The 103,511-nt window shown below is 63.9% G+C and carries 94 protein-coding genes, 1 tRNA gene and 1 rRNA gene (1 of these 96 cut by a window edge); 62 read left to right on the top strand and 34 right to left on the bottom strand.

Annotated features, from left to right (window positions below; all coding sequences use genetic code 11):
- Positions 1-102: ribosomal RNA gene (gene rrf / locus ACTJLC_RS04030) — 5S ribosomal RNA — on the top strand; the annotation flags it as partial.
- A 189-nt stretch (positions 103-291) separates the two neighbouring features.
- On the opposite strand, the gene ACTJLC_RS04025 is transcribed toward rrf, so the two are convergent.
- Positions 292-1,488: a M20 aminoacylase family protein gene (locus tag ACTJLC_RS04025; protein ID WP_440843283.1), complete on the bottom strand. Its 1,197-nt coding sequence runs from the start codon at positions 1,486-1,488 to the stop codon at positions 292-294.
- A gap of 183 nt (positions 1,489-1,671) precedes the next feature.
- Here ACTJLC_RS04025 and ACTJLC_RS04020 point away from each other — a divergent pair, with 183 nt between their 5' ends.
- Positions 1,672-3,750 (top strand): molybdopterin-containing oxidoreductase family protein, encoded by a 2,079-nt coding sequence (locus tag ACTJLC_RS04020; protein ID WP_440843282.1) that lies wholly within the window; start codon positions 1,672-1,674, stop codon positions 3,748-3,750.
- A 147-nt stretch (positions 3,751-3,897) separates the two neighbouring features.
- Positions 3,898-5,571, top strand: a complete 1,674-nt coding sequence (locus ACTJLC_RS04015; RefSeq protein WP_440843281.1) for a long-chain fatty acid--CoA ligase — start codon at positions 3,898-3,900, stop codon at positions 5,569-5,571.
- A gap of 207 nt (positions 5,572-5,778) precedes the next feature.
- Here ACTJLC_RS04015 and ACTJLC_RS04010 read toward each other — a convergent pair whose 3' ends face one another.
- Positions 5,779-6,960 carry a porin gene (locus ACTJLC_RS04010; protein WP_073431293.1) on the bottom strand — a complete coding sequence of 394 codons (1,182 nt, stop codon included), beginning with the start codon at positions 6,958-6,960 and terminating at the stop codon, positions 5,779-5,781.
- Positions 6,961-7,261: 301 nt separating this feature from the next.
- Here ACTJLC_RS04010 and coq7 point away from each other — a divergent pair, with 301 nt between their 5' ends.
- The 19 genes from coq7 to lpxC all read left to right on the top strand — a co-directional run bounded on the left by coq7 (position 7,262) and on the right by lpxC (position 27,940).
- The gene (gene coq7 / locus ACTJLC_RS04005; RefSeq protein WP_440843280.1) at positions 7,262-7,894 is read left to right on the top strand and encodes a 2-polyprenyl-3-methyl-6-methoxy-1,4-benzoquinone monooxygenase; all 633 of its coding nucleotides are present in this window, start codon (positions 7,262-7,264) and stop codon (positions 7,892-7,894) included.
- Between the two features lie 410 nt (positions 7,895-8,304).
- Positions 8,305-8,733, top strand: a complete 429-nt coding sequence (gene mraZ, locus ACTJLC_RS04000) for a division/cell wall cluster transcriptional repressor MraZ (RefSeq protein WP_073431291.1) — start codon at positions 8,305-8,307, stop codon at positions 8,731-8,733.
- 27 nt (positions 8,734-8,760) lie between these two features.
- Positions 8,761-9,702: a 16S rRNA (cytosine(1402)-N(4))-methyltransferase RsmH gene (rsmH, locus tag ACTJLC_RS03995; RefSeq protein ID WP_440843279.1), complete on the top strand. Its 942-nt coding sequence runs from the start codon at positions 8,761-8,763 to the stop codon at positions 9,700-9,702.
- Positions 9,699-10,049 carry a cell division protein FtsL gene (gene ftsL / locus ACTJLC_RS03990; RefSeq protein WP_073431289.1) on the top strand — a complete coding sequence of 117 codons (351 nt, stop codon included), beginning with the start codon at positions 9,699-9,701 and terminating at the stop codon, positions 10,047-10,049. The genes rsmH and ftsL overlap by 4 nt, the downstream gene beginning before the upstream one ends.
- Positions 10,046-11,911 (top strand): peptidoglycan D,D-transpeptidase FtsI family protein, encoded by a 1,866-nt coding sequence (locus ACTJLC_RS03985; RefSeq protein ID WP_310135188.1) that lies wholly within the window; start codon positions 10,046-10,048, stop codon positions 11,909-11,911. Before ftsL ends, ACTJLC_RS03985 begins: the two co-directional genes overlap by 4 nt.
- Positions 11,908-13,464 (top strand): UDP-N-acetylmuramoyl-L-alanyl-D-glutamate--2,6-diaminopimelate ligase, encoded by a 1,557-nt coding sequence (locus ACTJLC_RS03980; RefSeq protein WP_440843278.1) that lies wholly within the window; start codon positions 11,908-11,910, stop codon positions 13,462-13,464. Before ACTJLC_RS03985 ends, ACTJLC_RS03980 begins: the two co-directional genes overlap by 4 nt.
- Positions 13,461-14,873 (top strand): UDP-N-acetylmuramoyl-tripeptide--D-alanyl-D-alanine ligase, encoded by a 1,413-nt coding sequence (locus ACTJLC_RS03975; protein ID WP_440843277.1) that lies wholly within the window; start codon positions 13,461-13,463, stop codon positions 14,871-14,873. The genes ACTJLC_RS03980 and ACTJLC_RS03975 overlap by 4 nt, the downstream gene beginning before the upstream one ends.
- Before the next feature lie 17 nt (positions 14,874-14,890).
- Positions 14,891-16,060, top strand: coding sequence for a phospho-N-acetylmuramoyl-pentapeptide-transferase (gene mraY, locus ACTJLC_RS03970; RefSeq protein ID WP_073431285.1), 1,170 nt, complete (start codon positions 14,891-14,893; stop codon positions 16,058-16,060).
- 26 nt (positions 16,061-16,086) lie between these two features.
- Positions 16,087-17,604, top strand: a complete 1,518-nt coding sequence (murD, locus tag ACTJLC_RS03965; RefSeq protein WP_440843276.1) for a UDP-N-acetylmuramoyl-L-alanine--D-glutamate ligase — start codon at positions 16,087-16,089, stop codon at positions 17,602-17,604.
- Positions 17,601-18,881, top strand: coding sequence for a putative lipid II flippase FtsW (gene ftsW, locus ACTJLC_RS03960; protein ID WP_073431283.1), 1,281 nt, complete (start codon positions 17,601-17,603; stop codon positions 18,879-18,881). Before murD ends, ftsW begins: the two co-directional genes overlap by 4 nt.
- Positions 18,878-19,132 carry a hypothetical protein gene (locus ACTJLC_RS03955; protein WP_440843275.1) on the top strand — a complete coding sequence of 85 codons (255 nt, stop codon included), beginning with the start codon at positions 18,878-18,880 and terminating at the stop codon, positions 19,130-19,132. The genes ftsW and ACTJLC_RS03955 overlap by 4 nt, the downstream gene beginning before the upstream one ends.
- Positions 19,129-20,259 (top strand): undecaprenyldiphospho-muramoylpentapeptide beta-N-acetylglucosaminyltransferase, encoded by a 1,131-nt coding sequence (gene murG / locus ACTJLC_RS03950; RefSeq protein ID WP_440843274.1) that lies wholly within the window; start codon positions 19,129-19,131, stop codon positions 20,257-20,259. The genes ACTJLC_RS03955 and murG overlap by 4 nt, the downstream gene beginning before the upstream one ends.
- Complete coding sequence (gene murC, locus ACTJLC_RS03945) at positions 20,256-21,656, top strand: UDP-N-acetylmuramate--L-alanine ligase (protein ID WP_154874372.1); 1,401 nt, start codon at positions 20,256-20,258, stop codon at positions 21,654-21,656. Before murG ends, murC begins: the two co-directional genes overlap by 4 nt.
- A 1-nt stretch (position 21,657) precedes the next feature.
- Positions 21,658-22,599 carry a D-alanine--D-alanine ligase gene (locus tag ACTJLC_RS03940; RefSeq protein ID WP_073431280.1) on the top strand — a complete coding sequence of 314 codons (942 nt, stop codon included), beginning with the start codon at positions 21,658-21,660 and terminating at the stop codon, positions 22,597-22,599.
- 34 nt (positions 22,600-22,633) lie between these two features.
- Positions 22,634-23,386, top strand: coding sequence for a cell division protein FtsQ/DivIB (locus ACTJLC_RS03935; protein WP_073431279.1), 753 nt, complete (start codon positions 22,634-22,636; stop codon positions 23,384-23,386).
- 27 nt (positions 23,387-23,413) lie between these two features.
- The gene (gene ftsA / locus ACTJLC_RS03930; RefSeq protein WP_007180311.1) at positions 23,414-24,646 is read left to right on the top strand and encodes a cell division protein FtsA; all 1,233 of its coding nucleotides are present in this window, start codon (positions 23,414-23,416) and stop codon (positions 24,644-24,646) included.
- A 132-nt stretch (positions 24,647-24,778) separates the two neighbouring features.
- Positions 24,779-25,972 (top strand): cell division protein FtsZ, encoded by a 1,194-nt coding sequence (gene ftsZ, locus ACTJLC_RS03925; RefSeq protein WP_073431278.1) that lies wholly within the window; start codon positions 24,779-24,781, stop codon positions 25,970-25,972.
- A 249-nt stretch (positions 25,973-26,221) separates the two neighbouring features.
- The gene (locus tag ACTJLC_RS03920) at positions 26,222-26,725 is read left to right on the top strand and encodes a peroxiredoxin (RefSeq protein WP_310126509.1); all 504 of its coding nucleotides are present in this window, start codon (positions 26,222-26,224) and stop codon (positions 26,723-26,725) included.
- 297 nt (positions 26,726-27,022) lie between these two features.
- Positions 27,023-27,940, top strand: a complete 918-nt coding sequence (lpxC, locus tag ACTJLC_RS03915; protein WP_073431276.1) for a UDP-3-O-acyl-N-acetylglucosamine deacetylase — start codon at positions 27,023-27,025, stop codon at positions 27,938-27,940.
- Between the two features lie 70 nt (positions 27,941-28,010).
- Here the strand turns inward: lpxC and ACTJLC_RS03910 are convergent, their stop codons facing one another.
- Positions 28,011-28,496, bottom strand: a complete 486-nt coding sequence (locus ACTJLC_RS03910) for a DciA family protein (RefSeq protein WP_073431275.1) — start codon at positions 28,494-28,496, stop codon at positions 28,011-28,013.
- Positions 28,497-28,786: 290 nt separating this feature from the next.
- Between ACTJLC_RS03910 and secA the strand changes: the two genes are divergently transcribed.
- The 4 genes from secA to ACTJLC_RS03890 all read left to right on the top strand — a co-directional run bounded on the left by secA (position 28,787) and on the right by ACTJLC_RS03890 (position 34,321).
- A complete protein-coding gene (gene secA, locus ACTJLC_RS03905) occupies positions 28,787-31,600 on the top strand; it encodes a preprotein translocase subunit SecA (protein ID WP_073431297.1) in 2,814 nt (937 codons plus the stop codon).
- 150 nt (positions 31,601-31,750) lie between these two features.
- Entirely contained in the window at positions 31,751-32,992 is a 1,242-nt protein-coding gene (gene argJ / locus ACTJLC_RS03900) for a bifunctional glutamate N-acetyltransferase/amino-acid acetyltransferase ArgJ (protein ID WP_073431274.1), read from the top strand.
- A 40-nt stretch (positions 32,993-33,032) separates the two neighbouring features.
- On the top strand, positions 33,033-33,902 hold the full coding sequence (locus ACTJLC_RS03895) for an ATP-binding protein (RefSeq protein WP_073431273.1): 870 nt from the start codon (positions 33,033-33,035) through the stop codon (positions 33,900-33,902).
- Positions 33,899-34,321, top strand: a complete 423-nt coding sequence (locus ACTJLC_RS03890; protein ID WP_073431272.1) for an NUDIX domain-containing protein — start codon at positions 33,899-33,901, stop codon at positions 34,319-34,321. The genes ACTJLC_RS03895 and ACTJLC_RS03890 overlap by 4 nt, the downstream gene beginning before the upstream one ends.
- 74 nt (positions 34,322-34,395) lie before the next feature.
- On the opposite strand, the gene yacG is transcribed toward ACTJLC_RS03890, so the two are convergent.
- From yacG to ACTJLC_RS03845, 9 genes are all read right to left on the bottom strand, one after another.
- Positions 34,396-34,593 (bottom strand): DNA gyrase inhibitor YacG, encoded by a 198-nt coding sequence (gene yacG / locus ACTJLC_RS03885; protein WP_073431271.1) that lies wholly within the window; start codon positions 34,591-34,593, stop codon positions 34,396-34,398.
- Between the two features lie 101 nt (positions 34,594-34,694).
- A complete protein-coding gene (gene zapD / locus ACTJLC_RS03880; RefSeq protein WP_073431270.1) occupies positions 34,695-35,450 on the bottom strand; it encodes a cell division protein ZapD in 756 nt (251 codons plus the stop codon).
- 195 nt (positions 35,451-35,645) lie between these two features.
- Positions 35,646-36,248: a dephospho-CoA kinase gene (gene coaE, locus ACTJLC_RS03875; RefSeq protein WP_440843273.1), complete on the bottom strand. Its 603-nt coding sequence runs from the start codon at positions 36,246-36,248 to the stop codon at positions 35,646-35,648.
- A 3-nt stretch (positions 36,249-36,251) separates the two neighbouring features.
- Positions 36,252-37,193, bottom strand: coding sequence for a prepilin peptidase (locus ACTJLC_RS03870; RefSeq protein WP_073431268.1), 942 nt, complete (start codon positions 37,191-37,193; stop codon positions 36,252-36,254).
- Between the two features lie 28 nt (positions 37,194-37,221).
- On the bottom strand, positions 37,222-38,451 hold the full coding sequence (locus ACTJLC_RS03865; protein ID WP_440843272.1) for a type II secretion system F family protein: 1,230 nt from the start codon (positions 38,449-38,451) through the stop codon (positions 37,222-37,224).
- Positions 38,448-39,740, bottom strand: coding sequence for a GspE/PulE family protein (locus ACTJLC_RS03860; RefSeq protein ID WP_154874360.1), 1,293 nt, complete (start codon positions 39,738-39,740; stop codon positions 38,448-38,450). The genes ACTJLC_RS03865 and ACTJLC_RS03860 overlap by 4 nt, the downstream gene beginning before the upstream one ends.
- 129 nt (positions 39,741-39,869) lie before the next feature.
- Complete coding sequence (locus ACTJLC_RS03855; protein WP_073431265.1) at positions 39,870-41,168, bottom strand: HlyC/CorC family transporter; 1,299 nt, start codon at positions 41,166-41,168, stop codon at positions 39,870-39,872.
- A gap of 191 nt (positions 41,169-41,359) precedes the next feature.
- Positions 41,360-41,436 (bottom strand) — tRNA-Pro (locus ACTJLC_RS03850).
- A gap of 50 nt (positions 41,437-41,486) precedes the next feature.
- Positions 41,487-42,479 (bottom strand): polyprenyl synthetase family protein, encoded by a 993-nt coding sequence (locus tag ACTJLC_RS03845; protein WP_073431264.1) that lies wholly within the window; start codon positions 42,477-42,479, stop codon positions 41,487-41,489.
- Positions 42,480-42,719: 240 nt separating this feature from the next.
- Here ACTJLC_RS03845 and rplU point away from each other — a divergent pair, with 240 nt between their 5' ends.
- The 4 genes from rplU (at position 42,720) to proB (ending at position 45,863) form a co-directional block, all read left to right on the top strand.
- Complete coding sequence (rplU, locus tag ACTJLC_RS03840; RefSeq protein ID WP_007180329.1) at positions 42,720-43,031, top strand: 50S ribosomal protein L21; 312 nt, start codon at positions 42,720-42,722, stop codon at positions 43,029-43,031.
- Positions 43,032-43,056: 25 nt separating this feature from the next.
- Complete coding sequence (gene rpmA / locus ACTJLC_RS03835; protein WP_073431263.1) at positions 43,057-43,320, top strand: 50S ribosomal protein L27; 264 nt, start codon at positions 43,057-43,059, stop codon at positions 43,318-43,320.
- 233 nt (positions 43,321-43,553) lie between these two features.
- The gene (gene cgtA, locus ACTJLC_RS03830) at positions 43,554-44,675 is read left to right on the top strand and encodes an Obg family GTPase CgtA (RefSeq protein WP_310135200.1); all 1,122 of its coding nucleotides are present in this window, start codon (positions 43,554-43,556) and stop codon (positions 44,673-44,675) included.
- Between the two features lie 69 nt (positions 44,676-44,744).
- The gene (gene proB, locus ACTJLC_RS03825; protein WP_083086485.1) at positions 44,745-45,863 is read left to right on the top strand and encodes a glutamate 5-kinase; all 1,119 of its coding nucleotides are present in this window, start codon (positions 44,745-44,747) and stop codon (positions 45,861-45,863) included.
- Between the two features lie 111 nt (positions 45,864-45,974).
- Here the strand turns inward: proB and ACTJLC_RS03820 are convergent, their stop codons facing one another.
- Both ACTJLC_RS03820 and ACTJLC_RS03815 read right to left on the bottom strand, forming a co-directional pair.
- Positions 45,975-46,532: a CNP1-like family protein gene (locus ACTJLC_RS03820; RefSeq protein ID WP_073431260.1), complete on the bottom strand. Its 558-nt coding sequence runs from the start codon at positions 46,530-46,532 to the stop codon at positions 45,975-45,977.
- A 77-nt stretch (positions 46,533-46,609) separates the two neighbouring features.
- Positions 46,610-47,341, bottom strand: a complete 732-nt coding sequence (locus tag ACTJLC_RS03815) for an RNA pyrophosphohydrolase (RefSeq protein WP_310135217.1) — start codon at positions 47,339-47,341, stop codon at positions 46,610-46,612.
- A gap of 301 nt (positions 47,342-47,642) precedes the next feature.
- On the opposite strand from ACTJLC_RS03815, the gene ACTJLC_RS03810 reads away from it, so the two are divergent.
- Both ACTJLC_RS03810 and ACTJLC_RS03805 read left to right on the top strand, forming a co-directional pair.
- A complete protein-coding gene (locus ACTJLC_RS03810; RefSeq protein WP_310314941.1) occupies positions 47,643-49,379 on the top strand; it encodes a proline--tRNA ligase in 1,737 nt (578 codons plus the stop codon).
- A gap of 12 nt (positions 49,380-49,391) precedes the next feature.
- Positions 49,392-49,991: a MarC family protein gene (locus tag ACTJLC_RS03805; protein WP_154874354.1), complete on the top strand. Its 600-nt coding sequence runs from the start codon at positions 49,392-49,394 to the stop codon at positions 49,989-49,991.
- Between the two features lie 130 nt (positions 49,992-50,121).
- Here ACTJLC_RS03805 and ACTJLC_RS03800 read toward each other — a convergent pair whose 3' ends face one another.
- Positions 50,122-50,673, bottom strand: a complete 552-nt coding sequence (locus ACTJLC_RS03800; RefSeq protein WP_073431256.1) for a hypoxanthine-guanine phosphoribosyltransferase — start codon at positions 50,671-50,673, stop codon at positions 50,122-50,124.
- Positions 50,674-50,843: 170 nt separating this feature from the next.
- Positions 50,844-52,211: a signal recognition particle protein gene (gene ffh / locus ACTJLC_RS03795; protein ID WP_073431255.1), complete on the bottom strand. Its 1,368-nt coding sequence runs from the start codon at positions 52,209-52,211 to the stop codon at positions 50,844-50,846.
- 81 nt (positions 52,212-52,292) lie between these two features.
- Here ffh and ACTJLC_RS03790 point away from each other — a divergent pair, with 81 nt between their 5' ends.
- The 7 genes from ACTJLC_RS03790 to ACTJLC_RS03760 all read left to right on the top strand — a co-directional run bounded on the left by ACTJLC_RS03790 (position 52,293) and on the right by ACTJLC_RS03760 (position 60,682).
- A complete protein-coding gene (locus tag ACTJLC_RS03790; protein WP_440843271.1) occupies positions 52,293-53,219 on the top strand; it encodes a cytochrome C assembly family protein in 927 nt (308 codons plus the stop codon).
- Between the two features lie 9 nt (positions 53,220-53,228).
- A complete protein-coding gene (locus ACTJLC_RS03785) occupies positions 53,229-53,552 on the top strand; it encodes a PP0621 family protein (RefSeq protein ID WP_440843270.1) in 324 nt (107 codons plus the stop codon).
- Complete coding sequence (gene ampD, locus ACTJLC_RS03780) at positions 53,549-54,145, top strand: 1,6-anhydro-N-acetylmuramyl-L-alanine amidase AmpD (protein ID WP_154874347.1); 597 nt, start codon at positions 53,549-53,551, stop codon at positions 54,143-54,145. The genes ACTJLC_RS03785 and ampD overlap by 4 nt, the downstream gene beginning before the upstream one ends.
- A 552-nt stretch (positions 54,146-54,697) precedes the next feature.
- On the top strand, positions 54,698-57,709 hold the full coding sequence (locus ACTJLC_RS03775; RefSeq protein ID WP_310135207.1) for a ribonucleoside-diphosphate reductase subunit alpha: 3,012 nt from the start codon (positions 54,698-54,700) through the stop codon (positions 57,707-57,709).
- A 669-nt stretch (positions 57,710-58,378) separates the two neighbouring features.
- The gene (locus tag ACTJLC_RS03770) at positions 58,379-59,611 is read left to right on the top strand and encodes a ribonucleotide-diphosphate reductase subunit beta (protein ID WP_440843269.1); all 1,233 of its coding nucleotides are present in this window, start codon (positions 58,379-58,381) and stop codon (positions 59,609-59,611) included.
- Positions 59,612-59,698: 87 nt separating this feature from the next.
- Entirely contained in the window at positions 59,699-60,025 is a 327-nt protein-coding gene (locus tag ACTJLC_RS03765) for a hypothetical protein (protein WP_073431249.1), read from the top strand.
- 30 nt (positions 60,026-60,055) lie between these two features.
- Positions 60,056-60,682 carry a histone H1-like DNA-binding protein gene (locus ACTJLC_RS03760; protein ID WP_073431248.1) on the top strand — a complete coding sequence of 209 codons (627 nt, stop codon included), beginning with the start codon at positions 60,056-60,058 and terminating at the stop codon, positions 60,680-60,682.
- 276 nt (positions 60,683-60,958) lie between these two features.
- Here ACTJLC_RS03760 and ACTJLC_RS03755 read toward each other — a convergent pair whose 3' ends face one another.
- From ACTJLC_RS03755 to ACTJLC_RS03710, 10 genes are all read right to left on the bottom strand, one after another.
- Positions 60,959-61,435 (bottom strand): glycine zipper 2TM domain-containing protein, encoded by a 477-nt coding sequence (locus ACTJLC_RS03755; protein WP_073431247.1) that lies wholly within the window; start codon positions 61,433-61,435, stop codon positions 60,959-60,961.
- Positions 61,436-61,460: 25 nt separating this feature from the next.
- The gene (locus ACTJLC_RS03750; protein ID WP_154874339.1) at positions 61,461-62,399 is read right to left on the bottom strand and encodes a carbohydrate kinase family protein; all 939 of its coding nucleotides are present in this window, start codon (positions 62,397-62,399) and stop codon (positions 61,461-61,463) included.
- A 96-nt stretch (positions 62,400-62,495) separates the two neighbouring features.
- Positions 62,496-62,996 carry a thiol peroxidase gene (gene tpx / locus ACTJLC_RS03745; RefSeq protein ID WP_073431245.1) on the bottom strand — a complete coding sequence of 167 codons (501 nt, stop codon included), beginning with the start codon at positions 62,994-62,996 and terminating at the stop codon, positions 62,496-62,498.
- 73 nt (positions 62,997-63,069) lie between these two features.
- Complete coding sequence (locus tag ACTJLC_RS03740) at positions 63,070-64,335, bottom strand: zinc-ribbon and DUF3426 domain-containing protein (RefSeq protein WP_440843268.1); 1,266 nt, start codon at positions 64,333-64,335, stop codon at positions 63,070-63,072.
- Between the two features lie 49 nt (positions 64,336-64,384).
- Complete coding sequence (prmA, locus tag ACTJLC_RS03735; RefSeq protein WP_154874335.1) at positions 64,385-65,287, bottom strand: 50S ribosomal protein L11 methyltransferase; 903 nt, start codon at positions 65,285-65,287, stop codon at positions 64,385-64,387.
- A 3-nt stretch (positions 65,288-65,290) separates the two neighbouring features.
- Entirely contained in the window at positions 65,291-66,658 is a 1,368-nt protein-coding gene (gene accC / locus ACTJLC_RS03730) for an acetyl-CoA carboxylase biotin carboxylase subunit (RefSeq protein WP_020071265.1), read from the bottom strand.
- 117 nt (positions 66,659-66,775) lie between these two features.
- Complete coding sequence (gene accB, locus ACTJLC_RS03725) at positions 66,776-67,237, bottom strand: acetyl-CoA carboxylase biotin carboxyl carrier protein (protein WP_073431242.1); 462 nt, start codon at positions 67,235-67,237, stop codon at positions 66,776-66,778.
- A gap of 70 nt (positions 67,238-67,307) precedes the next feature.
- Positions 67,308-67,763, bottom strand: a complete 456-nt coding sequence (gene aroQ / locus ACTJLC_RS03720; protein WP_073431241.1) for a type II 3-dehydroquinate dehydratase — start codon at positions 67,761-67,763, stop codon at positions 67,308-67,310.
- Between the two features lie 194 nt (positions 67,764-67,957).
- Positions 67,958-68,509, bottom strand: a complete 552-nt coding sequence (locus ACTJLC_RS03715) for a TlpA family protein disulfide reductase (RefSeq protein WP_440843267.1) — start codon at positions 68,507-68,509, stop codon at positions 67,958-67,960.
- A gap of 17 nt (positions 68,510-68,526) precedes the next feature.
- Complete coding sequence (locus ACTJLC_RS03710; RefSeq protein ID WP_440843266.1) at positions 68,527-69,168, bottom strand: UDP-N-acetylmuramate--alanine ligase; 642 nt, start codon at positions 69,166-69,168, stop codon at positions 68,527-68,529.
- 194 nt (positions 69,169-69,362) lie between these two features.
- On the opposite strand from ACTJLC_RS03710, the gene mpl reads away from it, so the two are divergent.
- The 16 genes from mpl to pyrF all read left to right on the top strand — a co-directional run bounded on the left by mpl (position 69,363) and on the right by pyrF (position 88,515).
- Entirely contained in the window at positions 69,363-70,757 is a 1,395-nt protein-coding gene (mpl, locus tag ACTJLC_RS03705) for a UDP-N-acetylmuramate:L-alanyl-gamma-D-glutamyl-meso-diaminopimelate ligase (RefSeq protein ID WP_440843265.1), read from the top strand.
- Entirely contained in the window at positions 70,754-71,356 is a 603-nt protein-coding gene (locus tag ACTJLC_RS03700; protein WP_073431237.1) for a YqiA/YcfP family alpha/beta fold hydrolase, read from the top strand. The genes mpl and ACTJLC_RS03700 overlap by 4 nt, the downstream gene beginning before the upstream one ends.
- A gap of 186 nt (positions 71,357-71,542) precedes the next feature.
- Positions 71,543-73,657 (top strand): ribonuclease catalytic domain-containing protein, encoded by a 2,115-nt coding sequence (locus ACTJLC_RS03695; RefSeq protein WP_440843264.1) that lies wholly within the window; start codon positions 71,543-71,545, stop codon positions 73,655-73,657.
- Positions 73,654-74,517: a shikimate dehydrogenase gene (gene aroE / locus ACTJLC_RS03690; protein ID WP_073431235.1), complete on the top strand. Its 864-nt coding sequence runs from the start codon at positions 73,654-73,656 to the stop codon at positions 74,515-74,517. The genes ACTJLC_RS03695 and aroE overlap by 4 nt, the downstream gene beginning before the upstream one ends.
- 49 nt (positions 74,518-74,566) lie before the next feature.
- Positions 74,567-75,289: a monofunctional biosynthetic peptidoglycan transglycosylase gene (mtgA, locus tag ACTJLC_RS03685; RefSeq protein WP_440843263.1), complete on the top strand. Its 723-nt coding sequence runs from the start codon at positions 74,567-74,569 to the stop codon at positions 75,287-75,289.
- Positions 75,290-76,732: 1,443 nt separating this feature from the next.
- Positions 76,733-77,803 carry an IclR family transcriptional regulator gene (locus ACTJLC_RS03680; RefSeq protein WP_310120942.1) on the top strand — a complete coding sequence of 357 codons (1,071 nt, stop codon included), beginning with the start codon at positions 76,733-76,735 and terminating at the stop codon, positions 77,801-77,803.
- Positions 77,800-78,867 carry a 2-dehydro-3-deoxygalactonokinase gene (locus ACTJLC_RS03675; protein ID WP_440843262.1) on the top strand — a complete coding sequence of 356 codons (1,068 nt, stop codon included), beginning with the start codon at positions 77,800-77,802 and terminating at the stop codon, positions 78,865-78,867. The genes ACTJLC_RS03680 and ACTJLC_RS03675 overlap by 4 nt, the downstream gene beginning before the upstream one ends.
- Positions 78,868-78,903: 36 nt before the next feature.
- A complete protein-coding gene (locus tag ACTJLC_RS03670; RefSeq protein ID WP_440843261.1) occupies positions 78,904-79,584 on the top strand; it encodes a 2-dehydro-3-deoxy-6-phosphogalactonate aldolase in 681 nt (226 codons plus the stop codon).
- Complete coding sequence (locus ACTJLC_RS03665) at positions 79,581-80,357, top strand: SDR family oxidoreductase (RefSeq protein ID WP_440843260.1); 777 nt, start codon at positions 79,581-79,583, stop codon at positions 80,355-80,357. The genes ACTJLC_RS03670 and ACTJLC_RS03665 overlap by 4 nt, the downstream gene beginning before the upstream one ends.
- 190 nt (positions 80,358-80,547) lie before the next feature.
- Positions 80,548-81,546, top strand: a complete 999-nt coding sequence (locus tag ACTJLC_RS03660) for an arabinose ABC transporter substrate-binding protein (RefSeq protein WP_073429142.1) — start codon at positions 80,548-80,550, stop codon at positions 81,544-81,546.
- A 358-nt stretch (positions 81,547-81,904) separates the two neighbouring features.
- The gene (gene araG / locus ACTJLC_RS03655; RefSeq protein ID WP_073429141.1) at positions 81,905-83,443 is read left to right on the top strand and encodes an L-arabinose ABC transporter ATP-binding protein AraG; all 1,539 of its coding nucleotides are present in this window, start codon (positions 81,905-81,907) and stop codon (positions 83,441-83,443) included.
- 54 nt (positions 83,444-83,497) lie between these two features.
- Positions 83,498-84,514 carry an L-arabinose ABC transporter permease AraH gene (gene araH / locus ACTJLC_RS03650; RefSeq protein WP_073429140.1) on the top strand — a complete coding sequence of 339 codons (1,017 nt, stop codon included), beginning with the start codon at positions 83,498-83,500 and terminating at the stop codon, positions 84,512-84,514.
- A 51-nt stretch (positions 84,515-84,565) separates the two neighbouring features.
- Complete coding sequence (locus tag ACTJLC_RS03645; RefSeq protein ID WP_073429139.1) at positions 84,566-85,366, top strand: SDR family NAD(P)-dependent oxidoreductase; 801 nt, start codon at positions 84,566-84,568, stop codon at positions 85,364-85,366.
- Positions 85,363-86,268 carry an SMP-30/gluconolactonase/LRE family protein gene (locus ACTJLC_RS03640; protein WP_440843259.1) on the top strand — a complete coding sequence of 302 codons (906 nt, stop codon included), beginning with the start codon at positions 85,363-85,365 and terminating at the stop codon, positions 86,266-86,268. Before ACTJLC_RS03645 ends, ACTJLC_RS03640 begins: the two co-directional genes overlap by 4 nt.
- A gap of 219 nt (positions 86,269-86,487) precedes the next feature.
- The gene (locus ACTJLC_RS03635; RefSeq protein WP_083083121.1) at positions 86,488-87,540 is read left to right on the top strand and encodes an aldose 1-epimerase; all 1,053 of its coding nucleotides are present in this window, start codon (positions 86,488-86,490) and stop codon (positions 87,538-87,540) included.
- Between the two features lie 159 nt (positions 87,541-87,699).
- The gene (gene pyrF / locus ACTJLC_RS03630) at positions 87,700-88,515 is read left to right on the top strand and encodes an orotidine-5'-phosphate decarboxylase (protein ID WP_440843258.1); all 816 of its coding nucleotides are present in this window, start codon (positions 87,700-87,702) and stop codon (positions 88,513-88,515) included.
- Positions 88,516-88,603: 88 nt separating this feature from the next.
- Here pyrF and ACTJLC_RS03625 read toward each other — a convergent pair whose 3' ends face one another.
- From ACTJLC_RS03625 to thiL, 4 genes are all read right to left on the bottom strand, one after another.
- Positions 88,604-89,122, bottom strand: coding sequence for a cupin domain-containing protein (locus ACTJLC_RS03625; protein ID WP_083084181.1), 519 nt, complete (start codon positions 89,120-89,122; stop codon positions 88,604-88,606).
- 23 nt (positions 89,123-89,145) lie between these two features.
- Positions 89,146-89,646, bottom strand: a complete 501-nt coding sequence (locus tag ACTJLC_RS03620; protein ID WP_073429135.1) for a CinA family protein — start codon at positions 89,644-89,646, stop codon at positions 89,146-89,148.
- A gap of 73 nt (positions 89,647-89,719) precedes the next feature.
- A complete protein-coding gene (locus tag ACTJLC_RS03615; RefSeq protein ID WP_176035725.1) occupies positions 89,720-90,277 on the bottom strand; it encodes a phosphatidylglycerophosphatase A family protein in 558 nt (185 codons plus the stop codon).
- Positions 90,267-91,265: a thiamine-phosphate kinase gene (thiL, locus tag ACTJLC_RS03610; protein WP_440843257.1), complete on the bottom strand. Its 999-nt coding sequence runs from the start codon at positions 91,263-91,265 to the stop codon at positions 90,267-90,269. The genes ACTJLC_RS03615 and thiL overlap by 11 nt, the downstream gene beginning before the upstream one ends.
- 228 nt (positions 91,266-91,493) lie before the next feature.
- Here thiL and ACTJLC_RS03605 point away from each other — a divergent pair, with 228 nt between their 5' ends.
- From ACTJLC_RS03605 to ACTJLC_RS03595, 3 genes are all read left to right on the top strand, one after another.
- Positions 91,494-93,833 carry an NADP-dependent malic enzyme gene (locus ACTJLC_RS03605; protein ID WP_073429133.1) on the top strand — a complete coding sequence of 780 codons (2,340 nt, stop codon included), beginning with the start codon at positions 91,494-91,496 and terminating at the stop codon, positions 93,831-93,833.
- Positions 93,834-94,255: 422 nt separating this feature from the next.
- On the top strand, positions 94,256-94,669 hold the full coding sequence (locus tag ACTJLC_RS03600; RefSeq protein ID WP_073429132.1) for a ribonuclease: 414 nt from the start codon (positions 94,256-94,258) through the stop codon (positions 94,667-94,669).
- A 16-nt stretch (positions 94,670-94,685) separates the two neighbouring features.
- Positions 94,686-95,246: a barstar family protein gene (locus tag ACTJLC_RS03595; RefSeq protein ID WP_073429154.1), complete on the top strand. Its 561-nt coding sequence runs from the start codon at positions 94,686-94,688 to the stop codon at positions 95,244-95,246.
- A gap of 195 nt (positions 95,247-95,441) precedes the next feature.
- On the opposite strand, the gene ACTJLC_RS03590 is transcribed toward ACTJLC_RS03595, so the two are convergent.
- The 3 genes from ACTJLC_RS03590 to speE form a co-directional block, all read right to left on the bottom strand.
- Entirely contained in the window at positions 95,442-96,182 is a 741-nt protein-coding gene (locus ACTJLC_RS03590; RefSeq protein ID WP_073429131.1) for a 16S rRNA (uracil(1498)-N(3))-methyltransferase, read from the bottom strand.
- Between the two features lie 19 nt (positions 96,183-96,201).
- Positions 96,202-96,615, bottom strand: a complete 414-nt coding sequence (locus tag ACTJLC_RS03585) for a VOC family protein (RefSeq protein WP_073429130.1) — start codon at positions 96,613-96,615, stop codon at positions 96,202-96,204.
- A 103-nt stretch (positions 96,616-96,718) separates the two neighbouring features.
- Positions 96,719-97,591, bottom strand: a complete 873-nt coding sequence (gene speE / locus ACTJLC_RS03580) for a polyamine aminopropyltransferase (protein ID WP_440843256.1) — start codon at positions 97,589-97,591, stop codon at positions 96,719-96,721.
- A gap of 279 nt (positions 97,592-97,870) precedes the next feature.
- On the opposite strand from speE, the gene tkt reads away from it, so the two are divergent.
- Both tkt and gap read left to right on the top strand, forming a co-directional pair.
- Entirely contained in the window at positions 97,871-99,892 is a 2,022-nt protein-coding gene (gene tkt / locus ACTJLC_RS03575; RefSeq protein ID WP_154874302.1) for a transketolase, read from the top strand.
- Positions 99,893-99,987: 95 nt separating this feature from the next.
- Positions 99,988-100,998 (top strand): type I glyceraldehyde-3-phosphate dehydrogenase, encoded by a 1,011-nt coding sequence (gene gap, locus ACTJLC_RS03570; RefSeq protein ID WP_440843255.1) that lies wholly within the window; start codon positions 99,988-99,990, stop codon positions 100,996-100,998.
- 79 nt (positions 100,999-101,077) lie between these two features.
- Here gap and ACTJLC_RS03565 read toward each other — a convergent pair whose 3' ends face one another.
- Entirely contained in the window at positions 101,078-101,770 is a 693-nt protein-coding gene (locus ACTJLC_RS03565) for a FadR/GntR family transcriptional regulator (protein ID WP_083083129.1), read from the bottom strand.
- A 226-nt stretch (positions 101,771-101,996) separates the two neighbouring features.
- Here ACTJLC_RS03565 and ACTJLC_RS03560 point away from each other — a divergent pair, with 226 nt between their 5' ends.
- Positions 101,997-103,325: a C4-dicarboxylate transporter DctA gene (locus ACTJLC_RS03560; protein ID WP_310131686.1), complete on the top strand. Its 1,329-nt coding sequence runs from the start codon at positions 101,997-101,999 to the stop codon at positions 103,323-103,325.
- 110 nt (positions 103,326-103,435) lie between these two features.
- Positions 103,436-103,511: the 5' end (the start) of an allantoicase gene (alc, locus tag ACTJLC_RS03555; RefSeq protein WP_310131691.1), read on the top strand. It continues 935 nt past the right edge of the window; 76 of the gene's 1,011 nt are visible here — the first part of the coding sequence; the start codon lies at positions 103,436-103,438; the stop codon falls past the right edge of the window.

Here is a 103,511-nt window from a genome sequence, read left to right as displayed (position 1 = left end):
AGCGAGTCGGTACCACCCCTTCCCATCCCGAACAGGACCGTGAAACGACTCCACGCCGATGATAGTGCGGATTGCCCGTGTGAAAGTAGGTAATCGTCAGGCTCCCATGCAGAAACACAGACCCCACCCCACACCGGTGGGGTTTGTGCGTTTACGGCCCCGAAAAATCGCCATGTCCCGCAAAGCGGTGCAAAACCAGAAAGGTCCATACAAAGCCCCGCTCACCGTCTCATGCGCTCGCGAGAGCGAGGAGGCGGCGACAAGAAACCGCCTCACGCCCGCATAATTACCTCATTTTTCTTGCGCAAGAAACCGTTGCGCCAATCGCACCCAGTACGTTGAACCGATTGGCAATAGCTCGTCGTTGAAGTCATAGCTCGCGTTGTGCAGCATGCAAGGGCCAGCACCATGCCCCGAATCCCGGTGGCCACCCTCGCCGTTGCCCAGAAATGCGTAACAGCCCGGTTTCGCCAGCAACATGAAGGAAAAGTCCTCGGCGCCCATCGTCGGTTCGACGGCATCGTCGACATTTTCTGGCCCCACAACCTCTTTCATGACCGCTGCCGCAAAACGCGTCGCTTCGCCGCTATTGATTGTCGGCGGATAGTTTCGGTGAAACTGGATTTCGATGGAGCAATCATAGGCTTCCGCAGTGCTTTCAGCGATTTTGCGCATACGCGCTTCAATCAGATCCAGTGTTTCGGTGGTAAAAGTGCGTACCGTTCCGGCGATCCACGCAACGTTCGGGACAACGTTGACGGCATCGCCGGCGTGAATCTGGGTAATCGACAAAACCGCGGTGTCAATTGGCTTCTTATTCCGCGTAATGATGCTCTGCAGGCCACTCGCAATCTGCACCGCAGTAAACACCGGGTCGTGTCCGTTGTGCGGTAGCGCCGCATGGGATCCTACGCCCTTGATTTCAATTCGAAATTCGTTACTCGACGCCATGATGGGGCCCTCGGTCACACCAAAGTGGCCGGCTGGCATGCCTGGCCAATTATGGATGCCAAACACGGCGTCTACCGGGAACTTGACGAACAGGCCATCGTCGATCATTGCTTGGGCGCCAGCGCCGCCCTCTTCGGCTGGCTGGAAAATGAACACGATCGTGCCGTCGAACTCGCCGTGACTTGCCAGATGCCGCGCTGCGCCGAGGAGCATCGCAGTATGCCCATCGTGGCCGCATGCATGCATTTTTCCATCGTGTTGCGAGCGATGATCGAAGGCATTCAGTTCCTGAATGGGCAAAGCGTCCATGTCTGCGCGCAGTCCAATCGAGCGCGCACTGTTGCCGCGCTTCAGTACGCCGACTACGCCTGTTTTGCCTAATCCACGGTGAGTTTCGATGCCCCAGGATTCAAGATTTCTCGCAACCAGGTCTGCTGTTGCTGTCTCTTCATAGCGCAGTTCCGGGTGAGCATGGATCGTTCGTCGAAGGGTTTGGATTTCGCCATGAGCGGCTTGAATTTCGGGGATCAGTTTCATGATGGAAGTGATGTTGCGCCTGTGCTTGGGCTTGCGTGGAATCGCTCGGGGCCATGTGGCCCGGGCACGGTGATAACCGATTCTACGCCGAAGGCATTTTTGGAGGCATCGCGAGGCTAAACCGCAATGGACGCTAAAATTCGAGATTGCCTCCACTCACCATTACATTGGACGGGTCGCCCGATGAATGCTCCGACCGAATTCGCTCGCGCCGTGTGTCCACACGATTGCCCCGATACCTGCGCGATGCGCGTGACCGTCGAGGGTGGGCGGGCGATCAAAGTCGTCGGCGACCCGGAGCATCCGCCGACTCAAGGCGCGCTGTGTACCAAAGTCAGCCGCTATGCGGAGCGGGTGCACCATCCGAATCGGCTAACGACCCCAATGAAGCGCGTCGGCCGAAAAGGCGAGGGTCGCTTTGAGCCGATCAGTTGGGACGAGGCGTTGGAATTGGCCGCCGCGCGTCTCTCCGAAATCGCGAGCCGCGCACCGGAAGCAATCCTGCCGTACAGCTACGCCGGCACGATGGGCCTCGTTCAGGGCGATAGCATCGCGCAGCGATTTTTCCACAAGCTGGGCGCATCGCAGCTGGACCGCACCATCTGCGCGGCAGCCGGCGCCGCAGGCTTGAAATACACCTATGGCGCGAGCCTCGGCATGCTCACCGAGTTCTTCTCCGAGAGCGAGGTTATTCTGATTTGGGGCTCCAATCCGATCGCTTCGAACCTGCATTTCTGGACGCGTGCCCAGGAAGCCAAACGCCGCGGCGCGCGCCTGATCGCGATAGATCCGTATCGCTCGCTGACGGCGGAGAAATGTCACCAGCACATCGCGCTGAAACCCGGCACCGACGCCGCCTTGGCGCTCGGCATGATGAACGTGCTGATCACGGAAAACCGGCTCGACCACGCGTACATCGCCGCCCATACGCTAGGTTTTGCCGAACTGAAGGTTCGCGCGCTCAGCTATTCGCCGGCACGAGTTGCCGACATTTGCGGCATCGACGAACAAGTGGTCGTCGACCTCGCGCGCCTTTACGGCAGCACGAGGAAGTCCGCGATCCGAATGAACTACGGCTTGCAAAGGGTCCGCGGTGGCGGCAACGCCGTGCGCGCCATCGCCAGCCTGCCTTCGTTGACAGGCGCATGGCGGGAACGAGCGGGTGGTGCGCTGCTGTCGTCGTCCGGATGGGCGCCTGTCGACTCGCACGCGTTGCAGCGCCCGGACCTGATGCCGGGTTGGCCGACTAAGCCGTCTCGCGTCATCAATATGAATGCGATCGGTGACGCCTTGCTGCACCCGGGCGGCGCCGCGTTCGGGCCTAAAGTCGAGGCAATGATCGTCTACAACTCGAATCCAGTTGCCGTTGCTCCCGACTCGGAGCGAGTCGCGGCGGGCTTTGCGCGCGAGGACCTGTTCACGATCGTGCTGGAGCATTTCCAGACCGACACCGCCGACTACGCCGATTTACTGCTGCCCGCCACGACGCAGCTCGAACACCTCGACGTGCACAAGTCGTACGGGCATACCCACGTGATGGTCAATTTGCCGGCGATCGCGCCGGTTGGCGATGCTCGGCCGAACACCGAGATTTTCCGTGGCCTCGCGCGTCGCATGGGCATCGAGGAGCCGGCGCTGTATGAAAGCGACGAAACGGTCGCGCAAGCCGCATTCCGTTGGCAAGACAAAACGCTCGAAGGCGTCGACTGGAATACGCTGAAGCAGACCGGTTGGGCGAAGCTGAACTTGCCCGACGCGCCGTTCGCCGAAGGCGGCTTTCGCACGCCTTCCGGCAAATGCGAGTTCTACAGTGAGCGCCTCGCACAGCAAGGGCTCGACCCGCTTCCGGGTTACTTGCCGCCCTACGAATCGGCCGACGGGGCGCCCGAACTGGCCGCCCGCTATCCGCTTGCGATGATCTCACCGCCCGCCCGCAATTTTCTGAACAGCACCTTCGTGAACATTGAAAGTTTGCGCTCGACGGAAGGCGTGCCGCACCTGGATATTCATCCGGTTGACGCTCGACAGCGAAAAATCGTCGATGGTGATCAGGTACGCGTTTTCAACGACCGCGGCTCGATGCAAGCGCGCGCCCGTGTCACCGACAAGGCGCGCGAAAGGCTCGTCGTCGGCCTGTCGATCTGGTGGAAGAAACTCGCGCCGGACGGCCGAAACGCCAACCAGGTGACCAGTCAGGCGCTCACCGATCTGGGTGGGTCGGCAACCTTTTACGACTGTCTCGTCGAAGTCGAGCGGGCCTGAAATACATTCAAATGATCTCGCGAGCCTCGTCCGGAGCCGGTTCGAGGCTGCCGTCTAACTATGCCGCTTTTCGCGAATAGTACTGGGGTGCCCATGCTACGATGCGTTTTTAGCACGACCATTCGAAAATAAAGAAGGAGACGCTGCATGGACAAAATCTGGCTGAAATCCTATCCGCCCGGCGTACCCGCAGAGATCGATCCGAGCCGCTATTCGTCAGTCTCGGAACTGCTTGAAGAAGCCTTCCGCGACCATCGCGCGAAACCGGCATTCGTTTGCATGGGGCAGGAGATCAGCTACGGCGAGCTCGACGCGCTCTCGCATAAACTCGCCGCGTGGTTCCAGTCCAAGGGTCTTGCTCGCGGCGCGCGCATCGCAATCATGATGCCGAACGTGCTGCAATACCCGGTGGCGATTGCCGCGATCCTTCGCGCGGGTTACGTGGTTGTCAACGTGAACCCGCTTTACACCCCGCGTGAACTCGAACATCAGTTGAAGGACAGCGGAGCGGAAGCGATCATCCTGCTCGAAAACTTCGCGGTCACACTGCAGGCGATTGTCCGCAACACGTCGATCAAGCATATCGTCGTGGCGGCGATGGGTGATCTGATGGGTATCAAGGGCGCGCTGGTCAACTTCGTCGTGCGCCGCGTGAAGAAGATGGTGCCGGCCTGGAGCCTGCCGGGCCACGTCAAATTCAACACCGCAGTCGCGCAAGGCGCCCGCCAAAGCTTCAAGCCAGTCCAGCAACGTCCCGACGACGTCGCGTTTCTGCAGTACACAGGCGGCACCACCGGCGTGGCCAAGGGCGCGACGCTTCTGCATCGCAATCTGATCGCCAACGTGCTGCAGTCGGAAGTCTGGCTGGATCCAGTTCGCGCGAACCGTGCGGACATCGACCAGTTCATCACTGTTGTCGCGTTGCCGCTCTATCACGTGTTCGCGCTGACGGTGTGCGGCCTGCTGACGATTCGCACCGGCGGCCTCGGCGTGCTGATTCCGAACCCGCGCGACATTGCCGGCATGATCAAGGCGCTGGAAGGCTATCCGATCACGACGATTCCCGCCGTCAATACGCTGTACAACGCGCTTCTGAATAGTCCGGATTTTCATAATCTCGATTTTTCGAAGCTGATTGCGGCGAACGGAGGCGGCATGGCGGTCCAGGAAGCGGTCGCCAAACGCTGGTACGAGCATACGCATACACCGATCATCGAAGGCTATGGTTTGTCGGAGACGTCGCCCTGCGTCACCTGCAATCCGGTGACGGTCACTGAATACAGTGGGACGATCGGTCTGCCGCTGCCGTCGACGGAAATCTCGATCCGCGACGACGAAAACAACGAAGTCCCGCTCGGCCAGCCGGGCGAAATCTGCATCCGCGGGCCGCAGGTCATGGCGGGTTATTGGAACCGGCCGGACGAAACCGCCAAGGTGATGACCCAGGACGGCTTCTTCAAATCCGGCGACGTCGGCGTCATGAACGAGGGCGGCTTCGTCAAGATCGTCGATCGTAAGAAGGACATGATCCTGGTGTCCGGTTTCAACGTCTATCCGAATGAAGTCGAGGACGTGGTCGCCAAGCTGCCCGGCGTATTCGAAGTCGCCGCGGTGGGCGTGCCGGACCGGCATTCCGGCGAAGCGGTGAAGCTGTTCGTCGTGAAGAAAGATCCTGCGCTCACCGACGCCGATGTCTTCGCCTACTGCAAGCAGCAATTGACCGGCTATAAGCGGCCGAAGATCGTCGAATTTCGCGCGGAACTGCCGAAGAGCAACGTGGGCAAGATTCTGCGCCGGGAATTGCGCGACGGCCGGGCGTAGGCCGGACCCGCATACGCTTGGGCCGCAGCGCGAAGCTGCGCCGCAACTCACGCACGGTAGGGAGAAAACGAAAAGCCCGGCACGACGAAAGTCGGCCGGGCTTTTTTCGCGCTGTCGCCACAAGGCCGGCAATGCCAGTGCAGCGGCGACGGTCACAAAAAAAGGCGCCCGAAGGCGCCTTGAGGCAAACTGCTTTTTTACGACTTATTAGAACTTGTGGCGGATACCAACGCGAGCCGCGAGTTGGTTCTGGTTCGACGAACCCGACAGGCCGTTGATGCCAGCCGTTGCAGCGACCGTGCCGGTGCCTGCTGCATTCAGCACGTCACCCGAGGCGTGTTGGTACACACCAATCACGTACACGTCGGTGCGCTTGGAGAGGAAGTAATCCACGCCGAGCGAGCCTTGGTGGTACTGGGCACGCGATGCGCCTTCGATGGTCGCGCCGCGCGTGTAGTCGTATGCAGCGCCGACCAGCAATGCCGGGGTCAACTGATACTTGAAGTTGATTTCCGCGTTGTTAAACGTAACCGATTGGCCGCGGACCGCCGGCTGCGCGAACGCCACGCCCAGGTTCGAGAAGCGGATGTTCGAGTACGTCAGGCCGACCGTTGCGGCGCCGAACGTGTACGCGCCACCGGCACCAATCACCTGGTACGTGTTCGCCGAGGTGTACGCGCCATAAACCGGCGACGACACAGCTGCGCTAGCAGCCGGCAGCGGCGACTGGCCGCCGTTGTTGAACAGGCCGCCCGAAGCTGCCGGCGTACGTGCGTTCAAGTAACCAACGCCGAGAACGAGGGGACCGTTGTTGTAGCCCGCGCCCAACGACCAGATCTGGTTCTTCGTGACGTCGCCAGCAATACCGCCGAAGCTGTACGTGCCGCCGAACTTGAGGCCGGCGTAGTCGGCGCTCGTGAACTTAACCGTGTTGTTCGTGCGGTATGCGTTGTTGAAGTTGTCGATGTCGCCCGGGTGAGCAGCGATGTAGCCGCCCCACTGGTCGCCCGCTTCCAGCGGACCGACGTAGTCGACGACGGAGTCGTACTGACGACCCAGCGTGACCGTGCCGAACTGGCTCGACAGACCCACATAAGCTTGACGGCCGAACATCAGACCGCCTTGACCCAGCTTGCCGTTGTTCACGTCAAAGCCGTTTTCCAACACGAAGATGGCCTTCAGACCGCCGCCCAGATCTTCCGCACCGCGCAGGCCGAAACGCGAGCCTTGCATGACGCCGCTGGACAGGTTGTACAGGTGCTTGCCACCCGAATTGGTGTTGATGTTGAAGCCTTCGTCAATGATACCGTACAGGGTCACGCTGCTCTGAGCATGAGCGACGCCTGCGAATGCGCCCAGTGCTGCAAGAGCGAGAAGCGACTTTTTCATCGAATGATCTCCAAGAATTACGAATCTTTTGTACAAGGCGAATATTTATGTAGCGTTGAGGCCTTGCTTGTCCAACTTCGCGAGAAGTTGCACGTAATGTAACAAAAGGCATACATGGCACAAAGAAAAAGGAGATAGCCGGGAACGCTCCTGTTTCGTTTACGCAACATGGTCTAAAATTCGAAATTGGCCGCCCGATTCATGCGAATTGGAGGTTTCCGCAGAACCGGTTTGATCCCGCAAATGCTTGTCGCGCGGGCCTGTCGGAGCGGCAAGCGGTTGTCGAATCAGGGAGCGCTTAATGTTTCTGGACGAGTTGATTAGCGAGTTTGATCGGGGTTTACGCTCAATGACCGGTGTATCGCGGATGAGTCGTCCGTTGCCGGTTCCGCAAGAATCGGCGGCGGAGCCGGTCGAATTGTCACCGGCGGAACGCGCGCACTCGGCCGGTTTAATGCGCGTGAACCATGTTGGCGAGGTATGTGCCCAAGCGCTTTACCAGGCGCAGAAACTGGCTACCCGGTCTCCGTCCTTGCGCGCCGTGTTCAATCACGCTGCAATCGAGGAGGAGGATCATCTCGCGTGGACCGCCAAACGCCTCGAGGCGCTCGACTCGCGCCCCAGCCTGTTGAACCCCCTTTGGTACACCGGCGCGCTGGCGATTGGACTCGCGGCGGGGCGCTTCGGCGACCGGGTGAGTCTCGGCTTCATGGCCGAAACCGAGCGCCAGGTGGAGCAACACCTCGATAGCCATCTGGACAAGCTGCCCGCCGCCGACCGCGAGTCGCGCGCGATCGTCGAAGAGATGCGCGCGGACGAAGTACGGCACGGTAAGGCCGCCATGGATGCGGGCGGCGTCGAGTTGCCGTTCCCGGCGCGCGCCATGATGCGCGCGGTATCGAAAGTCATGACGCGCACCGCCTATTACATATAAGCCCGAGCGGGTTGCCCCAGGCATCGCCCGAAGTGGGACGGCCCGTCGCTCGTCGTCCCTGAAACTCCTCCGAACGCCCGCCAACACCTCCCCGCTTCGCTTGACGATCTCTTACGTCGCACGGCTTTCCCTCGCGCTTTTCACGTATCACCTTCACAAGTTGCACTAGCTCATTCATTTATAACGGTTTTCCGTTTTATGTCTGACATGAAGGAGTGGCGCTAAGTCCTTGTTCTAACAAACAAAATTCGTCCGAAAAGCGTGTTTCTCCCTTGACCCCTGTTTAGCGTTCCTCTAAAGTGGGAGACAGTGTGAGAAAGTGTATTTTTGTGTGATCTCACGGGTGGTTTAGGGTAGATTTTCACGAAACGGGCAGCCGGCGCAAAAGCGCCGCAAGACGGGAGAGCGAAGTGTTCCAAGGGGCGTCGGCGCTGACACTCGATGCGAAAGGGCGGATGTCGATCCCCTCTCGCTATCGGGATGCGCTGCAGACACAGGCAGAGGGCCGGGTGACGATCACCAAGCACCCGGATGGCTGCCTGTTGCTCTTTCCGCGCCCTGAATGGGAGATCTTCCGCGAGAAGGTCGGCAATCTGCCCATGAACGCGACCTGGTGGCGCCGCATTTTTCTCGGCAATGCAATGGACGTCGATATGGACGGCGCGGGCCGCGTGCTCGTGTCGCCGGAATTGCGCATGGCCGGCTCGCTGGAAAAGGAAGTGACGCTGCTCGGCATGGGCCGGCACTTCGAGCTGTGGGACGCACAAACCTACGCCGCGAAGGAACAGGCGGCGATCGCCGAGGGCATGCCCGAAGCGTTAAAGAATTTCACGTTCTGATCGCGGCATACATATATGGCACCTGCGATGGGAAACGAATTGCAGCATCGCACGGTGCTGCTGGAGGAAGCGGTCAATGCGCTGGTCACGCGCGCGGACGGCGTGTATGTGGACGGCACCTTCGGGCGCGGCGGTCATAGCCGGCTGGTGCTGGAGAGGTTTGGGGAGGCCGGGCGTCTGATCGCGTTCGACAAAGACCCGCTCGCCATCGCCACCGCGCAGCAGATCGAGGATCCGCGCTTTGAGATCGTGCACGAGAGTTTTGCTTCACTGCGCAGCGCAATCGCGGAGCGCGGAGTAGGGCGGGTGTCGGGTGTTTTACTGGATCTGGGCGTGTCGTCGCCGCAAGTCGACGACCCGGAGCGGGGCTTCAGCTTTCGCGCCGATGGCCCGCTCGACATGCGCATGGACCCGACGCGCGGCGAGTCTGCCGCTGACTGGCTGGCGCGGGCCACGGTGCAGGAATTGACGGAGGTGATACGAGATTATGGGGAAGAACGGTTTGCTTTTCAGATTGCAAAGGCGCTTGTTGCTCGCCGGGCAGAGTCCGACCGTCTTGGGCCTCTCGTCAGCACGGGCGAGCTTGCCCAAATCGTGGCTAACGTCGTCAAAACCCGTGAGAAGGGCAAGGATCCGGCAACCCGCACCTTTCAGGCTATACGGATTCACATCAATCAAGAGCTTGCGGAGCTGCAAGTCGTTTTAGAAGCAGCGTTGTTGCTGTTGGAGCAAGGGGGGCGGCTGGTGGTCATCAGCTTTCATTCGCTCGAGGACCGGATCGTCAAGCGATTCATGCAGGCGCACGCCAGTACGCCGGCGGTGGATCGCCGCCTGCCGATTCGCGCCGTCGATCTGCCGAGCCCTCCGCTCAAAATCATCGGCCGCGTGTTCCCGAGCGACGCTGAAGTCGCCGCGAATCCGCGCGCCCGTTCTGCCGTGATGCGGGTGGCGGAGCGGATCGCACCATGAATCGCCTCAATATCTTCCTGCTGATGATCGTGATGGGCTGCGCCTTGTCGGTCGTCAACGCCACCAATCAGCAGCGTCAGATCTTCATTCAGTTGCAGCGCGCGCAATCGCAGGAGCGTCAACTGCAGCAGGATTATTCGCAGCTTCAATATCAGCAGAGCGCGCTGTCGAAAACGTCGCGTATCGAGCAGCTCGCCACGGCCTCGCTGAAAATGCAGGCGGTCAGCACCGGCCGCACGCAATATCTGACGCTCGACCCGCACGCCGCCAAGGCCGAAGACGCGCCCATCCCGACTTCCGGTCCGGCGTCGGCGCCGTCCGCGACCGCCCGCGGAGGCGTGCGATGAAAAAATCGTCGGCTCGCAAAAGCGTGGCTTTCTCGGCGAACCCGATCCTCTCGGTGCGTCTGCCGATGTGGCGCTCCAAGCTCGTCGTGTTCCTGCTGTTCATGGCGTTTGTCGCGCTGGCCGGGCGCGCGTTCTGGATCCAGGGGCCGGGCAACGCGTTCTATCAGAAGCAGGGCGAAATCCGCTATCAGCGCCGCCTCGAACTGCCGGCCACGCGCGGCAAGATTCTCGACCGCAACGGTCTCGTGCTCGCCACGAGTCTGCCGGTGCGCGCCATCTGGGCGATTCCCGAATCCGTGCCGGACGATCTCGGCGCCGACAAGCTCACCGCGCTCGGCAAGCTGCTCGACATGACGAGCAAGGAGTTGCGCACCAAGCTGTCGGAAGACAAGACGTTCGTCTACGTGAAGCGCCAGGTGCCGGTCGACGTCGCCGCGAAGGTCGCCGCGCTCGGGATTCCCGGCATTTACGCGCGCGACGAGTACAAGCGTTTCTATCCGGAAGGCGAGATCACGGCGCACCTGATCGGCTTCACCAATGTGGAAGACGAAGGTCAGGAAGGCGTCGAACTCGGCGACCAGAAGCTGCTCGCCGGCGTGTCGGGCAGCCGCCGCGTGATCAAGGACCGCATCGGCCACATCATCGAGGACGTGGACGAGCAGGTCGTGCCCCATAACGGCAAGGACGTGGATCTGTCGATCGACAGCAAGATCCAGTACATCGCGTACACGAACCTGAAAGCGGCCGTGCAGAAATTCAAGGCGAAGGCCGGCGCCGCGATGGTGATCGACGTGCGCACCGGCGAAGTGCTGGCGCTCGTCAATTACCCCACGTACAACCCGAACGACCGTTCACACCTCACCGGCGATCAGTTGCGCAACCGCATCCTGACCGACACCTTCGAGCCCGGCTCGATCATGAAGCCGTTCACCGTGTCGCTCGCGCTGGATCTGCACCGCGTGACGCCGACTACACTGGTGGATACGGGTTCGGGCCGCTTCGTGCTCGACGGTGCGCCGATTACCGACGACAGCGCCTTCGGCGTGCTGACCGTGGGCGGCGTGATCCAGAAATCGAGCAACATCGGCGCAACGAAGATCGCCATGCAGCTCAAGCCCGAAGAGATGTGGAATATGTACACCAGCATCGGTCTCGGCCAGGCGCCGAAGGTCGGCTTCCCCGGCGCGGCGGCTGGCCGTCTGCGTTCGTGGAAGAACTGGCGCCGCATCGAACAGGCGACCATGTCGTACGGCTACGGCCTGTCCGTGTCGCTGTTCCAGTTGGGCCGCGCATACACCGCGATCGCGCACGACGGCGAGATCATGCCGGTGTCGATTTTCCGCGCGCCGGGCGACCAGCCGGCTGCGGGCCCGCAAATCTTCTCGCCGACCACTGCTCGCCAGGTGCGCGCGATGCTCGAAACGGTGACGGCGCCGGGCGGCACCTCGCCGGACGCCGCCGTGCCGGGTTATCGCGTCGGCGGCAAGAGCGGCACCGCGTACAAGCACGGCCCACACGGCTACGACCACTCGAAGTACCGCGCATCGTTCGTCGGCATGGCGCCGATGCCGAATCCGCGCATCGTGGTGGCCGTGTCGGTCGACGAACCCACGGCGGGCAGCCACTTCGGCGGCCAGGTCTCGGGACCGGTGTTCTCCGGCATCGTCGGCGATACGCTGCGCTCGCTGAACGTGCCGCCCGACATGCCCGTCAAGCAGATGGTGGTGTCGGACGACGCGGCGCCCGCCGCGCCGAACACGCCGGCCACGCCCGCAACGGCCAGGAAGCTCTCCACTAACGCCGGCGCGAAGAAGATGACGATCTCCGCCAGCGCGAAAAACCATCCCGGAGTCGTGCGATGAGCGTGCTCCGTAACAGACATCCGGCGCACCGGCAGATCGCCGACGCCTTGGCCTGGCTGCACGCGCGCGTGCAGCCAGGCGCGCATCTGCATGCGGACACACGCTCGCTCGCGGCGGGCGACGCGTTTTTCGCCTATGCGGTCGACGGCGCGGACAACCGCCCGTTCATCGACGGCGCGCTCGAACGCGGCGCGGCCGCGGTGCTGGTTCAGCCGGAAGGCTACGACGGCATCGTCGATCCGGCCACGACACTGGCCGTGCCGGCGCTGAACGAGCTCGCCGGCTCGATCGCGAGCGCCTGGTATGGCGATCCGAGCGACACGATGCTCGCGATCGGCATCACCGGTACGAACGGCAAGACTTCCTGCAGCCAGTGGATCTCGGCGGCGTTGACCGCGCTCGGCACGCGCTGCGCGATCATCGGCACGCTCGGCACCGGGTTGCCGGGCCAGCTCGTGCACACCGGTTTCACCACGCCCGACGCGTCGCAACTGCAACGCAGCCTCGCGCGATTGCGCGACGCGGGCGCGCAGGCGGTCGCGATGGAAGTGTCGTCGCATGCATTGCATCAGGGTCGCGTGAACGGCACGGCGTTCGACATCGCCGTGTTCACGAATCTCACGCAAGACCATCTCGACTACCACGGCACCTTCGAAGCCTACGAAGCGGCCAAGGCGCGTCTTTTCGCGTGGCCCGAACTGCGCGCGGCGGTGATCAACCGCGACGACCCCGCTGGCCGGCGCCTGCTGGCAAGCACGCAAGGGCACGCGCGCACGATTGCCTACGGGCTCGATGAAACCGGCACGTCCCAACAAGACGCGCCGCAAGCCGATGCCTGGCTCCTTGCATCGAAGGTTCGCGCCACCGCCACGGGCACCGCGTTTCATCTGGCTACGTCCGACTGGGGCAACGCCGAAGCCGAAGTGCAAACGCTCGGCGGATTCAACGTTGCGAATCTGCTTGGCGTGTTGGGCGCGTTGCTCGCTGCGGACGTGCCGTTCGACGCCGCGCTTGCCGAACTGGCGAAGCTCCAGCCGGTGAACGGCCGCATGCAGCGCCTCGGCGGCCGCTTGCAGAACGACGAACCGCTCGTCGTGATCGACTATGCGCACACGCCCGACGCGCTGGAAAAAACCCTCGAAGCACTGCGCCCGATGGCGGCGGCTCGCGGCGGTCAACTGATTTGCATGTTCGGCTGCGGCGGCGACCGCGACGCCACCAAGCGTCCGCTGATGGGCGCGATTGCCGAGAAAACCGCCGACGGCGTGGTGGTGACCAGCGACAATCCGCGCGGCGAAGATCCGCAATCGATCATCGAGCAGATCGTCGCGGGAATGAAAGACGCGTCCAAAGCGCGCCGCATCGAGGACCGCGCGAGCGCGATTCTGCAAGCGATCCGCGGCGCCGCGCGCGAAGACGTCATCGTGCTGGCCGGCAAGGGGCACGAGGCAACCCAGGAAATCATGGGCAAGAAGCGCGCTTTCTCCGATCAGGATCACGCTCGTCTCGCACTCGCCGCGCGGGCGACGCATGCACGCGGAGGTGGCGAATGACGATGTTCTCGCTGCGTGAAGCCGCCGCGCTGATTCCCGGCGCCACCGTGGTCGGCGACGACAGCGTCGCGTTCGAACGCGTGTCGACCGACAGCCGCAGCGCCGGTCCGGGCGATCTGTTCGTCGCGATCAAGGGCGAGCGCTTCGACGCGCACGACTTTCTCGCGGAAGTCGCGTCGCGCAACGTCACGGCGGTCCTGGTCGCGCATACACCCGACGACTGGCGCGTGCCCGCCTTGCGCGTGGCCGATACGCGCGTGGCGCTCGGCGCGCTCGCGCGCGGCTGGCGCCGCCGGTTCGGCATGCCGCTCGTCGCGGTGACGGGCAGCAACGGCAAGACCACGGTCAAGGAAATGATCGCGTCGATCTTCGCCGCCGCGGTGGGCGCGGATGCCCGCCTTGCGACCGCCGGCAATTTCAACAACGACATTGGTTTGCCGCTCACGCTGTTCCGCCTGCACGCCGCGCATCAACTGGCGGTGGTCGAGCTCGGCATGAATCATCCGGGCGAAACCTCGCTGCTCGCGAAGATCGCCGAGCCCACGGTGGCCGTGGTGAACAACGCGCAGCGCGAGCACCAGGAATTCATGGCGACCGTCGAAGCGGTCGCGCTCGAACATGCGAGCGTGATTCACGCGCTCGCCCCGGACGGCGTCGCGGTGTTTCCGGCCAATGACGCCTACGCGAGCATCTGGCGCGTCGCGGCAACCGGCAACCGCATCGTCGACTTCGCTTTGAACGACGCCGAGCATGTCACCGAAGCGGCCGTGAAAGGCAGCTTCGTGGGCAACGCGCTGAGCATCGACACGCCGCAAGGCCACGTCGAAGTCACGCTGCAAGTGCTCGGCAACCACAACGCGCACAACGCGCTGGCCGCGACGGCCGCCGCCTTGGCCGCGGGCGTGTCGCTCGACGCGATCAAGCGCGGTCTCGAAGCGTTCGGCGCGGTGAAGGGCCGCTTGCAGGTGAAGCGTGCCGCGCTCGGCGCCCTCGCCGGCGCCACCGTGATCGACGACACCTACAACGCGAACCCCGATTCGATGCGCGCCGCGATCGACGTGCTCGCCTCGTGTGCCGCGCCGCGCGTGCTGGTGATGGGCGACATGGGCGAAGTCGGCGACAACGGTCCGGCGTTTCACCGCGAAATCGGTGCGTACGCCAGGGAACGCGGCATCGACGCGCTGTACGCAATGGGCGACGCCTCGCGCGACGCCTGCGCCGCGTATGGCGCCGACGCGCATCACGTCGCCGATATCGGCACGCTGGTCGCGCAATTGCAGCAGGCCGGTTTCGGCGCTGCCGCAACGTTTCTCGTGAAAGGCTCGCGCTTCATGCAAATGGAGCGCGTGGTGGACGCCGTAACGAGTCCACAACCCAACCCGGCGGGCAATGCGCCCGCCGCACATTGAAATAGAAGGACCGAAGCATGCTACTGGCGCTGGCGCAATGGCTGCAGAATGACGCAAGCTTCTTGCGCGTGTTCAGTTATCTGACATTCCGTGCGGTGGCGGCAACCATCACCGCGCTGCTGATCGGGCTCGTCTGCGGCCCGGCGGTGATCCGCAAGCTGACCGCGATGAAGGTCGGCCAGGCCGTCCGCAAGGACGGTCCGCAAACGCACCTCGTCAAATCCGGCACGCCGACCATGGGCGGCGTGCTGATCCTGCTCGGCATCGCCGTGGCCACGCTGCTGTGGGCCGATCTGACCAACCGCTTCATCTGGATCGTGATGCTCGTCACGTTCGGCTTCGGCGTGATCGGCTGGGTCGACGATTACCGCAAGGTGGTCTACAAGGACCCGCGCGGCATGTCGTCGCGCGAGAAGTATTTCTGGCAATCGGTGATCGGTCTGTTCGCGGCCGTGTATCTCGCGTTCAGCGTGTCGGAAGCGAACAACGTGCGCGTGTTCGACCTGTTCATGGCATGGGTGCGAAGCGGCTTGTCGATGGGCTTGCCGGCGCGCGCCGACCTGATGCTGCCGTTCGTCAAGTCGATCAGCTATCCGCTCGGCGTGTGGGGCTTCATCGTGCTGACGTATCTGGTGATCGTCGGCTCCAGCAACGCGGTGAATCTCACCGACGGTCTCGATGGTCTCGTGATCATGCCCGTCGTGCTGGTCGGCGCGTCGCTCGGCGTGTTCGCCTACGTGATGGGCAGCTCGGTCTTCTCGAAATATCTGCTGTTTCCGCATATCCCCGGCGCGGGCGAACTGCTGATCTTCTGTTCTGCGATGGGCGGGGCGGGGCTCGCGTTCCTCTGGTTCAACACGCACCCCGCGCAGATGTTCATGGGCGACGTCGGCGCGCTCGCGCTCGGCGGCGCGCTCGGCACGGTGGCGGTGATCGTGCGCCAGGAAATCGTGCTCTTCATCATGGGCGGCATTTTTGTCGCGGAGACGCTCTCCGTGATGTTGCAGGTTGCGTGGTTCAAATTCACCAAGCGTCGTTTCGGCGAAGGCCGGCGTCTCTTCAAGATGGCGCCGCTGCATCACCATTTCGAGCTGTCGGGGTGGAAGGAAACGCAAGTGGTGGTGCGTTTCTGGATCATCACGCTCATGTTGTGTCTGTTCGGTTTGTCCACGCTCAAACTGCGTTAAGCAGCAGGTATTAGGGGAAGCAGGCGATGTTCGGCGAGAAGTTTCGGGATCGGCAAAAGCCGATGGTGCTCGTGCTGGGACTGGGTGAATCCGGTCTCGCGATGGCGCGCTGGTGCGCGCGGCACGGCTGTCGGCTGCGTGTGGCCGATACGCGCGAGGTGCCGCCGAACCTGTCCGCCCTGGAAGCGCATGCCGTCGACGCCGAATTCGTCGGCGGGCCGTTTTCTCCCGTGCTGCTCGAAGGCGTCGAACTCGTGGCGATCAGCCCCGGCTTGTCGCCGCTCGCGGCCGACCTGCTGCCGTTGATCACGGCGGCGCGCGAGCAGGACATTCCGGTGTGGGGCGAACTCGAATTCTTCTCGCAGGCGCTGCGGACGCTCGGCGAAAGCGGCTACGCGCCGAAGGTCGTCGCGATCACCGGCACCAACGGCAAGACCACGACCACGAGCCTCACGGGCCTCTTGTGCGAACGCGCCGGCAAGAAGGTCGCGGTCGCGGGCAACATCAGTCCGGCTCTGCTCGACAAGCTCACCGAGGCGATCGACAACACCGCGCTGCCCGACGTGTGGGTACTGGAACTATCGAGCTTCCAGCTTGAAACCGCGCACACGTTCAGCCCTGACGCGGCGGTGGTGCTGAACATCACGCAAGACCACCTGGACTGGCACGGCGGCCTCGATGCCTACGCCGCCGCGAAGGGCCGCATCTTCGGTACACAGACCGTGCGCGTGCTGAACCGCGACGACTCGCGCGTCATGGCGCTCGCGCCCTCCGAAGAGAGCGACGCGGCGATCATCACCTTCGGCGTCACCGAGCCGAAGAACGACGGCGATTACGGCTTGCTGCGCGATAACGGCATGGTCTGGCTGGTTCAGGCGCACGATCTCGACGCGAGCGACGAGTCCGCCGCGCCGAAGCGTCGCCGCAAGAACGAAGTGGTCGCGCCGCCGAACATCGCGCTCAAGCGCCTCATGCCCGCGGACGCCTTGCGCATCCGCGGCCTGCACAATGCCGCGAATGCGCTCGCCGCCTATGCGCTCGCGCGCGCGATCGGCTTGCCCGGCGCGCCGCTGCTGCACGGTCTGCGTGAATATCGCGGCGAGCCGCATCGCGTGGAACTGATCGCGTCGATCGACGGCATCGATTACGTCGACGACAGCAAGGGCACCAACGTCGGCGCGACGGTCGCCGCGCTCGACGGCCTCGCGCAGCGCGTCGTGCTGGTCGCCGGCGGCGACGGCAAGGGCCAGGATTTCGAACCGCTCGCCGAGCCGGTGACGCGCTGGTGCCGCGCCGTGATGCTGATCGGCCGCGATGCGCCGCTGATCCGCGCCGCGCTGGAACACACCGGCATCGCGCTGACCGATCAGGCCACGCTCGAGGAAGCGACGCGCGCGGCCACCGCGCTGGCGCAGCCCGGCGACGCCGTGCTGCTGTCGCCGGCGTGCGCGAGCTTCGACATGTTCAAGAGTTACGCGCACCGCGCCGCGGTGTTCCGCGGCACCGTGGAAGACATCGCTGCCGAACGGGGGACGATGATATGAGCTGGTCCGAACGATTCGGCTCGCGCACTGGCGGCTCGCGCGAAAGCGCCGGCGCCGTAGGCGGCGCGGCTCGCGCAGCCGGCCGCGCGGACGGCAGCGGCCTTGCGAGCGCCGTCAACGGCGTGCGTCCGCTGCGCTCGCGCATGCTCGACTACGACCACTCGCTGCTGTGGGTGGTCGTTGCGCTGCTGGGTCTTGGCGTCGTGATGGTGTATTCGGCGTCAATCGCGATGCCCGATTCGCCGAAATACGCGTCGTATCGCGACTATGCGTTCCTCGTGCGCCAGATCATTTTCGTGGTGATGGGCTCGGTGATCGGCATCGTGTCGTTCCGCATTCCGATTTCGACGTGGGACAAGTACGCGCCCAAACTCTTCCTGCTCGCGTTGCTTGCGCTCGTGATCGTGCTGATTCCGCACGTCGGCAAGGGCGTGAACGGCGCGCGGCGCTGGATTCCGCTCGGCATCACGAACATGCAGCCGTCGGAAATCATGAAGCTCGCGGTGACGATTTACGCGGCGAACTACACGGTGCGCAAGCAGGAATACATGCACAGCTTCGCCAAGGGCTTCTTGCCGATGGCGGTGGCGGTCGGGCTCGTCGGCGCGTTGCTGCTGCTCGAACCGGACATGGGCGCGTTCATGGTGATCGCGGCGATCGCGATGGGCGTGCTGTTTCTCGGCGGCGTGAACGGCAAACTGTTCGGCGGCCTCGTGGCCACCGCGGTCGGCACGTTCAGCTTGCTGGTGTGGGCGTCGCCGTGGCGTCGCGAGCGGATCTTCGCGTACCTCGATCCGTGGGACGACCGCTACGCGCAAGGCAAGGCTTATCAATTGACGCACTCGCTGATCGCGTTCGGGCGCGGCGAGTGGTTCGGCGTGGGCCTCGGCGGCAGCGTGGAGAAGCTCAACTATCTGCCGGAAGCGCATACCGACTTCATCCTCGCGGTGATCGGCGAGGAACTCGGGTTTATCGGCGTGCTGATGGTGATCCTGATGTTCTACTGGATCGTGCGCCGCTCGTTCGAGATCGGCCGTCAGGCGCTCGCGCTCGACCGCACGTTCGCGGGCCTGGTGGCGAAGGGCGTGGGCATCTGGTTCGGCGCGCAGACGTTCATCAACATGGGCGTGAACCTCGGCTTGCTGCCGACCAAGGGGCTCACGCTGCCGCTCGTGAGCTACGGCGGTTCGGGCATCGTACTGAACTGCGTGGCGGTGGCGGTGCTGATGCGGGTGGATTACGAAAATCGTGTGCTGATGCGCGGGGGGAAGGTATGACCCCCGCGCAGCAGTACACGATTTCGGCGAAGGCTAACTTCGTGCGCAAGGCGCGCGAAGTTAAGCGCAGCGGCCGTAGCCAAAACGAATTCGCACTTTGTGCTGATGCGCGGGGGGAAGGTATGACCCCCGCGCAGCAGTACACGATTTCGGCGAAGGCTAACTTCGTGCGCGAGGCGCGCGAAGTTAAGCGCAGCGGCCGTAGCCAAAACGAATTCCCCTTCTTTCTGATGCGCGGAGGGAAGGTATGACCTCCCTGCCGCAACGCACGCTGATGGTGATGGCTGGCGGCACCGGGGGACACGTGTTCCCTGGTCTCGCGGTCGCTCATCTGATGCAAACGTGGGGCTGGAAGGTCGTCTGGCTCGGCAACCCTGCCGGCATGGAAGCGACGCTGGTGCCGAAGCACGGCATCGCGATGGAATACGTGCGCTTTGGCGGCCTGCGCGGCAAGGGCCTCAAAACCAAGCTGATGCTGCCCGTGAATCTGCTGCGCGCCTGCGCGCAAAGCCTGAGCGTGCTGCGTCGCGTGAAGCCGGATGTCGTGCTGGGCATGGGCGGGTACATCACGTTCCCGGCCGGCTTGATGACAGTATTGAGCGGCCGTCCGCTGGTCTTGCATGAACAGAATTCGATCGCGGGCCTCGCGAACAAAGTGCTCGCGAAGCTCGCGAAACGTGTGCTGGTCGCGTTCCCGAATACGCTGCCGCACGGCGAATGGACCGGCAACCCGATCCGCGCGGAACTTGCACGCGCAATCGCACCCAAAGCACGCTACGCGCAACGCAATGGCCCGTTGAATGTGCTCGTGGTGGGCGGCAGTCTCGGCGCGGCCGCGTTGAACGAAGTGGTGCCGCGCGCGGTCGCGCTGCTGGCGCCGAACGAACGTCCGCGCATCGTGCATCAGGCGGGCGCGAAGCATATCGACGCGCTGCGCGAGAACTACGCGGAAGCGGGATTGCAAACCGCCGACGGCGAGCAAGCCGGCGTCGAACTCGTCGCCTTCATCGACGACATGACGAGCGCCTACGCGAACGCGGACCTCGTGATTTGCCGCGCGGGCGCGATGACGGTCGCGGAGATTTCAGCGGTCGGCGTGGCGGCGTTTTTCGTGCCGTTCCCGTATGCGGTGGACGATCACCAGACAACCAATGCAGCGTTCCTCGCCGACAACGGCGCGGCGCTTGTCGTGCAGCAACGCGACCTGTCGGCGGAAACGCTCGCCGAATGGTTGCGCAGCCAGACGCGCGAGACCCTCGCGGAGATGGCGGAGCGTTCGCGCTCGCTCGCGAAACCCGACGCCACGGAACAGGTCGCGCAGATTTGCGCGACCGTGGCGGGTTCGATTTCGGGCGCGAGCCCAGAAGGAAAGCAATGAAACACATCGTCAAACACATTCATTTTGTCGGCATCGGCGGTGTCGGCATGAGCGGCATCGCGGAGGTGCTGCTCAATCTCGGCTATCAGGTGAGCGGCTCGGATCTGTCGAAGAACGCCGTGACCGATCGGCTGGCGGCGCTCGGCGCGCGCATCGCGATCGGCCACGCGGCGGAGAACATCGAGGACGCGAACGCGGTGGTCGTCTCCACGGCGGTGCGCAGCGACAACCCCGAAGTACTGGCCGCGCGCCATCGCCGTATTCCGATCGTGCCGCGCGCGGTGATGCTCGCGGAGTTGATGCGCCTGAAGCAGGGCATCGCGATTGCCGGCACGCACGGCAAGACCACCACCACGTCGCTGGTGGCGAGCGTGCTGGCCGCGGGCGGGCTCGATCCGACCTTCGTGATCGGCGGACGGCTGATCAGCGCGGGCGCGAATGCGCGGCTGGGCACGGGCGACTTCATCGTCGCCGAAGCGGACGAATCGGACGCGTCGTTCCTGAACCTGTTCCCGGTGATCGAGGTCATCACGAACATCGACGCGGATCACATGGACACCTACGGCCACGACTTCGCGCGGCTCAAGCAGGCGTTCATCGAGTTCACGCATCGTCTGCCGTTTTACGGCATTGCCGTGCTGTGCGTCGACGATCCGAGCGTGAAGGAAATCCTGCCGTTCGTGTCGAAGCCGATCATCCGCTACGGCCTGGCGCCCGATGCGCAAGTGCGCGCGGTCAACGTCGAAGCGCGCGGCGGCAAGATGCATTTCACCGCGATGCGCGAAGACGCGCCGCCGCTCGACATCGTGTTGAACCTGCCGGGCGAGCACAACGTGCAGAACGCGTTGGCCGCGATTGCGATTGCGACTGAACTCGAAGTGAAAGATGCCGATATCCAGCGAGCGCTGGCGGATTTCAACGGCGTGGGCCGGCGCTTTCAGCGCTACGGCGAGGTGCCGGTCGTGGCCGACGGTAAAGCCGGCGCGTACACGCTGGTCGACGACTACGGGCATCACCCGGTTGAAATGGCGGCCACGGTGGCGGCGGCGCGCGGTGCGTTCCCCGGCCGGCGTCTGGTGCTGGCGTTTCAGCCGCACCGCTTCACGCGCACGCGCGATTGCTTCGAGGACTTCGTGAAGGTGCTGTCGACCGTCGACGCGTTGGTGCTCACCGAAGTCTATGCGGCCGGCGAAGCGCCGATCGTCGCCGCGGACGGCCGCGCGTTGGCGCGGGCGCTGCGGGTGGCGGGCAAGGTCGAGCCGGTGTTCGTCGATACGGTGGATGAAGTGCCGGACGCGCTCGCTGCATTGGTGCGCGACGGCGATGTGGTGATCACGATGGGCGCGGGTTCGATCGGCGGTGTGCCGGGTCGCCTCGCGCAGGAAACGAAGGTGTGAGATGAGCAGTATCGACCCTAAACAATTCGGCAAGGTGGCAGTGCTGCTCGGTGGCAATTCCGCCGAGCGCGAGGTGTCGCTCAATTCCGGCCGCCTCGTGCTGCAAGGTCTGCGCGACGCCGGTATCGACGCGCATCCGTTCGATCCGGCCGAGCGTCCGCTCGCCGCGTTGAAGGATGAAGGCTTCGTGCGCGCGTTCAACGCGCTGCACGGCGGCTACGGCGAGAACGGCCAGATCCAGGGCGCACTCGATTTTTACGGCATCCGCTACACGGGAAGCGGCGTGCTCGGCTCGGCGCTCGGTCTCGACAAGTTCCGCACCAAGCTCGTGTGGCAGCAACTCGGCATTCCGACGCCGCCGTTCGAAGCCGTGCTGCGCGGCGACGACTACGAAGCGCGCTCGCACGAGATCGTCGCGAAGCTCGGCTTGCCGCTCTTCGTGAAGCCGGCGAGCGAAGGGTCGAGCGTCGCGGTGATCAAGGTGAAGAGCGCCGACGCATTGCCGGCGGCGCTGATCGAAGCGGTCAAGTACGACAGGATCGTGGTGGTCGAAAAGAGCATCGAGGGCGGCGGCGAGTACACCGCGTGCATCGCCGGCGATCTCGACCTGCCGGTGATCCGCATCGTGCCGGCCGGCGAGTTCTACGACTATCACGCGAAGTACATCGCCAACGACACGCAATACCTGATTCCGTGCGGCCTGACGGCGGATGAGGAAGCGCGTCTGAAAGTGCTGGCGCGCCGCGCGTTCGACGTGCTCGGCTGCACCGATTGGGGCCGCGCCGATTTCATGCTCGACGCCGACGGCAACCCGTACTTCCTGGAAGTGAACACGGCGCCCGGCATGACCGATCACTCGCTGCCGCCGAAAGCGGCGCGCGCGGTGGGCATCAGCTATCAGGAACTGGTCGTCGGCGTGTTGGCGCTGACCTTGAAGGACTGAGAAGGACTAAACGGGGCAACTCGAAAGCAACACCATGTGGAACAACGTTCGCCAGCTCAATCTCGCCGCCAACGCATTGCATGCGTTGCTGGTGCTCGTGCTGCTGGCGGCAGGCGGTTACTGGCTGATCCAGCGCCCGAACTTCGCGCTGCACGAGATTCAGATCGACGGCGATACCGAGCACATCAATTCGCCGACGGTGCGCGCCGGTGTGGTCGGGCGTCTGAAGGGCAACTTTTTCACGGTCGATCTCGACGTCGCGCGTCAGGCGTTCGAGCAGATGCCGTGGGTGCGTCACGCGAGCGTGCGGCGCGTCTGGCCGAATGCGCTGGCTGTCACGCTCGAAGAGTACAAACCGCTGGGGACGTGGGGCAGCGATCAACTGGTGAGCGTGGACGGCGAACTGTTCACCGCGAACCAGGGCGAACTCGAAGAGGAACTGCCTGCATTCGACGGCCCGGACGGAACGGCGAAGGAAGTCGTCGCGCGGTATCACGACTTCCAGAAATGGTTTGCGCCGTTAGGCGCGACGCCCGAGGAAGTGACGCTGTCGCCGCGCTACGCGTGGACGGTGAAGCTGTCGAACGGCATGCAGGTGGAACTTGGACGCGAACGCAATCAGGACACGCTGCTCGATCGCAGCAAGCGCCTGACCGCGGCCTGGAACGCGGTGACGCAACGTTGGGGGAAGGACATTGAGTATGCGGACTTGCGCTATCCGAACGGTTTCGCGATTCGTGCCGCTGGCATGCGCTTCATCAGCGAACCCGACAAGGGCAAGAAGTAAACGGACATCACACGCAATGAGCACGCTATGAGTAAAGACTATAAAGATCTGCTGGTCGCCCTCGACATCGGGACGTCGAAGGTGGTGGCCATCGTCGCCGAGTTGAAGGGCGAGGGTCACTACGAGGTGATCGGTCTCGGCCAGAGCGAATCGAAGGGGCTCAAAAAGGGCGTGGTGGTGAACATTGAGGCCACCGTGCAGTCCATTCAACGTGCGCTCGAAGAAGCGGAGTTGATGGCCGACTGCAAGATCACCAACGTATTCACCGGCATCGCCGGCAGCCATATCCGCAGCTTCAATTCGAGCGGCATGGTGGCGATCAAGGAAAAGGAAGTCACGCAGACGGATGTGGCGCGCGTGATCGAGACGGCGAAGGCGATCAACATCCCGACCGATCAGCAGGTGCTGCACATCCTCACGCAGGAATTCATCATCGACGGCCAGGAAGATGTGCGCGAGCCGATCGGCATGAGCGGCATTCGTCTCGAAGTGAAGGTGCATATCGTCACCGGCGCGGTGAGCGCGGCGCAGAACATCGTCAAGTGCGTGCGCCGTTGCGGGCTCGAAGTGAACGATCTGATCTTGCAGCCGCTGGCGTCGTCGCTGGCGGTGCTGACCGAGGACGAAAAGGAACTCGGCGTGGTGCTGGTCGATATCGGCGGCGGCACGACGGATATCGCGATTTTCAGCGAAGGCGCGATCCGCCATACGGCGGTGATTCCGATCGCCGGCGACCAGATCACGAGCGATATCGCGATGGCCTTGCGCACGCCGACGCCGGACGCGGAAGACATCAAGGTGGATTACGGCATCGCCAAGCAGGCGCTGGCCGATCCCGACGAAATGATCGAAGTGCCGGGTCTCGGCGAGCGCGGTCCGCGCACGCTGTCGCGCCAGGCGCTGGCGGCGGTGGTCGAGCCGCGTGTCGAGGAACTATTTTCGCTCGTGCAGCAGGTGGTGCGCGAGTCGGGTTACGAGGAACTGCTGAGCTCCGGCGTGGTGCTGACCGGCGGCGCGTCGATGATGCTCGGCATGGTCGAACTGGGCGAGGACATTTTCCTGAAGCCGGTGCGCATCGGCGTGCCGGAATACGCGGGCGGTCTCGCCGACGTGGTGCGCAACCCGCGTTATTCGACGGCGATGGGCCTGCTCGTCGAAGGACGCTCGCAACGCATGCGCGGCCGCAAGGTCGCGGTGCAGTCGGGGTCGATGGGGCAGGTGTTCACGCGAATGAAGGACTGGTTCCTCGGCAACTTCTAACGAATTGGCTTTAAAGAACGGGCTTTAAAAAATACGCGCTGGTGCCGGCGGCCGGCGCGCGACAGGGGGTTGCCCGATCTCCTGCCGAATAACGGCCGAGTGGCTGCAATTTTTTATCTTGACGGAGGCAACATGGAATTCCAGATGCTGGAAACCGAAACGAACGGCACCATCATCAAGGTGATCGGAGTCGGTGGCGCTGGCGGCAATGCCGTTCAGCACATGATCAACAAAGGCGTGCAAGGCGTCGACTTCATCGTGATGAACACGGACGCGCAGGCGCTGTCGCGCTCGCGCGCCACCGCGGTGATCCAGCTCGGCAATACGGGGCTTGGCGCTGGCGCCAAGCCGGAAATGGGCCGCGCGGCAGCGGAAGAAGCGCGTGAACGCATCGCGGATTCGCTGCGCGGCGCGCACATGGTGTTCATCACCGCCGGCATGGGCGGCGGCACGGGCACGGGCGCGGCGCCGGTAGTCGCGCAGATCGCCAAGGAAATGGGCATCTTGACCGTCGGCGTGGTCAGCAAGCCGTTCGAATTCGAAGGCGGCAAGCGGATGCGCGTCGCGGAAGCCGGTTCGCAGCAACTGGAGGATCACGTCGACTCGCTGATCGTCGTTCTGAACGACAAGCTGTTCGAGGTGATGGGCGATGACGCCGAGATGGACAAGTGCTTCCAGTGCGCAGACGACGTTCTGAACAACGCGGTTGCCGGCATCGCGGAAATCATCAACGTCGACGGTCTGGTGAACGTCGACTTCGAGGACGTGAAGACGGTGATGGGCGAGCAGGGCAAGGCGATGATGGGCACGGCGACGGTCGCCGGCGTCGATCGCGCGCGTTTGGCCGCCGAGCAGGCGGTCGCCAGCCCGCTGCTGGAAGGCGTGGATCTGTCGGGCGCGCGTGGCGTGCTGGTGAACATCACGTCGAGCCGTTCGCTGCGTCTGTCGGAAACGCGCGAAGTGATGAACACCATCAAGAGCTATGCGGCGGAAGACGCCACGGTGATCTTCGGCGCGGTGTACGACGATGCAATGGGCGACGCGCTGCGCGTGACGGTCGTGGCAACGGGCTTGGGTCGCGCGGCGAAGAAGCAGCAATCGGCACCGATGACGCTGCTGCGCACCGGCACCGACAACCAGCCGGTCAACGCGCACCACGCCGGCTATACGCCGTCGCACGCGAGCACCGCCGATTACGGCGCGCTGGATACGCCGGCTGTATGGCGCACGTCGCGCGATACGGCGGCCTCGCATGTGCAGGCGTTGCAGGAAAAGGGCGTCGACACGTACGACATTCCGGCGTTCCTGCGCAAGCAGGCGGACTGAGCGCACGAGCAGGCTTTCGTCGCCGCGCTGTTTTAAAAGCGTTGGCGGACGACTGCACGAGCGTGGCGGGTGAACGGCGATCAGGCCGCGTATCGTCGGATTCGCGGCAAGGACAAGTGCCCTCTTCGGATTTGTGAAGCGGATGGGGCGACTGTCGCCGGACGGCGCAGCCTGCGATTGGGCTGACGCTGAAATCACTGCGACACGACGACGTGCGAGCATGCTCCGCATCGATGCAAAGGACTGAGCATGATTCAGGCAGGTGACAAGCTGCCCGACGCGACACTCTTCGAATTCGTCGAAGACGAGCGGGCGGGCTGCACGATCGGGCCTAACAGCTTCGACGTGCGCGAGCAGACGGCGGGCAAGCGCGTGGTGATCTTCGGATTGCCGGGCGCGTTCACGCCGACCTGTTCGGCCAAACATGTACCGGGTTATGTCGAGCATGCCGAGCAGCTGCGCGCGCTTGGCGTCGACGAGATCTGGTGCGTGTCCGTCAACGACGCGTTCGTAATGGGCGCGTGGGGACGCGATCAGCACGCCTCGGGCAAGGTGCGCATGATGGCGGACGGCAGCGCGGCTTTCACGCGGGCACTCGGTTTGGAGCAGGATTTGTCGGCGCGCGGCATGGGAATCCGTTCCCAGCGCTACGCAATGGTGGTCGACGACGGCGTGGTCAAGACGTTGAACGTCGAGGCTGCCGGCAAATTCGAAGTCAGCGATGCAGGGAGTATTCTGGCTACGTTGAGCTAGTCACTCGATGTCGAATCCTTCGCCCCCGGTCACACAGCGGTACGTCGCGAGCGTGTTGTGCAGGGGCAACGACGGATAAGACGCTTTTGTGACATGCCGTTACGCGGGCCGATGACCGGAAACGCCTCCGTTCCGGACATCGGCCCGTCACGCTTTCCCTGGCAGCCGCCCAGCGGGTAATGGAGCGAAACAGATTGATACGTTCCATGCGACGACGCTCCTTAGGGTAATGGAGTATAATTCGTGCTATGGAACAAAAAGTCCCGATTGGGATTTTCAATCGAATAGAAGATCACCATGTTGAAGCAGCGCACTATCAAATCGATCGTCAAGACAGTCGGCATCGGCCTGCATTCCGGCCGTAAAGTCGACTTGACGCTCCGTCCGGCGGCGCCGGATACCGGCATCGTGTTTTCGCGCGTGGATTTGCCCACGCCGGTGGATATTCCCGCATCGGCAATGTCGATTGGCGATACGCGCCTCGCTTCGGTGCTGCAGAAAGACGGCGCGCGCGTGTCGACGGTCGAGCATTTGATGTCCGCCTGCGCCGGTCTCGGCATCGACAATCTTTATGTCGACGTCACCGCCGAGGAAATCCCGATCATGGACGGCAGCGCGGGTTCTTTCGTATTTCTGATTCAATCGGCCGGTATTGAAGAACAGAACGCGGCGAAGAAATTTATCAAGGTCACCAAGCCAGTCGAAATTCGCGACGGCGATAAATTCGCGCGTCTCGATCCGTATTTCGGTTTCAAGCTCAAATTCACGATCGATTTTCGTCATCCGGCTGTGGATAAAACCGGTCAGGCGCTGGAAGTGGATTTCGCCAATACGTCATACGTGCGGGAAATCGCCCGTGCCCGTACTTTCGGGTTCGCGCATGAAGTCGAAATGATGCGCGAACTGGGCCTGGCGCGCGGCGGCAGCATGGACAACGCGATCGTGCTCGACGAATACCGCATTCTGAACAACGACGGCCTGCGTTACGACGACGAATTCGTGAAGCACAAGATGCTCGACGCGATCGGCGACCTGTATGTGATCGGTCATCCGCTGCTGGCTTCGTACAACGCGTACAAGTCGGGTCACGGCCTGAACAATGCGCTGCTGCGCGAACTGCTGGCGCATGAAGATGCGTACGAAATCGTCACCTTCGACGACCAGCAAAAAGCGCCGCGCGGCTTCGCCTACGAGACGCAGACGGCTTTTGCATAAGCTCTGCGGTTGAAAACCTCGAAGCGAACGGATGATAAACAAGCGGCCCAAATGGGCCGCTTTTTTTTGCTCAGCGATTTCTCCGATGCCGTGCCGCCATTTTCGCCAGCGCTTCCTGTAACGGCGACGGCGCGAGCGATTCGCTCAACGCGTGCAGCGCGTCGGCGCCGACCGGCGTCATGCGCGCCTGCTTGGCCGGCGGCGGTTCCTTGACAGGCTGCGGCCGCACGCGGATTCGCAGCGCATTCACCGGCCAGCCGCGCTGCTGCAAATCGGATAGCAAGCGCGGCTCGATGTGCCGCAAACGCGCCGCCAAAGCGTTGTGCGCGGCAAACAGCGCCAGCACGCCTTCCTTGATGAAGCTGGGCTCCACGCTGGTTGCCAGATAGTCGGGCAGCAATTCCCGCAAATCCTTCTCCAGCGCGGCGATCTGCTCGACGCCCGCGCGCAGGGCCGCGAACGCGTCGGTGCGCTTGAGCACCTCGGCGACGGGCTGCGGGCGGCGCGCGTTGAACTGCTTGGGCGGCGGCCTTGAAAAGGACGGAGAACGGCTCATGTTCGATCGTGACGGCGTGTTCGCGCCCCATGCGCGTTCACGCCGCGATTGTACCGCGCGAGACACGTCGCGGTCCGCCTCGAGCGGCGCCGCCGGAGCTCGCTGCGGCGGGCTTCGGACGCCTTGCCGCCGTCGCACCGCTGACACAGGCGCGGGCTGGGGCGCGTGCTAAAATGCGCGATTCGAATTCACTCTTGGACTAAGCCGCCGAGGCCCTTCCGACCCGGGAGCGCACGTGCATGAACCGCACGCCGCGAACCAGCCGAAGCCGCGACGCAGACACCGATCCGATGACCACCGGCTTTCTACAGAAGATTTTTGGCAGCCGCAATCAGCGGTTAGTCAAGCAATACCAAAAGACCGTCGCGGCGATCAATGCGCTCGAGCCGCAGATCGAGCAATTGGCGGACGATCAACTGCGCGCCAAAACGGGTGAATTCCGCCAGCGCGTCGCGAGCGGCGAATCGCTCGACAAGCTCCTGCCGGAAGCCTTCGCGGTGTGTCGCGAGGCGAGCAAGCGGACGCTGAAAATGCGCCACTTCGACGTGCAGCTGATCGGCGGCATGGTCCTGCACTACGGCAAGATCGGCGAAATGCGCACCGGCGAAGGCAAGACGCTCGTCGCCACGCTGCCGGTTTACCTGAACGCGCTGTCGGGCCGCGGCGTGCACGTCGTCACGGTCAACGACTATCTCGCGCAGCGCGACGCCGAATGGATGGCGCGGCTGTACAACTTCCTCGGCATGTCGGTCGGCATCAATCTGTCGCAGATGGATCACGCGGCCAAGCAACAGGCCTACGCCGCCGACATTACCTACGGCACCAACAACGAATTCGGCTTCGACTACCTGCGCGACAACATGGTCTACGAGACCGACGCGCGCGTGCAGCGAGCCCTCAACTTCGCGGTGGTCGACGAAGTCGACTCGATCCTGATCGACGAAGCCCGTACGCCGCTGATCATCTCCGGCCAGGCCGAGGATCACACCGAACTCTACGTGCGCATGAACGCGCTGCCGCCGCTGCTGGAACGCCAGATCGGCGAGGAGAAGGCGGACGGCACCGGCGTCGAGAAGCCGGGCGACTACACGCTGGACGAGAAAGGCCGTCAGGTGTTCCTGACGGAATCGGGCCACGAAAAGGCGGAGCGCCTGCTCGCCGAGTGGGGCTTGATCGGCGAAGGCGAAAGCCTGTATGCGCCGCAGAACATCACGCTGATGCACCACGTGTACGCGGCGCTGCGCGCGCACACGCTGTTCTTCAAGGATCAGCACTACGTGGTGCAGAACGGCGAGGTGGTCATCGTCGACGAATTCACCGGCCGTCTGATGTCGGGCCGCCGCTGGTCGGACGGCTTGCACCAGGCCGTCGAGGCGAAGGAACACGTCAAGATCCAGAGCGAGAACCAGACGCTCGCGTCGATTACGTTCCAGAACTACTTCCGCATGTACGCGAAGCTGGCCGGCATGACCGGCACGGCCGATACCGAAGCGTACGAATTCAACGAGATCTACGGGCTCGAGACGGTCGTGATCCCGACCAACCGTCCGCCCAAGCGGATCGACAAGCAGGATCAGATCTATAAGACCGCGAAGGAACGCTACGACGCGGTGATCCGCGACATCCGCGATTGCTATGAGCGCGGGCAGCCGGTGCTGGTCGGCACGACGTCGATCGAAAACTCGGAACTGCTGTCGCATCTGTTGAAGCAGGCCGGCTTGTCGCACGAGGTGCTGAACGCGAAGCAGCACGCGCGTGAAGCGGAGATCGTCGCCGAAGCGGGCCGTCCGAAGCGCATCACGATCGCCACCAACATGGCCGGCCGCGGCACCGACATCGTGCTCGGCGGCAACGCGGAAAAGCAGGCGTCGTTCATCGAACAGGACGAAACGATTCCGGCCGACGAAAAGCAGCGCCGCATCCAGAAGCTGCACGACGAATGGCAGGCGCTGCACGATCAGGTGAAGGCCGCGGGCGGTCTGCACATCATCGGCACCGAGCGTCACGAGTCGCGCCGGATCGACAATCAGTTGCGCGGCCGTGCGGGCCGTCAGGGCGACCCCGGTTCGTCGCGCTTCTATCTGTCGCTGGAAGATCCGCTGCTGCGCATTTTCGCGGGCGACCGCGTGCGCGCGATCATGGATCGCCTGAAGATGCCGGAAGGCGAAGCGATCGAGGCGGGCATCGTGTCGCGCTCGATCGAATCGGCGCAACGCAAGGTGGAAGCGCGCAACTTCGACATTCGCAAGCAATTGCTCGAATACGACGACGTGTCGAACGATCAGCGTAAGGTGATCTACCAGCAACGCAATGAATTGCTCGAAGCGAACGACATCACGGAAACCATCGGCGCCATGCGCCATGGCGTGATCGCCGACATCGTTCATCAGTTCGTGCCGGCCGGCAGCATCGAGGAGCAGTGGGACGTGCCTGAACTGGAGGAAGTGCTGCGCAACGAATGGCAGCTCGACCTCGCGATCCAGGAAATGATCAACGAGTCGAACTCGATCAGCGTGGACGAGATTCTCGAAGCGGTCGAAGGCGCCGCGGACGAAGCGTACGAAGCCAAGGTCGAACTGGTCGGCCGCGAATCGTTCAGCGCGTTCGAACGCTCCATCATGTTGCAAACGCTGGATCGCAGCTGGCGCGAACATCTGGCCGCGCTCGATCATCTGCGCCAGGGCATTCACCTGCGCGGCTATGCGCAGAAGAATCCGAAGCAGGAATACAAGCGCGAGGCGTTCGAACTGTTCGCCGCCATGCTCGACGCCGTCAAGCTCGAAGTCACCCGCGTGGTGATGAACGTGCAGATCCAGTCGCCGGAGCAACTGGAACAGGCGGCCGAGCAGTTCGAGGAGCAGGGCAGCCACCTCGAAAACGTCGAGTTCCGTCATGCCGAATTCGCCGAGGCCGCCGCCGCGGCACCCGTTGCCGCCGAGGCGGCCACCGCCGCCATGATCGGCGAGGCGATGAGCCACGGCTCGTCGTCGCACGCGGCGGGCTCGCGTGTCAGCGCGGACGAGGTGCCGAAGGTCGGCCGCAACGACCCATGCCCGTGCGGCAGCGGCAAGAAGTACAAGCAGTGCCACGGCAAGATCGCGTAATGCCGAAGGCGGCGCGCTTCCGAGCGCGCCGCGTCGTTTTGTACGCTGCTTGCTGTTGATTTCGCGGTGGTTCGGCAACACACCCGAGCCATCAGTTTCCGATCCCTCGATGCCGGCGTCCGCCGGCATTTTCTTCGACAGGTCGCGACCATGGCTGTCAATTTCCCCTCGATCGATCCCGCTCAACTCCATCCCGTCGCCGGCGTCACGCTCGGCTGGGCGGAGGCGAATATCCGCAAGCCGAACCGCAAGGACGTGCTCGTCATTTCCGTCGACGAAGGCGCGACGGTAGGCGGCGTATTCACGCGGAACCGTTTTTGCGCCGCGCCCGTTACGGTGTGCCGCGAAAACCTGGAGCGCGTGCGCGCGGGCGGCAAGCCGATTCGCGCGCTGGTGATCAACACCGGCAACGCCAATGCGGGTACGGGCGAACCGGGTCTCGCGCATGCGCGCGAAACCTGTGCCGAACTCGCGCGTTTGGCCGACATTGCGCCGGAACAGGTGCTGCCGTTTTCGACGGGCGTGATTCTGGAGCCGCTGCCGGTCGATCGTTTGAAGGCGGGCCTGCCGGCCGCGCTGGCGAACCGCAAGGAAGCGAACTGGTATGACGCGGCGCAGGCGATCATGACCACGGACACGCTGCCGAAGGCCACGTCGCGCCAGGTCACGATCGAAGGCCACACGGTCACGCTAACCGGCATCAGCAAGGGCGCCGGCATGATCAAGCCGAACATGGCGACCATGCTCGGCTTCCTCGCTTTCGACGCCGCCGTTGCTCAGCCGGTGCTCGACGCGCTGGTCAAGCACGTGGCGGACCGCTCGTTCAACTGCATCACGATCGACGGCGACACGTCGACCAACGATTCCTTCATCCTGATCGCGTCGGGCAAATCGAGCCTGCCGGCGATCACCTCCACCGATTCGCCCGCCTACGCAGCGCTGCGCGACGCGGTGACCGAAGTCGCACAAACGCTTGCGCAACTGATCGTGCGCGACGGCGAAGGCGCGACCAAATTCATGACGGTGCATGTCGAAGGCGGTTCGAGCGTCGGCGAATGCCGCCAGATCGCGTACGCGATCGGCCATTCGCCGCTCGTGAAAACGGCTTTTTACGCATCGGATCCGAATCTCGGCCGCATTCTCGCGGCCATCGGCTATGCCGGCGTGGACGATCTCGACGTCGGCAAGATCGATCTGTATCTGGACGACGTGCTCGTCGCGACTGCCGGCGGCCGCAATCCGGCCTACCGCGAGGAAGACGGCCAGCGCGTCATGAAAAAGAGCGAGATCGGCATTCGTGTCGTGCTCGGTCGCGGCAACGCGCAAGCCACGATCTGGACTTGCGATCTGTCGCACGACTACGTGAGCATCAACGCCGACTATCGTTCGTAACCAGGTTCATCACGCGGCTGACGGCCGCTCACTCACAGCCATGGACAAACTCGAACAGTTTCTGACCCGAGCCGAAGCCGTGCTCGTTCGCCTCGAAGCAATGCTTCCGCCCGCCGCACCGCAGATCGACTGGTCGTCGGCGGTCGCTTTTCGCTGGCGCAAGCGCCAGGGGCGCGGCTACTTGCAGCCGGTGCCGGCGATCTCGACCATCACGCTCGACGACCTGCAAAACATCGATCGCCAGAAAGGCTTGATCGAGCAGAACACGCGTCAATTCGTACACAAGCAGCCGGCCAACAACGTGCTGCTAACGGGCGCGCGCGGCACGGGCAAGTCGTCGCTGATCAAGGCCTGCCTGAACGCGTATGCGAAAGACGGTTTGCGTCTGATCGAAGTGGACAAGGACGACTTGCACGATCTCGGCGATATCGTCGAGCTGATCGCGCAGCGGCCGGAGCGCTTCGTGGTGTTCTGCGACGATCTCTCGTTCGAGGACGGCGAGTCGGGCTATAAGGCGCTGAAGGTCGCGCTGGACGGCTCGATCGCCGCGCAATCGGACAACGTGCTGATCTACGCGACCTCGAACCGCCGCCATTTGCTGCCCGAGTACATGAGCGACAACGAGACGTACAAGCACACGTCCGACGGCGAAATCCATCCCGGCGAACTGGTCGAGGAAAAGATCTCGCTGTCCGAGCGTTTCGGGCTGTGGGTCAGCTTCTATCCGTTCAAGCAGGACGACTACCTGTCGATCATCGGCCACTGGCTGCGCCATTTCGGCTGCGACGACGCGGAAGTCGAGGCGGCGCGCGGCGATGCGCTGGTGTGGGCGCTCGAACGCGGGTCGCGCTCGGGGCGCGTTGCATGGCAATTCGCGCGTGACTGGTCCGGCCGGAAGAACGAGGCATGAGCGGCGCGCGGAACAACGCCGCGGGCCGTCCGGTGACGGAAGTCGCCGTCGGCGTGCTGATTCAGCCGGACGGCCGGTATCTGCTGGCGCAGCGTCCGGCCGGCAAGCCGTACGAGGGTTATTGGGAGTTTCCGGGCGGCAAGCTGGAGGCGGGCGAGTCGGTCGAAGCGGCGCTGGCTCGCGAACTGCACGAAGAATTGGGCATCGACGTCAAGGCGAGCCACCTTTGGCATACGCTCGAACACGATTACCCGCATGCGTATGTGCGGCTGTTCTTCTGCAAGGTGACGGACTGGGCCGGCGAGCCGCACGGGCGCGAGGGTCAGGCGTTTGTCTGGCAGGCACTGCCCGCGGACGTCTCGCCTCTGTTGCCGGCGACGATTCCCGTGTTGGAATGGCTCGCGGCTGAGAAAAACTAGCGGAACGACGTGAGGTCGCGAGCGCTGTGCGACGCAGCGTCCGCGTGCGTGGAACAGTGCGCGCGGCGCTGCATTCAGTGCGGGTTGTAGTCCCCGCCCGGCGACTCGTCGGACTGCGCGTCCTGGTCCGACGCGCCGATCTTGTACTTCTCGGCGGCCCAGGCGCCGAGGTCGATCTGCTTGCAACGATCGGAGCAGAACGGGCGAAAGCGGTTTTCAGGGGTCCAGCGGACATCCTTTCCGCAAGTAGGGCATTTGACGACAGTGGGCATACGGTCAGGCAGTCAATCGCGAATGGAATATCGGTCGAATATAGGGTGTTTCCCGCCGCTTTAAAGGCGCGACCCCGCGATCCGGTTTTACGGGGCGAACGTTACAGGCTGCACAAGGTGAGCTGGAACGGCACGTCGATATCGACGGCGCGCGGACGCAGATCGCCGTCCTGCACGGTGAAACGCACCCACAACATGTACTTGTTGGCGCTTGCCTCTGGGATCACACGCAATTCAGGTGCCACGCGTACCTGCATCAATTGATAGGAACGGCCGGACAGCATTTGCTGATAGCTGCCCTGCATCGCCATGACCTTGGACGCCTGGCCGGATTCGCGCGCGAGACGCAAGACGATCGTGGCGGCATCGCGCAGCGGCAGCAAGGGCGTCACCCATTTGGCAATGTCTTGCCGGCGCTGATCCGGATGAGTTTGCTGCCAGGCGTAGTACGAAGGCAGATCGAACTTGCACGTGCCGCCAGGGATGATTGCGCGGCTGCGGATGCTGGCGAGCCACTCGTTGTCTGCAAGATGCTGGCCGGTTTTCCCTTGCATTTGCGAAAGGCCCGACAAGGTTTGCTCGATTTCGCCGAGCACCGCTTCGAGCGCGTTCTGCTCGATTCCCGGATTCCCCCGAAACGGCGCGAGCGTTTGCCGTTGACGCTCGAGTTCCTTCATCAGATCCGACTTCAGATCCGCGCGACCCGCTACCTCTGAGATTTCGAACAGCGTTGTCAGTGCAACGTGATGTTCCCTGGCGTCTTCCTGCGTCAGAAAGAACGTGAAGCGCTCGAACAGATCTTCGAGGCGCAATAGCGTCCGGATTCGCTCGTTGAAGGGATACTCGTAAAGGATCAAGCGGGCTCGCCTCGGGCGTGGTCGGTGACGGGAATGCAGGACATTCTAATGCCGTGGGACTACCCTAGCAATCACGCACTTTCCTGGCACGTTTTCGCAACTTCCTTCACGTGTTTCGGGCAGTTTTCTGCGTGCTTCGGCTCGCGTGACGCGGCAAAGTTCAACGCAGGAGCGGGAGATGTGGGCGCGTGCCGCTCACGAGCCCGTGAGCGACAGGTACACGCAATGCTGAGCGTCGACTTGCGCCTTCAGTGCATCGAACGGCACGTTGTCGTTATCGATCACGTCGTCGGCTGCGGCGAGGCGCGCTTCGCGCGTCGCCTGGCGGCCGATGATGGCCAGCACCTGTTCGCGGCTGAAACCATTGCGAAGCATCACGCGCGAGATTTGCGTGTCGACGCTGCAATCCACAGTCAAAACGCGGTTCACGCGCGTTTTCCAGTTGCCGGACTCCACGAGCAGCGGCACGACTACGATGACGTACGGTCCCTGTGCGTCCCGCTGCTCCCGTTCGGTTTCCGCGCGAATCAACGGATGCGTGATGGCTTCGAGCCGCTTGCGCGCGCCTTCGTCGCTGAACACGAGAGCGCGCATGCGGGCGCGGTCGAGCGAGCCATCCGCGGCGACGAACACATTGCCGAACTCGGCGGCGATTTGCGGCATCGCCATGCCATGCGGCGCGGTGATGCGGTGCGCGATCCGATCCGTGTCGACAAGCGGTACGCCATGCGCGGCGAATAGATCGGCCACGGTGGATTTGCCGCTGCCGATGCCGCCGGTCAGTCCCACAACGAACATGCTTCAGCCTCCCAGAACCATGAAAAGCGGTGTGCCGACGAACAGCGTAACAGCGCCGCCCGCCGCGAGAAAAGGCCCGAACGGCAATGGTTCCGCGAAGCGCATGCGGCCGCGCCATGTGGCCGCGAGACCGACCACCGCGCCGGTCAGCGCGGCGATCAGCACGATCTGCAGCAGCGCGGCCCAGCCGAGCCACGCACCGAGCGCCGCCAGCAGTTTGAAATCGCCATAACCCATGCCTTCGACGCCGCGCACCAGCCGGAATAACCAATGCACGGCCCACAGCACCAGGTAGCCGAAAATCGCGCCGAGCACCGCGTCATGGAGGCTCGCGAACATGCCGTTGAAGTTGACGATGAGGCCCGCCCACAAGAGCGGCAGCGTCATCGAGTCAGGCAGTAGATGCGTGTCGATGTCGATCGCGCTCATCGCGAGCAGCGCCGCGCAGAGTCCGAATGCGGCGAGCGCCGTGCCGGTCGGGCCGAACAGCGCGAGCGCGCCTGCCGCGAGCGCGGCGCTGGCGATTTCGATGGCCGGATAGCGCAGGCTCACGCGCGCCTTGCATGCCGAGCAGCGCCCGCGCAGCAGCACGTAGCTCAGCACCGGCAGGTTCTCCCATGCGCTGAGGACATGACCGCAGTGTGGGCACGCGCTGCGCGGCACCCACAAGTTGTAGCGCGCCGGCAGGCCGTCTTGTTCTACCGGCTTATCGGTGGCCTCGCTGATTTCCTCGCGCCATGCGCGTTCGAGCATGATCGGCACCCGATGCACGACGACGTTCAGGAAGCTGCCGATCACGAGGCCGAACACGATCGCGAACGTGAACTGAACGCCGGCCGGCAAGCTGCCGAACGCGAGGCCGAGACCCGTTGCGACATGACCGGGTAGTAGACTCGAAAGCAGGCTGGAAGAGGTTTCTGGCACGAGTGGAAGAGTCGCCTGCATGGGTAAAGGGGTGGGTTCGGCTGCGATGCTACACCACGTTGCCGAGTTGAATAATGGGAAGATACATCGCAATCACGAGGCCGCCGACCAGCGCACCCAGCACGATGATCACAAGCGGCTCGCACAGGCTTGCCAGTGTGCCGATCTTTTCGTCTACCTGACGATCGGCGAGCGCGGCCACGTCGAGCAGCATGGTGTCGAGGGCGCCGGATTCCTCGGCAACCGCAACCGGCTGCACGATCTCCGGCGGAAAGCAATGCGCCGCGCGCATTGCCGCTGCGAGCCGTTCGCCGCGCCGCAGCCGCGCGGCGATTTCGACGGTGGCGCGGTCGAAGAACGCGTTGCCGGTGGCGTGCGTCAGGGAGTCGAACGCGTCGGCGAGCGGCGTGCCGGCCGACAGCAAGGTGCCGAGCGCGCGGCTCCAGCGCGCCGCGCACAACGTGCCGAGCAACGGACCGGCGACCGGTATTTTCAGCGACGAGCGCGCGAAGCGCAGGCGCGCCGCTTCGGAGGTTCGTAGCAGAAAGGTCATAGCCGAGCTTGCCGCAAAGAGCATGACGATCACCGGTATGCTCCAGCGCGCCGCGCCGGCCGATAGCGCCAGCACGAACTGCGTCGGCGCGGGCAGTTTGGCGCCGAAGCCGTCGAAGATCTGCTTGAAGGTCGGCACGACCCATATCAGCAACGCCGCGGTAATCGCCAACGCCAGCAATAGAATCGCAAGCGGATAGGTCAGGGCGGCGCGCACCTTCGCGCGTTGCGCGGCGGCGCGTTCCCGGTCATCGGCGATGCGGGCGAGGACGGCGGCTAGCGCGCCCGCTGCTTCGCCCACTTCGACGAGCTGACAGTACAACGCATTGAATTGCGCCGGATGCCGCTGCAATGCCGCCGAGAAACGCAAGCCGCCGGTGATGTCGCGCGCCAGTGCGCCGATGATGCGCGGCATGCCTTGCCGCCGCGAAGTCTGCGCTTGCGCCAGCAGGTCCAGCGCGGGCGCGAGCGGCAGACCGGCGCGCAGCAGGCTGGCGAGCTGCCGGGTGAAGAGCGTGACGTCCGCGGCGCGGGCTTTCGCGCGCGGCGCAGGCCCCTGCGCCGTGAGTTCGACGACGAAGAGGTTGTCGCGCTTGAGCATCGCGCGCGCCGAACCGGCGTCCGGCGCGATGAGCGCGCCGTTTTTCCTTGCGCCGTTGCCGTCGACGCCGCGCCATTTGAAGCGCACGTCGGCCGCTAGCGGCGGACGGGGCGTGACGGCGCTCATGCAACCTCGGTGGCCGCGAGCGCTTCGGCGAGACTCGTGGTGCCGTCGCGTACACGGGCCAGCGCCGCGTCGCGCAAGGTGGCCACCTGCTCGGTTTGCGCGAGCCGAGCGAGTTCATGCGTGCCCGCGCTCGCCACGATCATTTCACGCATCGCATCGGAGACGGGCATCACCTGATGCACGCCGACACGGCCGCGGTAGCCGATACCGTGGCATGCCGCGCATCCCGTGGCGGCGTAGGGTTCCCAGCCGTCGAGTTGGTCGTCGGTGAAGCCGGCTGCCCGAAGCGCCGCTGCCGATTGCGGCGCGGGCGCGCGGCAGGCAGCGCAGAGTCGCCGCACCAGCCGCTGCGCGGTCACCAGCCGCAGCGCCGCTGCCAGGTTGTACGGCTCGACGCCGATGTCGATCAGGCGCGCGATGGCGGCGGGCGCGTCGTTCGTATGCAAGGTGGACAGGACCAGGTGGCCGGTCTGCGCCGCTTTTACCGCGACGTCGGCCGTTTCCTCGTCGCGGATCTCGCCGACCATGATCACGTCCGGGTCCTGCCGAAGAAACGCGCGCAACGCCACCGCGAAAGTCAGCCCGGCTTTTTCGCGCACGCTGACCTGATTGATGCCGGCCAATTGAATCTCCGCCGGGTCTTCCACTGAACAGAGATTGCGTGCCTCGCCGTTGAGCAGATTCAGGAAGCAATACAGCGACAGCGTTTTGCCGCTGCCGGTGGGCCCGGTGACGAGCACGAGGCCGTGCGGCGCGCGAATCGCGGCATCGACGGTTTCACGTTGCCGCGGATCGAGGCCGAGCGAGTCGAGGGAAAGATCGGCGGGCAGCGCGTCGAGCCGACGCAATACCAGCTTTTCGCCGAACAGGGTCGGCAGCGAGTTGACGCGATAGTCCTCGACCCGTCCCGGCGACGTGGCGATGCGTAGTCGGCCGTCTTGCGGCACCCGGCGCTCGGCGATGTCCATGCGCGCTAGCACCTTCACGCGCGTGATAAAGGCGTCGCGCAGATGCGCGGGCGGCTGTGGTATTGCATGCAGCACGCCGTCGATTCGCAGGCGCATGCGCCAGCCGTGTTCGGCCGGCTCGATGTGCAGGTCCGACGCGTTGCGGCGGGTGGCTTCCTGCAGTGTGTCGGTCAACAGACGCACGGCGGGGGCGTTGTCCGGATCGGTGAGATTGGCGCTGGCGTCGGGCGTGAAGGCCTTGGGCTTCGCCTTGGCCGCGCTTTCGCTATTGAACGCGACGGGGCGCAACGATGCCGCTGCGGGTTGAAAAGAAGCTTGCATGAGAATTCGGTGATGAGCCGCCTGTGGAACGTGACGGCTTCATCATCCGGTATGGCGGCGGCTGCCGCCATTCAGCCAATCGGCTAATGGCGCGCGCTGCGTTCGTGTGCGATGCTGGCGTGCGCCGGGTCAGCCACGCGACGCTTTGCCGGTTTTGGCGCGTACCGGCGGTTTGAACAGCTTGACGGTGCGGATCGCCTGATCGTCGCTGCGCAATACCTCGAGTTTGAGTTCGCCAATCTGCACGCAGACGTCGCCATCGGGAATGTCCTCGAGGATTTCGAGGATCAGTCCATTGAGCGTTTTGGGTCCGTCGGTGGGCAGCGTGAGATGCAGCCAGCGGTTCAGTTCGCGCAGCGGCATACTGCCCGCCACGATGCATTCGCCATTTTCGTTCCAGCCGCCGCGCGAACTGGCGCTACGCGGAATCGACGTGGTGAACTCACCGATCAGCTCTTCGATGATGTCTTCCGGCGTCACGAGTCCTTGCAGTTCGCCGTATTCGTTGACCACCAGCGCCGTGCGGTGACGGCTCTCCTGGAAGTATTGCAGTTGCTGGAACACCGGCGTACCGGTCGGCACGAAATACGGCTCGGCCAGCAGCTCGCGCAGCGTCTCACGCTCCAGTTCCTGGTTGTGCAGCGCGGCGAGCGTCTTGCGAACATGCAGCACGCCGAGCACGCGGTCGATGTCGCCTTGATAGACGATCAGCTTGTTGTGGTAACAGGTTTCCAGTTGATGCAGGATCTGTTCGAACGGCGCGTCGAAATCGAGCGATTCGATGCGGCGGCGCGGGATCATCACGTCGTCCACGGAAATATTCTCGAGGTCGAACAGGTTCAGCAGAATGCTGCGGTGCTTGGTCGGCATGAAGCTGCCGGATTCGAGCACGATGGTGCGCAGTTCCTCGGTGGACAGGCGTTGGTCGCGCACGTCTTTCGTATTGATGTGCAGCACGCGCAAGATGCCGTTTGCGAACAGATTGACGAACCAGAGGAGCGGCTTGGCGACGCGCATCATCGGCGCGATTAGCAGACTGGCCGGCAACGCGATTTTTTCGGGAAACGTGGCGCCGACGATTTTCGGTGTGATTTCCGCGAACACGATGATCAGGAACGCGACGATGCCGGTCGCGATCGACAGCACCACGTTGTTGCGGCCGAACGTGTGCAGTGCAATCGACGTGGTGAGCACCGGGATGATCGTGTTGAACAGATTGTTGCCGATCAGGATCACGCTCAACAATTGATCGGTGTGTCCGAGCAGGCCTTGCGTGGTCTTCGCGCCGAACGCGTTCTGATTGGCAAGATGTTTCAGTCGATGGCGGTTGAGCGCCATCATCGCCGTTTCAGAGATCGAAAAGAAGCTGGAGCAGATGAGCAGCAGAAAGACGGCGCCGATCTGCGCCCATAAGGGAAGTTGTTCCACGCGTAGTGACGGATAGGGACAGGATGGAGTGAATATAGCAGAGGGGATTATGCGAGCCGCCCGTTCGGATGGGCCGGGACGATCGGCACATCGGCGCAGGTCACGCATGGGAAGCGAAAAGCGAGACGCAAACAAAAAAACCGCCGAGCAAGCTGGGCGGTTTTTCGAACCTTGAATTAACAAGGAAAATCTGGTCGGGGTGAGAGGATTCGAACCTCCGGCCTCTACGTCCCGAACGTAGCGCTCTACCAGGCTAAGCTACACCCCGAATTTGGTACTGCAGACTCAATTCAGACAAACCCGGCGTTTCAGTCTCATTCAAGACTGTCTCGCCGTCGAGTAAGAACATAATTCTAGCAGGCTTTCTTTGTAAATGGAATCAGGGAACGACGAAATTGCTGCGGCTGCGGCCTGTGCTTCCTGTTTCGCGCATTCGAGCGTGTGATCCAGCGCGCCCGAACGCGTGATCGCCTCGAAAATCGTGTCGAAGCGATCGGTGCCGCCTTGCTCGATCGCTTCACGCGCGAGCGCCGACTGCTCAGGCGTGCCGCGCTCGATCAGATAGATTAGCGGCAGCGTGGGTTTGCCTTCGCGCAGATCGTCGCCGGCATTCTTGCCCATGGACTGCGCCGTGCCCGTGTAGTCGAGCCAGTCGTCCATGATCTGGAACGCCGTGCCGATGCGCCGGCCGAACTCCGCCGCGGCGGCTTCCGTTTTCGCGTCCGCGCCGGCCAGCACCGCGCCCAGTTGGGCGGCGGCTTCGAACAGTTTGGCGGTCTTGTAGCGGATCACCTGCATGTAGCGCGACTGGTCTACGTCGGCGTCGTGCATGTTGAGCAGTTGCAGCACTTCACCTTCGGAGATGATGTTGGTCGCCTCCGACAGGATTTCCATCACGCGCATCTTGCCCACGCCGACCATCATCTGGAACGAGCGCGAGTACAGAAAGTCGCCCACCAGCACGCTCGCGGCGTTGCCGAAGAGCGCATTGGCGGTCTGACGGCCGCGCCGCAAGTCCGATTCGTCGACTACGTCGTCGTGCAGCAGCGTCGCCGTGTGGATGAACTCGACGACCGCCGCCAGTACGTGCCGGTGCCCCGTGGTCTCGCCCAGTGCGCCCGCCACCAGCAGCAGCAGCGCGGGCCGCAGCCGCTTGCCGCCGGCGCTGATGATGTACTCGGAGATCTGGTTGATCAGCATCACGTCGGACGCGAGGCGGTGCCGGATGACGCGATTGACCTGCTCCATGTCTTCGGCGATCGGGGCGAGCAGGCTGGCGGCGTTGGGGGAGGGGGTGGCGGTCGACGACATGATGGCTGAATTGGGTAGTGCCGCGAATTATAAGGCGAATCGCGGCAGTTCCGGGCCGCAGGCTACGGCGCGGGGGCGATCTGCGCCACGGCGGGCGGCGCGGCTACGCTGGGCGGGCAAGGCGCCGGACGGTGCGCATGGCGGCTCTCAACGAGTTTTGACCGAGCAGCTAACTCTATGTATAATCACGGGTTTCCGCGCGCGGTGCGTGGGAAAAATGAACACAGAGTGAGGTTCTCAATGTACGCGGTCATAAAAACCGGTGGCAAGCAGTATAAAGTTGCCGTCGGCGAAAAACTTAAAGTAGAACAGATACCGGCAGACATTGACGCTGAAATCACGCTCGACCAGGTTCTCGCAGTGGGCGAAGGCGAATCGATTAAGTTCGGTACGCCGCTGGTCAGTGGGGCTTCCGTCAAGGCTACCGTCGTGTCGCAAGGTCGTCACGCAAAAGTGACCATCTTCAAGATGCGTCGCCGGAAGCACTACCAGAAGCATGGCGGCCACCGCCAGAACTATACCGAACTGCGCATCGACGCGATCAACGCGTAAGCGCGCCGGTTAAGGAGCAAATCAAATGGCACACAAAAAGGCAGGCGGATCGTCACGAAACGGCCGCGACTCCGAGTCGAAGCGTCTCGGCGTGAAGGTGTACGGCGGTCAAGCCATCAACGCGGGCGGCATCATCGTGCGTCAACGTGGCACGCGCATGCACCCGGGCGAAAACGTCGGTATCGGCAAGGATCACACCTTGTTCGCGCTGACAGACGGCCACGTCACGTTTTCGACCAAAGGCGCAGCGAAGAAGCACATGGTCAACGTCGTCCCGGCAGCAGTCTGAGTTTTACCCAGGCACGGGCTTCAGGACCGGAAAAGGCCCCGCGAAGTTAGCGGGGCTTTTTTTATTTGCGGTGTTTTCCGCCGCAGGCATGGGCGGGATGAATCCCTCATGCCGGCATGCCTATGTCGTTCGGCCGATTGATCATCGCGCGGCGAGCGCGGCAAAATAGAAGTATGCGGCAGCATCAAATCTGGCAGCACCATTGAGCAGTACACCACGGGACGGAGTTACGCATGAAGTTCATTGACGAAGCGAGGATTGAAGTCATCGCCGGCGACGGAGGGGATGGCAGCGCGTCGATGCGCCGCGAGAAATTCGTTCCGTTCGGCGGCCCGGATGGCGGCGACGGCGGCCGGGGCGGCAGCGTGATCGCGGTCGCGGACCGCAACATCAACACGCTGATCGACTACCGCTACGCGAAAAAACACATGGCGCGCAACGGCGAAAACGGCCGCGGCGCGGACTGCTACGGCAAGGGCGGCGACGATATCACGCTGCGCATGCCGGTGGGCACCACCATCACCGATATGGAGACCGGCGAGTTGATCGCCGATCTGACCGAGCACAACCAGACCGTGCAGATCGCGCAAGGCGGCGCGGGCGGTCTCGGCAACCTGCATTTCAAGTCCAGCACGAACCGCGCGCCGCGTCAGAAAACCGACGGCAAGCCTGGCGAGCGCCGCATGGTGCGCCTCGAACTGAAGGTGCTGGCGGACGTCGGTTTGCTCGGCATGCCGAATGCGGGCAAGTCGACCTTCATCTCGTCGGTGTCGAACGCACGACCGAAAATTGCCGACTATCCGTTCACGACGCTCGCGCCGAATCTCGGCGTCGTGCGTGTGGGGCCGAGCCGCAGCTTCGTGATCGCTGATATTCCCGGCTTGATCGAGGGCGCGGCCGAAGGCGCCGGCCTCGGTCACCAGTTCCTGCGTCACTTGCAGCGCACGGGACTGTTGCTGCACATCGTCGACCTCGCACCGTTCGACGACGCGGTCGATCCTGTGGCGGAAGCCAAGGCGATCGTCAACGAACTGCGCAAGTACGACGAGTTGCTGTATGAAAAGCCGCGCTGGCTGGTGCTCAATAAGCTCGACATGGTGCCGGAAGACGAGCGCAAAGCGCGTGTTTCGGCGTTCATCGAGGGCTTTGGCTGGGACGGCCCGGTATTCGAAATCTCGGCGCTGACCGGCCAGGGTTGCGAGAACCTCTGCTATGCGGTGTTCGATTACATCGCCGCGCATTCGGACGCGCAACGCGCGGCCGAAGCCGAAGATCTTGCCGCCGACGTGCGCTTTCGCGAGAAACCGCAAGCACCGGCCGCCGCGGACGGATCCAGCGCCGATCCGCAGGAATAACAAGCGCGAGCGTCGGCGCCCTCGCGGGCTGCCGGCATGCATCAAGCGTCATCTTGGAGACCGCGCACAATGCGTTCCGTCATCGCAGACTCACGGCGATTGGTAGTGAAAGTCGGTTCGAGCCTCGTCACCAACGACGGCCGCGGCCTCGATCATGCTGCGATCGGCCGCTGGGCCGCGCAGATTGCGGCGCTGCGAGCGCAAGGCAAGGAAGTGGTGCTCGTGAGTTCGGGCGCCATTGCCGAAGGCATGCAACGGCTCGGCTGGACTAAGAGGCCACGCGAAATCGACGAATTGCAGGCGGCTGCGGCCGTCGGGCAAATGGGCCTTGCGCAGGTGTATGAAAGCCGTTTTGCCGAGCATTCGATCCAGACCGCGCAAATTCTGTTGACCCACGCCGATCTGGCCGACCGCGAACGCTATCTGAACGCGCGCTCCACGCTGCTGACGCTGCTGCGCCTGGGCGTGGTGCCGATCATCAACGAGAACGACACGGTCGTCACCGACGAAATCAAGTTCGGCGACAACGACACCCTCGGCGCGCTGGTCGCCAACCTGATCGAAGGCGATGCGCTTGTCATCCTCACCGATCAACAAGGGCTTTTCACCGCCGACCCTCGCAAGGACCCGAATGCCACGCTTGTCCAGCAGGCCGACGCCGGTGCCCCGGACCTCGAAGCGATGGCGGGCGGTGCGGGTTCGAGCCTGGGGCGCGGCGGCATGCTGACCAAGATTCTTGCCGCCAAGCGCGCGGCTCACAGCGGCGCCAACACGGTGATCGCTAGTGGGCGCGAGGCGGACGTGTTGTCGCGACTGGCCTCGGGCGAGGCGATCGGCACGCAGTTGATCGCGCGCACGGCGCGCATGGCGGCGCGCAAACAGTGGATGGCCGATCATCTGCAGGTGCGCGGCCATGTGGTGATCGACGACGGCGCAGTCGAGAAGCTCACCGAAGGCGGCAAGAGCTTGCTGCCGATCGGCATCGTCGGCGTGCAAGGCGCGTTTGCGCGCGGTGAAGTAATCGCTTGTCTGAGCGCCGCAGGGCGCGAAGTGGCGCGTGGACTGACGAATTACAGCAGCGCGGAAACCAAGTTGATTCAACGGCGTCCGAGCGGTGAAATCGAATCGGTGCTCGGCTATATGCTGGAGCCGGAGCTGATTCATCGCGACAACCTGGTGTTGGTCTGATTCACTGCCAGGCGCAACGAGACAGAAAAAAAGCCGTTCCAGCGAAAGCTGGAACGGCTTTTTCACATCCGCCGACGCCTACAGACCCGAAGTACGTTCGCGAACAGCGCTTTAGCGGACCATGGAAGCCGCGGTGCGCTTGTAGCGAATATTCTCGACAATCTGCTTCGCGTTACCCGTGGGTATCTTGTTCGCGCACAGATAATCCTGGTACAACGCGGCGTGATACGCGTTCAGCGCGCCATTCTCGATACGGGTGAAATCGTTCGCCACCGTCCGGTCCCAACCGTCGTGATCCGCGTTCAGGCCCGCATACAGGCGCCATTCATACGTATCGCAGCGAATCCCTTCGTAGTTCACGTTGCGCGCGCCGGCTGGGCTCGTCACGACCACGGTATAGCGCACCACACCGTCGGAGCCGACGCTGAGCGAATTCCGGTCGATCGAAAAGTGCAGCGGCGTATTGCCGGAGACTTCGAAGGGCAGCAGATTCGATTCTTGCGGTAGCGGCGGCAAGGTGTCCACCTTGTTCTCAACCCAGGTGCCTTGTCGGTCCAGCAGATAGGTAAATGCGCTGTCGTCCTTGTTGGTGGGTTTGCCGGCGCTCGAACAGCCAGCCAGCAGGGCGCCGGTGGCGACGCACGCCACGACGAGAGCAAGTGCTTTCAATATGGTTTCCTCGAAACACTGGCGCGACTCGAGGAGCCGCGCCAGAGAGAGACGGCATGGACAGCCGCACTGCGTTGTTAATTGCGCACGCCCGGGCGGAACAGCGAGCCGGCGGTTTCACGAGCCGATTCGTCTTCGCGTTCGGGAGCAGCGCCAACCTCGTCCGCCGATCTGGCGCCCGAACCGCAATCGGACTCGGCCGCCGTGCGAATCGATGTTTCGATGCTGACAGTGGTCACCGTCATCACCGTGGAATCCGGCGGACTTTCCATTGACGACGCTATCCGGGGATAACGCGGTCCGTGGTGCCCGCCAGGTTTTTCCGCACGCGGCGCAGCCCGGCGCATGAAACGGGATAGCTCCGTCAGCGCCAACTGATACACATCCCGCTTGAACTCGATCACACAGTCGAGCGGCACCCAGTACTCGTTCCAGCGCCACGCATCGAACTCAGGATGGTCGGTGGCGCGCAAGCAGATATCGCAATCGCGTCCAACCATTCTGAGCAAAAACCAGATTTGCTTCTGGCCGCGGTAATGACCGCGTACTTCGCGCTTGATGAACTTGTCAGGCACCTCGTAACGCAACCAGTCGCGTGTGCGACCGATCACCTTGACGTGCTCAGGAAGCAGCCCGGTTTCTTCGTGTAACTCCCGATACATCGCTTGCACGGGGGTCTCTCCGTACTTGATGCCCCCTTGCGGAAACTGCCAGGAATGTTCACGGAGCCGTTTGCCCCAAAACACCTCGTTGTGCGCGTTCAAGAGGATGATGCCGACGTTCGGGCGAAAGCCTTCACGATCCAGCATACAACCACCTTCGAATCCTTTAAAATTGCTTTGATTATAAACAGATAACGGTCCCGCCGCACCGATTCGCACCAGAATGGAACGATTCGCCGCAAAAGGGCCTGTTTGCGGTAGCCTGTCAGTCTTTCCGCGCCTTATCCCACGTGTAAAGGCTTTGCGCGGCGGCTTCTGCGCCGGGATCGGCCAGCGCGTGCCGATATCGGGCGAATCCGTACCGGCCAGGCGCCGGATCAGTGTCGATTTCCCACCGTTTTCACCTTTCGGGCGGTCCCTCCGGAGCCGCCGCTTTTGGATAATCTGAATGAAAGCTTCCCGTTTCTTTATCGGCACCCTGAAAGAAGCGCCTGCCGACGCCGAAATCGTCAGCCATAAGCTCATGGTGCGCGCCGGCATGATCCGCCGCGTCGCCGGCGGCATCTATAACTACCTGCCGGTCGGCCTGCGTTCGATCCGCAAGGTGGAAGCCATCGTGCGCGAAGAAATGAACCGGGCGGACGCGATCGAATTGCTGATGCCTTCGGTGCAGCCGGCCGAACTCTGGCAGGAATCGGGCCGCTGGGAAAAGTACGGCCCCGAGCTGCTGCGCTTCAAGGACCGCAAGCAATCCGATTTCGTGCTCGGACCGACGCACGAGGAAGTGATCACCGACATCGCGCGCAATCAGATCAAGAGCTATCGCCAGTTGCCGGTGAATTTTTATCAGATCCAAACGAAGTTCCGCGACGAAATCCGTCCGCGTTTCGGCGTGATGCGCGGCCGCGAATTCATCATGAAAGACGCGTACTCCTTCGACAAGGACGCGGCAGGTCTGCGTGAGACGTATCGCAAGATGTACGACGCGTACGTGCGCATCTTCACGCGCCTCGGTCTGGATTTCCGCGCGGTGGCGGCGGACAACGGTTCGATCGGCGGCAGCGGCTCGCATGAATTCCACGTGATCGCGGAAACCGGCGAAGACGCGATCGCCTATTGCCCGACCTCCGAGTTCGCCGCGAACGTCGAAGCGGCCGAAGCATTGCCGCTCTACGCCGAACGCGCGGCGCCCGCCGAGGCGATGAAAAAGACCGCGACGCCGGGCAAAGCCAAGTGCGAAGCCGTCGCCGAACTGCTGGACATTCCGCTCGAACGCACGATCAAGTCGATCGTCCTCGCTACCGAAAACGAAGGCGCCGAGCCGACCATCTGGTTGCTGATGCTGCGCGGCGATCACGATCTGAACGAGATCAAGGTGGGCAACCTGCCGGGTCTGTCCGAGTTCCGCATGGCGACCGAAGCCGAGATCATCGCGACCTTCGGCACGCCGCCGGGTTACCTCGGTCCGATCAATCCGAAGAAGCCGGTCAAGGTCGTCGCGGATCGCACCGTGGCGAACATGAGCGACTTCGTGGTCGGCGCGAACGAGGTGGACTACCACATCACCGGCGTGAACTGGGGCCGCGATCTGCCGGAACCGGTCGTCGCCGACATTCGCAACGTCAAGAAGGGCGACCCGTCGCCGGACGGCAAGGGCGTGCTCGACATTTGCCGCGGCATCGAAGTCGGCCACGTGTTCCAGCTCGGCACGAAGTATTCGGAAGCGATGAACGCAAACTGCCTCGACGAAACCGGCAAGCCGCAGCCGATGGAAATGGGCTGCTACGGTATCGGCATCACGCGTATCCTGGGCGCCGCGATCGAGCAGAATTTCGACGACAAGGGCATCATCTGGCCGGAATCGATCGCGCCGTTCGAAGTCGTGCTGTGCCCGATGGGCTACGACCGCAGCGAAGCCGTGCGCGAGCAAGCCGACAAGCTGTACGCAACGCTGGTGGAAGCGGGCGTCGACGTGATCCTCGACGATCGCGGCGAGCGGCCCGGCGTGATGTTCGCCGACTGGGAATTGATCGGCGTGCCGCATCGTCTGGTGATCGGCGACCGTGGCCTGAAGGACGGCAAGCTCGAATACCAGGGCCGCCGCGACGCCGAAGCGACGCTGTTGCCGCTCGAAGATGCCGCGCAAACGGTGATCGCGAAGGTCCGCGCGGCCCTGGCGCGCTAAGCGGAGCGGACAGTGGAGTACACCTTCCTGTCCGCCACCGTCCTGCTCATTCTGATTACCGATCCGCTCGGCAACATTCCGATCTTCATCAGTTGCCTGCGCGGTGTGGCGCCCAGGCGGCGCGCGATCGTCGTTCTCCGTGAAGTGGCGATCGCCTTCGCGATCCTGCTGGTGTTCATGGTGCTCGGCGATCGCTTCCTGCGCATGATGAGTCTGACCGACCAGTCGCTGCGCATCGGCGGCGGCATCGTATTGTTCCTGATCGCGCTGAGAATGGTGTTTCCGCATCCGGACGGCCCATTCGGCGGCGACGTGCGCGGCGGCGAGCCGCTGATCGTGCCGCTTGCCATTCCGGCGCTGGCGGGCCCCTCGGCGCTGGCGACCGTGATGCTGCTGACGTCGCAGGCGCCCGGCAAGATGTTCGAGTGGATCGGTGCGCTGACTGTCACGATGATCGTCTGCGCGATCGTGCTGATGCTCTCCGAGCGTATCGAGGCATGGCTTGGGGAGCGCGCGATGATGGCTTTCGAACGCCTGATGGGCCTGGTGCTGGTGGCGATCTCGGTCGAGATGATGCTCGGCGGCATCCGGTCTTTCGTGAATCACTTATGAGTCGGGCCCGGCGCGGAGACTGGCCGCACGCAGCGGAACGGCGCTTCGGCCAATCACGGCAAAGAAAAAGCGGCCAGTCGGCCGCTTTTTCACATCGCTTCGCACCCGCGCTCAAAGGCGGTTCAACGGCTCAAGCCCCGTCGGTCAGCGCTCGAATCGTCGGCAGGTTGCGCCAGTAACCTCTCGCGTCCATCCCGCAGCCGAACACATAGCGGTCCGGCACTTCGAAACCGCAGTAATCCGGTCGCAGCGGCTTCGCCTTCGGAATGATCTTCTCGCACAGCACCGCGCTCAGGAAGCGCTTCGCGCCCATCTCGAGGATGCGGTCGCGGATCGCGGCCATCGTCTCGCCTTCGTCGAGGATGTCGTCGAGCACCAGCACCACGCGATCCTTCACCGACTCGGCCGGCGCCACGCGCCACTGCATCTCGCTGCCGCCCTTGGTGGTATTGCGGTAGCGGGTGAGGTGGATGTAGTCGAACTCGAGCGGGAAATCGAGGTGCGGCAGCAGCATGCCGGTGAACACCGCCGCGCCGCCCATCACCGACAGCACGAGCGGAAAGTCCTCGCTCATCTCGTCGCGGATGGCGGCCGCCATGCCGCTGATCGACGCGTTGACGTCGTCGGCCGAAACGATTTCTTCGGAGTGGCTGAAAATATGGAGAGCTTCTTCGCGGTTCATGACGTCTGACAGGCGGTAACTGTATACATAGTGTGGGTGAGAACGCCCCGAAGGATGTCCCCTTGGGCGACGGCGGCGTGCGGCACGGAATAAACCCGCAAGGACCGGAGTCGGCCGCGCATGCCCTTGTTCATGCGCCGAGCCACGCGCGCCCGCCGTCTTGCTAAAGCTTAGCGCATGCCGGGCAACATGCCCTTCATGCCGCGCATCATCTTCTGCATGTTGCCGCCCTTCAGCTTTTTCATCATCGTGCGCATCTGGTCGTACTGATTCAGCATGCGGTTGACTTCCTGCACCTGCACGCCCGCGCCGGCGGCAATGCGGCGCTTGCGGGTGGCCTTGATCAGATCGGGTTTGGCGCGCTCCAACGGCGTCATGGAATTGATGATGCCTTCCATGCGGCGCATCTGCTTTTCGGCCTGGCTCATGTCGGCGCCGGCGGCGGCTTGCTGGAACTGCGCGGGCAGTTTGTCCATCAGCGACGACAGGCCGCCCATGCCCTTCATTTGCGTGAGCTGCGCGCGGAAGTCGTTGAGGTCGAAGTCGCCGCCTTTCTTGACCTTGTCCGCGAGCTTTTGCGCGGCCTGCACGTCCACGCCGCGTTGCGCTTCCTCGACGAGGGCGAGAATGTCGCCCATGCCGAGAATGCGGTTTGCCATGCGGTCCGGGTAGAAGATTTCGAGGCCGTCGAGCTTCTCCGCGACGCCGACGAACTTGATCGGCTTGCCCGTGACGTGACGCACCGAGAGCGCCGCGCCGCCGCGCGAGTCGCCGTCGAGCTTGGTGAGCACGACGCCGGTGAGCGGCAGCGCATCGCTGAAGGCCTTGGCGGTGTTCACCGCATCCTGACCCAGCATCGCGTCGACCACGAACAGTGTTTCCGCGGGTTTCAGCGTGCTGTGCAGCGCGGTGATTTCCTGCATCATCGCTTCGTCGATACCGAGACGGCCGGCCGTGTCGACCAGCAGCACGTCGTGATAGTGGCGCTTGGCCCAGTCCACTGCGGCGCGCGCGATATCGACCGGTTTCTGATCCGGTTCGGACGGGAAGAAGTCCGCACCGACCTGCTCGGTCACCGTCTTCAACTGCGCGATAGCAGCGGGACGGTAGACGTCGCACGAAACCGTCAGCACCTTCTTTTTGTACTTTTCGCGCAGCAGTTTGGCGAGCTTGCCGACCGTGGTCGTCTTGCCGGCGCCTTGCAAACCCGCCATCAAAATGACGGCCGGCGGCGTGACGGCGAGATTCAGTTCGACCGCCTTGCCTTCATAGTCGCCGCCGATGATCGCGGTGAGTTCGCGCTGCACGACGCCGACGAGCGCCTGGCCCGGCGACAGACTGCTGATGACTTCCTCGCCGAGCGCCTTCTCCTTCACCTTGGCGATGAATTCGCGCACGACGGGTAGCGCGACGTCCGCCTCGAGAAGCGCGAGGCGCACTTCGCGCAGCATTTCCTGGGTGTTCGCCTCAGTGAGCCGGGCTTCGCCGCGCAGCGTCTTGACGACGCGCGCCATCCGTTGTGTCAGATTGTCGAGCATGGGGAGCGATGAGCAGTGCGGCCCGCGCAGCGCGCGAAGTGGAAGACGTCGCGGAGTAGGGGCCTAGTGTAAACTTCGAATATGGATATTGTACTGTATGCCCTCACTGCGCTTCTCTACGGCGGCCTTGCCGTGGCCGGCTGGCGCTCGCACCGGCACGCCGCCGTGCGCCCCCTGCTCGAGAGCGTGCCGCCCGTGCCACGCGCGCCGGCTGCCGCGGGCGTGTCGGCCGCTTCGGGCATGAGCACGCCGGGCCGTGCGCTGCTTTTCGTCGCGCTGCTCGCGCACGGCGTATTGCTGCATACCACCATCTTTCCCCAGAACGCGATGGTGTTCGGTTTCGCGTTCGCGCTCTCGGCGATGTTCTGGCTCGGCGCCGGCATCTACTGGATCGAGAGTTTCTTTTTTCCGCTCGACGGCTTGCGCCTGCTGGTGTTGCCGCTCGCCTGCGTGGCGTCGTTGTTGCCGCTGGCGTTCAACGGCGTGCGCGTGCTGCCGTATTCCGCGGCGCCCATGTTCAAGCTGCACTTTCTGATCGCGAACATCGCGTACGGATTGTTCGTGATCGCGGCGCTGCACGCGATTCTGATGCTGCTGGTGGAGCGGCGTTTGCACGCCATGCGCGGCGGCGTATCGCAACGGCATGGGGCCGCGGCCGGCAACGGCTGGCTGTCGAGCTGGCTCGATACCTTGCCGCCGCTGCTCACGCTGGAAAAGCTGCTGTTCCGCCTGATCGGCGCCGGCTTCGTGCTGCTCACACTCACGCTGATTTCGGGCATCGTGTTCAGCGAGCAACTGATCGACCGCGCGTTGAGCCTCGATCATAAAACCGTGTTCGCGATTCTTTCCTGGGTGATGTTCGGCGCGCTGCTGACCGCGCGCAAGGTATCCGGCTGGCGCGGCCGTGCGGCATTGCGCTGGGTGCTGGCTTCGTTCGTCGCGCTGCTGCTGGCGTACGTCGGCAGCCGTTTTGTTTTCGAGGTGCTGTTGCACCGAGCCGTAGTGTGAGCGTGTGCCATGCGACAAATATTTCTGCTGATCATGTTGTTCATCGTCGGCCAGTGGCTGGTGAAGGCGCTGCGCCGTCATGACGCGCAGACATCGCAACGCGCGGGCGCGAACGGCGCCGCGGGCGCCAAGGGTCCGCATGGCGGCGCGCGCTCGGCCGGCTCCGCGCAAGCGCAAGCTCAGCCCCAACTCGCCGAGCCGATGATCCGCTGTGTCGAGTGCGGCGTGCATGCGCCGAAGAGCGATTCCGTGGTGGTGGCGGGGCAGCCGTTCTGCAGCGCCGCCCATGCGCGGCGCCACCGCGCGCGACCCACGGGCCGCGACGCTCGATGAGCGTCGGGTTCACCGTCGACGCCGACGGTTGGGTCGCCGCCGCACGCAAACTCCCCTCGCCGAATTTCGAAGCGCGGCCCGAAGGCGCGTTGCCGACGCTGATCGTCGTCCACAACATCAGCCTGCCGCCTAATGAGTTCGGCGGCACGGCGATCGCCGAACTGTTCCAGAACACGCTCGACTGCGATGCCCATCCGTACTACGACACGCACCTGCGCGGCGTGCGGGTGTCGGCGCATTTCGTGATTCATCGCGACGGGGTGCTGGAGCAATACGTTTCTTGCAATGAGCGTGCATGGCACGCGGGGCCGTCGAATTTTTTCGGCCGCGAGCGTTGCAATGATTTCTCGATCGGCATCGAGCTCGAGGGCAGCGACACCACTGCTTTCGAAGCGGCGCAATACCGCACGCTCGGCGCCCTCGTGAAGGCGCTCAAGGCGCGCTATCCGGTCGAGGCGCTTGCCGGTCACTCGGATATCGCCCCCGGCCGCAAGACGGATCCAGGTCCTCATTTCGACTGGCGGCGTCTGCAACGCGACACCTCGCTTCCCGCTCAGTATTTCCCCTATCTCAAGTTTTCCAAAACGCCGTAACGGCCCTTCGCGCGACACCGCGTGATGCGACGAGAGCAAGGCGCCGCCTTGCTCTCCGGGGAGACGGCTTTGCGCCGGGCGAGGCGAAAGTCAACCCTTCGAGAGCAAATAAATCGATTTGACCTGTCCCGAAACTCCACTATACTTGGTGCCAGAAATTCGGTTTTGCACTATATCTTGTGCTTTCTTGTGCATAACCATGTGAATAACCGAGTGCACAACGGGTGCACAACTGGTGGATAAGTCAGCGGCGCCCCGCTCTTCGAGCATGGCGCCGCAAGCATTCCAGGCAGCGATAAAAATTCCTGCGGCGCGGCCGGAAGAGACCACCGGCGGCATCCAGAAGCACTCAGGAAAGGGGCGTGGCAAGTGATCGCGACACACATGATGAAGACCGTTACGAATTCGAACCAGGCTTCATCGCTGTCGCATCCCGCCACCCGGCCCAGCCGGCCTTTTTCCTGCACCCCATCGCTTGCGCACGCGGCGGCGCAGCGTTCGTTTTAATCCGCGGCATTCGCCGCAACATTTCCAGGACCAGGAGCTTTGCACATGCAAACCACCGACAACGTGACGACCCGGTACGAGGGTTCACCGACTGGCCAGGCGTTCGGCCAGGCACAAGGCGCCCAGGGGCTCGCGCCGCAAGCGACCTACGCCGACTACAAGGTGATCCGCCGCAATGGCAGCGTGGTGTCGTTCGAGCCGTCGAAAATCGCCATCGCCGTGACGAAGGCATTTCTGGCTGTCAACGGTGGTCAAGGCGCCGCGTCGGCGCGTGTGCGCGAACTGGTCGAGCAGCTCACGCAGAACGTCGTGCGCGCCTTGCTGCGCAGCCGCCCGAACGGCGGCACCTTCCATATCGAGGACATCCAGGATCAGGTCGAACTCGCGCTGATGCGCGGCGGCGAACACAACGTCGCGCGTGCTTACGTGCTGTATCGCGAGAAGCGCACCCAGGCGCGCGGTCATGACGAACAGGTGGCCGGCGGCGCGCCGGGTCTGAACGTCACCGATAACGGCGTGACGCATCCGCTCGACATGGCTGCGCTGCGCGGCATCATCGAATCGGCTTGCGCGAATCTGGGCGACGCCGTGAGCGCCGAGCCGATCGTCGCGGAGACGGTCAAGAATCTGTACGACGGCGTGCCGATGAGCCAGGTCTACGACTCGGCGATCCTGGCCGCGCGCACGATGATCGAAAAAGATCCGGCTTACAGCCAGGTCACCGCTCGCATCCTGCTGCACACCATCCGCCGCGAGATCCTCGAGGAAGAAGTCACGCAAGCCGAAATGGGCGAGCGCTACGCCGAGTACTTCCCGCAGTTCATCAAGCGCGGCGTGCAAGCCGAGTTGCTCGACGACAAGCTGCTGCAGTTCGATCTGAAGCGCCTCGGCGCCGCGCTCGACAACAACCGCGACCTGCAATTCGGCTACCTCGGTCTGCAGACGCTGTACGACCGCTACTTCCTGCATCACGACGGCGTGCGGATCGAAATGCCCCAGGCATTCTTTATGCGTGTCGCGATGGGTCTGTCGCTGAACGAGATCGACCGCGAAGCGCGCGCGATCGAGTTTTACAACGTGCTGTCGAGCTTCGACTTCATGTCGTCCACGCCGACCTTGTTCAACTCGGGCACCCGCCGCTCGCAACTGTCGTCGTGCTATCTCACCACGGTGGACGACGACCTCGACGGCATCTACGAAGCGCTGAAGGAAAACGCGCTGCTCTCGAAGTTCGCCGGCGGCCTCGGCAACGACTGGACGCGCGTGCGTGCGCTCGGCTCGCACATCAAGGGCACCAACGGCAAGTCGCAAGGCGTGGTTCCCTTCCTGAAGGTGGTCAACGACACGGCGGTGGCCGTGAACCAGGGCGGCAAGCGCAAGGGGGCGGTGTGCGCGTACCTGGAAACGTGGCACCTGGACATCGAGGAATTCCTCGAACTGCGCAAGAACACCGGCGACGACCGCCGCCGCACCCACGACATGAACACGGCGAACTGGATTCCCGACCTGTTCATGAAGCGCGTGATGGAAGGCGGCGACTGGACGCTGTTCTCGCCGTCCACCTGCCCGGACCTGCACGACAAGTTCGGCGCCGAATTCGAAACGGCTTACACGGCTTACGAAGACAAGGTCGCACGCGGCGAAATCAAGCTGTTCAAGAAGCTGCCGGCGGCGCAACTGTGGCGCAAGATGCTGGGCATGCTGTTCGAAACCGGCCACCCGTGGATCACGTTCAAGGATCCGTGCAATGTGCGCTCGCCGCAACAGCACGTCGGCGTCGTCCACTCGTCGAACCTGTGCACGGAAATCACGCTCAACACCAGCGACGCCGAAATCGCCGTCTGCAACCTGGGCTCGGTGAACCTCGTCGCTCACCTGAAGGAGCAGGCCGACGGCACGCTCGCGCTCGACCACGACAAGCTCAAGCGCACCGTCAGCGTGGCGATGCGCATGCTCGACAACGTGATCGACATCAATTACTACGCGGTCGCCAAGGCGCGTAACTCGAACCTGAAGCACCGTCCGGTCGGCCTCGGCATCATGGGCTTCCAGGACTGCCTGCACCTGCTGCGCACGCCGTACGCGTCGGACGAGGCGGTCAAGTTCGCCGACACGTCGATGGAAGCGGTCTGCTACTACGCTTACTACGCGTCGACCGAACTGGCGCAGGAGCGCGGCCGTTACTCCAGCTACCGCGGCTCGCTGTGGGATCGAGGCATCCTCCCGCAAGACTCGCTCAAGCTGCTGGCCGAAGCGCGCGGCGGCTACGTCGAAGTCGATTCGAGCGAGTCGATGGACTGGACCGAACTGCGCCAGCGCATCGCCACCTACGGCATGCGCAATTCGAACTGCGTCGCGATCGCCCCGACGGCGACGATCTCGAACATCATCGGCGTGTCGGCTTGCATTGAGCCGACTTTCCAGAACCTGTATGTGAAGTCGAATCTGTCAGGCGAATTCACGGTGGTCAACGACTACCTGGTGCGCGACCTGAAGGCACGCGGCCTGTGGGACGAAGTGATGGTCGCCGACCTGAAGTATTTCGACGGCACGCTCTCGCGCATCGACCGTATCCCGGCCGACCTGCGCGCGATCTACGCGACCGCGTTCGAGCTCGATCCGGTGTGGCTGGTCGAAGCGGCCTCGCGTCGTCAGAAGTGGATCGACCAGGCGCAGTCGCTGAACATCTACATGGGTGGCGCGTCGGGTAAGAAGCTCGACGAGATCTACAAGCTCGCCTGGGTGCGCGGTCTCAAGACCACCTACTACCTCCGCACGATGGCGGCGACGCACGTCGAGAAATCGACGGTGGCGCACGGCGCGCTGAACGCGGTGTCCTCGGGTGGCGGTGAAGGCACGGGCGGTATCGGCGGCGGCGCGGCGGGTGGCTTCGGCGTGAGCGGCGGCGTTGCTGGCGGCGGCATCCAGGCGGCGGCGGCAGCGGCCGCGCCCGCAGTGCCGGCCGTCGCGGTTGAAGCCGCGCCGGAAGCGGATGGTCCGGTGTGCATGATGCGTCCGGGCGACCCTGGCTTCGACGAGTGCGAGGCTTGCCAGTAACAACCCGGCAAGCACGAAGCGGATAGCAGGATCGTTGTTTGCTGACGGGTGTAGGTAATGACCCGCATGCAGACCCGCATGCAGCGAGCAGCGAACCTGGTGGAAGTGAAGCAGAAGCGAATGAGATGAGCGGCGCGGTGGTTGAGATCGAAGCCGCGTCGTTCATCGAAAGCAGCGAAGCACGGCAAGCGACTGAGGCCGTGAAGCGGTAGATCGGCAGTCGGCAGTCGGCGGCACCAACGAAGCGCGCGGCACAGTGCGCTCGGCAAACGCTTCGATCGATGAGGCCAAGGCAACGCAGCCGGCCAGATGCATCGCTCGACCTTGCATTGAACTTCACCTCGCCGCCACTGACGAAATGGCAAACGCGGGTAAATGCAGAAGCCGCGAGCGAGGCAGCAGTCAGCAACGCAACATGCTCCACGCACACTCCGCGATACAGATAGATAGAGCAGCGAAACGAGGCTTCGATACGTTGCTCTTCGAGCTCGCGAAGCACCTCGACGACACACGTTCAACACGCTTCACATGAGGCGACGCACACACAGTGTCGAACAAAGTGTTGTATGAACGTAGCAACGCGAATCGAAAACAGGATTTTTCATCGGCGAAGGCTTTTATCGCTCGTGAAAAGATGGTACAAACCGTTCTAAATTGATGGTGACATTTATGCTCAACTGGGATGACGAGATCACTGCCGTAACTCCCTCGAGCGCTACGCAACAGAACGTGTTGCGCAACGCTGCGGGATCGGCTGTCGGTTCGCAAGTCGGAACGCGTTCCGCTCCTCACGCTCCCTCGGCTCAAGACATCTTCGCGAACGACATCGCTGTCGCTCCCGTTGCTTCCGCTCCTTGCGCTGCCGGAACGGCTGCCGCTTCCGAAGCGCGGGTCAATGTCGCCGACAAGCGCATCATCAACGGCCAGACCGACGTCAATCAGTTGGTGCCGTTCAAATACAAGTGGGCCTGGGAAAAGTATCTGGCTGGTTGCGCCAACCACTGGATGCCGCAAGAAGTGAACATGTCGCGCGACATCGCCCTCTGGAAAGACCCGAACGGGCTGACCGAAGACGAGCGCCGCATCGTCAAGCGCAACCTGGGCTTCTTCGTGACGGCGGATTCCCTCGCCGCCAACAACATCGTGCTGGGCACCTACCGCCACATCACGGCGCCCGAATGCCGCCAGTTCCTGCTGCGCCAGGCGTTCGAAGAGGCGATCCACACGCACGCTTACCAGTACATCGTCGAATCGCTGGGCCTCGACGAGGGCGAAATCTTCAACGCGTATCACGAGGTTGCCTCGATCCGCGCGAAAGACGAATTCCTGATTCCGTTCATCCACACGCTGACCGACCCGGCCTTCAAGACCGGCACGCTCGAAGCGGACCAGACGCTGCTGCGCTCGCTGATCGTGTTCGCCTGTGTGATGGAAGGTCTGTTCTTCTACGTCGGCTTTACGCAAATCCTGGCGCTCGGCCGCCAGAACAAGATGACCGGCGCGGCGGAACAGTACCAATACATCCTGCGCGACGAGTCGATGCACTGCAACTTCGGCATCGACCTGATCAACCAGATCAAACTCGAAAACCCGCAACTCTGGACGGCTGCGTTCCGCGCGGAAATCCGCGAGATCTTCCAGCAAGCGGTCGAACTTGAATATCGTTACGCGGAAGACACGATGCCGCGCGGGGTGCTCGGCCTCAATGCGTCGATGTTCAAGAGCTATCTTCGCTTCATCTGCAACCGTCGTTGCCAGCAGATCGGTCTCGATCCGCTGTATCCGAACGAGGAAAACCCGTTCCCGTGGATGAGCGAGATGATCGACCTGAAGAAGGAACGCAACTTCTTCGAGACGCGAGTGATCGAATATCAAACAGGCGGCGCGCTGACCTGGGAGTGATCCGGGTTCGAGCCGCAGATGTATTCATCGATGGGGATGCCGTGGGCCCAAGGCCGCGGCACTTATGTTTAGGAGCTTAATCGCCTGATGCAAAGCGTGCCCAGTGCGCCGCGTGCCTTCGCGGCCCACGAACATGACCGGCACTTTGCGAACCCTTCAGTGGGATGGGCAAACTTCCCCCCGGAAAAAGCCGTTGGCGTGATCGCCGGCGGCTCGATCAAGCAATTGCCGGCGCTGGAATCCAGTGCCGACCAGATTTGGCGCGCGGTGCCCAAGGGCACGGCGCGCCTTACCGCATTCATTAGCGTAAGCGCGCAGCACCTGCGTACGCCGATGAATAGCCCGCTTCGTAGCGCGCGCCTTGAGAAGCGTCCGCGGGAAGCGGGTTTTGACGAAGGGTGTAGTTTGAACTGACTCTCATCTGAAAACCTGAAGGAGAAAATGATGGCAACTGCAAAAAAAGCCGCAGCTAAGAAGCCCGCAGCGAAGAAGGTTGCAGCAAAGAAAGCTGCTCCGGCTAAGAAGGCCGCACCGGCAAAGAAAGTAGCGGCGAAGAAAGTCGCTGTGAAGAAGGTTGCAGCGAAGAAGGCACCGGCTAAGAAGGTTGCAGCGAAGAAAGCTGCTCCGGCCAAGAAGGTTGCCGCCAAGAAAGCCGCTGTGAAGAAGGTTGCAGCGAAGAAGGCGCCGGCCAAGAAGGCAGCGCCGGCGAAGAAGGCCGCTGTGAAGAAGGTTGCAGCAAAGAAGGTTGCGGCAAAGAAGGCGCCGGCGAAGAAGGCTGCGGCAAAGAAGGCCGCACCGGCTAAGAAGGCTGCTGCCAAGAAGGCTGCGCCCGCCAAGAAGGCTGCTGCCAAGAAGGCCGCGCCTGCTAAAAAGGCTGCGCCTGCCAAGAAGGCTGCCGCGAAGAAGGCCGCTGCTCCTGCCAAGAAGGCCGCGCCTGCGAAGAAGGCTGTCGCCAAGAAGGCTGCGCCTGCACCCGCTGCGACTACTGTCTCGAGCGCACCGGCGGCGACGGTGAAGACCGCGCTGAACCCGGCAGCGGCATGGCCGTTCCCGACGGGCAGCCGTCCGTAAGCGGTAGAAGCAGAAGCACTTCGACACGTCGCATGATGTGTCCGATGATCGAGTAGCGCTTAACGCAGTGTGATCGAGCGCTACTCGGTCAGGGTCCCGTTGCCGGGTTTCCGGCGACGGGATTTTTTTTGCGCCGCGTGCGAGCAATGCCAGGATTCGCTCGCGGATCTCATGCCGCATGCAATCGACAGGCGAAAAAAAACGCATGCACAGGGGAGGGCATGCGTGTGAGGTCGCCGCGGTGGCGCGTAAAGCGCTGCCGCGCGAGAGGGGAAACTAGTGCGTGACGCGCGTGACGCCGCCGCTGGAGAGGAGCCGCACGCGGTCGCCGGCGCGGAAGATCTCGCCGGTGGCGCTTTGCGTGATCGCGCGCATGTCGCCGTTATCGAGCCGCACGGTGATCTCGAGACCGTCGCGCACGGCAACGCCGTTCTCGACCGAATTGCCCGCCACCGCACCGGCCAGCCCGCCGATGATGCCCGTCACGATCGAGCCGCGGCCGCCGCCGAGCGCGCTGCCGGCCACCGCGCCCAAGGCACCGCCGCCGATCGCGCCCAAGCCGCTCGGCTGGCCGTTGTTCGAGCTGATCTTCACCGCGCGGACGCTGTCGACCGTACCCATGCGAACCGTTTCCTCACGCTGCGCTTGCGACGCGGTGTAGACGTCGGCGGAACTGCTGTTGTATGCGCACCCCGACATGGCCAGTGAACCGGCGATCAAGGCGACCACCACCAGGCGACTCATTGTTTTCATTCCCTAACTCCAATAGCTCTCGGTATTACCGCAGGCCGTATCCGAACGCCTGCTCGAACCGTTCGTTGATCTCCGCCCGAGTGGGCGCGTAGTTTTGCGGGCCCTGGTGTTCGATCTTCAGCGCGCCCATCAGGCTCGCGAGACGGCCGGTGGTGGCCCAGCCAAGCTTGTTCTCGATGCCGTACAGCAAACCGCCGCGGAATGCGTCTCCGCACCCTGTGGGATCGAGCACTTGCCGTGCCTTGACCGCCGGAATATCTTCGACGCCGCCGGCGTGATGAATCTGCGCACCGTGTTCGCCGAGCGTGACGATCAGCGCCTCGACCTTGCCGGCCATTTCTTCGATCGACCAGCCCGTCTTGTTGCTCACCAGTTTGGCTTCGTAATCGTTGACAGCTACATAAGTAGCAAGTTCAATCATGCGCCGCAGCGACGGGCCGTCGAACAGCGGCAAACCTTGGCCCGGATCGAAGATGAACGGCACGCCGGCCGCGGCCAGATGCTCCGAGTGCTGGACCATGCCGTCGTAGCCATCGGGCGCGACGATGGCGAGCGTGATGCCCGGCGCTTCGCCGGCGCGATTCAGATGCGACTGCATCATCGCGCCGGGATGGAACGCGGTGATCTGATTGTTTTCCAGGTCGGTGGTGATCATCGCCTGCGCCGAATAGGTGTCGGGCACCATCAGCACGTGTTCCGTCGACAGGCCGAGTTGCGTGAAACGGTCCATGTAGAGTTGCCCATCCACCGAGCCGAGCGTGCCCATGATGCGCGCGTCGCCGCCCAGCAGATTCAGCGAGTAGGCGATGTTGCCCGCGCAGCCGCCGAACTCGCGGCGCATCGTCGGCACGAGAAAACTCACGTTCAGGATGTGGACCTGCTCCGGCAGGATGTGCTCCCGGAAACGGCCCTCGAAGGTCATGATGTTGTCGTAGGCGAGCGAGCCGCAAATCAGCGTAGCCAAGGCGAGCGTTCCTGTAAAAATCAACGAAGAGAAAGGCGCGACGATGTGACAGCGCCGCGCACGAAGCGCGGCGCCGGAGTTCGTGCGCGAAGGTTTTTACTTCAGCGCGGCGAGTGCTGCATCGTAGTTCGGTTCGTTCTTGATCTCGCCGACCAGTTCGGCGTGCACGACCTTGTCGTTCTCGTCGATCACCACCACGGCGCGCGCCGTCAGACCCGCGAGCGGGCCGCTCGTCACGTCGACACCGTAGGCTTGCGCGAACTCATGGCCGCGGAACGTGGAGGCCGTGACGACGTTCTCGATGCCTTCCGTCGTGCAGAAGCGCGATGCGGCGAACGGCAGGTCGCCCGACACCACGATCACCGCCGTGTTGCTCAGCTTGGCGGCCGCTTCGTTGAACTTGCGGGTGGAGGTGGCGCAGGTCGGCGTGTCGAGACTCGGCACGATGTTCAGCACCTTGCGCTTGCCGGCGAAATCGGCGAGCGAGACCGGCTTCAGATCCTTGCCGACCAGCGAGAAGGCGGGGGCGTTCTGGCCCACCGACGGAAAGGTACCGGCCACTTCGATCGGGTTGCCGCCCAGCGTAACTTGACTCATGTTGTCGTGCTCCGAAAAGTCGTCAGGAATGACGGTGAACGCGCCCGGTCGAAGCCGGGCGCGCGAGGATGCGTTACGGATAAAAAATCTGTACGCGGAAATTGGAAGCGACCGCATTGCCCGTGTCGAGGCGCACGATCATGGTTTGCGTGGTGTGCGCGGGCAGACCGGCCGCGATCGGCGTGCCGGGCGCGACGTAGTCTTGCGGCCACAGTACGCGGCGCATGGCCACGTTGTTCTGATCGTCGAGCAGCGTGAGTTCGATGGCCGGGTAGGCCAACGCGACATTGAAGCGGTTGCGCAGCGGCATCTTCAGTTCGAGCTTGTGCGGACCGTCGATCTGCCGCAGATCGGACGGCTCGACCTGCAAGCCGTCGATGTCGTGCGGCGGCGTCACCTGGCAGCCGAGTTGCGCGCAGGCCTTCACGTAGAGCGCTTGCGAACTCGGGAAATAGACCTGCACGGTTTCGCGCTGCCACCAGGCGAGTTGCGCGAGGAGCGCGACGATCAACAGCACAGCCAGCACCGACCCGACGATGATCCAGCCGACACGGCGCGGTTCGGCGGGACGCGTTTCACGCACCACGGGGAACGGATCGACGCCGTCGTTCACCGGATGGACGGAGAACGGTTCGCCGCTGGCAGCAGCGGCGGGCCCCCTCGGCGCTGAACCGGCCGTGCCGAAGCCGCTCGCCGCTCCGGGATCGGCGGCACCGAAGCCGGCCGCGCCGGCACCGCTCGCGCCGAAACGCGGCTCGTTGTCGGGGATGCCGCGAAAGAAAGCCGGCTCTCCGGCAAGCGGTTCTTCGACGGGAGGTTCAGGCGCGCGCTCGGTCTTGTGCCAGACGCGCGGCGCATCTGCCGCCGGCGGCTCGGCCGGGTAGGCGAAGGGGTCGAGTGGCGCGTCGGCGAGGATAGGTTCGTCGTCGGCGGCCGTCGGCGCGGTGAAAGCGCCGGCCGGAAATTCCGGTTCATCCGTGACGTGATGATGCGGCGCGGCCGCGCCGGCGAGAGCCGCCATACGCGGCACGTTGCCCCCGTCATACGGCAGGCCGTTGTTGACCTTGGCGTCCAGAAAGGGCGCGTGAGGGTCCCAGTTGCTCGCGCGGAAATCGAGCCGCTCGGGGCGCACGCCGGAGAGCGCCTCGATCGCCGCGGCGGCGGCGACCGGCTTGGCAGAGGAAAAGTCTCCGCCTTCGGTGATGTCGAACAGGCTGCTGGACGCGTCGAAGACTTCATTGCAATTGCCGCAACGCACGAGGCCGCGACGCAGCGCGAGCTGCGCCGGTTGCAGGCGGAAAACGGTTTCGCAGAAGGGACAGCGCGTTGCCAGGAGCATATTGGGCCGATAAGCCGGGGAGGCCGGTGGTTGGACAATACCCCTTATTCTAAAGGCTTTCGCGGCGCGTTCCCGTTAGGCATACCCAGCCTTCGTGCTCGCGCCATACGCCGATGTCGATCCATCGCGCGTAGACCTGCGCCACTTCGTCCGCTTGCCGCGCGAGGATGCCCGACAGCGCGATCCGGCCACCCGGCTTCACCTTCGACGAGAGCATCGAGGCCATCAGCTTGAGCGGATTCGACAGGATATTGGCGACCACGATATCGAACTCGCCGGTGGGACATTCGTCAGGCAGGCCGTAGGTGACGTCCGCGCGGTTGCGTTCGCTGTTGTGACGGGCCGACTCGACCGCTTGCGGATCGATGTCGATGCCGTACACCGGATCGGCGCCGCACTTCTTCGCGAGAATCGCGAGGATGCCCGAGCCGCAGCCGTAGTCGAGCACGGACTGCCCCGGCTCGACCGACTGCTCCAGCCATTCCATGCACAGACGCGTGGTGGGATGGCTGCCCGTGCCGAACGCGAGGCCCGGATCGAGTTCCAGCACGAGTGCTTCGGGGTCCGGCGCGTCGTGCCACGACGGCACGACCCAGATACGTTGGCCGATCGGAATCGGATCGAATTGCGACTGCGTGAGCCGCACCCAATCCTGTTCCTCGACCTCGCGCACGGTGAACGCCGGCGCCGGGGACAAACCCAACTGGTTCGCCGCGGCCGTGAGCAGCACCGCCGGCTCGTGTTCCGGCGCGAGCAGCGCGATCACGCGCGAACGCTGCCATGCCGAGCGATCCGGCGTGAGACCGGGTTCGCCGAACAGCGGCTGTTCGTCGGGCGTGTCGGCGTCCGCATCCTCGACCGATACGGACAGCGCGCCCAACTCGAGCAGCGCGTCGGAGAATTCCTCCGCTTGCTCGCGTGGCAGCTCGGCGATCAGTTCCCGGTAGCTCATGGCTTATGCTTCTTCCGGCGCGGCTTGCAGCTTCGCGGCCAGGCGGTTTTCGAGGTAATGGATGCTGGTGCCGCCCTCGACGAACTTCGCATCCAGCATCAACTCGCGGTGCAGGGGGATGTTGGTCTGAATGCCTTCCACCACCATTTCCGACAACGCGATGCGCATCCGCTTGATCGCCTGCTCGCGCGTCGCGCCGTAAGCGATCAGCTTGCCGATCATCGAATCATAGTTCGGCGGCACGAAATAGCCGTTGTACGCATGCGAATCGACGCGGATGCCGGGACCGCCCGGCATGTGCCACGACGTCAAACGTCCCGGCGACGGAATGAACTTGAACGGATCTTCCGCGTTGATCCGGCATTCGATCGCGTGACCCTTGAACACGATGTCGCGCTGACGGAACGCGAGTTTTTCGCCGGCCGCGATACGGATCTGTTCCTGCACGATGTCCACGCCGGTGATCAGTTCGGTCACCGGATGCTCGACCTGCACCCGCGTGTTCATTTCGATGAAGTAGAACTCGCCGTTTTCGTACAGGAACTCGAACGTACCCGCGCCAAGATAGCCCATCTTCTTGCAGGCGTCCGCGCAACGATCGCCGATGCGGTCGATCAGGCGCCGCGCGATGCCCGGCGCCGGCGCTTCCTCGATCACCTTCTGGTGACGGCGCTGCATCGAGCAATCGCGCTCGCCTAGCCATACGGCGTTCTTGAACGAATCCGACAGCACCTGGATTTCGATGTGCCGCGGGTTCTCCAGGAATTTCTCCATGTAGACCTGCGGGTTGCCGAACGCACGGCCGGCTTCCTCGCGCGTCATGTTGACCGCGTTGACGAGCGCCGCTTCCGTGTGGACCACGCGCATGCCGCGGCCACCGCCGCCGCCGGCGGCCTTGATGATGACCGGATAGCCGACCTGGCGGGCAATTTTCACGATCTCTTTCGGATCTTCCGGCAACGCGCCTTCAGAACCCGGCACGCAGGGCACGCCGGTCTTGATCATGGTTTGCTTCGCCGTGACCTTGTCGCCCATCATGCGGATGGTTTCGGGGCGCGGGCCGATGAAGGTGAAACCGGACTGCTCGACACGCTCGGCGAAGTCGGCGTTCTCCGACAGGAAGCCGTAGCCGGGGTGAATCGCTTCGGCGTCGGTGACTTCGGCTGCGCTGATCAGCGCCGGCATGTTCAGGTAGCTGAGATTCGAAGGCGCCGGGCCGATACAGACCGCCTCGTCGGCGAGCTTCACGTACTTGGCTTCCTTGTCGGCTTCCGAATAGACGACGACCGTCTTGACGCCGAGTTCGCGACAGGCGCGCTGGATACGAAGCGCGATCTCGCCACGGTTGGCAATGAGGATTTTTTCAAACATAGCGGGTTTTCGACTCATCAATGGGCGCCCGGTCGTTCACGACACAGGCTGCCTCAGAGGATCGGTCGCGCGCCTCGAACAGCGGGCGCGCGGGCGGCGAGCGCAGTGCGTGCCGCGTCAGCCGACCACGAACAGCGGTTGGCCGTATTCGACCGCCTGGCCGTTTTCGACGAGGATTTCCTTGACCACGCCGGACGCGTCCGACTCGATTTCGTTGAGCAGCTTCATCGCTTCGATGATGCAGATCGTCTGGCCTTCCTTGACCGTATCGCCCACCTGGACGAACGGATCGGCGCCCGGCGACGGCGCGCGGTAGAACGTGCCGACCATCGGCGAGGTCACCACGTGGCCTTGCGGCGCGGCCGCTGCGGGAATGGCCGGAGCCGCCGCGGCGGGCGCTTCGCCGGCGGGCGGCGCGGGCTGCGCGTATTGCGGTGCGTACGAGGCGGACGGCTGCACGTAAACCGGCGGCGCATTCTTGACGATGCGCACCTTGCCTTCGCCCTCGGTCACTTCGAGTTCGGAGATACCGGACTCCGAGACGAGGTCGATCAGAGTTTTTAGTTTACGTAGATCCATCAGGAGCCCCTTTTAATACGTGAAGTGCCGGGCGCGTGTGCGGCCGGCGCAAATTAGATGTGTTTGGAAATCAGCCGCGCGATGAACCGGCGGCGAGCCGGTCGAGCGCGAATTCGAGCCCGTATAGGTATCCCTTCCAGCCGAGGCCGCAAATCACGCCCTCAGCCTGGTCGGAGAAATACGAGTGATGCCGGAACGGTTCGCGGCGATGCACGTTCGACAGGTGAATCTCGACGAACGGGATGCCGACCCCCGCCAGTGCGTCCCGAATGGCCACGCTCGTGTGCGTGTACGCGGCGGGATTGATCAGGATGAAATCGGTGTGTTCAGTCCGGGCGGATTGGATGCGGTCGACCAGCGCGCCTTCGTGGTTGCTCTGGAACGAGGCCAGTTCGACGCCGGCGTCCGCTGCGCGGTCCGCCAGCGCCTGATCGATCTGCGGCAAGGTCACGCGACCATAGACCTCGGGTTCCCGGGTGCCGAGAAGGTTGAGGTTCGGTCCGTGCAGTACCAGCAGTCGCGTCATGGTCGCTTCTTTTTCCGTGGAATTGGGCGCACTTTAGCGCTGATTAGAGAAACTTGTCTAGTTTCGCCGATATACGCCCCGGTCCCCAAGCGGCCGTATCATCGCGCGGGCCTGCCAACTTCCGCCAAAAATGCGCGATTTTCGGCGAAATGAGCGCCTTCAGCGATTATCCGAGTGTTAAAGGAATGTAAGTTTTAGAGGGCGTCAAGCGTCTGTTTCAGCGCCTGCGGGTCGATTTGTCCTAATTTTGACGACCGCACGTTGCCCTGCGCGTCGATGACGACGGTGAAGGGCAGGCCTCCCGCCGTGTTGCCGAACGCGCGAGCGAGATCGGCGCCGCCGAACCCCGTCACATAGACGGGGTAGGCGACCTGGACCTTCTGCAAGAAGGCCTGGACGTTCTTCTCCGAATCCACGCCAAGTCCGACGAAGCGGATCCCTTTCTCCGCATATTCGCGCTGAAGCTGCGAAAGAGCCGGCATTTCCTCGACGCAGGGTCCGCACCAGGAAGCCCAGAAGTTGACGACGATCGGCTGCCCTTTGAACAAGGCCAGCGATTGCGGCTTGCCCGTCGCGTCGGTCACGGGCGCGCTCCATAACTGAGTGACGGCGCTCTCGCCGGGTTTCGACTGCGCAGACTGCGAAAGTTGGGCATCGTTGCCGTTCAGCCAATGATTGGCGAGCACGCCGCCTCCGGCCGCCACGATAGCGACTAGCGCGCCGGCCACGATACGTCTTATGTTCATGTTGCGTCTGTCTTGGGTCAGGAAGGGATGTCGCTACTCTGGAGCAGTGTCTGGACCGCTTGAAGATTGGCGCGGGCAGTGCGGCCGCGCGCGTCGGCGCGCACGGCGCCGCGCAGATCGTCGGTTTCGTATAAGGCGACGTGGATGCCGACCGGCTCATCGCGCCCTTCATCGGGTGGGCGCCACATGAAGCTCAATGTTTCGACGTAGCCGCGTCCGGCGAAATGCCGCGTTTCCGAGACGTCGTACTGAATATTGGTGTTTAGAAAGTAGATCGCGACTTCCTTCGGGTTGTCGCAGAACACCTGAAGGTGGATATCCGAGTGTTCGCCGGCCGTGCCGCCGAGCACGGCGCCAGTCAGGTAGGGGTTGAACGGCGCTAGCCGCTCCATCCAGTCCACCGCGATATGGCGCAGCCGCCTCAGCAGGGCCGGCTGGCTGTCGCCCTGGAAGAGCGCCTGGTATTCGCGGATTTCTTCCTCGATCTGGTCGTTATCCGGCAGCCATTCGCCGGCAACACGGCTCTCTCCGACTACCTGGCGCGCCGCCTTACGCTTGGCCGTGGCGTAGTCGAGACCGTCTTCGGCGATCAGCCGGGCAGCCGCGATGGCGATTTCCTCGCGCACGCGCTGCGGATCGAAGTGTGATTTGCGGGCCATCTCTGAATCATACTAGAGATTGATGACAGGCCTTTCCGGCTAGCCGCCGCCGGCCTTTCGACGGCCGGCGCGGGCGCGCGCCCGTGGGGCGGAGGGAAGCGGTCGGTTACAATAGCGTCCTTTGCGGACGGTCGTTCCGGCCGCTTCGCTGCATCCCATCCCTCGCAAAAACGCCCGCGCGGCACGACAGGCTTATGCACATCCACATCCTCGGCATCTGCGGCACGTTCATGGGCGGTCTCGCGGTTCTCGCGCGCGGCGCGGGTCACACCGTGACGGGCTGCGACGCCGGCGTCTATCCGCCCATGAGCACGCAGCTCGAGGCGCAAGGCATTCGGCTGATCGAAGGTTACGACGCGGACCAATTGAACGGCCTGAACGCCGATCTGTTCGTGATCGGCAATGTGGTCTCGCGCGGCAACCCGCTGATGGAAGCGATCCTCGACCGCGGCCTGCCGTATGTGTCCGGTCCGCAGTGGCTCGGCGAGCACGTGCTGAACGGCAAGTGGGTGCTGGCGGTGGCCGGCACGCATGGCAAGACCACCACCAGCTCGATGCTGACCTGGCTGCTCGAAGACGCGGGCCTCAATCCCGGTTTCCTGATCGGCGGCGTGCCGCTCAACTTCGGCGTGTCGGCGCGCTTGACCGATTCGAGCTTCTTCGTGATCGAAGCCGACGAGTACGACACCGCGTTCTTCGACAAACGCTCGAAGTTTGTTCACTACCGGCCGAAAACCGCGATCCTGAACAACCTCGAATTCGATCATGCCGACATCTTCCCGGATCTGGCGGCGATCGAAACGCAGTTCCACCACCTGATCCGCACGGTGCCGGGCATCGGCCGCGTCGTGACGAACGGTCGCGAGGACGCGCTCGAACGGGTGCTGACCCGCGGTTGCTGGAGCGAGGTGGAGCGTTTCGGCGTGCAGGGCGGCTGGGAAACCCTGCCTGCGGAAGACGGCGTGCCCGTCGACGAGCGTTTCGCCGTGTATCACAACGGCGAGCGCGTCGGCGTGGTCGAGTGGCAGGTGCAGGGCGAGCACAACCGCATGAACGCGCTGGCCGCGATCGCCGCCGCGCGCCATGTCGGCGTGCCGCCGGCGCAAGCCGCGAAATCGCTGGCGAGTTTTCGGAATGTGAAGCGCCGCATGGAAGTGCGCGGCAGCGTCGACGGCGTGACCGTCTACGACGACTTCGCGCATCACCCCACCGCGATCGACACCACGGTGGCCGGTCTGCGCGCCCGCGTCGGCCGCGACAACACGCGGATTCTCGCGGTGCTGGAGCCGCGCTCGAACACCATGAAGCTCGGCGTGATGAAAGCGCAGTTGCCGGCCAGTCTTGCCGACGCCGACCTCGTATTCGGCTACGGCGCGCCGTCCGGTCGCGACGCGCTCGGCTGGAACCTCGGCGAAGCGCTCGCGCCGCTCGGCGGCAAGGCGCAGGCCTTCGACAATCTCGACGCGCTGGTGAAAGCGGTGGTCCACGCGGCGCGCCCCGGCGACCAGATTCTGGTGATGAGCAACGGCGGCTTCGGCGGCGTGCATCAGAAGCTGCTCGACGCACTTTCAGCGCGAGGCGCTTCGTGATCCTTTATCTGCACGGTTTCCGCTCGTCGCCCAATTCGTTCAAGGCGCGCGTGCTGGCGGCGCGTCTCGTCGAACTGGGCCGCGGCGACGAATGGTGCTGCCCCATGCTGCCGGTCTCGCCGCTCGAGACGGTCGCGCTCGCCGAATCGCTGGTGGCTGCCGCGAAACCCGACCATGTCACGCTGATCGGCAGTTCGCTCGGCGGCTATTTCGCCACGTATCTCGCGGAGAAACACGGCTGGCCCGCCGTCTTGCTGAACCCCGCGGTCGTGCCGCAGCGCGATCTGAGCGCCTATCTCGGCGAGCAGCCGTTGTGGCACGGCGGCGGCAGCATCGTTGTCGAGCCGCATCACTTGGATGAGTTGCGCGCGCTCGGCGTGGCGTCGATCACGCGGCCCGAACGCTATTATTTGCTGGCCGCCACCGGCGACGAGGTGCTCGATTACCGCGAAATGCTCGCGCACTATCCCGGCGCACGCACTACGCTGATCGAAGGAAGCGACCACGCGATCAGCGAGTTTGCGCAATATGTCGACGACGTGCTGGCCTTTTGCGACGCCGAAGACGTCGAGCCGCCGGCACCGCGCGAAGCGGCCTGAAGTCACGCAAATCCGGCGGTCCGGTGATCATCGGGCCGCCGAATATCGGATTCAACCCGCCGGCGCGCGCGTATCGCGCCGCGGATCCACTACCACGAACACGTTGCCGCGCCGCGCACGCAGTCGACCGATCGCTGAAATCAGATCGGATGCGCCGGCAGATGCAAGTCAGAACGAGAGTATTGAGTGAACGTTTTCTTCGAGGAATCGGGCAGTTTCAAGGCGGGCAGCGTGCTGTCGCGCCAGGGCGATGCGTTTCAGGTCGAGTTGCCGGGCGGCCGGCGCGCCAAGGTGCGCGCGAAAGACGTGTTGATCGAATTCGACAAGCCGAGCGCGGCCGAACTGATGCAGCAGGCCGACGCCGCCGCGCAGGACATCGATCTGGATTTCCTGTGGGAATGCGCGCCTGACGACGAATTCCCGTTCGCCGCGCTCGGCGCGGAGTATTTCGGCGAAAGCTTCGGCCCGATCGAGCGCGCGGCGCTGGTGCTGCGCATGCACGGCGCGCCCGTGTACTTCCGCCGCAAGGGCCGTGGCATGTATCAGCGCGCGCCCGAGGAGCAACTGAAAATGGCGCTCGCCGGCCTTGAGCGCAAGCGTCAGCAGGCGCTCGTGCAGGCGGGCTACGAGGAAGAGCTGAAGGCCGGCCGTCTGCCCGAAGCGTTCACCGGCAGCAAGGCGCTCGCGTTGCTTACGCGGCCCGACAAGAACACGATCGAATACAAGGCGCTCGAGGGCGCCGCGGCGGCGCGCGGTATTTCGCAGGCGCGCCTGATGCTCGAATGCGGCGGCATTGCGTCGGCGCGCGCGCTGCACGAGGCCAAATTTCTGTCGGAGTTTTTCCCGCACGGCACCGGTTTCCCGCCGGTCCAGGTCGGCGCGTTGCCGGAGGATTTGCCGGAAGCCGACGTCGAGGCGTTCTCGATCGACGACATCACCACCACGGAAATCGACGACGCATTCTCCGTCGAGCATCTGGCGGACGGCCGCGTGCGGATCGGCGTGCACATCGCCGCGCCGGCGCTCGGCATTCAGCGCGGCGACGAGGTCGATGCGATCGCGCGCACGCGCTTGTCCACCGTCTACATGCCGGGCGACAAGATCACGATGCTGCCCGACAGCGTCGTCGAAGCGTTTACGCTCGCCGAAGGCGGCTTGCGGCCGGCGCTTTCGCTGTATGTGATTGTCAATCGCGAGACGCAGGAAATCGTCGCGAGCGAAACGCGCGCCGAGCGCGTGTTCGTGAAGAACAACTTGCGTCACAACACGCTCGACGAACTCGTCACCGAAGAGGCGCTTGCCGCCGGCACCGGCGACTATCCGCACAAGGAAGACATCGCCGTGCTGTGGCCGTTCGCGCAGGCGCTGTTCGAGAAACGACAGACCGCGCGCGCCGGTTACGGCCTGCGCCGCGAAGTGCAGCGCAATACCGACTTCAACTTCTACGTGGAAGGCGAGCACATCACGATCACGCCGCGCCGGCGCGGTTCGCCGCTCGACACGATCGTCGCGGAACTGGCGATTCTCGCCAACTCGTCATGGGGCGCGTTTTTGCACGATCACGGCGTGCCCGGCATCTATCGCACGCAGCGCGCATTCGGCGCGCCGACCGGCCCCAAGCGCACCCGCATGCAGACCTCGGCCGCGCCGCACGAGGGCCTCGGCGTCACGCAATACGCGTGGAGCACCTCGCCGCTGCGCCGCTACGTCGACCTGGTGAATCAGTGGCAACTGATCGCCTGCGTGCAGCATGGCGTGACCGCGAAGCTGGCCGCGCCGTTCAAGCCGAAAGACGCCGATCTGTTCGCGGTCGTGCAAGGTTTCGACGACACCTACACCGCGTACGCCGATCACCAGCGCCGCATGGAGTACTTCTGGTGCCTGCGCTGGCTGAAGCAGGAGAACAGGAAGCAGGTAGTGGCGTCGGTGGTGAAGGGCGATCTGGTGCGCCTCGAGGAAATTCCGTTGCTGCTGCACGTGCCGGGCCTCGGCGTGCACGCACGCGGCACGCGCTTGCTGATGGAAGTGATGTCGCTCGACGAACTGACCGTCGAAGCGTCCGTGCGTCTGCTGCATGTGCTCGACGCGCCGACCGTGACGAGCGGTGGCGAGGTCGAGGAAGCGGATGACGGCGAGGACGAAATCATCGACGCCGCCGATGCAAGCGCCGAAGGCGAAGCCGAGGCGCAAGCCGAAGCCAACCTCGACGGCGACGCGGCCACACAGAGCGACGCCGGGAACGGCGATGGCGCAAACGACGCGTCAGCCGACCAGCAGCACGTGACGGAGCCGGGACGATGAACGCCAACCCGTCGCGCGACCGTTATGCGGTGATCGGCAATCCGGTCGCTCACAGCAAATCGCCGTTCATTCATGGCCGGTTTGCCGCGCAGACCGGCGAGCCGATCGAATACAGCCATTTGCTCGCGCCGGTGGATGCCTTCGTGCCGCATGTGCGCGCGTTTATCGACGCAGGCGGACGCGGCCTGAACGTGACCGTGCCATTCAAGCTCGACGCGCATGCGTTCGCCGATGTGTTGTCGCCGCGCGCGGCGGCGGCGGGCGCGGTGAACACCTTGCGCGTCGATTCGAGCGGTATTTACGGCGACAACACGGACGGTTTTGGACTGGTGCGCGACATCGAGGTGAATCTCGGCGTGCCGTTGAAGGGCGCGCGCATCCTGTTGCTGGGCGCGGGCGGCGCCGCGCGCGGCGTAGTGCTGCCGATGCTGGAGCGCGCGCCGCACACGCTGACCATTGTCAATCGCACGGCGGAGAAGGCCGAGGCGCTCGTCGATCAGTTCGCGCAAGCCGCGCGCGACGCCGCGTGCCGTTTGAGCGGCGGCAGCGCGCGGGCGATCGAAGCCGGCGCGTACGACGTGATCGTCAACGCGACGGCGGGCAGTCTGGAGGCGTCGTTGCCCGAGTGCGACGACCGCGCGTTCGGCAGCGGCACGCTCGCCTACGACATGATGTACGGCGCGCATCCGACGGTGTTCATCGAACACGCGCGCAAACTTGGCGCTCGCGGCGCCGACGGTCTCGGCATGCTGGTCGAGCAGGCTGCCGAATCGTTTTACGTATGGCGCGGCGTGCGGCCCGACGGCGCGCCGGTGCTGGCCGAATTGCGTGCGCTGTTGACGGCGCCGTCGCACGCGTAGAGCGGCGCTTCATCTCGCGGCATTCACCGACTCCAGGACCGAGACCCCGATGACAGCAACGCGGCGCGCGAGCCGGCCAGGTCCGGTGCGATGGATGTTTTATCTGGGCGCCGTGCTGGCGATTGCGTGGTTCGTGACGCAGGCGTTTTACTTCGCGCAGATCGCGGTGTGGAATTACGTGAATCCGCGCTCGACGGCTTTCATGCGCTCGGACGCGTGGCGGTTGTCGCGGGAACGGCCGGATCTTTCGATGCAGCATACGTGGGTGCCGTATGACCAGATTTCGCGCAATCTGAAGCGCGCGATCATCGCTTCGGAGGACGCGAATTTCGCCAGCAACAACGGCTATGAGACGGACGCCATCTTGCAGGCTTGGGAGCGGAATAAGGCCAAGGGCAAGATCGTTCGCGGCGGGTCGACTATCACGCAGCAATTGGCGCGGAATCTGTTTTTGTCTCGGGAGAAGAGTTATATCCGCAAGGGACAGGAGTTGATCATTACGTGGATGCTCGAGAGCCTGATGGACAAGGAGCGCATCTTTGAGATCTATCTCAACTCCGTTGAATGGGGGAATGGGGTTTATGGGGCTGAGGCGGCGGCACGCTATTACTACAAGACGTCCGCTAGCAAGTTGAGCGCGGGGCAGTCGGCGCGGTTGGCGGTGATGCTGCCGCAGCCCAGGTATTTTGATGAGCATCGCGGGTCAGGGTATTTGGCGCAGCGCGCGAGGGTCATTGCTCGGAGGATGGGGGCGGCGGAATTGCCCAATTGAGGTTTTTTTTGCCTGGTCGGCGGGTTTGGTTTTTGGTTTTTGAAGTTGGTTTGTTGGCCTTTGCTTGATTTGTTAGTGGTCTATTGGGGTTGCCCCTGTGCGGGGCGGCACCTACTTTCTTTGCCGCCGCAAAGAAAGTAGGCAAAGAAAGCGGCTCAAACCGCCAGCTTTGAAGCGGGTCTCCTGGCTTGGAGGGGGCAGTGGTGCATCTGGAATCGGTGTTCTCGCGCACTCCGCGCTCGTGACACAGCAGTCATTCTTCCGGCGACGCTGCGCGCGCCGTCGCGGTACTTCATCAAACCGCAGGCGGCTTCTGCGCCCAGCAGTACATCTCCACGCGTTTAGCACTGCACGCGCCACGCGCCACTTCACCGCTCACTGGCTTGCCGAGCGTCGGTAGCTCACCAGACTGTTAGCGGCCCGGCCCGCCGGGTGGGGCCACGCCCCGAGCCCCCGAGCCCCCGAGCCCCGAGCCCCGAACCCCGAACCCCGAACCCCGAACCCCGAACCCCGAACCCCGAACCCCGAACCCCGAACCCCGAACCCGGAACCTCGAACCCCGAACCCGGAACCTCGAGCCGCGCGCCCCACGGTCCACGGTCCACGGTCCACGGCCCACGGCCCACGGCCCACGGCTTACGGCCCACGGCCACGGCCACGGCCACGGCCTAGGCCTACGCCCACGCCTACGCCCACGCCCACGCCTACGCCGAACGCCCGGCACCCGGCACCCGGCACCCGGCATCCGGCACCCCAACCGGCATCTTGGTCGGCACTTGGCGCGTTGCCTCCAGCGGCATCCTTCAAAACAACCGCGCGTTTTCGGCGTCTCGCCGAGGCGAAGCCGATGGCCCCAACCGCGCCCAATGAAACCGCTGGTTTCCGTGCGCGCCGTTTCCGGCGAGCGCGCAGCGCGAGGCGGGAAGTATGACTGCCTTGTCACGAACGCGGAGTGCGCGAGAACACGGATTCCAGATGCACCACTGCGCCCTCCAAGCCAGGGGACCCGCTTCAAAGCTGGCGGTGTGAGCCGCTTTCTTTGCCTACTTTCTTTGCGGCGGCAAAGAAAGTAGGTGCCGCCCCGCACAGGGGCAACGCTAATAGACCACTAAGCCAGCAAGGAAAGGCCACCAAACCCAAAAGCCCACGGCAACCAAAAATCCCATTATCTGAATCCAACACTCACATATTGGAGCTTTCTCAAAAACCGCCCTACAATCCACCCCAAGACGCACCGCAGGTCAGAAAAGCCGCACCGCAGGTCAGAAAAAACCACGAACCTGACCGCAGGAAACAGCGACAGCAAAAGAAAACCGGAGACAAAGCCAAACCATGCCTAAGACTCAAAGGCAGCACCCCCGCGCCCGCCGCACGGCGAGCACAGAAGGCCGTCTCTCCGGCCCCGCGCTGTAAGCGCAAAAAACCACCGAAAAGCGAATCGCCATGAACAAAGCGATGCCCACTCACGCCGCGAGCGCGTCCGAAGCCGATCTGGCTCCGCAAGCCGACCACGCGAGCAGCGCTGCGCCGCAGCCGCAATCACAGCCGCAGCCGACCGCCGCCGCGCCGCAGCCGCAATCACGGCCGCAGCCGACCGCCGCCGCGCCGCAGCCGCAATCACAGCCGCAGCCGACCGCCGCCGCGAAAGCCCCGCGCCCCGTCGCGCAACCGGCCGTCGTCAACGAAATCGGGTTGCCCAGCACGCTGCTGGACATCACCCCGCAGCAAGCCGGCACCCAAACGCTCCTGCGCGGCTTGGCGATTCTGGAAGCGGCCGCCGCCGGCGTGCGCGATCTGCGCACCTTCGGCGCCGCGCTCGGCACGACCCGCAGCACCACGCATCGGCTGGTGAGCAGCCTCGTGCAGGCGCGCTATCTGCGGCAGGTGCAAGGCGGGTATCTGCTCGGCCCGAAGCTGATCGAACTCGGCACCATCGCACTCGAACAGATGCCGCTCACCGCGGTCGCGCGACCGCATCTCGAATCGCTCGCGGAGCAGACGCTTGACACGATTCACCTCGGCGTGCGCGATGGCGACGACGTCCTGTACATCGACAAGATTCCCGGCACCCGTGGTCTGGAAATGCGCTCGCGCGTCGGTCACCGCATGCCGCTCGCGTCGACGGGAATCGGCAAGGCGATGATGCTCGACCTCGGGCCGGAGCTCTGGCAGTCGCTGTTCGAGGCATCGCGGCGCGCGCTCGCCGGCGTCAGCTTCAAGCCGGACAACCGGCCCGACGCGCAGACCTTCATGCAGCGCATGACCAACTACGCGGCCGGCGGCTACACCTTCGACCTCGAGGAAAACGAGGCGTCGATCCGCTGCGTGGCGGCGCCCGTGCGCGATGCGTCGGGCGCGGTGGTGGCGGCGCTGTCGGTGGCGAGCACCATTCCGTATATGTCGCTCGAACGCATGGACGAGCTGATTCCGGTCGTGCAGCGCGAAGCGCGCGCGATCTCGGAGGAACTCGGTTGGCGCGCACCTCAACCGGCAACCCGCAGGATCAAACGATGAAGCAAGCGGGTTCTCCCACGCCGGCAGCCAACCACGTCGCGGCAGGCGCCGCCGAGGCCAACGCCAACGGCCGCGCCGCCCTGATCGCGCTCGACTGGGGCACGACCTCGCTGCGCGCGTATCTGTTCGACGCGGCGGGCAAGGTGCTGGCGACGCGCGCGTCGACGGCCGGCATCATGAATCTGCCGCGCAGCGCCGAGCAAGGCGGCTTCGACGCGGCATTCGACGACACCTGTGGCCCCTGGCTCGAACACGCATCGGCGCTGCCGGTGATCGCGGCGGGCATGGTCGGCAGCGCGCAAGGCTGGATGGAAGCGCCCTATGTCGATGCGCCGGCGAGCGCCGACGCGCTGGTGGCCGGCATCGTCCGCGTGAAGGCGGCGTGCGGCGCGACGCTGCATATCGTGCCGGGCGTCCTGCAACGCGGCGAGCTGCCCAACGTGATGCGCGGCGAGGAAACGCAGATCTTCGGCGCGCTCGGCGACGACGGCGATGACGGTGATTCCGCCGGGACCCGCAGGCGCGCGCTGATCGGCCTGCCCGGCACGCACGCCAAATGGGCGGTGGTGCAGGCGGGCCGCATCGAACGTTTTCAAACCTTCATGACCGGCGAAGTGTTCGCGGCATTGCGCGAGCACACGATCCTCGGCCGCACGATGGTCACGCCGGACCGTCCCGATACCGAGGCGTTCCTGCACGGCGTGAGCATCGCCCGCGAAAAAGGTCAGGCAGGCGTGCTCGCGACGATCTTCAGCGCCCGCACGCTCGGTCTCACCGGACAACTGACGCGCGAGCAGCAGCCCGACTATCTGTCGGGGTTGCTGATCGGGCACGAGCTGGCCGGCCTCGAGGCCGTGCTCAGGCAACAGCACAACTCGCTCGCCGGGGAGAGCCTGCGTCTGATCGGCAATGAGGCGCTGTGCGAGCGCTATCGGCTCGCGCTGGCGCTCTACGGCTGCACGCAGGCGGAACTGGTGAAGCACGCCACCGAGCGCGGCCTGTGGCGCGTCGCCTCGCAGGCGGGGCTCGTCAATCCGGCGCCTCAGGCGGCGCGAGCCGGATAACCGGCAGCGCCGCCGTCCACGAAACAAGGAACCGACATGCAACCTCACATCAATCTGCCCGCTCCCTACATGCCGCACGCGGGTCTGATCGCGGCGTTCGAGGTGTGTCCGCTGATCGCGATCATGCGCGGCGTGACGCCCGCCGATGCGGCCGACCACGGCCAGGCGCTGTACGAGGCGGGCTTTCGCATCGTCGAGGTGCCGTTGAATTCGCCGCAGCCGTTCGACAGCATCGCCGCGATCCGCAAGGCGTTGCCGGCCGACGCGATCGTCGGCGCGGGCACGGTGCTGCATCCGAGTTTCGTCAACGACGTGAAGTCGGCGGGCGGCGAACTGATCGTCATGCCGCACAGCGATCCCGATGTGGTCATCGCCGCGAAGGCGCAAGGTCTCGCATGCGCGCCGGGCGTCGCCACGCCGAACGAAGCCTTCATCGCGCTGAAGAACGGCGCGGACGTGCTGAAGATGTTCCCCGCCGAACAGCTCGGCTGCCAGGTGGTGAAGGCCTGGCGCGCGGTGATCGCGGCGCAGGTGCCGCTGGTGCCGGTCGGCGGCATCACGCCGGACAACATGGGACCGTTTCTCAGCGCGGGCGCGAACGGCTTCGGCCTCGGCTCGGCGCTGTACAAGCCGGGTCAGAGCGCGGCCGTGACCGCTTCGCACGCGAAGGCGTTCGTCAACGGTTTGCGCATCGCCCGCGCAGGCGCGAAGAAATGAATCGGCTCGCCGGAAAGGTCGCGTTGATCACGGGCGCCGGGCGCGGCATCGGCGCGGCGATCGCGCTCGCCTTCGCGCGCGAGGGCGCGGCGGTCGTGCTGGCGGAACTGAATCTGGAAACCGCGCGGCAGACGGCGCAGCGGATCGAGTCGGAAACCGGCTCGCGCGTGCTGGCGGTCGAGACCGACGTCACGCAAGCGGCTTCGGTGCGGCAGGCGGTGAGCGAGGCCGAACAGGCGTTCGGCGCGCCCGACGTGCTGGTGAACAACGCCGGCATCAACGTGTTCTGCGACCCGCTGACCATGACGGAAGACGACTGGCGCCGCTGCTTCGCGGTCGACCTCGACGGCGTGTGGAACGGCTGCCGCGCGGTGTTGCCGGGCATGGTGGAGCGCGGCTCGGGCAGCATCGTGAACATCGCCTCGACGCATGCGTTCAAGATCATCCCCGGCTGTTTTCCGTATCCGGTGGCGAAGCACGGTGTGATCGGTCTGACGCGCGCGCTGGGTATCGAGTACGCGCCGCGCAACGTGCGCGTCAACGCGATCGCGCCGGGCTACATCGAAACGCAACTGACGCACGACTGGTGGAACGAACAAGCCGATCCGGCCGCGGCGCAACAGGCGACGCTCGCGCTGCAGCCGATGAAACGCATCGGCCGCCCGGAAGAAGTGGCGATGACGGCGGTGTTTCTCGCCTCCGACGAAGCGCCGTTCATCAACGCCACGTGCATCACCGTGGATGGCGGCCGCTCGGCGCTGTATCACGACTGAACGCGGCGGTGGCCGCACGCAACTGAAAGCGAAGCAGCAGCAAAACAGCAGCACAACGGGCAGTAAAAAACGGGCAGTAAAACAAGCAGCAAAGTTTCACCGGACGACGCGCTGGCCGCGTGTGTCACAACCGGTACAAGAAGACGCGGCCGATACCTTCTCGTTATCAATTAGTCAGGAGACACGCATCATGAAACGTAGAATTTTCCTCACGCTGGCAGCAGCGGCGGCGGGTGTGCTGTTCAACGCAACGGCCGCGCAAGCCGCCGATCCGGTGAAGATCGGCTTCCTCGTGAAGCAGCCGGAAGAGCCGTGGTTCCAGGACGAGTGGAAGTTCGCCGAAATCGCCGCCAAGGAAAAGGGCTTCACGCTGGTGAAGATCGGCGCGCCCTCGGGCGAGAAGGTGATGAGCGCGATCGACAACCTGTCGGCGCAGAAGGCGCAAGGTTTCGTGATCTGCACGCCGGACGTCAAGCTCGGACCGGGCATCGTCGCGAAGGCGAAGGCTCATAACCTGAAGATGATCACGGTGGACGATCGTCTGGTGGACGGCGCGGGCAAGCCGATCGCCTCGGTGCCGCACATGGGCATCTCCGCGTACAACATCGGCAAGCAGGTCGGCGACGGCCTCGCCGCGGAAATCAAGAAGCGCGGCTGGGACATGAAGGACGTCGGCGCGATCGACGTCACCTACGAACAACTGCCGACCGCGCATGACCGCACCAGCGGCGCGACCGATGCGCTGGTCGCCGCCGGCTTCCCGAAAGCCAACGTGATCGCCGCGCCGCAAGCGAAGACCGACACGGAAAACGCCTTCAACGCGGCCAACATCGCGCTGACCAAGAACCCGCAGTTCAAGCACTGGGTCGCTTACGCGCTGAACGACGAAGGCGTGCTCGGCGCGGTGCGCGCAGCGGAAGGCCGCGGCTTCAAGGCGGACAACATGATCGGTATCGGCATCGGCGGTTCGGACTCGGCCTTGAACGAATTCAAGAAGCCGTCGCCGACGGGCTTCTTCGGCACGGTCATCATCAGCCCGAAGCGCCACGGCGAGGAAACCTCCACGCTGATGTACGACTGGATCACGCAAGGCAAGGCGCCGCCGGCCCTGACGCTTACGACCGGCATGCTGGCCACGCGTGAGAACGTCGGCGACGTGCGCGAGAAGATGGGCCTCGCGTCGAAGTAAGCGGTTCGACGCGCGGAGCAACGAACTGCCGGTGCGCCCTTGTTCATGAAGTGCATGAAAGCGCGCACCGGCGGCGGCAACAAGCGATGAAGCGTTGAGGCAAACCGTGCGTTGAAGCATCCACGAGGCGCTTCAACGCACGGTCTCACACGAATGGGATCTGAGTAGCGCTCAAGCGCCAGGTCAGGTCGGCATACAACTGTATGGGATAGAGGTAAGCGCTGAAGCGCTAACTCCCGTCGACATACAACTGCATGGGACGGGAGTAAGCGCTGAAGCGCTAGCTCCCGTCGACATACAACTGCATGGGACAGGAGTAAGCGCTAAAGCGCTAACTCCTGTCGACATAGGAGGCGAAGTGTCAGCGACGCTACGTTTTGACAATATCGGCAAGGTCTTTCCAGGCGTGCGCGCGCTCGACGGTGTGTCCTTCGACGTCAACGTCGGCCAGGTGCACGGCCTGATGGGCGAAAACGGCGCGGGGAAGTCGACCCTGCTGAAGATTCTCGGCGGTGAATATCAGCCCGATTCGGGCCGCGTGCTGATCGACGGCAACGAGGTGCGCTTCACGAGCGCGGCTTCGTCGATCGCGGCTGGCATCGCGGTGATTCACCAGGAACTGCAATACGTGCCCGACATGACGGTCGCGGAAAATCTGCTGCTCGGCCAATTGCCGAACTCGCTCGGCTGGGTCAACAAGCGCGAGGCGAAGCGCTTCGTGCTGGAACGGCTCGAAGCGATGGGCGTGGCGCTCGATCCGAGCGCGAAGCTGCGCAAGCTCTCGATCGCGCAGCGTCAGATGGTCGAAATCTGCAAGGCGCTGCTGCGCAACGCACGCGTGATCGCGCTGGACGAGCCGACCAGTTCGCTGTCGCATCGCGAGACCGAGGTGCTGTTCAAGCTGGTGCGCGATCTGCGCGCCGACAACCGCGCGATGATCTACATCTCGCACCGCATGGACGAGATCTACGAACTGTGCGACGCCTGCACGATCTTTCGCGACGGCCGCAAGGTCGCCTCGCATCCGACGCTCGAAGGCGTGTCGCGCGACACCATCGTCAGCGAGATGGTGGGGCGCGAAATCTCGGACATCTATAACTACTCGGAGCGGCCGCTCGGCGAAGTGCGCTTCGCCGCCAAGGGCATCGAAGGCCATGCGCTCGCGCAGCCGGCCAGCTTCGAGGTGCGGCGCGGCGAGATCGTCGGCTTCTTCGGGCTGGTGGGCGCGGGCCGCAGCGAACTGATGCACCTCGTGTACGGCGCGGATCACAAGAAGGGCGGCGAACTCGTGCTGGACGGCAAGCCGATCAAGGTGCGCAGCGCGGGCGAAGCGATCCGGCACGGCATCGTGCTGTGCCCGGAGGATCGCAAGGAAGAGGGCATCGTCGCGATGGCGACCGTGTCGGAGAACATCAACATCAGTTGCCGCCGTCACTATCTGCGCGCGGGGATGTTCCTCGATCGCAACAAGGAAGCGGAAACCGCCGACCGTTTCATCAAGCTGCTGAAGATCAAGACGCCGAGCCGTCGCCAGAAGATTCGCTTTCTGTCGGGCGGCAATCAGCAGAAGGCGATTCTGTCGCGCTGGCTCGCCGAGCCGGACCTGAAAGTCGTGATTCTCGACGAACCGACGCGCGGCATCGACGTCGGCGCGAAGCACGAAATCTACAACGTGATCTATCAACTCGCCGAACGCGGCTGCGCGATCGTGATGATCTCGTCGGAATTGCCGGAAGTGCTCGGCGTGTCCGACCGCATCGTCGTGATGCGCCAGGGCCGGATTTCCGGCGAACTGTCGCGCAAGGATGCAACGGAACAATCGGTGTTGAGCCTCGCCTTGCCGCAAAGCTCGACCGCGCTGCCCGGCACGGCGAACGCCGTGAGCCAGGCGGCCTGAACCTTATTTGGACGAAAGTCCGGCAACCCGTGGGGAACGGGAGGAGTATTCAAAATGCAAGCCAGAGAAAACCTCGCGCAACAGGCCGCCAAAAGCGCCGCCGAAGCGCTGATTCCGCAGCCCAACGATCGTGCGAAATGGTGGCAGCAAATCACCGAGTACAGCCTGATCGTGATCTTCATCGTGATGTTCGTCACGATGTCGCTGACCGTCGATCACTTCTTCTCGATCGACAACATGCTCGGCCTCGCGCTGTCGATCTCGCAGATCGGCATGGTCGCGTGCACGATGATGTTCTGTCTCGCGTCGCGCGATTTCGATTTGTCCGTCGGTTCGACGGTCGCGTTTGCCGGCGTGCTGTGCGCGATGGTGCTGAACGCCACCGGTAATACGTTCATCGCGATCGTCGCGGCGGTGTTCGCCGGAGCGGTGATCGGTTTCGTCAACGGCGCGGTGATCGCGTATCTGCGCGTCAACGCGCTGATCACCACGCTCGCGACGATGGAAATCGTCCGCGGTCTCGGCTTTATCGTGTCGCACGGGCAGGCGGTCGGCGTGTCGTCGGATACGTTCATCGAGCTGGGCGGCCTGAGTTTCTTCGGCGTGTCGCTGCCGATCTGGGTCACGCTGATGTGCTTCATCGTATTCGGCGTGATGCTCAACCAGACCGTGTACGGCCGCAATACGCTCGCGATTGGCGGCAATCCCGAAGCGTCGCGTCTCGCCGGCATCAACGTCGAACGCACGCGCGTTTATATCTTCCTGATTCAAGGCGCGGTGACGGCGCTGGCAGGTGTGATCCTCGCTTCGCGGATCACGTCGGGTCAGCCGAACGCGGCGCAAGGCTTCGAGCTGAACGTGATTTCGGCGTGCGTGCTGGGCGGCGTCTCGCTGCTCGGCGGCCGCGCGACGATTTCCGGCGTCGTGATCGGCGTGCTGATCATGGGCACGGTCGAGAACGTGATGAACCTGCTGAACATCGACGCGTTCTACCAGTACCTCGTGCGCGGCGCGATCCTGCTCGCCGCCGTGCTGCTCGACCAGTTGAAGAACCGCGGATCGCGCGACTAAACTCGCGATCAATGCTGCGACTCACCACTTTGTTCTAAAAGGAATCGAACGATGTCGTCTCCGGCCAATGCAAACGCCCGTCTCGCGGGGAACGTGTTCGCGCGCTACCCGAGTCTCGTCGACCGCACGGTGTTGATCACGGGCGGCGCGACCGGTATCGGCGCATCGTTCGTCGAGCATTTCGCGGCGCAAGGCGCGCGCGTCGCGTTCTTCGATATCGATGCGCAAGCGGGCGAAGCGCTCGCCGACGAACTCGGCGATTCGAAGCACAAGCCGCTGTTCCTGCCGTGCGATCTGACCGACATCGACGCGCTGCAAAAAGCGATCGCCGACGTCAGGGCCGCGCTCGGCCCGATTCAGGTGCTGGTGAACAACGCCGCGAACGACAAGCGTCACACGATCGGCGAAGTCACCGCCGCTTCGTTTGACGCGGGCATCGCGGTGAATATCCGCCACCAGTTCTTCGCGGCCCAGGCGGTGATGGAGGACATGAAAGCGGCCAACAGCGGCTCGATCATCAATCTCGGCTCGATTAGCTGGATGCTGAAGAACGGCGGCTATCCGGTGTACGTGATTTCGAAATCGGCGGTGCAGGGTTTGACGCGCGGTCTCGCGCGCGACCTCGGGCATTTCAATATTCGCGTGAATACGCTGGTGCCGGGCTGGGTGATGACGGAAAAGCAGAAGCGCCTGTGGCTCGACGACGCGGGCCGCCGCTCGATCAAGGAAGGGCAGTGCATCGACGCCGAGCTGGACCCCGCTGACCTCGCGCGCATGGCGCTGTTCCTCGCGGCGGACGACAGCAAGATGATCACCGCGCAGGACATCGTGGTGGACGGAGGCTGGGCGTGAGTGCGGGATCGCGTACCCCGCATCGCGCGGCGCTGCTGCTCGATACGAAATGCACGCTCGGCGAGGGCGCGACGTGGTGTGCGCAAACCGGCCGCTTCTACTGGGTCGACATCGAAGGCGCGCGCCTGTGGCGCCACGATCCGAGCGACGGCCGCACGACGTTCTGGCGCATGCCCGAGCGCCTCGGTACTTTCGCGTTGTGCGCCGATCCGCATTACCTGTTGCTAGGTCTCGCCACACATCTGGCGTTCCTCGACCTGGCCACCGGCGAGACGCAGCGTATCGTCGACGTCGAACCCGGCCTGAATACGCGCGTCAACGACGGCCGCTGCGATCGCCAGGGGCGCTTCGTGTTCGGCACGAAAGACGAAGGCGCGCCGTTGCAAGCGATCGGCGGTTTCTACCGGCTGAATCACGATCTCTCGCTGGAGCGTCTGCCGCTGCCCGCGCCGGCGATCTCGAACAGCCTCGCGTTCAGCCCCGACGGCGCGACGATGTACTACTGCGATTCGCCGACTCGCGAAATCCGCGCCTGCGACTATCGCGCGGACGGCGGGGTCGCCAACGACCGCCTCTTCACGACGCTGACGGACGCCACCAGCGAGCCCGACGGCTCGACCGTCGATCGCGACGGCGGCTTGTGGAACGCGCAGTGGGGCGGCGGGCGCGTCGTGCGTTATGGCGCGGACGGCGTGGAAACGGAACGCGTCGACGTGCCGACCACGCAGCCGAGCTGCGTCGCGTTCGGCGGCCCGCAACTGGGCACCCTCTACATCACGAGCGCGCGCATCGGGCTGGACGCGGCGGCGCTCGCGGGCGACGCTCGCGCGGGCGGCGTGTTCATCGCCACGCCCGCGCATCGGGGATTGCCTGAGCCGGTGTTCCAGGGCGCGCCCGCATAGCGCAGAATGACGCTGCCTCATTCGCGGGGCGGCGGCGCGGCGTGTTGATGCAGTGAATTTGAAAGCCAATCAGAAGTTGATGTCGCAAATCCGATGGCAGCACATCGGCAGCAAATCGGCAGCATGCAGTTCGGACCCAGAGGCGACCGGTGTAAAAAATCGCCCACAGCATCCGTCAGCAATGACGGCCACGTCCCACGCCTCTCGATGGAGCCAGATATGACTGTTGCGAATCTTGTTTCCTCTTCGTCCCAGAGCCGGCGCTCGCGACTCGCCGCCGCGGCCAATCCGGTGCTGGCGGGCCCCAGCACGTCGGCGGTGGCGGTCGGCGAAACCAGCGGCGGCGAACTCGCGTGCATCACGCTCGCCAACGCGCAGTTGCGTCTCGACGTCGCGCCGACGCTCGGCGGCGGCATCACGCGTTTCGACTGGCGCGACGACGGCGCGCTTACGCCGATTTTCCGCCGCTGCCGCCACCTCACCGCGGATACGCAGCCGAATGAACTGGCTTGCTATCCGCTGCTGCCGTATTCGAACCGGATCGGCGGCGGGCGCTTCACGGTCGCCGGACGGCGTGTCGACGTGCCGCGCAATCGCGCCGACGAGCCGTTGCCGATTCATGGCGACGGCTGGCAGTCCGCCTGGCAGGTGGCCGAGTCGGACCGCGAGAACGTGCGTCTGACGCTCGATCGCCACGACGGCAAGCCCTACGCGTTTCGCGCGACGCAAAGCTATACGCTGGACGGCCCCACGCTCGTCATCACGCTCGAAGTCGAGAACGCAGGCCGTGAGGCGCTGCCGTTCGGACTCGGCGTGCATCCCTTCTTCGTGCGCGACGCCGCTACCGAACTATCGGCCGCGGCCGGCGGCCTCTGGCTTTCCGGCGACGACTGGCTGCCCGTGCGCCACGTGCCGGCGCCGCCCGCGTGGCAATTCGGCGTGGCGTATCCGCTGCCGGACACCATCGTCAATCACGCGTTTACCGGCTGGAGCGGACAGGCGGCGGTGGTGTGGCCCAAGCGCCGCCTGTCGCTGAACATCGCAGCCGACACCGACTATTACGTGCTGTATACGCCGCGCGGTGAGGATTTCTTCTGTTTCGAACCGGTGGATCATCCGATCAACGCGATGAACCTGGCCGGCGGCGCGTGCGAAAACGGCATGACGTTGCTAGGACGCGGCGAGCGCTTGACGCGCACGTTTCGCTTCACGGTCGAACGCACGGGTTTGCGCTCGATGCCGGGCGCGCGCGGGTCGCGGCGGCGGCAGTAGGGCGGAGCGGGGCGAGAGGGGGCGCGCGAGGAGCATTGGCATGGTGCAGGCGTGGACCGGCCGCTGGCGCTGGCGCCCAACACGCCCAAGCGCGGCCCGCCGCTCAGCACGGGTAAAATACGCGCCTCCTTCCGCAATCGGCTCGCCGCGAGACCCCCCATGTCCAATTTCATTCAGACACTCAACGACGCCTGGCAGCGCACACAGTCGCTGCTGTGCGTCGGCCTCGATCCCGAGCCCAGTAAATTTCCGCGCGCGCTCGCGGGCCGTTCGGACGCGATCTTCGATTTCTGCCGCACCATCGTCGACGCCACCGCGCCGTATGCGTCGTCGTTCAAACCGCAGATCGCCTACTTCGCGGCGCATCGCGCGGAAGACCAGCTCGAACAGCTCATCGCCCACATTCATGCGAAGCATCCGGGCTTGCCGGTGATTCTGGACGCGAAGCGCGGCGACATCGGCAGCACCGCCGAACAGTACGCGCGCGAGGCGTTCGAGCGCTATCAGGCGGACGCGGTGACGGTGAATCCGTACATGGGTTTCGATTCGATCGAGCCGTATCTGGCGCACGAAGGCAAGGGCGTGATCGTGTTGTGCCGCACCTCGAACGCGGGCGGCTCGGATCTGCAATTCCTGGAGACGGGCGGCCGTCCGCTGTATCAGGTCGTCGCGCAACTGGCGGCGGATAAGTGGAACGCGAGCGGCCAGCTGGGTCTGGTGGTCGGCGCGACTTTCCCGAAGGAAATCGAAGCGGTGCGGGGGATCGTCGGCGATATGCCGCTGCTGATTCCGGGCATCGGCGCGCAAGGCGGCGATGTCGAGGCAACGGTGAACGCCGGACGCACCGCGAACGGCACGGGCATGCTGATCAACTCGTCGCGCGCGATCATTTACGCCGGCAAGGACGACGATTTCGCCGACGCCGCGGCGAACGCCGCGAAGCAAACGCGGGACCGGATCAATGCGTTTCGGTGATGGACGGCGGTCGTTGATTACAAGCGTGTCTTGAGGGAATCGGGCGCGACCGGTTTGCGAATCGGGTGCGCCCGAGCCCGATTCAACGCTACCCGGTGCGGCCCGGCCCGAGCCGCTCGATCAATGCCGCATGCCGCGGATACCGCGCCTTCAACGCGCCGACATCCGCCAGTTCGAACTCGCTGAATTCAAATCCCGGCGCCACCGTGCAGCCCACCAGCGCAAACGTCGACGGATCGGCGCATTCCGCGGCAAACCACAAACCCGCCGGCACCACGGCCTGAAACACGGCATCGGCATGCGTCAGCGCATTGCCCAGGCGGTGCGTCACCAGCGCGCCCGCTTCATCAAGCACATGAACGAGCAAGGGCTCGCCGGCATGGAAATGCCAGAGCTCGTCGGACTTGATCCGATGCCACGCCGAATGCGCGCCGTCGCACAGCAGGTAATAGATCGCGGTGGATGCCGAGCGCGTTTGCGCTGAACCGTCGGCGCGCGTCACGCGTTCCGCCGACCGGTACGTTTCGCTGAAAAACCCGCCTTCAGGATGCGGTTTCAGATCGAAGCGGCGGATCAATGCGTCCTTGGCTGCGAGGGAATCGGTCATCGGTTTCGGCATCCCAGCGACGTTTAATGTTCGCGTTCGTCGAGCAAGGCGAGCATGCCGCGCAGCGAATGCGCGGCGGCCTGCACGCGGATCTGTTCGCGATCGCCCTTGAAGATTTTCGTTTCCACCGACGTATGCAGCCGGTTGCTCCAGCCGAACGACACCATGCCGACCGGCTTGGCCGCGGTGCCGCCGCCGGGGCCGGCGACGCCGGTGATCGACAGCGACACCTGCGCGCGGCTGTTGCGCAGCGCGCCCTCGGCCATCGCGCGCGCGACCTGTTCGCTGACCGCGCCGTGCTTGTCGATGAGATCGGGCGGCACGCCGATCATCTCGCACTTCGCCTGATTCGAATACGTGACGAAGCCACGTTCGAACCAGCCGCTGCTGCCGGAAATATCGGTAATCGCGGTCGCCACCATGCCGCCCGTGCAGGATTCGGCGGTGACGAGCAGCAGGCGCTCATCGCGCAGGCGGTTGCTCACGCGAATCGCGAGCTGATGAACCACGGAATCGGTAGGCATGGCGTCGTCAATCCGAAAAACAGGGGCGGCGGTTGGAATCCCGGCGGCACAGCGGCGCTGCCGGGCGGCGCGGTTAAACCGACATGCGCCAGAGCGCAATCACGAGCAGCGTGAAAAACGCGGCGACCAGGTCGTCGAACATGATGCCAAAACCACCCTTCAGACGGCGATCGAAATAACTGATCGGCGGCGGTTTCACCATGTCGAAGAAGCGGAACACGATGAAGGCCCAGAACTGGCCGGTCAGCGTGACGGGCGTGACCATCAGCAGCACCAGCCAGAACGCGACGATTTCGTCCCACACTACAGGCGACGGATCGTCGGTGCCGAGCTTCCTCGCGGTAAACCCGCAAATCGCGATGCCGAAGATAAAGCCGGCGGCGATCAGCACGCCCCACTCGATCACGGTCAGATAGCGGCTCAGTACCGCGAACGAGGCCCAGGCGAACAGCGTGCCGACCGTTCCCGGCGCGACGGGCGACAAGCCGCTGCCAAAACCGAGCGACAGAACGTGCAGGGGATGCGACAGCATGAAACGCGCGGTGGCGCGGCGCGGCTGCGGGCGGGGCGCTTTGGGCGGCTCGTTGCCGATGAGATCGTCGGCGGGGCCGAGCGGTTGATCAGTCTGCATGAAAGTGGTCGAAGCCTTGCAACGTCAGAGTGAGCGGCGCGCCGGCGGCATCGCGCCAGTCGATCGCGGGGCGGTCGGCCGCCGTTTGAAGAGCGCTTATTGTACCGATGCGCGTGACCGGCACGCCCGCCTCGCGGCCGGCTGCTTCCACCGAGGCGCGCGCGGCGGGCGGCGCGGTGAAGCACAGTTCGTAATCGTCGCCGCCCGCGAGCGTGCAGCGCCGCTGGACCTCGGGCGACAGACGGCGCAGCGCGGCGGAACGCGGCACGGCGTCGGCGTCGACTGTGGCGCGCAGGTTCGAGCGTTCGAGGATGTGGAGCAGATCGCCGGCGAGTCCATCCGACAGATCGAGCGCCGCGTGCGCGATGCCGCGTAGCGCGAGACCGAGCGCGACGCGCGGCTCCGGGCGTTCGAGCGCATGGCGAAACCTCGCGGCGTCGTCGGCGTCCGCGGACCATTCGCCGCGCCGCACGCCGAGCCCGGCGCGCGCGTCGCCGAGCGTGCCGGAAATCCAGATGTCGTCGCCCGGCCGCGCGGCGTCGCGGCGCAGCGCCATGCGCGGCGGCACGCTGCCGAACACGGTGATGCACAGGTTCAACGGGCCGCCGGTGGTGTCGCCGCCGATCAACGCGCAGCCGTGGCGTTCGGCCAGCGCGAAGAGGCCCTCGCTGAAGGCGGCGAGCCAGGCTTCGTCCGCTTTCGGCAGGGAGAACGCCAGCGTGAACGCCTGCGGCTGCGCGCCCATCGCGGCGAGGTCGGACAGGTTCACCGCGAGCGCCTTGTGACCCAGTGCCTCGGGATCGATATCGGGAAAGAAGTGGCGGCCTTCCACCAGCATGTCCGTGGATATCGCCAGCACCTCGCCGGCGCGGGGCGCGAGTAGTGCGCAGTCGTCGCCGATGCCGAGCGTGTCCGCCGCGGCGTCGGACGGTTGGGCCGCGGCGCGGCGCGCGAAGAAACGGTCGATCAGCGAGAACTCGGAGAGCATGGGTGGCGATGGGTGAAGGATAGGGGCCGCGAAAGTGTCACGACAAGGCTGCGAGAGCCGCCGCGCGACGCGCATTCGACGAAGATGCCACGGTTCGGCACTCGGCGCGCGGGCGGTTCGAGCGCGGCTTGCGCCTGACCCGAAGCACGCCGGGCTGGTCTTTCGCTACGTTTCAGTCGCGGCAGTTGTACCCGTATTGAAGGGATACAGCGGGCGATTGGGGCTACAATGCCGTCGAACATCTATTCTAATCTGCCCTTCGAAGCCCGCCTTATGTCGACTCCCGTCAATAGCAAACTCCGCGAAGCCGCCCTCGATTATCACGAGTTTCCCACCCCAGGGAAGATCGCGATCGCACCCACCAAGCAGATGATCAACCAGCGCGACCTCGCGCTGGCGTACTCGCCGGGCGTTGCGTTCGCGTGCGAGGAGATCGTCGAAAATCCGCTGAACGCCGCGCGCTTCACCGCGCGCAGCAACCTGGTCGGCGTCGTCACGAACGGCACCGCGGTGCTGGGTCTCGGCAACATCGGGCCGCTCGCGTCGAAGCCGGTCATGGAAGGCAAGGCTGTGCTGTTCAAGAAGTTCGCCGGCATCGACGTGTTCGATATCGAGCTGAACGAATCCGATCCGCATAAGCTGGTCGACGTGATCGCGGCGCTGGAGCCGACCTTCGGCGGCATCAACCTCGAGGACATCAAGGCGCCGGATTGCTTCATCGTCGAACGCGAATGCCGCAAGCGCATGAAGATTCCGGTTTTCCACGACGACCAGCACGGCACGGCGATCGTCGTCGCGGCGGCCATCACCAACGGTTTGAAGGTGGTCGGCAAGGACATCAAGGAAGTCAAGCTGGTGTCGTCCGGCGCGGGCGCGGCGGCGCTGGCCTGCCTGGATCTGCTGGTCGACATCGGCCTGCCGCTCGAAAACATTACCGTCACCGATCTGGCCGGCGTGGTCTACAAGGGCCGCGTCGAACTGATGGACCCGGACAAGGAACGTTTCGCCCGCGAAACCGCGGCGCGCACGCTTGCCGAGGCGATCGGCGGCGCGGACGTTTTCCTGGGTCTTTCGGCCGGCGGCGTGCTCAAGCAGGAGATGGTCAAGCAGATGGCGGACAAGCCGCTGATTCTGGCGCTGGCCAACCCGACACCGGAAATCCTCCCGGAACTGGCGCTGGAAGTGCGCCCGGACGCCGTGCTGTGCACGGGCCGCACCGACTACCCGAACCAGGTGAACAACGTACTGGTGTTCCCGTTCCTGTTCCGCGGCGCGCTGGACGCGGGCGCGACGACGGTGACGCGTGAAATGGAAATCGCGGCGGTGAATGCGATCGCCGAACTGGCGCGCCAGGAGCAGAGCGATATCGTCGCGACGGCTTACGGCATTCAGGATCTGTCGTTCGGGCCGGAATATCTGATTCCGAAGCCGTTCGACCCGCGCCTGATCGTCAAGGTCGCGCCGGCGGTGGCGAAGGCCGCGATGGATTCGGGCGTCGCCGAGCGTCCGATCGAGGACATGGACGCGTACGAACAGCATCTGCAGCAGTTCGTGTATCACAGCGGTACGACCATGAAGCCGATTTTCCAGCTCGCGCGCAGCGTCGAGCCGGAGAAAAAGCGCATCGTGTTCGCCGAGGGCGAGGAAGAGCGCGTGCTGCGCGCGATGCAGATCATCGTCGACGAAAAGCTGGCCAAGCCGATTCTGATCGGCCGTCCGGCGGTGATCGAGCAGCGGATCGCGCGTTACGGCCTGCGTCTGGTGGCGGGTCAGGACTATACGGTCGTGAACACCGATCATGACGAGCGTTATCGCGATTTCTGGCAGGAATACGCCAAGATGATGTCCCGCAAGGGCATCACGGCGCAGATGGCGAAGCTCGAAATGCGCCGCCGCACCACGCTGATCGGCGCGATGCTGGTGAAGAAGGGCGAAGCGGACGGCATGATCTGCGGCACGATCAGCACGACGCATCGGCATCTGCACTTCATCGACCAGGTGATCGGCAAGCGCGAGGGTTGCGCCGTCTACGCGGCGATGAATGCGCTGGTGCTGCCGAATCGGCAGATTTTCCTGGTCGATACGCACGTGAACGTCGATCCGACGCCGGAACAACTGGCCGAGATCACGATCATGGCCGCCGAGGAAGTGCGCCGTTTCGGTATCGAACCGAAGGTCGCGCTGGTATCGCATTCGAACTTCGGTTCGAGCAATGCGCCGACCGCGCAGAAAATGCGCGACACGCTGGAGATTCTGCGCGAGCGTGCGCCCGATCTCCAGGTGGACGGCGAAATGCACGGCGACGTCGCGCTCGACGCCAATCTGCGCCGCGAAGTGCTGCCCGATTCGACGCTCGAAGGCGATGCGAACCTGCTCGTGCTGCCGAACATCGACGCAGCCAACATCTCGTACAACCTGTTGAAGACCGCTGCGGGCAATAACATCGCGATTGGTCCGATGCTGCTTGGCGCGGCCAAGCCGGTTCACGTGCTGACCGCTTCGGCCACCGTGCGCCGTATCGTCAATATGACGGCGTTGCTGGTGGCGGATGTGATCGCCGCCCGCTGATCCCTGGCGGGGCGGAATGTGTAGCGCTGATCGACTTTCTTCGGCGCCACGCAAAAAAAGGCGTGCCCGCAATGGGCACGCCTGCGGGTAAGCAGGGGATTGCCACCCAAAAGGCAAACGACACAGTCAAGCTTTCGGGACTTCGAGAGCCCAAAGTCCCCGCGACGGGAAATAGCGGCAGAGGCACGCATGCGATGTCGCAACACCATGCCATCGGTCTCTGTTTGCGCCGTCGCGCTAATATTAGCCTGATCAGGCTAAGTAATCTGTCAAAAGTCGTCAAAGCCCGTTCCGGGGCCCTTTCCCGCCTGACGAAAGATTTCGCCTGCCCGGCGAACGTTGATTCCGTTGGCTATTAGCGATACCCTTACGACTTTCATGGTCGTCAAACTCGTGATCTAACAGCGGGGAACCCCTGATACATGGCACGCAAGTGGTTGGGCATGAAAGGCGTGCTGATCGGTGCTTTGACGCTCTGCGCTTTATCCGGCACCGTGCCTGGCGCGTTTGCTCGCGACTCCACGGCACCGGGTACAAACGCTCAGGGGCAGGGCGGCATCGCGGTGGCGCAATTGCCGCGCGAGGCAGTCAATACATTGAACTTGATCGACGCTGGCGGGCCTTATCCCTATGAAAAGGACGGCATCGTGTTCGGCAATCGCGAACGATTGCTGCCGGCCCATCGGCGCGGCTACTACCACGAATACACCGTTCCCACGCCTCGCTCACGTAATCGCGGGGCGCGCCGCATCGTCTGCGGAGGTCCGCTAAGGCGCACCGATAACTGCTACTACTCGGACGACCACTACACCACTTTTAATCGTATTGTTGAATGACATCGGGATGAACGGCATGAGCGACAACGTCTACGCGCACGACTCCGGAGTCGCGACGGATCTTTTCGCGGCCGGCGACGGCAATTTGTTCCAACGCGTCATGCAGATGCGTGCCGGCGATCAGGGCCGCGATAACCAGAGCGAAGCCAGCACTGTGCTTTCATCGAACGAGGAGCCCATGAGCCTTTTCAAGACCGTACGACCGAACATCGTACAGTCGATCCGCGCGTTTCGCGTGCAGGATCTCGCTGACGAGGCCAATCAACTCGGTCAGCATTTCCTGTATGCGTATTGCGCTAACGCGCAGTCCAAACAGGAAGTGCTCGAGACTATCGCCACGTCGTTCCTGTTCCCGAAGCATTTCGGCAAGAATTACGACGCGCTCTACGATTGCCTCACCGAATTGGTTCAAAAGGCGGGCGCCCAGCCCGGTTTCGTGATCGTGCTGGAACAATTGCCGGTCGCGCAGAAGTTCGACAAGGAAGGCCGCGAGACGCTGCTCGACGTGTTCCGCGAAGCGGCCGAGTTCTGGGCCGAGCGCAAGGTGGCGTTCCGGGTGTTTTACTCGTTTGCCTGATCGGTCGCCCGAGCGCCGCTTGTTCCAGGAAAGGTTGCAGAAAAGAGAAAGGCCCGCCGATTTTTGGCGGGCCTTTCTCTTTTCTGCTCTCTAAACGGGGGGCGATGCACTTGCCGCTGCTTCGTCTGACGAGTCGGGCGCATAGCGCCGCAACTCGTCGAGATGGTGCCGTGCGCGGACGGCGTGGGCGCCGACTTACCAGCCGCCCCAGCGAGCCGCCAGCGCGGCGAGGACCGCGATGCCAGCCGTTTCGGTGCGCAACACGCGTGGCCCGAGGCCGATGACCGCGAATCCGTAGGCGGTGGCGGCCGCTTCCTCGACTGCGGAAAAACCGCCTTCCGGACCGATCAGCACGGTGACGCGTCCTTGCGGCGGCTCGGTGGGCAATGCCGAAAAGCTCATGTTGGCGCGCGGCGACAACAGAATGCGCAATTCGCCTTCTTGCGGTGTGCGTGGCAGCGCGCCGAGCCAGGTGGCGATCTCGCGCACCGGCATGACTTCCGGCAGGCGATTGCGCCCGCACTGTTCACACGACGCGCGCACGACGCCTTCCCAATGCGCATGCCGCCGTTGCGCACGCTCGCTGGCAAGCCGCACGACGCTGCGCGTGGTGGTTAGCGGCACGAAGCAGGAGGCGCCGAGTTCGACCGCCTTTTCGATGAGCCAGTCCATCTTGTCGCCGCCCGCAATACCTTGCGCGAGTGTGAGGTGGTACGGCGTTTCGACTTCCACCGCGCGAAATTCACGAACTATCGCCTTGGCCGAGCGGCGTTCGACCTCGACGAGTTCGGCGCTGTACTCACCGCCTTTGCCGTTGAACAGCACAATCGAATCACCGGGCTGCAAGCGCAGCACGAGAACGTGGCGGGTGACGTCATCGGGCAACTGCAAGATGTCGTCGGAGTTGAGGGGCATACCGACGAAAAAGCGAGGCATCAGAAAAATACTCATTGGTTCACGAAAGGTGGCGAGCGAGCGCCCAACGGTAGCCGTCCAGATCTTCGACCTGGGCGAACCGGTCGCCCCAGAACTGATCCTGCGGCTCGCTCAGCGATTTTGCACCGGCGGCTAGCGCGCGTGCGTAAACCGCGTCGACATCGTCGACATAGACATAGAAGGATTGCGGCGCAATTGCGCCCGCGCTTTTCGGGGTTTTCGCCGCCGAGCCGAACGCGCCTTCCGGCGCGAACATCACGATCAACTGTCCTTGATAAGTCATTTCGACATGCATGACGACCCCGTCGTCCTGCACGCTGTCACGGACCTCGAAACCAAAAGCGGCCTCGAAGAAGGCAGTCGCGACACGCGCATCGCGCACCGTCAGATAGGGGGTCAACCAAGGCACACCGGCTGGGCGGGAGGCGGTCATGGAGTTCTCCGGATCTATGGGGTTTGCGAGACGCAGGCGAGGCAGGCAACCGCGATCGATACGCCGATTGCGCGTTGACTGAACCGTATATTGTGCCCGCGTGTTAGCACAACGGCTTTAGGAATCGACTTAGTTTATCCCGCGCTAACGACGATGCCGAAAAGAGGCCGGCGTGCAACGCCGGGGCATAGTGCTTGAGCGAGTCAATTTGCCGCGCTTCGAGGCGCTGTGCAAGCGTTTCGGAAGCGATGGCGGCCGGGTCGAGCGCGTCGCTGGCGGTCGCCATCATCCACAGCGAGCCGTAGAGCGGAACGAAGGTGTTCATCGTGCGCACGACGGCGAACGTGGTCCGAAAGCCGTCGAGCACGCCCGCGACACGCCGCGGATGAAAGTAGGGCGAGCCGAGGTGTACGGAGAGCACGGCGGTCGGGCTCATTATCCGCTTGAGGTGTGCGTAGAAATCGGGTGTATAGAGCCCGGCGGCGGGCGAATCGGGCGGAGTAAGGTCGAATACGACGAGATCGAACCGCGCCGTTGCCGTTGCCGCCACGTAATGCGCGGCGTCGCCGATGACCAGTTCGACGCGCGGATCGTCGAAAGCCCCGCCTTCCACCTGTGGCAGATGTTCGCGCGTCAGGCGTACTACCTCCTCATCGAGCTCCGCGACCACGATCCGCTCGATGCTCGGGTGCCTGAGCAGTTGCCGCGCGGCGCCGCCATCGCCGCCGCCCAGCACCAGCGCCGCTCGCGGCGACGGATGCGCCAGCGCGGCCGGATGCACCATGCATTCGTGATAGATGAACTCGTCGCCGGTCGAAGTCATCGGGCGGCCGTCGAGCGTGAAGAGCCGGCCGAGCTGCGGCGTGTCCCACACCTCGATGCGCTGATAAGGCGAATCGACGCGCGCAACCAGTTTCGCGTTCGGAAAACCGTACACGGCGTCGGGACTCGGGTGGAACAGCAAGAGAGTGCTCACGGGATGACGGGCTCTGTCCGGAGCGCGGCGAATTCAGGTTGCATAATTGTAAAGGACCACGCGCCGCGCGGCGTTGCAGGGCGCGGGGGCCGCACGGACGGGCGGCTCTCCGCGCAGGGCGGGTCTAACGTTCTGTTAGAATGTGACGCTTTCAGCCTTGTCCGTTTGCTCTGCCCGTTTCGCGTCTCCCGGCGCCGCACCGTGCGCCGAGGCGGACTGGCCGCCGAGCTTCCGGGCCTCAAGCGCGCACCGCCTTTTGACTCTGTCTCCGGACTCGACATGACGACCCCGTCTCCCGCACCCACTTCCTTGATGGCCAACGCAATCCGCGCGTTGTCCATGGACGCCGTTCAGCAAGCGAATTCCGGTCACCCCGGCATGCCGATGGGCATGGCCGAAATCGGTGTGGCTTTGTGGTCGCGCCATCTGCGCCATAACCCGAAGAACCCGCAATGGGCCGATCGCGACCGTTTCGTGCTGTCGAACGGCCATGGCTCCATGCTGCTGTACTCGCTGCTGCACCTCACCGGCTACGATCTGCCGATCGAGGAGCTGAAGAACTTCCGCCAGATGCATTCCAAGACGCCGGGCCATCCGGAATACGGCATTACGCCGGGCGTCGAAACCACCACCGGCCCGCTCGGCCAGGGATTGGCGAACGCCGTCGGCATGGCGCTCGCGGAGTCGCTGCTCGCCACTGAATTCAACAAGCCCGACGCGAAGATCGTCGACCACCACACGTATGTGTTCGTCGGCGACGGTTGCCTGATGGAAGGCATTTCGCACGAGGCCTGTTCGCTTGCCGGCGTGCTGAAGCTGAACAAGCTGATCGCTTTCTACGACGACAACGGCATCTCGATCGACGGCGAAGTGGTGCACTGGTTCCACGACGACACGCCGAAGCGCTTCGAAGCCTACGGCTGGAACGTGATCCCGAACGTGGTCGGCCACGACGTCGACGCGGTGGACGCGGCGATCAAGCAAGCGAAGCAATCGGACAAGCCCACGCTGATCTGCTGCAAGACCGTGATCGGCGAAGGCGCGCCGACCAAGGCCGGCAGCCACGACTCGCACGGCGCGCCGCTCGGCGACAAGGAAATCGCGGCGACGCGTGAAGCGATCGGCTGGAAGTGGGAGCCGTTCGTGATCCCGCAGGAAGTGTATGCGGCGTGGGACGCAAAGGAGGGCGGCGCGCGTCTCGAGTCCGACTGGGATAAGGCATTCGCTGCTTACCAGGCAAAATATCCGCGGGAAGCCGCCGAATTTTCGCGCCGCATGGCCAAGCAGTTGCCGGCCGACTGGGCGGACAAGGCGAAGGCGATCATCGCCGGCGCGAACGAACGCGCGGAAACCGTCGCGACGCGCAAGGCATCGCAGCAGGCCATCGAAGGTTTGTCGGCCGTGCTGCCGGAACTGCTCGGCGGCTCCGCCGACCTGACCGGTTCGAACCTGACCAACTGGAAGGCCGCCAAGCCCGTGCGGGTGAACCCGGAAGGCCTGGCAGCCGGCAACTACGTGAACTACGGCGTGCGCGAGTTCGGCATGAGCGCCGCGATCAACGGCGTGGCGCTGCATGGCGGCTTCAAGGCCTTCGGCGGCACGTTCCTGACGTTCTCTGACTACAGCCGCAACGCGTTGCGCGTCGCCGCGCTGATGAAAGCGCCGTCGATCTTCGTATTCACGCACGACTCGATCGGTCTGGGCGAGGACGGTCCGACGCACCAGTCGATCGAACACGTCGCGAGCCTGCGACTGATTCCGCATCTGCAAGTGTGGCGGCCGGCCGACACCGTCGAAACGGCCGTGGCCTGGACCCACGCGGTGGAACATCACGGTCCGTCGTGCCTGATTTTCAGCCGTCAAAACCTGCCGTTCTCCGAGCGCACCGACGCGCAGATCGCCAACATCGAAAAGGGTGGTTATGTGCTGCGCGACTGGAATGACGAGATCGTCGCGCGCAAGGTCATCCTGATCGCGACCGGTTCGGAAGTGGAACTGGCGTTGAAGGCAATCGAGCCGCTCGCGCGCGAAGGTATCGCGGCGCGCGTCGTGTCGATGCCGTCGACCACTGTGTTCGACAAGCAGGACGCCGAATACCGCGAGCGCGTGCTGCCGAAGGGCGTGCGCCGTGTCGCGATCGAAGCAGGCGTGACGGATTTCTGGCGCAAGTACGTGGGTCTGGAGGGCGGCGTGGTCGGCATCGACACGTTCGGCGAATCAGCCCCCGCTGGCGTGCTGTTCAAGCATTTCGGCTTCACCGTCGAGCATGTTGTGGAGACGGCTAAAGCCGCACTCGGCTGATCTTCCGCAAGCGTTGCCATCTGCGTGCGAACGCGCGGCAACGCTGCCGGTCAGACGAACATGAACGTATTTTTTCAGCCATCAGGAGATAGACCATGACGATTCGCGTCGCAATCAACGGCTACGGCCGGATCGGCCGCAACACGTTGCGCGCCTTCTATGAAAACGGCAAGAAGCACGATATCGAAATCGTCGCCATCAACGATCTCGGCGATGCCAAGACCAATGCTCACCTGACGCAATACGACACCGCGCACGGCAAGTTCCCCGGCGAAGTGTCGGTGGACGGCGACTACCTCGTCGTCAACGGCGACAAGATCCGCGTGCTGGCCAACCGCAATCCGGCGGAACTGCCGTGGGGCGAGTTGAACGTCGACGTCGTGATGGAATGCACGGGCTTTTTCACGACCAAGGAAAAGGCGAGCGCGCACATCAAGGCTGGCGCAAAGAAAGTGATCATCTCCGCGCCGGGCGGCAAGGACGTCGACGCAACGATCGTCTACGGCGTGAATCACAACGTGTTGAAGGCATCGGACACGGTGATCTCGAACGCATCGTGCACGACCAACTGCCTCGCGCCGCTCGTCAAGCCGCTGAACGACAAGATCGGCCTCGTGAACGGTCTGATGACCACGATCCACGCATACACGAACGACCAGGTTCTGACGGACGTGTACCACGAAGACCTGCGCCGCGCGCGCTCGGCCACGCATAGCCAGATCCCGACCAAGACCGGCGCCGCGTCGGCGGTCGGCCTGGTGCTGCCGGAACTGAACGGCAAGCTGGACGGCTACGCGATTCGCGTGCCGACGATCAACGTGTCGGTTGTCGATCTGTCTTTCATCGCCGCGCGCGACACGACGGTGGATGAAGTCAACAAGATCATGAAGGAAGCTTCGGAAGGCGCGCTGAAGGGCATTCTCGGCTACAACGACGCGCCGCTGGTGTCGATCGACTTCAACCACAACCCGGCTTCGTCGACGTTCGACGCGACGCTGACCAAGGTGTCGGGCCGCCTGGTGAAGGTGTCGAGCTGGTACGACAACGAGTGGGGCTTCTCCAACCGCATGCTGGACACGGCGGTGGCGCTGGCCAACGCGAAGTAAGTCGTCTGCTTCGTTTGCCCCGCGGTGTTGTTTGACGGCAGGCGAAGGGAGAAAAAAACCGCTCCTCGGAGCGGTTTTTTTACGTCCGCGGCGTCGGGAAATAGACGCCGGCCCGCTGCGCGGCGTTGGAGATATGAGTTTCGATCGCCTTGCCCGCCGCTGCCGAGTCGCGCGCCGTGAGCGCATCCAGAATCGCGCGATGTTCGTTGTAGGTGGACAGCACCAGTTCGCGCCGATAGAACGGCAGACGCTGGCTTTCCTTCATGATGTCGGCGCTGCTGCTGAGGATCGATTCGATCGCCGCGTTGCCGGCAATGCCCACCATCCGCATGTGGAAGTCGTAGTCGAGGCGTGCGGCTTCGTCGAGTTCTTCGCAGGCGAGCGCTGTTTGCATGGCCGCGATATTGTCCTCGAACCACACGAGGTCGGATTCGCTGACGGCGAGCGCTGCCATGCGTGCGACAAAACCCTCCAACGCAAAGCGCACCTGATAGGTATCCGGCAGCGACGATTGGTTTGCGAAGCGCCAGGACTGCGCGGCCTTGGCTTGCGAACTTTCCACATACACGCCCTTGCCGGGCCGTATCACCAGCAGACCGAGCGCTTCCAGCGTGGAAAGCGCCTCTCTTAGCGACGCGCGGCTGATCGTCAGTTCCTCGGAGAGCTGACGCTGCGCCGGCAGCAAACTTCCCACCGGATAGACCCCCGCCTCGATCCGCTCGCGGATGGTCGCGATGGCGGCGTCTGTGACGGTGTGCGGGACGTTCTTCATCGTGGCTCACTTGTGAATGCGGTCTGACCAGCATTGTAATACGTGTCCCGAACGCCGTGCGATCAAGCGCCATCGGCATATCCGCCGAACCTTGGCAGTTAGGGAAAAGAGCGGGTAAACACTGTTTTTGTAATCCTTGACGCCAGTATATCGGCTTCCTACTATTCGCCATAACAGCACTGGTCGGACCAGTCTGAACTGAGTGAACCGCAACCAGGAGGAAGCCGTGTTGAAATTCTTCAATTCGCTGTTTGGCCGGGTCGTCATTGCGCTGCTGGCCGGCATCGTGATCGGCGCGGTGTTCCCGCACTTCGCCCAATCGCTGCGCCCGCTCGGCGACGGCTTCCTGAAGCTGATCAAGATGGTGATCGGACCAATCGTCTTTTGCGTCGTGGTCAGCGGCATGGCGCATGCCGGCGATCTGCGCAAGGTCGGGCGCGTCGGCCTGAAGGCGGTGATCTACTTCGAGGTGATGACGACGATCGCGCTCGTGATCGGCGCCGTGCTGGCCCATGTCACGCGACCGGGCGTCGGCATGAACATCGATCTGCATTCGCTCGATCCGGCTTCGCTGTCGACATACGCCGAGCACGCGAAGAGCCTCAAGGACACGGCGGGCTTTCTGCTGAAGATCATCCCCGACACGGCGATGAACGCGTTCGCGACCGGCGACATCCTGCAAATCCTCGTGTTTTCGGTGCTGTTCGGCTCGGCGCTGTCTCTGCTCGGCACCAAGGCGCAGCGTGTGAGCGGCCTGATCGACGAACTCGCCCAGGTGTTCTTCCGGGTGATGAGCTTCATCATCAAGCTGGCGCCGCTCGGTGTGCTCGGCGCGATCGCGTTCACCACCGGCAAGTACGGCGTCGACTCGCTCAAGCAACTCGGCATGCTGGTGCTCGTGTTCTACGCGAGCTGCATTGTGTTCGTGGTCGTGGTGCTGGGCGTGGTGATGCGGCTGGCCGGCTTCAACGTTTTCAAGCTGATCCGCTATCTGCGCGAGGAACTGTCGATCGTGCTCGGCACGGCGTCGTCCGATGCGGTGTTGCCGCAGGTCATGCGCAAGCTCGAATGGATGGGCGTGAAGGATTCGACGGTCGGTCTCGTGATTCCGACCGGCTACTCGTTCAATCTCGACGGTTTCTCCATTTATCTGACCCTGGCTGTGATTTTCATCGCGCAGGCCACCAACACGCCGCTGTCCACGCACGACCTCATCGTGGTGGTGCTGGTATCGCTGGTGACGTCGAAGGGCGCGCACGGCATTCCGGGCTCGGCCATCGTGATTCTGGCCGCGACGTTGTCCGCCATTCCGGCGATTCCCGTCCTCGGCCTCGTGCTGATCCTGCCGGTCGACTGGTTCGTCGGCATTGCCCGCGCGCTGACCAACCTGATCGGCAATTGCGTGGCGACGGTGGTCGTCGCGGTGTGGGAAAACGATATCGACCGGGCGCGCGCGCATCGCGTGCTGAATCGCGACGCGGCGTTGCGCTACGTCCCGACTGGCGAGGGCATGGACCCCGAGTCTGCCGCCGGCGAACACGCGCCAGCCGTCTGATATCCCGAATCGTCTGACCGACCAGCGCGCCAACGCAGCGCGTTTTTCCGCGCCGGCGGATGCTCCGAAATCCGCTGGCGCTCCTTCACTTTTCGTCGCCTACCGAGACTATGGCCAATCCGATCCTCGACCCGAACGCGCCTGCCTTCACCCGCCGCTATATGAACCTCGCCGACCCGCGTCTGG

Origin of the sequence: Paraburkholderia sp. 22099, from assembly GCF_052045835.1 — a bacterium.
GTDB classification, from domain to species: Bacteria; Pseudomonadota; Gammaproteobacteria; order Burkholderiales; family Burkholderiaceae; genus Paraburkholderia; species Paraburkholderia terricola.
This window is presented reverse-complemented; position numbering and strand designations above follow the sequence as displayed.

Bases quoted from the DNA above. Each gene is read 5' to 3' on its own strand.
- ACTJLC_RS03890 (WP_073431272.1), top strand. From the start codon at position 33,899: ATGAGCGGCGCGCGGAACAACGCCGCGGGCCGTCCGGTGACGGAAGTC.
- ACTJLC_RS03910 (WP_073431275.1), bottom strand. From the start codon at position 28,496: ATGAGCCGTTCTCCGTCCTTTTCAAGGCCGCCGCCCAAGCAGTTCAAC.
- ACTJLC_RS03665 (WP_440843260.1), top strand. From the start codon at position 79,581: ATGAATCGGCTCGCCGGAAAGGTCGCGTTGATCACGGGCGCCGGGCGC.
- ACTJLC_RS04020 (WP_440843282.1), top strand. From the start codon at position 1,672: ATGAATGCTCCGACCGAATTCGCTCGCGCCGTGTGTCCACACGATTGC.
- ACTJLC_RS03860 (WP_154874360.1), bottom strand. From the start codon at position 39,740: ATGCAAGCTTCTTTTCAACCCGCAGCGGCATCGTTGCGCCCCGTCGCG.
- murG (WP_440843274.1), top strand. From the start codon at position 19,129: ATGACCTCCCTGCCGCAACGCACGCTGATGGTGATGGCTGGCGGCACC.
- yacG (WP_073431271.1), bottom strand. From the start codon at position 34,593: ATGCCCACTGTCGTCAAATGCCCTACTTGCGGAAAGGATGTCCGCTGG.
- lpxC (WP_073431276.1), top strand. From the start codon at position 27,023: ATGTTGAAGCAGCGCACTATCAAATCGATCGTCAAGACAGTCGGCATC.
- tkt (WP_154874302.1), top strand. From the start codon at position 97,871: ATGACGACCCCGTCTCCCGCACCCACTTCCTTGATGGCCAACGCAATC.
- ACTJLC_RS03845 (WP_073431264.1), bottom strand. From the start codon at position 42,479: ATGTCGTCGACCGCCACCCCCTCCCCCAACGCCGCCAGCCTGCTCGCC.
- ACTJLC_RS03590 (WP_073429131.1), bottom strand. From the start codon at position 96,182: ATGCCTCGCTTTTTCGTCGGTATGCCCCTCAACTCCGACGACATCTTG.
- proB (WP_083086485.1), top strand. From the start codon at position 44,745: ATGCGTTCCGTCATCGCAGACTCACGGCGATTGGTAGTGAAAGTCGGT.
- ffh (WP_073431255.1), bottom strand. From the start codon at position 52,211: ATGCTCGACAATCTGACACAACGGATGGCGCGCGTCGTCAAGACGCTG.
- ACTJLC_RS03865 (WP_440843272.1), bottom strand. From the start codon at position 38,451: ATGAGCGCCGTCACGCCCCGTCCGCCGCTAGCGGCCGACGTGCGCTTC.
- ACTJLC_RS03740 (WP_440843268.1), bottom strand. From the start codon at position 64,335: ATGCTCCTGGCAACGCGCTGTCCCTTCTGCGAAACCGTTTTCCGCCTG.
- secA (WP_073431297.1), top strand. From the start codon at position 28,787: ATGACCACCGGCTTTCTACAGAAGATTTTTGGCAGCCGCAATCAGCGG.
- ACTJLC_RS04015 (WP_440843281.1), top strand. From the start codon at position 3,898: ATGGACAAAATCTGGCTGAAATCCTATCCGCCCGGCGTACCCGCAGAG.
- coq7 (WP_440843280.1), top strand. From the start codon at position 7,262: ATGTTTCTGGACGAGTTGATTAGCGAGTTTGATCGGGGTTTACGCTCA.
- mpl (WP_440843265.1), top strand. From the start codon at position 69,363: ATGCACATCCACATCCTCGGCATCTGCGGCACGTTCATGGGCGGTCTC.
- ACTJLC_RS03620 (WP_073429135.1), bottom strand. From the start codon at position 89,646: ATGCCTACCGATTCCGTGGTTCATCAGCTCGCGATTCGCGTGAGCAAC.
- coaE (WP_440843273.1), bottom strand. From the start codon at position 36,248: ATGTTCGTTGTGGGACTGACCGGCGGCATCGGCAGCGGCAAATCCACC.
- ACTJLC_RS03760 (WP_073431248.1), top strand. From the start codon at position 60,056: ATGGCAACTGCAAAAAAAGCCGCAGCTAAGAAGCCCGCAGCGAAGAAG.
- argJ (WP_073431274.1), top strand. From the start codon at position 31,751: ATGGCTGTCAATTTCCCCTCGATCGATCCCGCTCAACTCCATCCCGTC.
- ACTJLC_RS03920 (WP_310126509.1), top strand. From the start codon at position 26,222: ATGATTCAGGCAGGTGACAAGCTGCCCGACGCGACACTCTTCGAATTC.
- ACTJLC_RS03770 (WP_440843269.1), top strand. From the start codon at position 58,379: ATGCTCAACTGGGATGACGAGATCACTGCCGTAACTCCCTCGAGCGCT.
- ACTJLC_RS03785 (WP_440843270.1), top strand. From the start codon at position 53,229: ATGCGACAAATATTTCTGCTGATCATGTTGTTCATCGTCGGCCAGTGG.
- ACTJLC_RS03765 (WP_073431249.1), top strand. From the start codon at position 59,699: ATGCAAAGCGTGCCCAGTGCGCCGCGTGCCTTCGCGGCCCACGAACAT.
- ACTJLC_RS03660 (WP_073429142.1), top strand. From the start codon at position 80,548: ATGAAACGTAGAATTTTCCTCACGCTGGCAGCAGCGGCGGCGGGTGTG.
- ACTJLC_RS03635 (WP_083083121.1), top strand. From the start codon at position 86,488: ATGACTGTTGCGAATCTTGTTTCCTCTTCGTCCCAGAGCCGGCGCTCG.
- ACTJLC_RS03940 (WP_073431280.1), top strand. From the start codon at position 21,658: ATGAGCAGTATCGACCCTAAACAATTCGGCAAGGTGGCAGTGCTGCTC.
- ACTJLC_RS03710 (WP_440843266.1), bottom strand. From the start codon at position 69,168: ATGGCCCGCAAATCACACTTCGATCCGCAGCGCGTGCGCGAGGAAATC.
- ACTJLC_RS03645 (WP_073429139.1), top strand. From the start codon at position 84,566: ATGTCGTCTCCGGCCAATGCAAACGCCCGTCTCGCGGGGAACGTGTTC.
- ACTJLC_RS03980 (WP_440843278.1), top strand. From the start codon at position 11,908: ATGAGCGTGCTCCGTAACAGACATCCGGCGCACCGGCAGATCGCCGAC.
- thiL (WP_440843257.1), bottom strand. From the start codon at position 91,265: ATGCTCTCCGAGTTCTCGCTGATCGACCGTTTCTTCGCGCGCCGCGCC.
- aroE (WP_073431235.1), top strand. From the start codon at position 73,654: ATGAACGCCAACCCGTCGCGCGACCGTTATGCGGTGATCGGCAATCCG.
- ftsA (WP_007180311.1), top strand. From the start codon at position 23,414: ATGAGTAAAGACTATAAAGATCTGCTGGTCGCCCTCGACATCGGGACG.
- ACTJLC_RS03810 (WP_310314941.1), top strand. From the start codon at position 47,643: ATGAAAGCTTCCCGTTTCTTTATCGGCACCCTGAAAGAAGCGCCTGCC.
- pyrF (WP_440843258.1), top strand. From the start codon at position 87,700: ATGTCCAATTTCATTCAGACACTCAACGACGCCTGGCAGCGCACACAG.
- ACTJLC_RS03790 (WP_440843271.1), top strand. From the start codon at position 52,293: ATGGATATTGTACTGTATGCCCTCACTGCGCTTCTCTACGGCGGCCTT.
- mraY (WP_073431285.1), top strand. From the start codon at position 14,891: ATGCTACTGGCGCTGGCGCAATGGCTGCAGAATGACGCAAGCTTCTTG.
- ACTJLC_RS04025 (WP_440843283.1), bottom strand. From the start codon at position 1,488: ATGAAACTGATCCCCGAAATTCAAGCCGCTCATGGCGAAATCCAAACC.
- murC (WP_154874372.1), top strand. From the start codon at position 20,256: ATGAAACACATCGTCAAACACATTCATTTTGTCGGCATCGGCGGTGTC.
- rplU (WP_007180329.1), top strand. From the start codon at position 42,720: ATGTACGCGGTCATAAAAACCGGTGGCAAGCAGTATAAAGTTGCCGTC.
- ACTJLC_RS03975 (WP_440843277.1), top strand. From the start codon at position 13,461: ATGACGATGTTCTCGCTGCGTGAAGCCGCCGCGCTGATTCCCGGCGCC.
- ACTJLC_RS03715 (WP_440843267.1), bottom strand. From the start codon at position 68,509: ATGAACATAAGACGTATCGTGGCCGGCGCGCTAGTCGCTATCGTGGCG.
- ACTJLC_RS03895 (WP_073431273.1), top strand. From the start codon at position 33,033: ATGGACAAACTCGAACAGTTTCTGACCCGAGCCGAAGCCGTGCTCGTT.
- accB (WP_073431242.1), bottom strand. From the start codon at position 67,237: ATGGATCTACGTAAACTAAAAACTCTGATCGACCTCGTCTCGGAGTCC.
- ACTJLC_RS03870 (WP_073431268.1), bottom strand. From the start codon at position 37,193: ATGCAGGCGACTCTTCCACTCGTGCCAGAAACCTCTTCCAGCCTGCTT.
- prmA (WP_154874335.1), bottom strand. From the start codon at position 65,287: ATGAGCTACCGGGAACTGATCGCCGAGCTGCCACGCGAGCAAGCGGAG.
- ACTJLC_RS04010 (WP_073431293.1), bottom strand. From the start codon at position 6,960: ATGAAAAAGTCGCTTCTCGCTCTTGCAGCACTGGGCGCATTCGCAGGC.
- ACTJLC_RS03605 (WP_073429133.1), top strand. From the start codon at position 91,494: ATGCCGTCGAACATCTATTCTAATCTGCCCTTCGAAGCCCGCCTTATG.
- ACTJLC_RS03565 (WP_083083129.1), bottom strand. From the start codon at position 101,770: ATGAAGAACGTCCCGCACACCGTCACAGACGCCGCCATCGCGACCATC.
- ACTJLC_RS03600 (WP_073429132.1), top strand. From the start codon at position 94,256: ATGGCACGCAAGTGGTTGGGCATGAAAGGCGTGCTGATCGGTGCTTTG.
- ACTJLC_RS03670 (WP_440843261.1), top strand. From the start codon at position 78,904: ATGCAACCTCACATCAATCTGCCCGCTCCCTACATGCCGCACGCGGGT.
- murD (WP_440843276.1), top strand. From the start codon at position 16,087: ATGTTCGGCGAGAAGTTTCGGGATCGGCAAAAGCCGATGGTGCTCGTG.
- ftsL (WP_073431289.1), top strand. From the start codon at position 9,699: ATGAATCGCCTCAATATCTTCCTGCTGATGATCGTGATGGGCTGCGCC.
- mtgA (WP_440843263.1), top strand. From the start codon at position 74,567: ATGACAGCAACGCGGCGCGCGAGCCGGCCAGGTCCGGTGCGATGGATG.
- ACTJLC_RS03935 (WP_073431279.1), top strand. From the start codon at position 22,634: ATGTGGAACAACGTTCGCCAGCTCAATCTCGCCGCCAACGCATTGCAT.
- ACTJLC_RS03755 (WP_073431247.1), bottom strand. From the start codon at position 61,435: ATGAAAACAATGAGTCGCCTGGTGGTGGTCGCCTTGATCGCCGGTTCA.
- ACTJLC_RS03775 (WP_310135207.1), top strand. From the start codon at position 54,698: ATGCAAACCACCGACAACGTGACGACCCGGTACGAGGGTTCACCGACT.
- ACTJLC_RS03675 (WP_440843262.1), top strand. From the start codon at position 77,800: ATGAAGCAAGCGGGTTCTCCCACGCCGGCAGCCAACCACGTCGCGGCA.
- tpx (WP_073431245.1), bottom strand. From the start codon at position 62,996: ATGAGTCAAGTTACGCTGGGCGGCAACCCGATCGAAGTGGCCGGTACC.
- araH (WP_073429140.1), top strand. From the start codon at position 83,498: ATGCAAGCCAGAGAAAACCTCGCGCAACAGGCCGCCAAAAGCGCCGCC.
- ACTJLC_RS03585 (WP_073429130.1), bottom strand. From the start codon at position 96,615: ATGACCGCCTCCCGCCCAGCCGGTGTGCCTTGGTTGACCCCCTATCTG.
- ACTJLC_RS03595 (WP_073429154.1), top strand. From the start codon at position 94,686: ATGAGCGACAACGTCTACGCGCACGACTCCGGAGTCGCGACGGATCTT.
- accC (WP_020071265.1), bottom strand. From the start codon at position 66,658: ATGTTTGAAAAAATCCTCATTGCCAACCGTGGCGAGATCGCGCTTCGT.
- ACTJLC_RS03625 (WP_083084181.1), bottom strand. From the start codon at position 89,122: ATGACCGATTCCCTCGCAGCCAAGGACGCATTGATCCGCCGCTTCGAT.
- ampD (WP_154874347.1), top strand. From the start codon at position 53,549: ATGAGCGTCGGGTTCACCGTCGACGCCGACGGTTGGGTCGCCGCCGCA.
- ftsZ (WP_073431278.1), top strand. From the start codon at position 24,779: ATGGAATTCCAGATGCTGGAAACCGAAACGAACGGCACCATCATCAAG.
- aroQ (WP_073431241.1), bottom strand. From the start codon at position 67,763: ATGACGCGACTGCTGGTACTGCACGGACCGAACCTCAACCTTCTCGGC.
- ACTJLC_RS03615 (WP_176035725.1), bottom strand. From the start codon at position 90,277: ATGCAGACTGATCAACCGCTCGGCCCCGCCGACGATCTCATCGGCAAC.
- ftsW (WP_073431283.1), top strand. From the start codon at position 17,601: ATGAGCTGGTCCGAACGATTCGGCTCGCGCACTGGCGGCTCGCGCGAA.
- ACTJLC_RS03680 (WP_310120942.1), top strand. From the start codon at position 76,733: ATGAACAAAGCGATGCCCACTCACGCCGCGAGCGCGTCCGAAGCCGAT.
- ACTJLC_RS03815 (WP_310135217.1), bottom strand. From the start codon at position 47,341: ATGCTGGATCGTGAAGGCTTTCGCCCGAACGTCGGCATCATCCTCTTG.
- gap (WP_440843255.1), top strand. From the start codon at position 99,988: ATGACGATTCGCGTCGCAATCAACGGCTACGGCCGGATCGGCCGCAAC.
- cgtA (WP_310135200.1), top strand. From the start codon at position 43,554: ATGAAGTTCATTGACGAAGCGAGGATTGAAGTCATCGCCGGCGACGGA.
- rsmH (WP_440843279.1), top strand. From the start codon at position 8,761: ATGGGAAACGAATTGCAGCATCGCACGGTGCTGCTGGAGGAAGCGGTC.
- ACTJLC_RS03985 (WP_310135188.1), top strand. From the start codon at position 10,046: ATGAAAAAATCGTCGGCTCGCAAAAGCGTGGCTTTCTCGGCGAACCCG.
- rpmA (WP_073431263.1), top strand. From the start codon at position 43,057: ATGGCACACAAAAAGGCAGGCGGATCGTCACGAAACGGCCGCGACTCC.
- ACTJLC_RS03955 (WP_440843275.1), top strand. From the start codon at position 18,878: ATGACCCCCGCGCAGCAGTACACGATTTCGGCGAAGGCTAACTTCGTG.
- ACTJLC_RS03800 (WP_073431256.1), bottom strand. From the start codon at position 50,673: ATGAACCGCGAAGAAGCTCTCCATATTTTCAGCCACTCCGAAGAAATC.